Genomic DNA, 102,780 nt, shown 5'->3' with positions numbered 1-102,780 from the left:
AGCATAGACACACCGCGCTTTCCATGGAATACTCACAAGAATATTATACCATATTAACGCGGTGAATTGGTGGATTCATAAGACTTTCTCAACAGCCTGAAAAGTGCAGGTTTTTTCCGTAAAAATGGTTCATTTTGACGGAAAGCCTGCGATTGTGCAGGAATTTTGATTACAGATGGTCTGAGCCCCATGTTCGCGGCGAAAAGCCTGCACAATTGCAGGAATTTTACCGTGGCCCGCGTATCAACTGAGCAAAAACTGTACTTTTGCAGGTTTTTTTGAGTACAACCAGGCAGATGGTGCAATTGGGCTCTGGCGCGGGGGCTTCTGGGCAGGCAGATGGTGCCATCGGCTCTGACGTAGGGGTTCTGGGTAGGCAGATGATGCCATCGGCTCTGACGTGGGGGTTCTGGGCAGGCAGATGGTGCCATCGGCTCTGACGCGGGGGCTTCTGGGCAGGCAGATGATGCCATCGGCTCTGACGTGGGGGTTCTGGGCAGGCAGATGGTGCCATCGGCTATGGCGCGGGGGCTTCTGGGCAGGCAGATGGTGCCATCGGCTATGGCGCGGGGGCTTCTGGGTAGGCAGATGATGCCATCGACTCTGGCATTGGGGGGGGGTACTGGGCAGGGATTTCTCCCGCAGCCGTGCTGATGTACTCTCTCCTAGTGAGTGAGTTTCTCGGCAGTACGACTTTAACAGGTTTTCTCCCCTTAGCCAAGTTGCTGTGCTGCCTCCCAGCGTCCGGGTTATGCTCTTGCAGGTTTTCCTGAGCGCTGCCGGCAGTTTATTTAATTACCGCTAACGTGGTTTACCCGTATTCGGGAGCGCGCTGCACGGATGCCACTTTTTCGCCACTCCTCAAACGAAACAGTGTGCCGCGCAGAACTTGCGGTCGCGGGGTGCCGCCAAATGCTCCCCTGACCCCCGCGTATAAGCGGGATTTTCGCCGGCTCCGCCGGAAATTTATTTCCGCTTTCAACATAGCCTTTAAAGAATGAGCGCACAATAATTTGTGGCCTCATCTATGCAGCTCAGGCTCAAGGAACGGAGGGATGACTGTGGCGAATTCCGCCGATAAGCGAAGCGGAGGCATGGGCGGGTTTGTAGCAAAAGCGGTGCGGCTCCCCAGGCTGCTGCTGCAAATGTTCAAAAACAAAGCATCCACACTGATGTACTCGATGAAAGCCGCGGAAACGGCGGCCGGGCGGATGCCCCTTTCTCCCGAGACGATCCGGCGCCTGGAGCACAGCTTGAAGCTCCGGCTTCGGCTGCAGCAGGACGGCGCCGCTCTCCCTCCTCTTGCTTCGCAAGAAAAGCTTTTGGTCAGCAGCCTGAAAGAGCTTGTTCAGCGAAAAAACCGCAACAATGTAACGCGCACGCAAGCGTACTGGGCGGTTTATCAGGAGCATCCCGAGCTGCATTGGGCGCTGCTCGCCCATATGGTATCGCGCAACGGCGGGTGGTGCATGACGGATTTGCGAGGCGAGCTGCTCCCGCGTTTGCTGTCACAAGCCCACATCGAACACACCTTCGCTTTCCTCGAACGGGCGAACGCGCTTATTTTCCGCGATGCGTACCCACAGCTGCTGCTGTATGCCGAGAGCAAAAAGCGGGGGCACAGCTTGTTTCATTTACTGCCTCATTTCGGCGTATCCGCGTTTATGGAGGCTGTCTGGAACGATTACTGGAGGCACAAGGAGCCCATCCCTCTGACGATCGCCCTGATCATAAACGAGCAAAATTACATCGAACAGCGAATCGTCCGGAATCGTCACTACAAGCAGACTGTGCTGGACACGCCCGCTTTTAAAACGCAAGCCTGGCTGCAGTTGAATCAGGTGTTCTTCCCTTACCTGGCCCCGCTTGGCGCCAAATCGCCTGTGCATCTTCACCCCCGCCTGGCCGGTCTGACTCTGGAAAATTTCGGCAACTTAAACGAACGCATCGAATTCGGAAAAAGCTTGTATGCGATCCTGTACGGCATCCCCGTCGTCCATCAAGGCGTGCTGAAATTTGCCGCGGAGACTCCTCATACCGCCTCCCGGTCGGACTATTGGCCCCAGCTTTTCACAAGCGTCAAAAAAGCCCCTCCTGCCGGAAAATACGAGGAGAGGCTGAGCGGCCTTCATTTGAAAAAGGGGGCCGATCCCTTTTATAGTCCGGCGCTGCCCCGGGCATGGCCCGACCGGCTGCTTGCGCCCGTCGAACCGGGAGACTGGTTCGACGATTACCGCAAGCCGGTCATGCACATGCGGCCGATTCCCGTGCCCTTCGAGTTCGAGATGACAGCCGAAGCCTGCTTCGGCTTGAACAAAATCGAACTCGCCGTCGCAGCGGAGCAAGCGCTGCCGGAGCTGTAAAGCTTAGGCGCGGCCGAGCAGGCGTCCGGCTTTGCCGATGAGCTTTTGCAGCGGCGCGGGAAAGCTTTTGACGTCGTCTTTCGTCACGACGCGGGTCGCCAGCAGCATGAGCGGGTACAGCGCTATCGTTACTGCGCACACAATGACGGAATTGACGGCGGCATTCATGCGGTACCAGGCGAACAACTGGACATAGTGATGGGTCAGCCATTCTATGCCAAGACCGCAGACCGCGATTACGGCGATTGTCAGCGCAAGGCCGGCGGTTCGTCTGCCGAGCACGGTGAAGGCCACTTCCTTGCGGATGGCACGAATGTTGAGCCAGCTCATGGCGATAAAACAAAGCCCGGTGGACGCCGTAATCCCGTATATCCCCCATAAAGGCGACAGCAGCAAGCTTCCCGCCAGCTTCACCGCTACGCCGATTACGACATGAACGATGAGCGGCTTCATCCGGCCCATCCCCATGAGGACGGCTCCCGAGGTCTGCATGATGACCTGAAACATCGCGCTTAACGTCAACAGCGAAATCATATGCGGGCCATGGGCGATCCCGTAGGCCGAATCTTCATAGCCGAACAGCATCAGATCCAGCGGTCTGGCGGCAATGCTGATCATCAGCACGGCAGGCAGCCCTGACAAAATAGCCAACTGAAGCACGCGCGACGTCTGGCTGCTGACCTGCGTCAAGTCTTTTCTGGAGTAAGCCGCCGAAATAATCGGCACAACCGACTGGCTGAGCGCGACGGCCAAAATGATCGGAATACCCGCCAGCGATTGGGCCCGTCCGCCCATAATGCCGACAAGTCCGAGCGCTTCCTGCGCGCCGATCTTGCCTTCCAGCAGCGGAATAATCATCGAGGTATCGATGTTGTATACGAGCGGAACCGTCATCGAGAACAAAACGATCGGAATCGACAGCCGCAGCAGATTCCGGTAAATTTCCCGGTACCGCGGCAGCTCAGGCACAGGCCCCCCAGCCTCTACAGTAGCCGCTGCGGTTTGGCGGGGCGCCGCTTCTGCGGCTGCTGCATCCCGGCGCCTCAGCTTCAGCGCAAAATACAGCATAACCGCAAGCGCTGCGGCACCGCCGACAACGCCGCCGAAGGAGGCTCCGGCTACAGCCCAGCCCAGGCCGGCTTGCAGCAGGAAATAGGCCAGAGCAATCGAGGTCACGAGCCGGAATACCTGCTCGACGACCTGGGAAATGCCGTTCGGCATCATATTTTGCCTGCCCTGAAAATAGCCCCGCATGATGGCGATCAGCGGGAACATGAGCAGCGCGGGCGCGATGGCCCGCGTCGCCAAAGTCGCGTTCTCGCCGCCGCGGGAGATCGTTTCCGCATAAAGCGGCGCGAATGCGTAAAGCAGAGCCGTCATGACAACCCCCGCAACCAGCGCGAACCAGATGGCGGCTTTATAAATGCGCGCGGCCTCGGCCTGCCTGCCGAGCGCGTTTTTTTCCGATATCATTTTGCTTAATGCGCTTGGAATTCCCGCGGTCGCAATGACAAGCAAGGTCGAATACAGGCTGAATGCGATGGAATAGCTTCCATTGCCCGCATCTCCCAGCAAATGCACCAGCGGAATACGCTGAAAAACGCCGAGAAACCGCGCTACAAGCGCGGCCACGGTGAGAATGAGCGTCCCTTTTACGAGCGAGTCTTTTGTTTCCTTCGTCAACGTCCGTTCCTTCTCTCCCAATCGTTTAGTTATGAAAAATCCAGATGAGGAAAACAACGATCATAGCCAACTGCAGCACGATCTTAACTACGCTGCTGGCGAAAAAGCCAACCACCGAGCCGACCCCGGCGCCGAGCGCTTTTTGCCACCCGGTCCCGATGATCATTTCCCCGATAACGGCGCCGATAAACGGGCCGAGGATGATGCCGAATGCCGGAATAACAAAAGGGCCGACAATCAGGCCGACGGTGCTTCCGATTACCGAGGCCCTTGAGCCGCCGAATTTTTTGACGCCCATCGCGCTGACCGCATAATCCGCCACCATGATGACCGCGACGATTAATGTTTGAATGAGCCAGAACGAAACACCGAACGGCTCAAAACCGATCATCAGACCGTAGACGAAAAAAGCGCCATAGATCGCCAGCACGCCGGGCAGCACCGGATAGACCGCACCGGCCATACCCACGGCAAACAGCAGTATAACCAAAATCCAGCCTGTCACAACCATGCTTGACGAACTCCTATTTCAGGATATATTCATAAATTATTTTGGCAACCCCGTGCTCTTCGTTCGTCGCTGTGGTCGTATCGGCAATCCGCTTGACGCCTTCCTGCGCATTGCCCATCGCTACCCCCAAGCCGCTGGCGGTGAGCATGGCAATGTCGTTCTCGCTGTCGCCCATCGCGATCACTTCCGACATCCCAATGCCGAGCAAGCCGCATACCGCTTCAACCCCGCTCGCCTTGTTCACACCAAGCGGATTCAGCTCGATGTTGCACGGATGGGAATTCGTAACCTCAAGCTGCCCCCAGCTCTCCACTATCCGGCGAACCTGCCGCAATGCCGCCTCGTCTTCGGTGTAATAACCGAATTTCAGCCATTGATGGCTTGCAAGGTCTTCCGCCCAGTTGTCACGGTTATAGATACCGTCGACGGCGTACGCCCACCACCAGGTATCGTGCTGTACCGCAATTTCGTGCAGACTGCGCACGAGATCTACGGAGAGCAGCTTCCTGCTGTGCAGTTTGCCCGGCGCTTCCCATACCTCGCTGCCGTTGACCGTAACCATCGGCGTCTTGAGACCGAGTTCCGTCACATAAGGCATCGCGCTCTGCACGCCGCGGCCGGTCGAGAAAATGACCGTCACGCCCGCTTCAAGAGCTGCGGCGATCGCTTTTTTGTTCTCCGCGCTTATCTCTTTGTCTTCCGTAAGCAGCGTTCCGTCCATGTCGAGCGCCAGCAATTTGTAGTTTCCCATATGCGCCTCCCGTTTAATAAGCTGCTGCCGTCTTTTTCGGCAATTCTTCCAAATAGGTCACGTGCCACAAGGCGAAAATATAAATCGTCCATATGCGGCGCGCATAGTCGCCCTGGCCGCTGCGGTGCTTTTGCAGCATGCGCTCTACGGTGTCGATATTGATGTAATCTTCGATGCCGCTGGCTTTGATTTGTTCGAGCAGCATGTCCCCCATCGGGCCGTTCATCCAATCGCGCAGCGGCACAGGGAAGCCCAGCTTCGGACGATTCAGAATGAAATCCGGAATGATGCCTTCCATCGCTTTGCGGAAAATGTATTTGGTCGTTCCGTTTGCGATGCGGTATTTCGCCGGAATGCGGCGCGCCACTTCGAACAGTTCCTTGTCCAAAAACGGAACGCGCAGCTCCAGGGAGTGGGCCATCGTCATTTTGTCGGCTTTCATCAAAATGTCGCCGGGCATCCACAAATTCATATCGATATACTGCATCCGGCTGACCGGATCTAGGTGCTTCGTTTTGCCGTAGTAGTCGGCGGCGATTTGCAGCGGATTTTTGTACGACCGCAGCATCTCGCTATCCAGGCGGAGCACTTCGGCTTTCATGTCCTCGGTAAAAATTTTCGCGTTGCCGATAAAACGCTCTTCCAGCGGCGTCGTGCCGCGCAGCAAGTAGTTGCGGCCGGACATGCCGCTTGGCAGCATGCGGGCGAAGCGGTGCAGCATCCGCTTCACCGACAACGGCAGCCGCTCGATCGGGCTCAGCGACAAAGGCTCGCGGTAGATGCGGTAGCCGCCGAACAATTCGTCCGCGCCTTCGCCGGACAGCACGACCGTCACATGCTCTCTGGCCAGTTGGGCGACGTGATACAGCGCGATGGCCGAAGGGTCCGCGACAGGCTCGTCCTGATGCCAGATCGCCTTCGGCAGCGTGCCGAAGAAATCGTCGCGCGTAATGATTTTATCGTAATGCTCCGTTCCGAGGGCGGCAGCGGTTTGCGCCGCGATCGGCGTTTCGTTGTTCGGCCCTTCGAAGCCTACCGAGAACGTGCGGATCGGCTCGATGTTCCGCATATGGGTAGCGATCGCGGTGGAATCGATGCCGCTGGACAAAAAGCACCCGCGTTCCACATCGCTGACCATATGATGAGCAACCGAGTCCTTGAGCGTCTCGCGAATTTGCTCGACATATTCGTCGAACGGGCGGTCTTCCGGCTCGAACATCGGGTCCCAATATTTATGTATCGACATTTCACCGTCGAAGCCGACCTTGACATAATGCCCCGGAGGCAGCTTCTGAATGCCGTGAAACATCGTGTTAGGCTCAGGAACGTATTGAAAAGTCAAATAATTCAGCAGGCTGTCCGTATGAATCAGCCGGTTCATGCCTTCCGCAGCCAGCAAGCTCTTAATTTCCGAACCGAATAAAAACTGGCGGTCGTTGTAATGATAGTAAAACGGCTTAATGCCGAAATGATCGCGCGCGCCGAACAGCTGCTTCTTCTTTTTGTCCCAGATCGCAAATCCGAACATGCCGCGCATATGCTTGACGCATTCCTCGCCATATTCTTCGTAAAGATGAACGATAACCTCGGTATCGCTGTGCGTGCGGAACTGATGTCCGCGCCCGATCAGCATGCCGCGCAGCTCTTTATAATTGTAAATTTCCCCGTTAAAAATAATCCAGACCGATTCGTCCTCGTTCGTCAGAGGCTGATGCCCCTCCTGGATATCGATAATCGACAGTCTGCGAAAGCCGAGTCCTATCCGATTATCCGTCCAAAATCCGGAGTCATTCGGCCCGCGGTGCACGATGACATCCGTCATTTGCTCCAGCATGGGAACGGACGGTTCTCTATCTTCAAAATAAACTACGCCGGTAATACCGCACATGGTGAAACTCACTCCTCCACACTTGCATTCAAAAATCAGTCGGACTATCGATACATTAGTATACCATAACTGCCGTCCATACTGGAAATGAAGATGGAGGAACCCGGCTCGATCCCGGCAATTCGGATCTTATAAAAATATGAACGTAATGATCAGCCGTTTGAGAGATGAAGACCAGCGGACTTTTTTCACCGCGACTCACCGCCTTTTCCATTGTGCATAAATGTTTGCTCAAGGCAACTTTTTGGTAAAAGCTTCCTCGTGCTTTTATCATATGTCCGGGCAGGCGGAATGTGCCAAGAACTTTGGCGGAAAAGCCGGCCTTGTCGGCAAAATAGCGTAACACCGCGCGTGCAGCTCCCAGCCCGCGCGGTGTTGCGTTGTACGCCGGCGGTCGGGGCGATACTTGCCGATTCTGAAACTCGCAAAAGTCAGGGAGGCGCTGCCGCTTCTCCCCAACGCGCCCCTCCCATACAGGTTGTGGCGCTGCTCGGCGAGGGGGTAAGGAGCGGCTGGACAGGGAGAAAACCTGCAAAAGTGCAGTTTTTTTCCTTGAAATTGCTTCATTTCAATGAAAAGCCTGCAATTGTGCAGGAATTTTCGACCAAAATGAACCCGAGCCCTTTCGTGCGGCAAAAAACCTGCACAATTGCAGGAATTTGTCGCTGCAGGCGAATGAACGAGCAAAAAGATGCACTTTTGCAGGCTTTTTGCGCGGGGCAAGGCAATTTACGCTATCGGCTCAGGCGTGTGGATTTCTTGTCACTTTGACTATTGCAGGCTTTTTGCGCGCGGCGCGGCAATTTACTCTATCGGCTCGGGCGTGTGGATTTCTTGTCACTTTGTCTATTTCAGGCTTTCTGCTCGCGGCGCGGCAATTTAATCTATCGGCTCGGGCGTATGGATTTCTTATCACTTTGACTATTTCAGGCTTTCTGCGCACGGCAAGACAATTTACGCTATCCGCTCAGGCGTATGGATTTCTTGTCACTTTGACTATTTCAGGCTTTCTGCACACGGCATGGCAGTTTACGCTATCGGCTCGGGCGGATGGATTTCTTGATGGCCCCGCGGTCGAATTTTTCGACAGTCTAGAACATGCATCTTCTGCCTTTTGCTGCTCCGGCCAGCCGTCCTCCAACGTGGCCCCCTAAATACAAGAAAAGAAGCGCGCCAAAGCACGCTTCTTGATTCACTGCCATCCTTACCACGGTCTCTTGCCGCCGCCGAGTTTCGTCAAAATCCCGTCATTCGCCGCATCGTATGCGGAGAATATTTTCGCCGCGATCGGAGAGGCGCCGTAGCGTCCGAAACCGCCCTCGGGCACGACGACAGCTACGGCCAGCTTCGGATTCTCGACAGGTGCGAAGGCGATGAACACCGCATTTTCGACAGTGCCTCCGGATACGACTTGAGTGGACGTCCCCGTCTTGCGCGCCACGTTGAAAGGCAGGTCATCGATGCCTTCGGCACCGCTCTTCATACCGTGGACGATTGTATTCCAATCGCTGCTGGAGAACATCGTCGACGAATCGTCCAGCACTTCCGGCTCGATTTTTTTCACCAGCTGCCCTTCATAGCTTCTGATCTCATCCACAAAAAGCGGCTTCATCCGCTTTCCGCGGTTAGCCAGCGTCGCCGCGTATTGCGCAAGCTGCAGCGTAGTCGTCTTCTCGTTCTGTCCCCAGGAAGCATAGACCATGGCCGATTGGTAGCTGTCTTTTTTGGCGTTTTTGGCAAAGTCGTTCGATCCGGCAATTTCTCCGGGAAGTCCGCTTCCCGTTTTAACGCCGATGCCGAATTTCGCCAAATACTCCGCCCATTTATCGGTCACCGCCTGAGTTTCTCCGCCGTATTTTTTGTAGAACGGAATACCGATCATTGCCGACATGTAAGTGTTGGACGAATGTTCAATAGCGGAAGATGCAGTCAGTGGCCCGTATGCCGCCTTATCGGAGTTGGTAATCGTACTTGCGCTGCCTGTTTTGCCGAAACTGAAGGAACCGGTGTCGTAATAAGTGTCGCCTGCATTAAACAGCTTCTCTTTCAAACCGATTAGCACGGATAGAGGCTTGATCGTAGAGCCCATAAACACGATGGACGACGGATGCTTCGCATTTTCCTTTTCGGTCGGATATTTGGTCTTTGCGGTCGTAATCGAGCCGTTGGATATATAGGTGCCGATTTCGTCGTAGTCGTTCTGAGAAATCCCGCCGGTCCACACGTTCGCGTTATAGTCGGGATAGTTGGCCATTGTGACTACGCGTCCCGTATCGACTTCCATCGCTACCGCAAAGCCCGACGCGGCGTTCGTCCCCCACTTCAAATAAGGATTGCCCGCATTGGAGGGACTCTGCAGAGATTTGATATGATCCTCAAGCTCTTTTTCCGTTGTCTTCTGCACATCCTTGTTGATCGTCAAATACAGGTTGTTCCCTTTGACCGGTGCGGTTACCGTCGCTCTTCCGATAATTCGCATGACTGCGTCAACCGGATAAACTTTGCTGCCGTTCGTCCCCCGCAGCTCATCCTGATACATCCGCTCGATCCCGTCAAACCCTACGTTCTCGGCATCCAAGTATTCGGACTTTTCCGGGTTGTCCTTATACATATCTCTCGCCGTCTGCGTGGAGTACGACTTTAAGTACCCGATCAACTGCGTGGCGATCGTCGTTTTCCCGTCGTCATCCATTTCATACGTGCGGATGCTTTCCTCGTTCACTTCCAGCCATTTGTACTCGTCCCGGTGCTCCAGCAAATACGCGATTTCCGCCTGGGACAAGTCGGCTTTGATTCTGCGCGGGACCTGAAAATAACTCGGCGGCTTCGTATCCTTTTTGTTGATGTCGTAGCCCAAATCCATAGAAAGGATGATGTCCGCGGCCGTCAGCTTTTTGGCGTCCGGCTTGCCGTATTTGTCGAAAACGTCCTTCAGCTTGTTAGCGAGCGAAATCAAGTCATCCTTGTTCTGCTGCCCCGGCTCGATGCGGAAAAACAGCGACTGGATCGGAATCGTATAGGCCAGCGGCGATTTGTTGGAATCGTAAATATTGCCGCGGATCGGGGCAATTTTCGTTTTCGTGTTCGTGTTCGTATTTTCGGCCGCTTTCAGCTCCTTGTACTGCACGAACTGCAAAATCGCCAGCCGCACGATCAAGATGGAAAACAGCACAAATGTCAAAAAGAAAAAGATGTTGATGCGTAAGGAAAAGTGCCGCTTCTTGGTGATCTCGCTTTTTTTCGGGTCATCCATCGCTGCCGATGACTTCATTGCTTTTCAATCCTTTCTCACACACTGACATGTTCTTCGAACAGTTGAAGCAAAGAGCGGATGCCTTCTCCCGTGTGGTAGTCGTAGCGAAGTATTTTTACGGCATCGATGCCCGCCTGGCCCGGCGCCCAAATATCGTTGGTCTCATGATCTCCGATATAGAGAACGTCCCGGGGATCGATATTCGCCAGCTTCAGGGCCAAATGAAAAATCGCCGGGTCCGGCTTCTCCAGACCGACCTCCGTGGATACGATCACGGGCTCGAAAAAATGCAAAATGCCCTTGCTTGCCAAAATCGCTTTAAGCGTAGGAGCAAAATTGCTGACGATCCCAAGCCGGAAACCCATATCCCGCAAACGTTCCAGACACGGAATGACGTCGTCGAACAGCTCATAGTACTCCGGCGCCGTATAAATATCGTAGAGTTCGTGGCAGCAAGCATGTATTTCGTCAGCCGTCCAGGTTGCATGCGCGTCCAGCTTGTGAAGCACGTATTTATACAGGTCCACCCAAAATGCGCGGTCGGATTCCGGGGTGCAGGCTTCAAAAGAATCCGTCTTCTTCCCGTAATAAAATAGACGAAAAGCTTCCGCGAATAGTTCACCGATGTGCGCTTCATCCCTGTCCAGAGAACGATCCGCCAAGTACTGCTTCAGGATGGCTTGAGCTGCGGGAATCATCAGCAGGGTGTCGCCTGCATCGAAATATATCATTTTATACTGCCGAATGGGTTGTCGCATTGGATCTCCTTCATGATGCTGCTCATAATCATATTAACAATTCCGCTATTAAGTGTACCACACTTGCCTGGGAGGAAAAAAGAAGCCGCGCCCTTTGACTGGAAAGGCTGGCTTCCGGCGAATCCGCTATGTTTATGCTATGCCTCTTTGATGTGCGTTTGATCGAAATTCGGCGGGTTGAACCAGTTGCCTCCGCTTGCAACCCACGTCGAATCGAGCGGCACCCAGCGCTCCGATTCCTTCAAGTAAACTTCGTTCCAGGCATGAGGCCCATAGCTGCCCTTGCCATCGTAGCCAAGACCGGTCACAACCTTCACATCGAGCCCGACAGACCGCGCCATCAGCGCGTACAATCTGGAATAATCGATGCATACGCCTTTGCGAGTGCTAAACGTATCTTCAGGCGTCTGCTCCTTCCAGATGCGCTGATCCTCATACAGCCTCACCTTGTCCCAATCGTACTGCACCCGAGTTCCGACCCATTTGTACAGGAGCCGCGCCTTCTCCTCGTCCGATTTGCCGGGGGCCGTCACTTCCTTGGCCGCTTCGGCTATGTTGTCCGGTATATTGGCGTCCAGCACCTCGTATCTGCGCTGCAAAATGTTCGAGAACTCATTTTCGACCGCCCTGGTAAATACAGGAACCTTGTCGGCAATAAAGTCGCCCGTGAAAGGTGAGATGACTTCTTGCGCGCCCTTTTGATACATCTGCGACGATTGAATGTACGACGTGAGCGGCGAATGTGGGAACAAGGTTGCAAAAATAAACAGCGCCGCGATCAGCATCAGCGCCCTGGCGAATCCCGCAACGGCGCCTATAGCCCCGCCGGCCAAAGAACTGAGCAGCGATCTCCGACCCGCGCCGTAAGGATGACGTCCGGCCAGCCAATAGCGGGCAACCGGCTCGAACAAAAGATACAAAATGTGCTTCACGATCATATAGCCGAGCAAAAACAGCACGCCGAACCGGAGCAGCGGAAAATCGCGGATGCTCGTTACCGCCGTATAGTAAATCTGCTGCCACATCGTGATCTCCCCGGCGGGCAGCCGCAAATTTTGCGACTTGAGCCAGGTTTGAATAAGCGGGGAAACGAGCTGCACGCTCTTCCACGCCAAAAACATGCTGATGATAACCGTGAGCCCTTCGACGACCATGTAGACGAGATGCTTGGCCGAACCGGAGCCGCCGCGGAAAAAGCCCTGTATGACAGCGGCCGCAAACGTTAAAACAATGGCGATCGATATGAGATTAATTGTTGTCCATTTTGCGAGCATCATATCCGCCATAAGATTTCCCTCCTATTTTAAGCTAAGGCTTGGCATTTTTTTGCGCCTGCTCCACAAATGCGTTGATCGCCGCATTCGCGTTCATCGTAAACGTTGTTCCCATAAAGGTAACTTTCACTTCTTCCGAGCCCGCTTTTCCCTCGACCTTCAAGCTTTTGGTCGTGATCAAAAAGGAGCCGTCCGGATTCGCCTTGAACTGCGCGTCCTTGGCTTCGGAGGCCAATGCGCTTACGGCTTTGTCTTTCACCTCGTCGCCCACCTGGCTGACAACGCTTGCTCCTATGCTTTGCAGCTTATCCTTATAATTGGCTCCATATACGACCAGAGCCCCGACAATGACGATAACAAGTATCCATTTCATGATCGTTTTAACGATTCCAATAACGATAAAAAGAACAATGATCGCCGCAATGAGCAAATACCAGCGGTCCTGCGCGAAAGAAATCCATTGATCCAAGCGAAAATCCCTCCATTATTAAAAAAAGTACCTTCCTAATCATACTACAGCGCATCGTTATTGTTCATCTCTTTTTTTCCTTAATTCCGCTAACTTTTTCTGGATTTCGCCGCTCTTGTCGGCGTAATTTCTTGAGGAGCGGATGGACCGCCTTAACCGAAACAGGAGATACACGGCCGCGGCCGCCAGCAGCAGGATTACCATAGAGTCCATGCGGAAGCTCCTTTCTTTGGAAATGTGTCATTTATGCAGAAAGGTCATATCCTGCGGACAAGTCGCGTACATCTTAGAGACAAGACTCCTGAGTCAACATATTAAAAATGGGCGGTGAGATCTTTGAGAACGGCGATTTGGTTATATTTGTTTATGTTTGTTGCGTTTTTCGATCTGCACGCGCAGTATCCGATCTTGTCCCCTTTCGCTTTGTCCCTGGGCGCGGCGCCTTCTTTTATCGGCTTGATTATGGGCGTATACTCGATCACGCATCTGCCCGGAAATTTAATTGCCGGCTACGGTGTGGACAAATACGGCAGCAAGCTTTTCATCATCTTTAGCCTGATTGTAGCAGGGATCATCCTCTTATTTCAATCTATGGTCACAGACCCGTGGCATTTGCTGTACATTCGCTCCATCAGCGGATTTGTGCTTGCGTTTCTGTCGCCGGCGTGCCTCTCCCTGCTCGCCCGGATTGCCAAAGACCGCATTCACCAGAGCAAGCTGATGACAGGCAACGGCCTCGTCCATACGCTGGCCTCGGTCGTGTCCCCGGCAGCCGGAGCGCTGCTGGTCGCCAAAATCGGGTTTACGACCGCTTTTTCCGTGCTCGGCTGGGTACTGATCGTCACCGGGATTCTCGCTATTTTCGGCGTTAAGGAGCAAAAAGCTTCGGTGACGGCAGAGCTGTCCGATACCGCTCAGCCGCTGCTCGTCGATCACCATGGCCATTCGCTCCCGGAGCGGCCCGGCGACGTGACTCCGCACATGCCGATTCCCTGGCTTTTCTTTTTGATTCCGATGGCGATTTCTTGTTCGCAAGGCATTTTATTTTTCGAGCTGCCGCTTATGCAGGCATCCAGAGGCTCCATTTTAACCTCCGGCGTATTTTTCTCCCTGGTCAGCCTGGGGGCGCTGTGCACGCTGAGCATGTGGTTTTTGAACCAGGTTTCGCCTTCAATCCGTACTGTAGCGGGGAGCTTGTCGCTTGCTATCATATTTTTCGGCTTGGCCGTCAAATGGCCTGTACCGCTTTCAGTGTCGCTGTTTCTCATCGGGATGGCCAAAGGCGTCATCTTCCCGTCGCTCGCGGCGCTGCTCGCCGGCATCACAAGCAGCAGCCGGTACGGGCGCGTCTTCTCGCTGCTGTCGATTTCACACTCCATCGGCGCCTTCTTCGGACCGACGCTGGCCGGACAGCTCCGCGATCAAATTTCATCTTATTTCATCGCCTTTTTCATACTGATGCTGGCCCTTTCGCTGCTGCCCCTCCGCACCTTCAAGCTTCATGTAATACCCCATAATTAATCGGAAAACGGAGCCCGCAAAATCGCGAGGCTCCGTTTTTGTGCTGCGGATGCATGTTTCCTGTCATCTTCTTACTGCAATCGCAAATAATCAAAATCGACAAAACCGCCGGTTGATTTAGTAGCATAATTGAACAAAGCAAAACGGTATCCCATAAAGTGAGGCAGTGTATAAGACATCTGAAGCGTGCTGCCTATAGCCGTCCAATTTGTGCCGTCAAGACTGTAGTAAAAATAGGCTTTATCTGTCTGATTTTTAAAATCACAGAAAAGTTTAAGGTATACTCTGTTCTGGGTGACGGGGACGCTCGCCACTTCAGTCATTGTTCCCGAGCCGGCATTCGCCATCACAATGGATTTGGAAGTCCCGGACATCTTTACGCCGACAAATCCGTATTTAGCCTGAAACGCTGCAAGACCGGCATAATCGCCGTCCTTCATGCCGCTTGTTTCCAATGCAACGGTTCCTGTAGATTGCGGTCCGAATGTCCTTTGGGTAAGCGTGTTTCTGGCATCAAGAATGCTCGTGCTCACTTTTCCGGTCGTAATTCTCATGAATCCGGGACGCTGTGTAAGGGACCACTTCGTATTGTCAGGATTGTGGTTCCACTGCCACACCTTGCCAAGAGTCGTATTTGAAAATTCATCGGACGCATAAACCTTCTTGGCCGGATAACCTTCGACGGGAACATTCATGGTAAGGGGAACTTTACCGTTGACACCGAATACCGGCCAATTATTGGACCATGTAACCGGAACAAGATACGGCATACGTCCGATTGCCCCGCTGTCTTTAAACAGCATACCATACCAGGAGCCGGAAGCCGTATCGACAATGCCTCCCTGTGCAATGCCCGAATCCTTCAATACAACTTGACCTGTATACGGTCCGGTCAAGCTGCTTGCGCGGTAGCATAATTCAGTGCGGCCGCTTCCCGACGGCCAAACGATCAGGAATACATAGTACATTCCGTTGATCTTTTGGATGTGCGCGCCTTCGGCCTTCACTATGAAGCTGGAACCGGCAATATTACTTGAATTGGGGATAATTACTTGATTAAGCCCCCCTGATTTGATCGCTTTGGCGTCTGCCGTAAGCTCGATAATGCTGATGTTATCACTGCCATAAACCAGGAATACGCGTCCGTTATCAAACAGCAGCGATGCGTCATGGTAATAGCTGCCAAGCACTGACGATGTCCATGGGCCGGTTTCTATATTGTTCGTTTGATAAATGTAGGTTTTGCCGGTAGAATTCGAGCCAAAAGAAACATAATAAGTGCCGTTATTATATCTAAGGCTGCTTGCCCACGAGCCTCTTCCGTATTCGTTCTGCCCGTTGTTCAGATTTTGTGCGTCATTGTTGGCATACGTATCGTAAACATAATTTACGATTTCCCAATTTACGAGGTCGTTGGATTTCATGATCGGGACTCCAGGGTTCATATGCATGGTCGTGCTGGTCATATAATACGTATTGCCTACCCTGATCACATCGTTGTCCGGTGCATCGGCATATATAAACGGATTTGTAAAAGTAGTGGCTGCAAATGCGGTATAATTGGGCATCATACTCATGAATAATGTGAAAACCAATAAGAACACGCCTATTCTCTTATACATCATACAATCGCCTCCTTATAGGAAAATTGGACTGTAGACAGGTTTTTTAGCAACTGCTTCAAAAAAGATGAATGACGTTCGGAAAATGAACGTTAATTTCCCGAACGTCAAAAACGTTACTCCCTTATCCGTGCTGTAAATTCACGCTGCTCATGATTAGCGCGCAAACTGCCAGTAATCAAAATTAAACAAATTACCTGTCCCTGCTCCCGTAAACACGAAGAACACTTTGTGGACACCCGTTGCACCGCTGACATTGGTTGTTACTTCCTTCCAATTTTGCCACCCGCCTGTAGAAGGTACGGGAAGTGTTCCAACAAGAGTACCGGTTGGACTGTCAAGACGTATTTCAATATTGCCTCCTGTAGTCGCCGATGCTACATTTGCTTTAAAAGTCTTCGCTCCGCTGCCAAAGTCAGCATTTCCTACAGCTACCCAGTCCCCGTTATTTATATATGCTACATTTTGATTATTTACCGGTCCGCCTGCCGCTTGACTATCCTCAGTTTGGATACCTGCATTCCATCCGATCGTTTCCGCCTCAGTCCTGTTGTACGGATCCAGATTGGCGATCTGGGCTATGCCTGCCATATTTGCCTGAACTTCTTGTATCGTTCCATTCGAATTATACACAAGCTTATTGATATGCGGGGATCGGTATCCTTTTCCGCTTCCCAATTGAGCCGTGGCGACAGTTTGGGTATGGTACACGACATACCACTGGTTATTAAAGTTAAATACGGCATGGTGGTTGTTTCCGCCGCCCCCGAAAAATGCGCCCGGATTTTTCAGGAAATGCCCTGTATACGTAAAGGGCCCCATAGGACTGCTGCTCATCATGTAGCCGATCTCGCCTGCCGGATAAGCGGCCGGGTGCGTACCGGAGAAATTGATACAATAAGAGTAGTAATATTTGCCGTTGTACTTATGAATGCCGGAGTCTTCAAACATGTAAGGAGCATCAATGGTTACTGCGCTTCCAACAATACTCGTCATATCGGCGCCCAATTTCAAAACTCTGGCTGTTTTGGGATTGGCAACCGATGCCGGATCCGAGGTATTGGGTATTCCCCCGCCGACATACAAATATCCTTGACCATCATCATCCACAAATACGGCCGGGTCAAAAAGCCATGTAACTCCGGCGACTCCGGGCGTATTGCCTGTAACAAGAGCTTTTCCGATCGGATCTGTCCATGGTCCTAGCGGAGAATCCGCAGTCAGCACGCCAATACCCGATGCGCCATTTGCAAAATAAAGGAAAAATTTCTCCTTGCCGTTTATCGTTTTGTGTGTGGCAGCCGGAGCCCATGAAAGTGACGCCCATTTGGCAATACCTTTGCCGTTATTGCCGCTATTGGCTCCCGCTACCGGAATGGAACCATGATCTGTCCAGTTCACCATATCAGCGGAAGATATGACATTAACTTTATACAATGCGCTAAAATCATTTTCTTTAACAGTCCCGTTGCTATTATTTACATACGCATCGCTTGACATATAAATGTAAACCCTTCCATTATAGACCATCGCAAAGGGGTCTGCCCCCAATTTATGGTCCATAAGCGGGTTTGAATTCCCCGGAAGTTTTGCAGTCGCACTGTTGGCGGCATATGCGGACGTCAATGGCACAGCACTGAGCGTTAATGAACAAGCCAATACAATCGCACTTAATTTTTTTAACATAATACATTTTCCTCCTTTTAAAATATCGCTTGCCGCTTGCGCGGGGTATACAGCACTGCAGAATTCGGCGCCATAGCAATCGGTTGTCAGACGGTGTCGGCGCAGTTGTTCCCATCGTTCATGCAACGACAGAATGTTTGGAAAGAGCTCGTCGGTTGACTTCGTAAGCGTTTGCATAATACTTTTCGGGTTAACTTCAATATTTCATAACAAGCGAATCTGAAAAGTCCGTTAAAACTTTAGAACGTTCAACAAATTTTATCTCTCCTTTCTAAGTTTTTTAACGGATCGTTCATTGCAAGAACATTGCATGCGCACTCCTTTCACTATATTTGGCAATAATCTGGTGAAGCAACTCCATTATAAAGCGCTTTCTTTTTTGAAAAAATAGAATTTATTTGGAATAAATTGTGTTATTTTATGAATTTTGTGCTAAAGAATCAGAAAGTTGGTGTTGTTCATTGACAAATCAATGATATTGCTTGATTTTATCTTAGAATGTCCGCAAAGAGTCGATTGATAAAGAGACCTTCTATGCGCCTCAAAGAATCCTGCTTTCGAAAAGTTATTTTACGAAAAAAAGTACTGCGACGTCTTTAGCGGATCGGTCTGTCAACGCTTGTCATTTCCCGGGAAATCCGCACATGATTTGCCTGAAAATCGCATAAAGGGCTTGGATCGCTCGCCAAAACTGGTTATAATACAAAAAAAAGCAGCGAGGGGGCCCCTATGTCGATAGCTATAATTGTCGAAGGCAAAAATGACAAAAGCCGATTGAAACGAATCGTCAGCGAGGAAATTGCAATTTTCTGCACATACGGCACACCCAACTCGGCGACGCTGGAAGATTTGAAGAAAAAAGCAGGCGATCGCCAGGTTTACATATTTACCGATAACGATTCTTCCGGAAAGCGGATCCGCGCTCTGCTGTGCGACGCCTTTCCCGACGCCGAGCAAATCTATACACGCAAAGGCTATGCCGGAGTGGAAGGAACGCCCGAAGAATATCTGATCCAGCAACTAGAAAAAGCAGGGCTGGAAGAGTATATTATATACCCTGATCCAAGCCCTGCTTTGGAGTAAAACCGAGGTTAATCGGACGGACTCCCGCTTCCCTCTTGCGTATTATTTGCCTTTGGACAACGTAATGACGTCCTTCACTATGTAATTCGCATCCAGCTTCGGATCGCCCGCATCGTAATAATTGCGGAGCACCCCTTTCGGATCGACCAACAGAATGGCGTTGGAATGCGAGAAATCCCCATTCTTCTCTTTGATCACCATAATGCCGAAATCTTCGGCAAGCTTCTTCGTCTCCGCCTCGTCACCGCGCAAAAACGTCCATCCTCCCGGCACAGGCTTCGATTCGAACCTGCTGCCGAACTCCTTCAACACAGCCGGGGTATCCCTGGTCGGATCAACCGTAATCGAAAGAATTTCCGCCTTGCTGCCGAGAAGCCCTTTTTCCTTTAACGATGCTTGTACGTTGGAAAGGATAAATGAAGTCGGCATGCATACGTCAGGGCAAAAAGAGTAGAAGAAATACACGAGTCTGACTTTCCCGTTCAAATCCTTGGATGAAACCGTCTTACCGTCCAAATCCGTCAATTGAAAATCCGGGGCCGGCTTCATCGCCCTAAGCCGCTCATCGCTTCCGTCCTGCTGAAACCACAGCTTGTATGCAAAAGACGCAATCATTGCCACCAAAATGATGCCGATGGCCATTTTAAACCAGTTTTTCGCTAAAAACACATTCATTCCGCTTCTTTTCCCCCATCCCATGTTCAAAAGCAAAATAAAATCCCATGTCGCCATGGGAAGTCGTAAATCCGCTCTGCCTTACTTCATTGTACTGAACACCATCAAAATGGACAACAGCGTTAAATAGTTAAGCGAGTAAATAAACATGCCTTTTGCCCATTTGATTTCGGATTCGCCGTGCATGCCAAACCCTCTTACCGCCATAAACACCCAAATCAAGCCAAGCGCTGTCGAGACGATCAGGAACGTGTAGCCGAGATAGCCGAAAGCCGTCAGCATAACCGTAACCGGGACTAAAAGAACCACGTAGCGAAGCATGCTGACTTTCGTAACGTAGAAGCCTTTCACTACGGGAAGCAAAGGAAATCCCGCCGCGCGGTATTCTTCCGACCTGCGAATGCCAAGCGCCCAGAAATGAGGCGGTTGCCAGAGGAACAGAAACAAATACAGCAAAATTGCTCCAAGATCGAACTTTCCGGTGACTGCGCAGTAACCGATGATAGGAGGCACCGCGCCGGAAAATGCGCCCACGAACGTGCTCCATACGGAAGTTCTTTTAAACCAGGCCGTATATACCCATACGTACAGGAACAAACCGATCAATCCAAGCAGCGCCGCCAATGGCGAGTTCGCCAGCAAGTACAGTGTGCCCAGTCCGAGAACTCCGAGAATGATCCCGTATGCCAGCACGACGTTCGGCGCCATTCTTCCGCTTGGCAGGGCGCGATTGCGGGTCCGCTCCATCTTGGAGTCCATATCCCGGTCCAAATAGTTGTTCAACACGGTGCCTGAAGCCATGACGAGCGCCGATCCGAGCAGCGTGTAAAGCAGCAGCAGCCAGTTCACATCCCATTTGGATGCGACCCAAAAGCCTGCGAACGCAGTCATTGAATTAGAATAAATCAACCCTGGCTTCGTCAACCGATAAAAATCTTTAATAGAAACAGGCTCTGCCGAGGTTTGAACGGCGCCGGCTTCGTGCGCTTCCGGATGTTCGGCCGTTTTGACCGCCGCGTTCGGAACCGACTCGTAGCTTACTTGCTTTTCCACGTAATTGCCCTCCTGTATATGAACTGCCGAGCAAATCAATAACCCTGATTTTCAACAATCTAATCATACCAACCTGAATCCCGTTTGACAATGAAACGAGCGCAGTTGTCATCATTTTGTCGATTCTCTTTCCCAGTATGCGTGTAAAAAGTCACAGCCATTCTATTTTCGTTAACAATGTCCGATTTCCCGCAAAGAACGCGCTGCAGCACCTATTTCAACCGGTGGAGTGTACCCGTTTCACTGCTTTCCACGCATACCGGGGAATAAATTCCCTCATCCCGCCCGGGAGCTTTTGTACCTGGCCGGTTAAAGGCGACGCTCGGCGCTCCACGTTGGGAAGTGGCTCGGGAGTGGGCAATTCCTGCAAAAAACCCCATGCCGCTGGGCGGTACACATGAAGGCGAATTTAGTGTATAGCTACCGGCATCGAACTGGCCGTCAATGACGGCGCTCCACACTCGGAAGATGGCAATTCCTGCAAAAGTGCAGGCTTTTTCGATGGAAACGGATCGTTTGGAGGAAAAGCCTGCGTTTGTGCAGGAATTTACGCTCATGACGGGCATGAGCCCGCTTTATAGCGTAAAAAACTGCAGTTTTGCAGGAATTGTTCGGGGTGAGAGCTGGTGGAGAGCGAAAAGATGTACTTTTGCAGGCTTTCCCGTTCAAACAGGGGGGGCCGAGGATTCAGCAGTTCCCGGAGAAGCTCCGCGGCATCGAACTGGCCGTCAAAGACGGCGCTCCACGTCGGGAATTGGCTCGGGAGAAGGCGATACCTGCAAAAGTGCAGGCTTATTCGATGGAATCGGCTCGTTTGGAGGAAAAGCCTGCGTTTGTACAGGAATTTACGCTCAAGTCGGGCATGAGCCCGCTTTTGCGTACAGGCTGATTCTATTTATTAATAGTTAACGGCATTAACGATAACAAGCTGGCGCGAATCGCGTTCCATGCCGTACCGAGCGTGTGCTGAAGTTCCCAGGCGCAGGTTCCCAGCGCCGACACGACGATTCCGTGCTTGTAGGCGAGGCTTGCTCCGAACCGGACCGAAGGCGGCGCTGCAAGATTCAGCTGCTCGATCACCGCGTCCAGATGCTTTTGCCCGATCCGGTCGGAGAAGATGAGGAGGCTGCCCAGATGGGTTTCCGCCCCCCAGCATCCGGGCGAGGACAAATCCATCGCGGACGGCACGATCCTTTGGTTTTGGCAGTAAACAAGCTCCCCGCCGTACCGGACTTTCATCCGGCTTTCGCAGTTGGCGTACTGGAACAGTTCGCCCCGCTGAGCGCGTCCCGGACATAGAATGTCCGACATGACGAGAACCGAGCCGGAAGCGGCGTCCACCTCCGTGTCGGCGGTAAACCGCGCGTCCGTGTAAAGCATCACGGGCTCGGGGATATATTCCAGCACTGCGCCCGCTTCCAAACGAATCCTTTGGCGCTGCGTGCTGCCGGCGCCTTCAATTGAAGGATGAACCTTCGTAAACGACTGGTTCGTCAAAAAAACGCGGGCGCCGGGTCCCAGGCGCCACTCCAGCTCATATTGATCCCCGGCCATAAGGCCTGGGGAGCAATCCATTACATAGACGCCGAGCTGATCCTCCGGATCGGCGCCAACGTTGAGCGTTTCGTTCTCGTAACGAAACGTTTTGGCGATTTTGAACGGGGAGGTGTGGTATTTGCCCGCGAGCTGCGTCCTGCCGCCGCGCAGCGCAAATTCCGCACGAATCTCCCCGGTCATGCTAGGCATGGGTATACTCCCGCTCCACCCATGCCACAATATCGTCCAACCCTGTGCCGCCCATCAGGTTGGAAAAAATATAAGGACGCTCGCCGCGCATCTTTTTCGTATCCTCTTCCATCACATCGAGGCTGGCGCCGACGTAGGGGGCCAGATCGATTTTGTTAATGACGAGCATGTCGGAGCGGATGATGCCCGGGCCGCCTTTGCGCGGAATTTTTTCCCCTTGCGCCACGTCGATAATATAGATGAAGCGATCTACCAGCTCCGGGCTGAAAGCCGCGGCCAAATTGTCGCCGCCGCTCTCGATGAAGATGATATCCAGCTTCGCGAAGCGCTTCTCCAGCTCTTCGATCGCTTCGAAATTCATCGAAGCGTCCTCGCGGATCGCCGTATGCGGGCAGCCGCCGGTCTCTACGCCGATGATCCGCTCTTCCGGCAAAGCCTCCGAACGGATCAAAATTTGCGCATCTTCCTTCGTATAAATATCGTTCGTAATGACCGCGATGCTGTAATGGCGATTCAGCTTGCGGGCGAGGCGTTCGACGAGCGCCGTCTTGCCGGAGCCAACCGGGCCCCCGATACCGATCCGCATCGGACGCGAGCGGTCCACCTCGGGTTTTTCCCAATGATGGTGATGATGTCCTTGACCTTGGCACATATGAATTCCTCCCAAAATGAATATTGGCTTTTATTTTCAAGATTTCAAGACATAAACAATCGGGAATACAGCGTTTCATGCTGCATCATGGCGAGATCGGCGGCCGGCGAGGCCGTGTAAGCCTCCGTCGGGTCCAGCCCGGATGCCTGCTCCCATGCACTGCGCGTTAACGGCAGGAGCTTGGCGAGCAGCATTTGCCCCTGCGTCTGGCCTATCGACATGAGCCGCAGCGCGCTGTTGATGCACGTGACGATGCAGCAATAGAGGTACCCTTCCGCCGCTTGCGCCAGCGGAACGTGCAAATGATAGCTCGCCCAGCCGTGCACGAGCGCATGGGTGCCGAAGCAGCGCTCCGCCTTCACGGCTTCGTGAAGCGGCTCCCACGCCAGCTCCGGATACATCGCCTTGGCGAGCTGCAGCAGCCGGCGGCCCATTTTTTGCGCGCCCGCTCTGGCTTCGCTGGAAGCCCGCTGAACGTGCATCATGCGGTCGACTTCCCACAGCCGATCCCATTCCTGCGCCGGAATGTGCATGTAGGCCGCTTTGATCGTCAGCGCATCCGATGTCGACCAATTGCAAGCAAGCATGGAGCGAATGTAGGCTTCCAGCTGCTCCATCGTCGTCAGCCGGCCCTGCTGCACCAGCGTTTCCAGGCCGAAAGAATGGGAGAAGCCGCCGATCGGCAGCGCCGAATCGAGCATCTGCTGGTAGGCCAGCCAGTGAAAAGGGGGAGCGGTAGTCATCGGTGTCACCTGCCTTGCATCCTTTTAGAACAAAAAGTAGCGCTGCGCCATCGGCAGCTCCGTCGCCGGTTCACAGGAGACCGGCTCTCCGTCCACTTTGACTTCATACGTTTCCGGATTTACCTCAATCGACGGCGCCAGATCGTTATGAATCATGTCTTTCTTGGAGATGCTTCGGCAGCCTTTTACGGGCTCGACGCGTTTTTGCAAGCCAAGGGAAGCTGCGATTCCACGGTCATATGCCGCCTTGGACACAAACGTGATGGAGCTTTGGGTCAGCGATTTGCCGAAAGCGGCGAACATCGGTCTGCCGAACACAGGCTGCGGCGTCGGAATCGAAGCGTTCGGGTCCCCCATCTGCGCGTAGGCGATGCTGCCGCCTTTCAGGACAAGATCCGGCTTGACGCCGAAAAACATCGGGCTCCAGACGACAAGGTCCGCGAATTTCCCGGCCTCCACCGAGCCCACAAGATGCGAAATGCCGTGGGTGATCGCCGGATTGATCGTATATTTGGCGATATACCGTTTAATGCGGAAGTTATCGCTGTCTTCCGTATCCTGCGGCAGCGGACCGCGCTGCTTTTTCATCTTGTCGGCGGTTTGCCAGGTGCGGATAATGACTTCCCCGACACGCCCCATCGCCTGCGAATCCGAGCTGATCATGCTGAATACGCCCATATCGTGCAAAATATCTTCCGCGGCTATCGTCTCCGGACGAATCCGCGAATCCGCGAAAGCGACATCCTCGGGAATGCGGCTGTCGAGATGGTGGCATACCATGAGCATATCGAGATGTTCCTCAATCGTATTGATCGTAAAAGGCCGCGTAGGATTGGTCGAAGAGGGCAAAACATTGAGCTCGGCGGCTGCGCGAATAATGTCCGGCGCGTGTCCTCCGCCCGCTCCTTCGGTATGGTACGTATGAATCGTCCGGCCCTTGATCGCGGCCAGCGTATCTTCCAAAAATCCCGCTTCATTTAATGTATCGGTATGAATGGCGACCTGGACGTCGTACCTGTCCGCGGCTTCCAGGCAGGCGTCGATCGCCGCCGGCGTCGTGCCCCAGTCCTCGTGGAGCTTGAGACCGATGGCTCCCGCTTCGATCTGCTCGGTCAGCGGCGCGAGAAACGCCGCATTCCCTTTGCCGGTGAAGCCCAAATTCATCGGAAACGCTTCGGCCGCTTCCAGCATCCGGCGCAGATGCCAAGCCCCCGGCGTACAGGTCGTCGCATTCGTCCCCGTCGCCGGCCCCGTTCCGCCGCCGATCATCGTCGTCACCCCGGAGGAGAGCGCCGTCTCGATCTGCTGCGGGCATATGAAATGAATGTGCGAATCGATGCCGCCGGCCGTTACGATTTTGCCTTCGCCGGCGATCACCTCCGTACTCGCGCCGACGATTAACTGAGGATGAACCCCGTCCATAATGTCCGGGTTGCCGGCTTTTCCGATCGCGACGATATGGCCGTCCTTAATGCCGATATCGCCTTTGACAATTCCCCAATGGTCGATAATGACCGCATTCGTAATCAGCGTATCCAGAACGCCCTGATCGCGGGTCGCGCCGCTCGACTGCCCCATGCCGTCGCGTATCACTTTGCCTCCGCCGAATTTGCATTCGTCTCCATATACCGTGAAATCGCGCTCGATCTCGGCCCATAGCCCCGTATCCGCCAAACGGACGGCGTCGCCCTGCGTAGGCCCGAACATCAGCGCGTAGCTTTTGCGGTCAATTTGACTCACCGGGCTTCCCCTCCCATGCTTTCCATCGTTCCCGAACGTCCTCCGGCATGCTGCCATGCTCGGCGTGTCCGCGGCTCAAGCCGTTGAGCCCGTAAGACATTCTGGCTCCGCCCAGCTCGACAAGCCGGACCGGCTTCCGTTCGCCGGGCTCGAAGCGGACCGCGGTTCCCGCCGGAATATCCAGTCTCATTCCGTATGCCGCTTCGCGGGAAAATTCCAGCGCACGGTTCACTTCAAAAAAATGAAAATGCGAGCCCACCTGCACAGGACGGTCTCCCGCGTTGGCCACGTTCAACTCGACTGTCTTCCTGCCTACGTTCAATGCAATAAAGCCCTTCCCGGTCCGAAATTCTCCTGGAACCATAGTTCTGCTCCTCTCGATACTTTTTGCCCCCGCGTCGGAAAATTTGCGCTTCATTAAAAGTGCCGGGGAGTCCGTCCGACGGAGTCACTTTTGCACATGCCCACAAACTCCCGGGTCTTACTCGGCAATAGGCTGATGCACCGTAACAAGCTTGGTGCCGTCCGGAAAAGTCGCTTCCACCTGCACTTCGTGTATCATTTGCGGAACGCCTTCCATCACTTGGCCTGACATCAAAATTTTCGTTCCGTACTCCATTAATTGAGCCACCGTCATGCCGTCCCTGGCGCCTTCCATAATCTCCGATGTCAAAAGAGCGATGCTCTCGGGATAATTCAGCTTGACGCCTCTGGCCAAGCGGCGGCGGGCCAAATCGGCAGCCACCGTAATCAGCAGCTTTTCTTTCTCTCTCTCCGTCAGATGCACGTCCTCACCTCTTTACGAAAACCGAATAATGGCAACTTGATACCCTCATTATATTCGTCAAAACCGGCAAAGTAAATATTCATACGTCAGATTTATTCACATAAAATAAGGTATATGCTTAGGTCATATTTCGTATTTATAGTAAATTATCCAATAAAAAGAAATTAAATTGTTCATTTTCACAATAATTCACTTTTTATGTTATATATATTGACATATAATTCGATTCCGGCTTATCATTGTCGGTGTAATCCAATTATTACTATAAAGGGAGTGGAAATTGTATGACAGAGAAGCGCAATTTCGGCAAGCTCACAGTCGCTTTAAGCATGGCTTTTATGATGGCCGCCGCAGGCTGTGCGACAACCGAAACCACCACTTCATCGACGACTGCACCCGAAGCCGCCAAAGACGACACAATCCCCGTAGGGATTTTGCATTCTTTGACCGGGACTATGTCCATCAGCGAGGTGTCCGTACGGGACGCGGAACTGATGGCGATCGAAGAAATCAATGCCGCAGGGGGACTTTTGGAAAAAAAAATCAAGCCTGTCATCGAAGACGGCGCGTCGGATTGGCCGACTTTTGCAGAGAAGACAAAGAAATTGCTGCAAAAAGACAGCGTCGTGACGATTTTCGGCTGCTGGACTTCGGCAAGCCGCAAAGCGGTGCTCCCCGTCGTCGAGCAAAACAAAGGCCTGCTCTGGTACCCCGTGCAGTATGAAGGCCTCGAATCGTCGCCGAACATTTTCTACACGGGCGCCACGACGAACCAGCAAATCATTCCCGCAGTCACCTGGCTCTTGCAAAATAAAGGCAAAAAATTTTACCTCCTCGGCTCCGACTACGTATTCCCCAGAACCGCCAACAAAATTATTAAGGAGCAGTTGAAAGCCGAGGGCGGCACGCTTGTCGCCGAAGAATACACGCCTCTCGGACATACGGATTACAACACGATCATCAGCAAAATAAAAAAAGATAAGCCTGACGTCATTTTCAACACCTTGAACGGGGATAGCAACGTCGCGTTCTTCAAGCAATTGAAAGACGCCGGCATTACGTCCAAAGATATAACGACGATGTCCGTAAGCATCGCCGAAGAAGAAGTTCGCGGCATCGGCGCAGCCGTTCTGGAAGGTCATTACACCGCCTGGAACTACTATCAGACTACCGATACGCCGGAAAACAAAAAGTTTGTCGAAGCATACAAAGCCAAATACGGCAAAGACCGGGTAACGGACGATCCGATCGAGGCGGGCTACACCGCCGTGTACCTCTGGGCCGCAGCGGTCAAAAAGGCCGGGTCCTTCGATGTCGAGAAAGTGAAAGCGGCGGCCAAAGGCATTGAATGGAACTCGCCGGAAGGCAAAGTGACCGTCGACGGAGAGAACCAGCACATTTCCAAAACCGCGCGGATCGGTCAAATTCAGGCGGACGGCCTGATTAAAGAAATATGGAATTCAGGCCAGCCGCTCAGGCCAGACCCGTACCTCAAAACGTATCCTTGGGGCGCAGAAGTGACCAAGAAATGAGTCGAAGCCAGGGCTGCCCAACGGCAGTCCTGTATGTCATCAAAAATGAGGTGATGTCATGAGTCTGCTGCTGCTGCAATTGTTTAACGGCCTTAGTCTCAGCTCGATTCTGCTGCTGATCGCGGTCGGTCTTGCGATTACGTTCGGATTGATGAACGTGATGAATATGGCGCACGGCGAATTTATTATGATCGGCGCCTATATGGCGTACCTCGTCCAGCAATGTTTTCAGCGCTGGCTTCCCGCTTCCGCGTTCGGCTGGTACTTCGTCGTATCGCTGGTCGCCGCCTTTATTATCGCCTTCGCCATCGGCTGGCTGCTCGAAGCGCTTCTCATCCGCTTCCTGTACGGAAGGCCGCTGGACAGTCTGCTCGCCACCTGGGGCGTCAGCCTCGTGCTGCAGCAGCTCGCCCGCACGCTGTTCGGAGCGCCGAACGTGGCCGTCAAAGCTCCGGGCTGGCTGGAAGGAGGCCTGCATGTTACGGCCGATCTCATCCTTCCGTACAAAAGGCTGTTTATCATCGCTTTGGTCGCCTTTTGCATTCTTGCCATCTACTTGTATTTGTACCGCTCCGCCGGAGGCAGACGGATGAGAGCCGTCATGCAAAACCGCGAGATGGCGGCCTGCCTGGGCATCTCCACCCGCAGGGTCGACGCCCAATCGTTCGCGTTCGGCTCGGCCATGGCGGGAATCGCCGGGTGCGCCTTGTCGCTGCTCGGACCGATCGGCCCGACGATCGGTACCTACTACATCGTCGACGCCTTCATGGTCGTCGTGCTCGGCGGCATCGGCAAGCTGGTCGGCACCGTCTCCAGCGCTCTGGGCATCGGCGTGCTGGGCACGGCACTGGAGTACACGACCAGCGCGACTTTGGGCAAGGTGCTCGTGTTTACGCTCATCATTGCTTTCCTGCAGTGGAAGCCGATGGGGCTAGTAACGATCCGCTCCAGATCTCTAGATTGAAGAAAGGAAGTGGCAACCGCCCATGACGGCTTCCGGAACCGCCAAAGTGAAATTTATCGCGTATGCCGCGTGTTTGTTTTTGATCGCTCTCGCGCCGCTTTTTCTTTCCGAATTCCGCCTGTCGCTGCTCGGCAAATTTCTCGCCTATGCGATAATCGCGATGGGCATCGATCTCATCTGGGGGTATACGGGCATTCTCAGCCTCGGACACGGCGTATACTTCGGGCTCGGCGCCTACTGCATGGCGATGCACCTCAAGCTGGCGTCGAGCCCCGGGCAGCTGCCTGACTTCATGTCATGGAGCGGCGTCGACGAGCTTCCCTGGTTCTGGGTTCCTTTTCATAACCCCGGCTTCGCTTTCCTGATGGCGCTGCTCGTGCCGATGGCCGTCGCCTTCATTCTCGGCTACTTTACGTTCCGCAACCGGATTAAAGGCGCTTTTTTCTCCATTTTGTCGCAAGCGCTGGTCATTATCGCCGTGACCCTGTTCGTCGGTCAGCAGGGCTATACCGGAGGAACGAACGGACTCACGAATTTCGAATCTTTCCTCGGTCTGAATTTGCGTTCGCCTTCCACCAAGCTGCTGTTGTTTTACATCACCCTGGCCGTACTGCTGCTTGTGCTCGTACTGTGCAGCTTCCTCGTATCCAGCCGCCTCGGCAGCATACTCACCGCCATCCGCGACGGGGAAAACCGGGTCCGCTTCATCGGCTACAATCCGGTCGTGTATAAAGTGTTCATTTACTGCTTGTCCGCGGGTCTTGCCGGTCTTGCCGGCGTGCTCTTCGTTTTGCAGGAGGGCATCATCTCCCCGGCGCAGATGGGCATTGTCCCGTCCATTGAAATGGTGCTGTGGGTCGCCATCGGCGGGCGCTCCACCATCGGCGGAGCCGTGCTCGGCGCGATCGTGACCAACTCGGCGAAAACAACGTTCAGCGAAGCCTACCCGGAATGGTGGCCGATTATGCTGGGCGCCATGTTCATCATCGCCGTCCTGTTCCTGCCGAAAGGAATCGTAGGCACCATCGCCCACTACATGTCGAATTGGAAAAAAAGCTTGCTTCCAAAACCCGTATCTTCGCAAGAAGCCGGCTGAAAATATGCAAATTTGAAAAGGAGGAGTTTCCAATGCCTGGACAGCTAGCCGCGCAATCCCCGATTCCCGACAGGGAAATTTTGCGCGTGGAACAGCTTGAAGTGAGTTTTGACGGATTCAAGGCGCTTCGCAATCTGAATTTCTCCCTGCAGGCCGGAGAGCTGCGCTTTTTGATCGGCCCGAACGGAGCCGGCAAAACAACGCTGCTGGATGTCATCTGCGGGAAAGTAAAGCCATCCCGCGGCCATATCGTATTCAAAGGCGCGACCGATCTTTCCAAATACCAGGAGCATCAGATCGCCCGGCTCGGCATCGGCCGCAAATTTCAGACTCCGTCGGTATTCACGACATTGACCGTTTTCGAAAATCTCGCGCTTTCGATGAAGCAGCAGCGCGGCCTGCTCAGCGCGCTGTGGGCCAAAACGACGAGCGAGCAGCGCGACCGCCTGCTGCACAGGCTGGGCATGATCGGCCTGCAAAACAAGGCCAAGGAAAAAGCCGGCTCGCTGTCGCACGGCGAAAAGCAATGGCTGGAGATCGGCATGCTGCTCATGCAGGAGCCGGACCTGCTGCTGCTCGATGAGCCAGCGGCCGGGATGACGGACAGCGAGACGGAGAAAACAGGCGAGCTGCTGCACGAAATCAGCAGCAGCCAGACGATTATCGTCGTCGAGCACGACATGGAGTTCGTCCGCCGGTTTGCCAAAACCGTCACCGTACTCCATGAAGGAACGCTGCTTCGCGAAGGCACGATGCAGGAAATTCAGGCTGACGACAAGGTGGCGGAAGTGTATCTCGGAAGGAGAGTCGAGCGCGATGCTTAGCCTGGAAAACATCGAAGCCGGATACGGGGACAGCATGGTCATCCGCCGCGTCCATATGGCCGTCCGGCCCGGGCAAATCGTCTGCCTCATGGGACGCAACGGGGTTGGCAAGTCCACGCTGATGAAAAGCATCATGGGGCTCGTCCGTCCCCGTTCAGGCGCGATCCGCTACGGGAATCGGGACATAACGGCCGATCCGCCCGACCGCCGGGCGAAAACCGGGATCGGCTACGTGCCGCAGGGACGGGACATTTTCCCCCAGCTGACGGTCGCGGAAAATTTGCTGCTCGGTCTCGAAGCCGCGGCGGACGGCCGCAAGAAGCTGCCCGAGTCGCTCTTCGAGACGTTTCCCGCGCTGCGCGGCATGCTTAGCCGCAAAGGGGGCGACCTTAGCGGCGGACAGCAGCAGCAGCTCGCTATCGCCAGAGCGCTGGCGTCGTCGCCGAAGCTGCTGCTGCTCGATGAGCCGATGGAGGGCATCCAGCCGTCGATTGTGATGGAGATCGAGGCGATCATCGCGTCCATCAAAAAAAACCGGGAAATCGCCGTGCTGCTCGTTGAGCAAAGCCTTGAATTTGCGACGAGCATCGCCGATCACTATTATGTGCTTGACCGGGGAACGATCGTCGCGGAAGGAAGCGCCGAGGACTTAAGCGAAGACCAGGTAAGGAAACATTTGACCGTATGAACGGCAAATCGCCGATCCGTCCAACAGAAGAAGCCGGATGATCTGACCTCTTACCCAGGTTCAGATGCATACCGGCTTCTTTTTTTTGCGGCAAACTCACCGCCCGTTTGCGGCTGGACGGCATAAAATGGATGCAGTATAGTTAAATGGACAGCTTTTCAGGGTCGAATTTGCGCAGGCATATCGATCACCGAACCTTTTGATCGGAAAGGAGGGATACGTTTATGTCAAAAATTTTAATTGTTGAAGACGATCTGAGTATCGGGGAAATGATCACCATGTATTTGGGGGAAGAGGGCCATGAGGTCCGGCGCGCGGAAAACGGCCGGCAAGCCGAGCAGCTTTTCCGCAGCTTCGCCCCGGATATGATCGTGCTCGATATTATGCTTCCGGATGTCGACGGCATCCAATTATGCGCTTTTTTCCGAAAGTTTTCCACGCTGCCGATTTTGATGCTATCCGCCAAGAGTGAAATCACGGACCGTATCCGCGGCCTGCAAACCGGCGCCGACGATTATTTATGCAAACCGTTCAGCATGCGGGAACTGTCCGCACGAATACTGGCTCTGTTGAGACGGTCGCAGTCGCTCCAGTCCCCCGCTGCGCCTTCCGCCATTGCGACAGGACAAGCTCTTCGCCTGGATTTGGAGAAGCGCTGTCTGTTCGTTAACGATCGCGTTGTCGAGACGACATTCTCGGAATTTGAAATCATGACTTTATTTTGGCAAAATCAGGGCCGGGTATACAGCAGGGAAGAGCTGCTTAACCGCGTGCGCGGATTCGATTCCTACGTTACCGAACGCGCCATCGACGTGCACATCGCCAATCTCCGCAAAAAGATCGAGCCCGACCCGAAAGAACCGAGATACATTAAAACCGTGTGGGGAGTCGGCTACAAATTTTTGTTCGACACCCTGCATTGACCGATACTGACGAAACTTCAGCTCCGCGAGGGGCTTTTTTTATTTTCCGAAACAGTCACCAAATAGGCATTCGCACATATGATAATTATGAAAATTGGCTCAGCGGCTTTTGCCGGGGAAAAGCCAATGCATCCGATGCCAGTGCTTCTGGCGAAAACTAGGAGGAATCACGAACATGTTAAATAACTCTTTCAAGGCAGGAATGCAGGCTCCTTACGGCTACAGCCATCCGGCTTATCCGACGCCCGCAGCCGCTCCGACCGCCGCCTCTATGCCTGGTCCCTCGACGTATGTCGGAGGAGCCGCGCAGCCCGGAGGCAACGTTCCCGGCGCGCTGCCTTTGGAACAATCCTTCATCGAAAATATTCTTCGCCTGAATCTCGGCAAAATGGCGACTCTGTACATGACTTATGAAAACAACTCCGAATGGAACGCCAAAATTTTCAGAGGCCGGCTCGAAGCGGCGGGCCGCGACCACATTATTATCAGCGACCCCTCTACAGGCATGCGGTACTTGCTGCTCATGGTCAATCTGGATTACATCACCTTTGAAGAAGAGCTGCAGTACTACTATCCGTACACCGGCGCCACCAGAGCGATCGGAAGATAAATCCCTCATACATGAAAGCCGTGCGTTCCTCCTGCGACCGCGGCTTTTTTTATTTCTCCGCCGGCGTGAAATGCCACATGTGCAGCTTGCGGAGTCCGCCCTCCAGCCATCGCTCCCAATCCGCTTCCCCCGCTCCCGGCTCCGCCTTATCCGTGCGCTGCCGTTTGAGCTCCCGATACTCCCCGTACTCCACGCCGTTCCAAATTTCCACGAACAGCCCCGGCTGATCCGTGCCCTCCAGAAGCTCCAGCCGCCCTTCCCGTTTGCCCCACTCGCGCATATAGTTAAGGTAAGATTCGCGTTCTTCCGCCTTTATAGCATATTCTACAAAAACTTTGCACATTTTTGGTTCTCCTTCTGATTTATTTTTTGCTCCAAAATGGTAAACTAAAATAGAGCGACGCTTATGAACGAACCAAGCATTCGCTCACGATGACAACTTTCCTATGGAAAGTTCTTAGGAGGTACCTACCTTTGGACACAGGCACACATCTTGTTATCGGCTTAGGGCTTGCCGGTCTGGCTCAAATTGATCCGGCTGTAGCGGCAAGCGATGCGGCGACAACCGCTGTATTCATCGGCACTGTCGTCGGCTCGCAAATCCCGGATGTGGACGGGCTGCTGCGTTTCAGGGGAAACGCTTCATACATCCGCAATCACCGTGGCCGATCTCACTCCCTGCCCGCCTTGCTGCTCTGGACACTGCTCATTACCGGCGTTTTGGCTCTCTGTTTCCCGGCGCTCCCTTTGCTGCACGTCTGTATGTGGGTCGGCATAGCCGTCTGTTTCCATGTGTTTACAGACTTGTTTAATACTTACGGAACGCAAGCGCTGAGGCCTTTTTCGGAAAAATGGGTATCTTGGAATATTATACACATATTTGACCCTATCATCTTCTCCAGCCATTTGGTAGCGATTTTTATGTGGACATTCCACTTGGCCAGCCCGACGCTTATATTTCCGGTTTTGTACGGAGTTATTGCCATCTATTACATCTGGCGGTCTCTGGATCATTACATTTTGGAAAAAGGGCTTTTCCGCAAAGATCCGACATATCAGCCAGGCGAAAAATATACGTTGATCGCAACGTTCAACCTGTACGTATGGAATGTGGTAAAACGGAGAAACGACGGCAGCTACCAGCTCGGCGAGCTGCGCAATTTCAAATTGAAATGGGTCGACGTCGTCAAGCCTGAATCGCATCCCGCCATCGAAGCTTCCAAAAGCCACGAGAACATCAAGGCGCTGCTGTACTTTTCTACCTACGCCTGCGCGGAAATCAAGGAACACCGCTGGGGCTACGAGGTCAGATGGGCCGACGTCAGATACCGTCACCGCAAGCAGTATCCTTTCGTCGCCGTCCTGCTGATGGATCACAACTACCAAACGCTCGACTCCTACGTCGGCTGGGTGAACGACACACGCCTCGAGAAAAAGCTGCGCGTCGATTTGTATTGAAAAAAGGCTGCCTTTGGCAGCTTTTTTGTATACGAAACCTCCTAGTTCGACTGGGGGTTTAGGAAGATTCGAGCCGATCTAGCAACCGCTGCTACTTGTGAAGTGTCGTCGGCAATTGCGCCTCGCTCCCGTTCGCTCCGAGCGCTCAGGCCGCCGAAGCGCGGGGCAGGCAAATTGCCGAGTTGGAAATCTGTTCGAAATTTGCGGTGAAAACGGGCAGGTAAAGGATCCCTTTTCAGGGACCTTTCACCTGCCCGTGTTAACGTGGCAACCACGCGGTTGGCAAGCCTTTAGTGCTCCTTAGAGATGCTTGCTTGTAACAGGCCCTTATAAATGGTCTGATGGGAGCCATCGGCTAAACCGGTAGTTATGACTTGTGCCGCTCCAAACATTCCTTTACAGGAATATTCCTTCCTTGTATGATATACATAAATTGTGAAACCTTACATACGGATCATCATCAACCCGGAAAGGAGAAAGGGAATTTTATGAATCAGGATGTAACCCCCACCGGAGGTCGGACACGGTCAGCTTTATGATTGTTCACGCGGCCGGTCTCGAATTCCATTTCTCTGTTCAAGTTTCGCCGCAACAGCCCGCTGCAGATGACAGATAAATATAAAGCTCATCCTGGTCCCCTTCACAACGTGCATATGAACAACATATTAACTGTTCTTGCCGAACCGAACCGCTTGCATATCGTGGAACTGCTGCGCGACGGCCCCTTAACGGTAGGCGAAATCGCTGAGCGGCTCCAACTTAAACAACCTCAAGTCTCCAAGCATTTGAAAGTGCTCACCGAAGGCGGAATCGTCGAAGTGAATCCGGTTGCCAATCGGCGAATATACAAGCTCCGGCCCCAGCCTCTGCAAGAGATGAACGCCTGGCTGCAAACTTTTCGCGGCATCTGGGAAGAAAGATTTGATCGTTTGGACGATTATTTGCGCGAACTGCAACGAGACGACAAGAAACAAAACCCGTAAGCCGCCCCTGACGAAAAGCCAAGCATAACGAGGCGCTCAATCAAAAACCACCGCGAACTTCGAAATTCGCGATGGTTTTTGTATTGTGGTACCATTTATTCAGCCGATATAAATACAAGCCCAGAGGATTCCCCCTGAGCTAATATCGTTACGATAGCTTCCGATTAACGGAATTGTCCTGCGAGCGATTGCTCGGCGATTTGCACCAAGCGACGAGTGATGTGACCACCGATTGCGCCGGTGTCACGAGTAGCCATATAACCATAGTAACCATCTTGAGGAATTTGGATGCCCAGTTCTTGAGCAACCTCATACTTCAATTGCTCCAAAGCTTGATTGGCTTGCGGAACTACCAGCACATTACTGCTACGAGATTGTCCTGTACCCATTAGGATCAGACTCCTTTCAGTCAGCTATAATCTTTGATGTATTTGCAAGCTTGCAATCATAGTATGCGGAGGAAATTAAATTATATGCACAGCGCCCGAAAAAAGTTTAAAATAAGGGTACGCTATTCGAAGAAAGCAGGTGACATCATGAGCAAACCGCTCGCACTTCTTTTTGCAGTCGTAGGCACGCTGCTGCTGGCCTCCATCAGCCTGTTCATCACACTCAGGCAGCCTTGGCTCGTTCTCCTTTGCACAATCGTCGCACTCGGCTTTATCGGTTACGGATTCGCGGTCAAAGCCAAGCTCCGCAAAAGAGACGATCAGAACCGTTGACACGGACTTGACTTGAACGCTATACTTTTCTCACAAGAGTCTGCAAAACAACCTAAAGAAAGTAGTTGTCCATACTACTTTTTTTCATCACCTTTATTACCAAAATGAAAATATTTTATTATCGAAATAAAATTAACAATTTGTAAAGAAATGTGGTGAATTCATGTTAAAAATCGGCATTTCTTGTTATCCGACGCTGGGCGGCTCCGGAGTCGTCGCTACCGAGCTCGGCAAAATGCTGGCGGAAAAAGGACACGAAGTTCATTTTATTACCGACCGGATGCCGTTCAGGCTCGGCCAGTTTCATACTAATATTTTTTACCACGAAGTCGAGGTCAGCGACTACTACGTATTCCGCTACCCGCCCTACGACCTGGCGCTGGCCAATAAGCTCGCGCAGGTCGCCAAGCAGGAGAAGCTCGACATTTTGCACGTACATTATGCCGTCCCTCACGCCATTTGCGCTTATCTCGCCAAGCAAATGGTCGGCGACCATCTGAAAGTTGTGACTACGCTGCACGGCACGGACATTACGATACTCGGCCACGATCCGTCGCTGCGGGACTTGATCCGTCTGGCCATCCATCAGAGCGATGCCGTCACTGCGGTGTCCCAGGACTTGATCAACGAAACGTACGAAGTGCTTTCCATCGAAAAGCCGATCGAGCTCGTCTACAACTTCGTAGACCCGCAGGACTACATTGCTCCGGCGAATCCGCAGCTTCGCGCCCAATTTGCCAAGCCGCACGAAAAAATATTGCTGCATATGTCCAATTTTCGGCCAGTCAAGCGCATTAGCGACGTCATTGATATTTTCGCCGGCATACATAAAAAGGTGCCGTCCCACCTTGTTTTTGTCGGAGAAGGCCCCGAGCTGGCGAAAGCTGTCAGCCGGGTCAAAGAGCTGAAGCTTACGAGCCGGGTTCACTACCTCGGCAAGCAAAACAATGTCGCCGAAGTGATCGGTTTGGCCGATCTGCTGCTGCTGCCGTCGGAAAAGGAGAGCTTCGGCCTGGTCGCCCTGGAAGCGATGGCCGGCGGCGTGCCTACGATAGGCTCGAATACAGGCGGGATTCCGGAAGTCGTCACGCACGGCGTCAACGGTTATCTCGCCCCAGTCGGACACACGGCTGAAATGTCGGAGCACGCCATCAAATTGCTGACCGACTCCGACTTGTACAGCGATTTTTCTTTGGCAGGCATACAGCGTGCACGCGCTTTCTTTTCCGCCGATGCCATCGTCAAGCAATACGAGCAAATTTATTACAAAGTAACCGCGGCTGGCGATCTCAGCATGTTGGCCTGAGCCGCTGCACACACCGCAGCCTTACGGCGGCATACAAGATACCTCCCGTACATGTCCCGCCGTTTTCCGCCATTGGCCAGGGGCCCGAAAATCCTGCGAATGTGCAGGTTTTTCCTCTTAAATTGGCTTATTTTGACGAAAAGCCTGCAAAAGTGCAGGAATTTTTCGCTGAAAGTGAACCCGAACCCATGTCCCCGCTGAAAAGCCTGCACAATTGCAGGAATTGTTCGTGGCTAGCGGATCGCGGGCAAAAATTCATGTATTTTTGCAGGTTTTCAACAGTCTGAACAATACAGGCATGACCGGTTCAACGGGGTAGACTTTGTTTCCCCCAGACCCATGTTAAAAAAAAGGAGCTCCGACAGCCGATGCGGCGGTCAAAGCTCCTTTTTTCGATTCTTTTACAACACCAGGAAGCCCATTCGTTTCTTCACTTCCGACAAAGTTGCGTCGGCGACTTCCGCTGCGTGCTGCGCGCCTTTTTTCAGCACGTCGTACACTTCGCCCGAACTGCGGATCTCGCGGTAACGCTGTTGAAGCGGCTCCAGGACGGCGACCAGGTGCTCGGCCAAATCCTTTTTGAACGGGCCGTACCCCTGGCCCTCGTATTTCGCTTCGATTTCCGCAACGGTCATGTCGGCAAAATGCGAGTAAATGCCGAGCAGATTGCTGACCTCCGGCTTGTTTTGCGGATCGTACTTCACCTCACGGCCGGAATCCGTTACTGCGCGGCTCAGCTTTTTGCGGATAACGTCCGGCTCATCCAGCAGCGCGATATAGCTGCCTGCGTTCGGATTGCTCTTGCTCATTTTTTTCGACGCATCGTCCAGGGACATGACCCTTGCGCCGATCTCCGGCATATAAGGCTCCGGCATTGTGAAAAAATCGCCGAAACGGTTGTTGAAGCGGTGCGCCAAATCGCGGGTAAGCTCCAAATGCTGCTTCTGGTCGTCGCCTACCGGGATCAGGTCGGCATTGTACAGCAGGATGTCAGCCGCCATCAGCGAAGGATACGTGAACAAGCCGGCGCCGACGGATTCCTTGCCCGCCGATTTGTCTTTGAACTGCGTCATCCGCTCCAGTTCGCCCATGTAAGTCAGCGTCGTCAGCATCCATCCCAGCTCGGCATGTGCGTGAACGTGCGATTGCAGGAAAATCACCGCTTTGGCCGGATCGATCCCCGCCGCCAAATAAAGCGCCGCGACGGATTCCGTCTGCTCCTTCAGCGCCGCCGGCTCCTGGGGAACCGTAATCGCGTGCAAATCGACAATCATAAAAAAGCATTGATGCTGATGCTGTAATTTCGTAAAATTGCGGAGCGCCCCAATGTAATTGCCAATGGTCAGCTGTCCGCTCGGCTGAATGCCGGACAATACTCTTTTCATAAACGTAACGCCTCCTTGTATCGATCAACAACAACAAAAAGGCCTCCCGCCGCAAGGGACGAGGAGACCGTGGTACCACCCTAATTTGCCTTCGTGCGCGCCAGACGTGCGCCAAAAGACCTTCAGGCTCCGTTAACGGGGAGCGGCCGCTCAGCATACTAGCCGGATGCACATTCAGCATTCCGGCCCGGGTTCCGGAAAAGCGCGCATCTGCGTTCAGCGTCAAGCTCAAGGATCCATTCGGCTTGCCGGTTTCACCGGTTCGCACCAACCACCGGCTCTCTGGGAAACTTGAAGTCAAGCTTACTTGTTCCTGTCATCGCATTGATTTTCTATTATTATACACGCTCCCCGGGTAATGTCAACCGCGCATGTTGTCCTATCCGCTTTTCCTCCCACATACAATAGAAGCATATCCAATCGTCTCATAAAGGGGAAATGCGCCTTGTCTACGGCCTTTTACCGGTGGAGCCTTCCGGCTTCCGCCGCGATCTGCATGCTGCTTGCATTTTTAATCGTGACGACCAAAAAACTCCCAGGCATCATCGCTTTTGACGGAAAATTGCAGCTGGTGGCGCACGCGTTCATGGGCATTTTTCTCGATGCGCTCCCGTTTATGCTGCTCGGCATCGTCATGTCAACGATCGTGGAAACTTACGTTCCCGAATCGTTCATCCGCCGCATGACGCCGCGACACCCGCTCGGCGGCATCCTTTTCGCCTGCTTGCTGGGCGTATTGTTTCCGCTGTGCGAATGCGGCATGATTCCGTTCGTCCGCCGCTTAATGAAAAAAGGCATGCCCGTTTACATAGCGGTCGTATTCATTCTCGTCGGCCCTATTCTCAATCCGGTCGCGTTCGCATCCACGTACATCGCTTTTCGCGGCGAACCGGCGATGGCCTACTCCCGCATGGGGCTGACGTTTGTCGTCGCCCTGGCCGTCGGCCTGCTGCTGACCCGCTTCCTCGTTTATAACCCGCTCCGCCATTCCTTACAGGCAAGCGGCGCGAAAGCGGCAGACCACGACGATTGTCCCGGCGGACCGGCTCACAGCCACGACCATCGCGATCACGGCCACTCCCATCAAGGCGGCGGAGCTGCGGTCATGTTCAGCCACGCTTATTCCGAACTGCTCGAAATGAGCAAATACTTGATGCTCGGAGCGCTGATTACCTCGCTCATTCAAGTGTTCGTTCCCAAAGAAAGCTTGGCCGCCCTGGGCCAAGATTCCTTGACCTCGCACATGTTCATGATCGGCTTCGCCTACCTGCTCTCGCTCTGCTCGACGACGGACGCCTTCGTGGCTTCCTCCTTCAGTGATACGTTTTCATCGGGCGCGCTGCTCGGATTTCTCGTCTTCGGCCCCATGATCGATATAAAAAGCACATTCATGCTGCTCTCCGTCTTTAAAGCGCGGTTCGTGCTGCAGCTCGCCCTTATCGTAACAGTGGTCGTATTGGCCGGTTCGCACCTGTTCGAGCAGTTATTTTGGCCATGACTGGGACCCGGACCGGGACGAACATTCAGTTCACCGATTTCTTTTGAAAATGAAGCAGACCCGACGCGAAAAACAAAACAAAGCTACCCGCCACTCCTTCAGATGAAACGGCTTCGTCAAATAATCGTCGCCAAACTGCAGGCCGTCCAGCTTGTCATCGACGGGGGCCCGGGCGGACAGCATCAGATTCGGAGTATCCGGCGATATCTTCTTCAGCCGCTGTCCCACGGTAGACCATCCAACCCCGGCAGCATCATATCCAAAATGACGAGCTCCGCTTCCTTCACCCTGCTGTTTGCGCCATCAGTAGGTTCCGTCAAATACAGCTATGCAAAAAAAGAAAAAGCTCCGCCCGCAAGCAGCGCAAACCGCTGCTCACATGCAAAGCTTTTTATCGGTACATGATTAAATTTTCAGCACGCCGCCTGCGCTTGCGTTAGTGACAAGCTTGGAGTAACGCGCCAAGTAACCGGACTGGATTTTCGGCTCGAAGCCTTTCCAGTTCGCGCGGCGTTTCGCCATTTCCTCGTCGCTGATTTGCAGCTCGATTTTGCGGTTGTTCATGTCCAGCTCGATGATATCGCCGTCTTCTACGAAAGCAAGCGGTCCGCCTTCAGCCGCTTCCGGCGAAATATGGCCGATGCTGATGCCGCGGGAAGCGCCGGAGAAGCGTCCGTCGGTGATCAGACCGACTTTGGCGCCGAGGCCCATGCCCACGATCTGGGAAGTCGGAGCGAGCATTTCCGGCATGCCCGGTCCGCCCTTCGGCCCTTCGTAACGGATTACGACGACATGGCCTTCTTTGACTTTGCCGTTTGCGATGCCGTGCAGCGCCTCCTCCTGGGAATCGAAGCAGATCGCCGGTCCGACGTGGCGGCCGCCTACGGATTTGTCCACTGCGCCGACTTTGATGATACTGCCTTCAGGCGCCAGGTTGCCGAACAGCACGGCCAGGCCGCCTTTTTCGCTGTGAGGATTATCCAAAGGACGAATGACGTCTTTGTTCAAAATCTCGCAGCCCGCTACGTTTTCGCGCAGCGTTTTGGCCGTAACGGTGATGCGTTCGCCGTCCAGAGCGCCCGGCTTTTTGAGCAACTCGTTGATGATCGCGCTCACGCCGCCTGCCAAATGCACGTCCTCGATATGATAATCGGAAGCAGGAGCGATTTTCGCCAAATGCGGAACGCGTTCCGCGATTTCGTTAATGCGGGCGATCGGGTATTCGATACCCGCTTCGTGTGCGATAGCGAGCGTGTGCAGAACCGTATTGGTCGAACCGCCCATCGCCATATCCAGAGCAAAAGCGTTGTCGATCGATTCGATCGTTACGATATCGCGCGGCTTGATGTCTTTCTCGATCAATTCCATCAATTGGCGAGCCGATTGCTTCACGAATTCCTTGCGCTCTTCGGCCACGGCAAGAATCGTGCCGTTGCCCGGCATCGCAAGACCGAGCCCTTCGGCCAGGCAGTTCATCGAGTTTGCGGTGAACATGCCGGAGCAGGAACCGCAAGTCGGACAGCCGTATTGCTCAAGCTCTTCCAAACCTTTTTCGTCGATTTTGCCCGCTTGGTAAGCGCCTACGCCTTCGAATACGGAAGACAGGGAAATCGATTTGCCGTTCTTGTCTTTACCCGCTTTCATCGGTCCGCCGCTGACCATAATCGTCGGAATGTTGACGCGCAGCGCCCCCATGATCATGCCGGGCGTAATTTTGTCGCAGTTCGGGATGCATACCAGACCGTCGAACCAGTGCGCATTGACGACCGTCTCCAGGGAGTCCGCAATAATTTCGCGGCTCGGCAAGGAATAGCGCATGCCGATATGTCCCATCGCGATGCCGTCGTCAACGCCGATCGTGTTGAATTCGAAAGGCACGCCGCCCGCTTCGCGGATCGCTTCCTTGACCAGCTTGCCGAACTCTTGCAAGTGGACGTGGCCCGGAATAATATCTATATAAGAGTTGCACACCGCAATAAACGGTTTGCCGAAATCTTCCTCTTTAACCCCGGCTGCGCGCAGCAAGCTGCGGTGAGGAGCGCGGTCGAATCCTTTTTTAATCATATCGCTTCGCATTTTTTGATTAGCCATCGTTGACCCTCCTGGATTTCATTTCGCAAATCTCGCAAACATTGAATCTATCATATCACACTTTTCTTCTTTTTTCTCGCTTTAGTCATTTCACGCGTCAAAGTCATTTTTTAATCCTTATAAATTTCATCGGATTTATGTGTTTTTAGCCGGATTTATGTTATAATAATCCTAATCAAATTCAACATTAAAGAGGTGATCGCTTTGAAAGAAATTCCTCTTCCATACGTCCGCGCCAATCAAGCCTCCATGGTTCTGCTCATCGTGCTTGCCCTGATTTGGCAGCAGTCTTGGCTCATTGCCGCCCTGCTGATTATCGAAGCCGTCGGCCTGTTCTTCGGGCTGCGCGCCAATTTGTTCGTGCTGCTGACCAAACCCTTGCTTCGAACAGCCGCGGCCAAATCGGAAACCGAAGCCGCCGAGCTGCTCCGGTTCAATAATTCGATCGCCGTCATTTTGCTGACGCTTTCCCTGCTGTTTTTCGCGGCCGACCTGAATGTGTGGGGCAGCATTTTTGCCGGGCTTGTCGCACTAGCGGCTACCGCAGCTTTGCTCGGCTACTGCATCGGATGTACGCTGTACTACCAATTCAAAAAACTGCGCGCCCGTCGTGCGTAAATTAAAAAGCGCTGGATTTTCCGACAAATTAGCCTCCGGGCCACCTCAGGCCCATCATTGGCCGGCACCGCGCGCAGCTCTAGCGCGCGGTGTTGCGCTGCATGGCGGCGGTCAGTCGATCGACCACATGTGAATTCCTGCACAATCGCAACAGGCCAGGCCCGTTGATAAGGAGGCCACATGCCGGGGCTGATTAGCCACGCGTCAAGGTCGATACCTCACGCCAGAGCTGATTACCCTCTTGCCCGGGCCGACACCTCACGCTAGGGCCGATTAGCCACAATCTGCCTGGCCGCACGAAGAATTCCTGCAAAAATACATGAATTTGCTTCCTTGATCGCTGTACACGAACAATTCCTGCAAAAGTGCAGGCTTTTCACCTAACACTTAGACTCATACTCACTTTCAGCGAAAATTCCTGCACTTTTGCAGGTTTTTCGCCAAAACAAGCCAATTCGAGAGGAAAAACCTGCACTTTCGCAGGTTTTCTCCCTAGCAAGCGGCTTCCTGCCCAGTTGTGCAGTTCCACGGCATGCACCGGGAGAGGATCGCGCCCAGAAAAAGCGGCTGAGTCACACTCGTTCCCCTAGCCCTCACAGAGTGTCGCGACTTGCTCGGGCAGCCTGAAAAGTGCAGTTTTTTGCTTGTTAATACCCTGATAACGAAACATTCCTGCAATTGTGCAGGCTTTTCCTTCAAGCCGACCGCTTCCGTCGAAAATGCCTGGCCCCACCCGAGCCCTATCAGCGCTTTTTCCACAGAGGCCAAAATCAAAGTTACCTGCGAGTAGGCAGCAAGCACAAAGAACCCACACCGGTCTGCGAAGATCCGCAAGTGGGTTCTTTTGGGGCGTGTTGCTATGCCTTGCGGCGGTTCAAATGCACATAAGTGATCGCCAGTGCAAACACGAGCACTCCGCCCTTGACGATGTCAAAGCCAAAGTAAGGCACATTCAGCATCGTGAGCCCGTTGAGCAGCACGCCGATCAGGACGGCGCCGAAAAACGTGCCGATAACGTTCGGTTTCCCCGCCCCGAGCACCGAATAGCCGACAAATACCGATGCGACCGCCTCCATCAGCACGGGAACGCCAGCATCGATCTGCCCGGAACCTACCCGCGAAGCGTACAAAAGCCCGCCGCATGCGGCGAAAATGCCGGAGAGCACGTAGGCGAACAGCCTGATTTTGTTCACGGAAATGCCCGACAGCCTGGCCGCTTCGCGGTTGCCTCCCGTAATGTACAACTGTCTGCCCCAACGGGTGTATGTCAAAAATATGTGCACGGCAAACACAGCGATAATCATCAAAATGACGGAAACCGGAATGCCGAGCAGCTTGCCTTGTCCGATCCACAAGAAGTCTGGCAAAAATTTCCCTTTTGCCTGGGTGCCGTCCTGAAATCTCATATTGTTGTAAATTGAGAATCCCGAAGTGAACGTTTTTTGCACGCCGCCGATGATGTACATGACCGCAAGGGTCGCCAGCAAATCCGGGATGCGCACCTTAACGATCAAAAATGCGTTGAGCAGGCCAATGACGGCCCCGATCACGATGGGCACGACGATGACGACGAGGAGCGGCTGCTCGTACCAAACCATCAGTGCGGCCGAGACGACCGTCGCAAGCGAAACCGTAGAGCCTACGGATAAGTCAAAGCCGTCGACGATTTGAGATAAAGTGACTCCGATCGCCACGAACGTAACGATGGAAATCGAGCGCAAAATATCCGCGATATTGTCATAGGTCATAAAGTTTTCATTAATGAACGAAAATACGACAAATACAAGTGCAATGACCAGCAACGCCCCGTATTTAAAAGAAAACTCCAAGCTTTTTTCCTTCATCTTACTTTGCCTCCCCAGCGCTCGCATAAGTTAGTATCAAATCTTGCGAAGCCTCCGCCCGGGAAAGCTCCTTCACCACGGACCCATAGCTCATAACCAGTATGCGATCGGCGATTCCAACTATTTCATTTAACTCGCAGGATAAGTAAATAATGCCTTTCCCCTGTTCAGCCAGCGAACCGATCAGGCGGAAAATGTCGCTTTTCGCTCCGATGTCGACCCCTTTGGTCGGCTCGTCGAACATGTACACATCGGAAGGCGTCGGCAGCCACTTGCCGACTGCCACCTTTTGCTGGTTGCCGCCGCTCAAGTGCTTCACGGTCCGGTTCGGATCGCGGGGGTTCACGCCAAGCTGCTCCACCATCGACTGCGCATGCGCATTCTCCTCGCGGCGCTTGACAAAACCGAGCGCGCTCAGCTTGCGCAGAATCGGAAGCGACAGATTGCGCTTCACCGTCTCCTCCACGAGGACGCCCTGCTTGCGGCGCTCCTCGGGCACGAGCACGATGCCGGCACGCACGGCATCCTCCGGCTGGCGCAGCTTGAGCTTGCGCCCGCCAAGCCAGATCTCGCCGCCGTCCGCAGGATCGGCGCCGAAGAGCAGGCGGCTCAGCTCGGTTTTCCCTGCGCCGACAAGGCCGACGACGCCGAGGATTTCCCCCCGGCGGAGCGTAAAGCTGACGCCGCGCACTTTGGCGCCGCGGCTGAGGTTCTTCACCTCGAGGAGCGTTTCGCCGATGGGCACATCGGCTTTGGGAAACTCCTCGGTGAAGGTTTTGCCCAGCATCGCCTCGATGACTCCGGCGGTGTCCATTTCAGCGGCCGCTTGCGTCAGCACATGGCGGCCGTCGCGCATGACGGTGATCCGGTCGCAGACATGGAACACCTCATTCAAGCGGTGGGAGATAAAAATAAGACCGACTCCCTCCTCTTTCAAGCCGCGCATAATCGCGAACAGGCGCTCCGATTCCTCCAGACTCAGCGGCGCGGTAGGCTCGTCGAAGATGATGATCTTCGCTTTATGGGCGATCGCTCTGGCGATCAGCACAAGCTGCTTCTGCGAAATGCTCAGCTCCTCGATCTTGCGGCGAACCGGGAACGCAGCGCCGATTTTCGCCAAAATCGCCTCCGCCTCCCGGTTCAGCTTTCCCCAGTCGACCCAGGCTCCGCCTGAAACCAATCTGTCCATCATGACGTTCTCCGTCACGCTGAGCTCCGGCACAAGTGCCGTGTCAACCTCCTGGTAGACACAGTAAATCCCTTGCGACATCGCGTCTTTAGGCGTTCGAATCTGAATAGGATTCCCGTCAACGATGACGCTGCCCTCATCGGCGAAATAAGCGCCTGACAAAATTTTCATCAAAGTGCTTTTCCCCGCTCCATTGGCGCCGAGCAAAGCATGAATTTCCCCGCTGTGCAGCTCGAAATGAACGTCCTGTAAAGCCTTTACGCCCGGGAACGTCTTGGAAATTCCCTGCATGCGCAGCAAAGGCGCAGTTACACCACTCTTTGACATGCTCTCCCTCCCCGTAACCAATCTGAAAGTCCCATCGCAAGTAGCCGATGGGACTTAAGCATAACATCGTTATTTATTTTTTCGCCTGCTTTTCGGCTTCTTTCAACCAATCCGTGTAACCTTGTTGACTGCCGCCCCAGCCTTTGACAAACTCGCCAAGCTGTGCAGTGGATACCTGCTTGTCTTTAGGCAGTTGATCTCTGGATACGTACACCGGATCCAGTACGACTTTGTCCGGCGTTTGGTCGCCGTGCAGCTTTTGGTACAGGTAGCGCACTTGAACGCGTCCGATATCTTTCGGATCGACGGCCGCCGATGCGATCCAAGGGCTTTGCGGATCCTGCAGCAACTGCAGGTCTTCGTCGCTCAAGTCGATGCCGTATACTTTAATTTCCGTGCGTCCCGCCTGTTGAATAGCGCGTGCTGCGCCTTTGGCGAACTCGTCCCATGCCGCCCATACGGCCGTAATGTCGCCTTTGTTCGGATACTTTTTCAGGATGGCTTCCATTTGTGCTTGCGTATCCAACGCCGGGTCTTTGGCGGTTCCGAATGAAGCAATTTCTTTAATGTCTTTATACTTGTCCTGGAAAGCTTTGTAAGCAACATCACGGCGCTCCATAGGAGCAAAACCTGCAACCCACACCTTCACGATGTTTCCTTTGCCGCCCGTATCTTTTGCAAGCTGCTCAAGCGTAGCCTCGGCCATTTTTTGGTCGTTTTGCTCCAGCGAAGTCACACCCGGTACGGACAAAATCGCATCGAACGCGATAACAGGAATTTTTTTCTCCAGCGCTTTCCTCACTCCGGCTTCCAGCGCATCGGCGCTGCCGTGGTCGATCAGAATGCCGTCAAACTTTTGGTTAACAGCCGCATCCAGATTCGAAGCCATTTTGGCGAGATCGTTGTCGGAAGCGAATACCGTCACTTTGCCGCCGAGCTTTTCAACCTGCTCTTTAACGCCTTCTACATATTGTGCGGAAAATGTTCCGGTATTGAACTGCATAATAAGCGCCACTTTTTTACCGGACAGATTAACGGCTTGTCCAGCCGCCGCAGTCGCTTGGGCCGTATCCGCAGTGCTTCCTGCTGCCGGCGACGATGCCGTGCCATTGCTTTGCGGTTTTGCGCAAGCGGCAAGCAAACTTCCTATTAATACGATCATAACGATAAAGCTGAAAAGTCTTGTCTTTCTCATGTTTACCCTCCCCAATCAAATACGCACATCGAATTCCCATTTATTCCCTCGGATTAATATACCAAGTTCTCTACTAGGAATTTAATTCGTATAATAGCATCTAAGCGCTTGCCGCGTCAATCCTTTTTTCGATTCGTTTCTCCAATTTTCAGCAAATCTACTTTCTGCCGAAATCCGCTTTAATCTCTCCCCACTTACGCGTGTCCCATTTGACGATTTTGTTCGTGTACGTATTCGTTTTCAGCCACTTCAAAGCCCGGTCCACCAGGCTCCAAATTTCTTCCGTCGAGGCGTCTCTGACCAAATTCGTAGACACTTCCTTCTTGCGTATCCAGCTGAGCGCAGTGACGGAGTCCGTGTAGATCGTCTTGTTGCTCCCCTGCTTTTTCAAATAGGCAAGCCCATGCACGATCGCCAAAAACTCCCCCAGATTGTTCGTCCCTTTGGCAATCGGCCCCTGATAAAAAATGATCTCCCCCGTGCGCGTGTCCACGCCCTTGTACTCCACAACCCCGGGATTGCCGGAGCAGCCGACATCGACGGAAATGCTGTCATACTCCACTTCGGGAGGCGTCCCGCCGGCGGACGATGAGCCCGAGCCGCTCGCAGCGCCCGTTTTCCCCGAAAAATCCAGCGACTTTTGCCAGCCCCGCTCATAAGCCTTTTGTGCTTCCGCTTCCGATTCGTAGGACTTGAATTTCGCCTGAGGGTACCCTTTCGTCTGCGCCTGGCAATCCGCCCATGTTCGGTATATGCCCGGCTTGTGGCCGACCCAGACTACATAAAATTTACTTTGCGCCATCTTCCACACTCCGCACTTTCTCTTGTAATTGGCCGACCAATTCGGACACCACTTTAACCGTATCGGCAAAATAGGGTCTGTAATCCAGCCCTTCGATAAACCGTAGGAACGATTCCCCGATCCGCAGCACTTCTTTCCTGTATGCCGCCGTGTCGAGAACGCAGCTTTCCAGCTCGCGGTACGGGCCGTCCTGCCGTTCTTCCACATATGTAAACTCCATATGCTCATGGTCCCGGTGATGCACCTTGAACGAAAATCCACGGCACTCCGGATCGCCGCAGCCGCATACGAAGAACGGCATCCGCTGCCATTGATCCGCCGGAGCAAACCGGTTCGGCTGTGTGTCGTGCAGCGCGCTATGGAGCATGGCGGGAAGCCCTACATCGACGCACAGAGGCTCTTCGACCAAAATATCATCCTGCACGGTCAGCTTGACGTCGGCATGAATGATTTGCAAATCCTTATCGAACGACCAGCGTTCCGTTACAATTTCAAACATGACTTACCTCCGCACATAAATTAGGAATGCATTGCCTGAACCTCTATTATAGCAAAGTCGGACGCGCGATGCCGGGACGATTCGTTTGGTCGAAATTACCAATTTTCAGTACGAGTATATTTTTCAAAAGCGAATATAATACCTATTACTGGAGGTGATAACAAATGGGTACAGGACAATCTCGCAGCAGCAACCAGCTAGTTGTTCCTCAAGCCAATCAGGCTCTGGAACAATTGAAATTTGAGGTAGCCCAGGAACTGGGCATCCAAATTCCTCAAGACGGCTACTACGGCTACATGGCTTCCCGCGATACAGGAGCAATCGGGGGTAACATCACCCGCCGTCTCGTGCAAATCGCCGAGCAGCAGCTTGCAGGCAAATTCGGCGGCAGATAAAGCAACTCCCTATACTTACGTACAAGGGCTTTCCTTTAAGCAGAATTTGCTTAAGGGGACGCCCTTTTTCGAGTTCGGCGGCGCAAATGCAAAAAAGCCCTCCGTTCACGAATGAACCGAGGGGCTGCCTTGCATGTTCTTACGGCTTCACATCGTAGATCTTATACAGATCGTCAAGCATAATATTCGCAGCCTTGACGCCTCCGGCCGTGTTCCATGTCGCATCGTTGACCTTGATCAGCTTGTTTTCCTTGACAGGCTTCAAATTTTGCCAAAGCGGATCGTTCATCCATTCCTGCTCCTGCTTGGTGCCTTTGCCGTCACCGGTATCATAGGTGAAATAGAACACTTTGTCGGCTGTGTCCAGCTCCGTCAGACGTTCTTTCGTAATGTCCTCGAACGATTTTTCGTCGCTTTTCGGATCGTTGCGCTGAATGCCGATTTGCTTGAAAATGACGCCCGTGAACATGTTGCCGTAATAAAACCTCGTTTTGCCCGCCATGAAGCGGACGACTGCGACTTTCTCTTTCAGCTTGTCGCCGGCTTTGCTTTTGAAATCTTCAATTCGTTTATCGAAATCGGCGATCACCTTGTCGCCTTCCGCCTTTTTGTTCAAAGCATCCGCATAAAGCTGAAAATTATTTTTCCACTCGCCGCGGAGCGTTTCGGAAAAGACCGTTGGGGCGATCAGCTTTAATTGATCGTAAACTTTTTCTTGGCGCATTTTGTTGCCGATAATGAGATCCGGCTTCAGCGAGGCAATGACTTCCAGATTCGGCTGGGATTCTCCGCCGACAGTCGTGACCCCCTGCATATCCGCTTTAATATGATCAAACCACGGATTGCCGTAAAAAGACTCGACGGCTCCTACGGGTTTGACGCCGAGCGCAAGCAGCGCTTCCGTGCCTTCGTTCGTCAAAATGACGACCCGCTGCGGATGCGCGGGCACAGACGACTCGCCCATAGCGTGCTTGATCGTCCGCAAGCCTTCCGCCTTCGCCGATTCCGCCGGCGCCTGTGTCGCCGCCGGCTTCTCGCCGCAAGCCGTCAGCCATACGGAAAGCATCAATATAACAAAAAGAAGGGCGGCCCCTTTTGTACGAATCCGTATTTCTTTCCTTACCATTAAACGTACCTCCGTATTATGTAATTTCCTTGGATGCCAATCAGTGATAACGATTATCATTATCCATCATATATTACTGGAAGAACCCAAGGTTTGTCAACGGCAGGGCCGTATTGGAAGGGATGCAGTTGATTGGGGAATGAGGCACCGCCTGCAAAAATATTTTTACAGACCCGCTTCTTTTTGTTTACAAAAAATGAGAGGCTATCACTCAGTCATTTTCATGACTTATGGGACAGCCTCCCTTGAAAAAACTCCTTTGATGTTTATTGCCAATTAAAGACGTTCATTAACATAACCACAACTTCTGCTCTTGTTGCGCTGGAATCCGGCTTAAAAGTTCCGTCGGGATAGCCATTAATCACTTTATTTGATGCTAAAGCCGCAATACTTTCCGATGCCCATGCCGGGAGCGTATCATCGAAGGATTTAAAGTTTTTACCATCAACTTTAAACTTATACGCATTTTGAATTAAAACTGCTAGCTCAGCCCTTGTTATATCGGAATCAGCATTTACATGATACGCTCCGTTAACTAACGAACCGTCAATCAGCCCATGCACATATGCCGCGGCAAGATAAGGCTTGCTCCATTCCGGTACGCTATCCCAATCCGCAAAATGCGATGAGGCTTTATCCAATGCGGATTTATCGCCGATATCCAGCTTCTTGGCTCGGACTAACATGGCTATAGCTTCATTCCTGCGTGTATGACCGTTTGGTTCAAAAGTAGTAGCTGTTCTTCCGTTTACAATACCCAGCTTATAAGCTTTTTCAATGGCTGCTTCTGCCCAAGGAGTTTCCGTATGTACATCATGAAAGACTACATTCATAGATCCGCTACTTTGCGTCGTGTCATCAGTTGGAGTCGGATTCTGAGATGTACCGGATGCGCCGCCGCCTGAATGTCCAGACATAGAAGAACCGGAACTGTTATTGCTTGCGGTTCTTGATATGACAACATCATCTTGCGTAAAATTCCCCGCGGAATCCAATGCAGTTATCGTACTGTAAGCCTGACTTCCACTGCTTAATGTTCCCTTAATTGTGAAAATGCCGTTCTTGTCGGACGTTACCCGATTTGCGAAATTATCCATAACTGTAATATTCGGCAGGGTACTTCCCTGAATCAGATAATTGCCGGTTTCGTCGGTATATACCGTCCCTTTTGCATCCGTATTAATGAACAGTACAGGCGGCAAATCATTAACATTCACCACAAGTTCGCAGTTCGACTTATCGCCGTTTTGATTTTCGGCAACAATGTGAATGACGCTTGAAGGGTTTGTATCGCTTACCGAGACAGGTACTGAAATATGATTCTCGAAATCGCTGCTGCTGTAAAGGGTCCTAAAGTTTGGCATACCCGTTGCATCATCATAGGTTCCATCGCTTTGAGATACGGTAAACTTGCCGCTCATGCTTTGAGCTGTCCCGTCTGCTTGATTGACATGAGTGGAAGAAATACCGAGCTTAAAGTTCCCGTTGACAACCAATACCTGATTATTTTGAGCATTTGTTGTCATCTTTCCTATATCAGATGAAACATGGATGATCGGATAATCAGGAACAGGCACAAACGTAATGTTTGAAACCGTCGGATTCCCATAAATGACAGGTGAATACGTGCCGGTTTTTTCAACACTTGCATAAGAAGTTACAGCAAGCTTGTAACTGCTGCCGGCTTGCATGCCTCCAAAATCAAGGGTAAACACACCTTTTACCGCTTGATCTGATGTAATATTATATTCGATAGCTTTGCCTGGATGAGAGATTCGATTGCCCGTTAAGTGTCCTTGATCGTCAATCTCATCCGTATAGGTTAGAGGCGACATGACGGCTTTACCTTGATCATCATACAAGCTAACAACATAACCGTCAGCATTCGGAACCGCATTCCATTTCGCTTCAATGGCTCCGCCGCCGCCCGCCTTCACGGATACGGAACTTACCGAACCCGGCGCAAGAGGATTCGTTACCGTTAACGGCTGCTTCGCGTTCATGCTGGAATATGGAATGGCACTCTCCGTACTGCTCTTAGGTATGGCGATCAAAGTCAGCCTTGGATAATACTCGCCGCTCTGCAAATAAGCCAAATCCTCCGGTTTGAATGTATAGCTGCCGCTTGCTCCACCGCTCACAACAGAAGCCGGGTCAATAGGAACCGTGTTGATTAAAACGCCAGGGCTTGCGTTTAATCTGTCTTCGCCGCTATCCTTTGACAAACGTACTTCAACTTGATAGCTTTCTTTGGCTATATCCAAACCTGTAAGGGCAAAGCTTACCGTATTGGAACCCGCGGCATAGGTCGTACTGTCTATTTCAGGAATCGGATTCACTGCAATAACAGCACTTGCAAAAGGCCGGCTGGACGAAATGCTCCAGTTCCCTGGCTCTCGTCCCAAGTTAATCATGAGGGTACCCGGTTTATCAGCAGCTTGATCCGATACAACCTCAGCATTGGCGTTCGGATCATTATAGAACATGGATCCGTCGGCCAAGGTTCTCGGATAAGTTAATCCGTAAGGATTGCCATTCGGGTCTTGCACAGAGATATCATTCGGGTCTGCTTTTACCAGGATCGCATAATCCTGCGATATACCGTCAGGCATGGTTATGGTATGAACCGTACCGGCATCGTTGGCGCTTATCGTTGGTTGAGCAGAAACCGATAAAGCCGCGACTTCATTCGCTATCGTTCCCGAAGCATTCGGCACACTTGTTGCTACAAGCGAGACATTAGATAAAACCTGATACTTCCCTACATTTTTACCATCTTCATCAACTACTTTTATCGTATTGCGAATTTCATTACGCTTTGCGGATAAAATGGAAACCCCTGCATTACCGCTTTGGTAGTTGTAGTGAGCCCCCAAACCGTGACCTAAAATACGAAATGAACCGTAAGCATCCGTTTTGCTCATTCCTACATCTATATTGGCGAGCGTTTTAGGTCCGATCGTAAGGTCGCCTAACGGGGAACTTACAACGTTAATTTCAGGAATCTGAATGGCAGCATCTAAATGACCGTTGACATTGTAGGAAGAATCCGAATTTAACGTAACATTTGCACGCCCACTTCCCTTTATGACTTGAAAGTTTTTAAGAAATGCGGCATCTGCAGCTACGTCAAAGGAAACGGACGACGGTTTCAGATAAATACCCGCTTGAAATTTTTGAAACACATCTACGCCCAGAAGCACAGGGTTGCCTGACAGCTGAATTTGTGAAGGACCAACCGAAAGCTCCATATCTTCAAAGCTCAGCAGTGTCTTTTTTCCGACATTGCCGACAACCATTTCGCCATTCAGTAGAAGCCTAATAGGAGGTATAGCGTCATAATTTCCTGATATCGTGTCCGCCAAGCCTGAAAAACCACCGCCGATTTTTGTAATATGACCAACTGGCGTAGCAGGCGTAACCGGAATCCCGGGTTCTTTCAATCCCATAATAATCTTGACCGTATCCGGAATGAAAGTGCCGCCACTGTTCTGCTTTAAAAGCATACTTGAGGAAAAGGATCCTATTTTTGCATCCAGATCAAATCCCAATCCGTATTCTTTCTCGTAAGTATTCACGGATGCATCAATTTTTGCGTTGACAGCTTCACTTTGTTTAAATCCCGGAATGATATTGGCGAACCCTTCTGGAGGGCTGATAGTGGCCTCGGCCTCTGCGCCTTTAAACACGATATTGCCTTTTAGGTCCTTACCGAATTCAAGCCTTTTGGCTTCCACAAAAAAACCAATTTGGCCTCCGCCCGGCTTCGTCACCCCCATATTCACTTTGCCTTCAAACATGATGGAATCCTTAAGCAAAAATGCGCCGTCTATTCTAGCGCCTAAACCGGAGCCAAGCGCTATCACACCAACGGTATACTTAATTTTCAATTCAATATTTTGTTGACTAGAATCCAACAAATCACCGGTTTCCGGGTCTTTTGCATAGGTGTCGATGTATTCTATGCCGTTCTCAAGGGAGATCGCTACATCCGCATTCGTCACAAAGGTCGTTCCGCCCGCAAGCATCTTGACATTACGAGCATCGACTGTAACATCGCCAACTCTTGAAACCGTGACAGTCATTGAACTGGTGCTGTCAGTCAAATAGCTGGTTACCATCGAGTTGATCATGGACGTCCCGGTAATCGTATACTTGTTGGTATTAGAATCATAGGCAACATGACCTGTAATGGTAAGGATCTTCGTTTTATTGCCCAGCATCTGATTCAACTCTGTATCATTAGCCGCGAGAATAACGGATTTGTTGTTAGATCCATCCGATACAACAACGAGTTCTCCAAAAGTTTTGTGCGATAATGTCTCTTTGGAATAAATGGTTATGGCTCTCTGCGCGCCGTTTATAGATATATAATAGGTCACGTCGTTGTTGCCCCGCGGCAGCATGTTTTGCGGTACACTGACAACCAAAGAGCTTGACGTTGCATTGGATACCGCAGCGCGCTGTGTCGGATTAGGCGCTGTGCCAATGTACACCTCGCCGGTTTGATCTATATTCCTCCCGCTTACGATGATGGAATTGAATAAGCTCGCCAATTGTGAATTTGGACTAATCGAAGTCATGACTTTGCTTTTTGGATCCTTAATCCCATTGACCACTACAGTAATGCTTTTAGGACGTCCTGAAGCATAAATATCCGAATTAACGCTGTATATGCTAATGTCCGAATTCTTTGGGTCTTGACCCTCGAAGGTACAATTAAAAGTAGTTTTTACGTCCGCCTTGTCGGTAACAATCACTTGTGCCGTATAGGAATCAAATACGTCACTCGGTGTGTTAACCGAAAATGTAAATGGTTGACCCATCAATACTACAGACGGAGATGCTGCAAATGTAACACCGGAATTACTGTTCGTATCGACTGGGATTCCAGGATCATACCTAAACTCGGCTACAACGGTTATTTCATCGTCTGCGTTTAAAATCGTTGATGCAGGAATAACTACTTTGCTTAAGTTAATTGTTGAGTTGTAATTATCACTGTCTTTACCAAGCGTTACCGTTTGAGTAAAATGATCCGAGTTTCGAATAAACAGTACGTCCTTCAAAGGGAAGCGAGGATTTCTATTTGTGATTGTAACGCTTAGTGTATCTCCGGGGAAATACTTCTTCACATTACTTACCACTGTGGCTCCGAGGTTAAATTTCGTCTGGGTGCTTATTGCATATCCCGGTATTGCTTCCACATTAATGGTAACGATGACATCGTTATACGGCATGGTAAAGTTGTACATTAAAGCAGCCTCTTTAGTAACTGGCAGGCTTTCATTTGTAAACGCCGACTTTACGCTGATACCTGTAATTTTATAAAATTTGGAACCGTTCTGGTCCGCAAATTTACTTAGATCAACGGTTACCTTATCCCCTACATAATCCGTAGCCGGCAAACCTCCAGCCGAGTTTACGAACCTTGTTCCCCCTGACAGAATCGGAACTACAACATTGTCTATCGTCGTTTTTACATGGATGTTGTGCGCCGAATTTGGATCGGTAGTTGATTTTACAACCAGTTTTACAGGCTCATTAGGCATTGTAAATGTATACTGAAATTTATGAATCGTCGTGTCCATGGATGTCGTCGTCAAATCAACCGCTTTTGATGTTTGGGTCCCGATGAATTGGACGCCGCCAGGAACAATTCCGTTGGAGGAAAGACTCAAGGTTAATTGATCTCCGGCAGCAAAATACTTCGTGCTGTTGTACTGGTTCGGATATCCATTTCTTGAGCTGTCCACATAATCGATTGTGCTTGTGAAATTGCTTGCTGAGCTTGTGTCGATCCCATGAGCGGTGCTGGTTGACACCGTTATCGTTACCGTTCTGTCTGTTTGGCCATGATCCCCTTTGATGTTAAGATTCAAGCCCCAAGCACTGTTGCTGTTATTTGGCGTTACACTTAACAGCACATTGCGTCCCCGATCGTCAACAGCCTGAATACTTGTAACCAATGCAGGATTTAATTGCAAGGAGGGAACCGCAGTATCAGCGGAAGTGTTCGCTAATTCGATGCTGAAATCATTTTTGTCGCTTAAAATGTTTACCCCCTGTGCGGGAATTTCCGAGCCGTTATACTTCGCTTTAATGAAAGATGAGAAATTAGCGTTATCCAACTTTACGGTTACTAAATTTTGATAGGTCACCGACCACGTGACGATAACCGTAAGCGTATCGTTGGAGGAAGCATTCGTTGATACTGTCGCCGTAAACGTGCCCAAGCCTAAATTTGTAATTTGACTTGACAGGTCCTTCGCTCTGCCTTTCTCGTACACGCGCGCTGCCGGGTCAAATGCATAACCTGCATCCGCTGTAAGCACATACTTGGTCATATATACTGTATTAAGCTCAAATGTGCCGCTTGCCGGTGCATAAGACCCTCCACTCTTGGCCCATGTTACACCTGCTGTCGCATGATTGTATGTATTGGCTCCGTCAGCTTGAGCTGCTCCTGTGACAGGGGCAACTGTTCGGATCGATAGATCGGTTGGAGCTATTGTTGCCTGTGGAGTTGCATTCGCTTCGTTGGAGTAATCGCTGTTGCCCCCGGCGTTACTTGCTTGTACGACGAAATAATACCTCGTTCCGTTCGTTAGACCCGCTGCCGTGTAGCTGTTGGTTCCCCCGCTTACGGTCGCAACCGGAGCAGCACCATAGTTGCCCGTTGCCGTTCCCAGGAAAATATTGTATGTGCTTGTCCCCGAAACGCCGCTCCAGCTTAGCGTCACTTGTCCGCTACCAGCTGTCGCTGTCAGTCCCGCCGGTACAGCTGGCATTCTCTCTACTGTCACCGTATACGTTTGGGTCGTACCGTCCTGCGCCGTCACCACGACTGCAATCGGGTTGCTCCCAGCGTTCAAGGTGATGGCTCCCGAGGCCGAGCCGCTCGATACGGTATTGCCGCTCACCTTCACCGTGGAGGTACTGTCACTCACGGTCGGCGTTATCCGAATGCTGCTCACGCTGCTTGCCACACTTGCCGTGTAGCTTGTCGTGTCCGACGCAAATGCCGGACTCAGGCTGCCGACGGACAACGTCAAACCGCTCAAGCTCGCGTTGCTGCTCGATCCTCGCGTTACTGTCACAGTGTACGTTTTTGTCGTGCCATCCTGCGCCGTTACCACGACCGTAATCGGGTTGCTCCCCACGTTCAGGCTGATTGCACCAGATGCCGTGCCGTTCGTCACGGGAGCGCCATTGACCGTCACGACGGCGTTGCTGTCGCTCACTGTCGGTGTGACCGTGATGTTGTACACACTGTTCGCTACGCTTGCCGTGTAGCTTGTCGTGCCCGACGCAAACGCCGGACTCAGGCTGCCGACGGACAACGTCAAGCCGCTCAAGTCCGCATTCGCTTCGCTGACCGACGCTCGCGTCACCGTCACCGTATACGTTCGGGTCGTCGCACCATCCTGCGCCGTTACCACGACCGTAATCGGGTTGCTCCCCACGTTCAGGCTGATTGCACCAGATGCCGAACCGCTCGGCGCAAGCGTGCCGTTGACTGTCACCGTGGCGTTGCCGTCGCTCACTATGGGTGTGACCGTGATACTGTACACACTGTTCGCCACACTTGCCGTGTAGCTTGTCGCGCCCGGCGCAAACGCCGGACTCAAGCTGCCAACGGACAACGTCAAGCTGCTCAAGTTCGCATCCGTACTGCTGCCCGATGCCCGCGTCACCGCCACCGTGTACGTTTGCGTCGTCGTACCGTCCTGCGCCGTCACCGCGATCGTAATCGGGGCGTTGCTCCCTTCGTTCAGGCTGATTGCACCAGATGCAGAGCCGCTCGTCACGGACGTGCCGTTGACTGTCACCGTGGCGTTACCGTCGCTCGCTGTCGGTGTTACCGTAATGCTGCTCGCGCTGTTCGGCACACTTGCCGTATAGCTTGTCACGCCGGGCGCAAACGCCGGACTTAAGCTGCCGACGGACAACGCCAAGCTGCTCAAGCTCGCGTTGCTGCTCGATGCACGTGTCACCGTCACCGTATATGTACGCATCGCCGTACCATCCTGCGACATCACCGCAACCGTAATCGGGTTGCTCCCCACGCTCAGGCTAATCGCTCCCGATGCCGAACCGCTCGGCACGGACGTGCCGTCGACCGTCACCGTCGCAGTGCTGTCGCCTACGGTCGGCGTTACCGCGATACTGCTTGCGTTGTTCGCCACGCTGGCTGTATAGCTTGTCGTATCCGGCGCAAAGGCCGGACTTAAGCTGCCGACGGACAACGCCAAGCTGCTCAAGCTCACTGCCCGCGTCACCGTCACCGTATATGTACGCGTCGCCGTCCCATCCTGCGACGTTACCACGACAGCAATCGTGCTGCTCCCCGCGCCCAGGCTGATCGCTCCCGATGCCGAGCCGCTCGGCACGGCCGTACCATTGACCGTCACTGCGGCGGTGCTGTCGCTCACTGTCGGTGTTACCGTGATGCTGCCGGCACTGCTCGCCACGCTGGCCGTGTAGCTTGTCGTGCCCGGCGCAAAGGCCGGACTCAGGCTGCCGCTCGACACCGTCAAGCCGCTCAGGTTCACATCGTTGGATAGGCCGACTTTCCGAATTCTGCCGTAATTCGATATATACAGATTACCGATGCTGTCTATAGCTACTCCATAAGGGCTGGACAATTGGGCAGATGTCGCAGGTCCCCCGTCTCCCGAATAGCCAACAGTCCCATTGCCCGCAACCGTGGTGATTTTGCCCGACGTATCCACTTTCCGGATCACGTTGTTCCACATGTCTGCTATATACAGATTACCGATGCTGTCAAAAACTATATCCTGTGGGTCGGACAATGCGGCTGATGTTGCAGGCCCCCCGTCTCCCGTATAGTCATATGCCCCCGAACCCGCCACTGTGGTGATGATGCCGGACGTATCTACTTTCCGAATCACTTCGTTACCATAATCCGTTATATACAAATTACCGCCGTTGTCAAACGTGAGTCCCATCGGGGAGTACAATTTGGCCGACGTCGCAGGTCCCGTGTCTCCCGAATAGCCAGTACTCCCCGTGCCCGCCACCGTGGTGATGATGCCTGACGTATCTACTTTTCGAATCCTATTGTTTTGAGAATCCGCTATACATAGATTCCCGCTGCTGTCAATCGCTAATCCGGTTGGACCGTACAATTGGGCAGACGTCGCAGATCCTCCGTCTCCCGAATAGCCGGCACTCCCCGTTCCCGCCACCGTGGTGATAATGCCTGACGTATTCACTTTCCGTATCCTGTTATTCTTCGAATCCGCAATGTACAGATTCCCGCTGCTGTCAATAGCTACTCCCCACGGACCAGACAATTGCGCCGACGTCGCAGGTCCTCCGTCTCCCGAATAGCCGGCGCTCCCTGTGCCTGCCACCGTGGTGATGATGCCAGACGTATCCACTTTCCGTATCCTATTGTTGTCCTGAGCCGCTATGTATAGATTCCCACTATTGTCAAAAGCTATTTTTCTCAGATTGCCGCCCAATCCGGCTGACAACGCAGGTCCTCCATCTCCCGAATAGGCGCTCCCATTGCCCGCCACCGTGCTTATGATGGGGGCGGCGGCGGCATAGGCTGTTTCTCCCGACAGCGCAGGGAACTGTATAGCTATCAACAGAATAACCAGCACACTGGCTATCGTCTGTTTTACCTTTTTACGCATTCTTTTTCCTCCTATGAAACTATGCTGGAATCAGGTCTCTAGTTCAAGCCTTGCAGATGAAGGTTGAGGCATACGTTTAACATGCGAACAATCATCGCGACGGCCTGCTCGCGAGTAGCATTGGAATTCGGATAAAACTTGCCGTCATCCGCGCCTGTAACGATCTCTGCGCCAGTCAATTGTTCGATATACGGACGAGCCCAACTGCTTGATATATCTGAGAAATGAATGTTTCCGACTGCCTGACCGAAAATGATCGTACGCGCCATGACGGCCGAAATCTCAGCGCGGGAAATCGGCCTGTCCGGCTTGAATAATCCGCCACCCACACCGTCGATCACGCCGGCTGCCTTCAGCACGGCAATGGCCGGTTCGGCCCAATGCCCTTTCGTATCGGCGAATGTCGCATCGGAACCGCTCGTCGTGTCCAGAAGCAGAGCTTTCACCATCATCGTAACGAACTCGGCGCGAGTAACCAGATCACTTCCGTGGAAGTTTCCGTCAGGCCTTCCTTCAACAATGCCCAACTGCTGAGCAAGTTGAATCGCCCCGGAACTCCAGCTATTAGCGAGGACGTCCGAGAATGGCTTTGGTGCGGTCAAATGTAAAGCAGCTTGATCCGTTTCTCTCACCTTCTGAGTATCCGTGATTTTACCGTTAAGAACGGGTCCATTCGATCCAGGCGGTACTCCATGATCGCTTCCATTGCTGTTGTCGCTTGGCAACGGCAAGCTACCCTGGTCCGCATTGCCACTACCGCTGTCGCTAACGTCTCCAGCACTTGGCGCTGCCCGAGTTACCGTCACCGTGTACGTTTGGCTCGTCGTGCCGTCCTGCGCCGTCACCCCGACCGCAATCGGGTTGCTCCCCACGTTCAGGCTGATCGCTCCCGAGGCCGTGCCGCTCGGCACGGTCACGCCGCCCACCTTCACCGTCGCGGTGCTGTCACTCACGGTCGGCGTTACCGTGATGCTGTACACGCTGTTCGCCACGCTGGCCGTGTAGCTCGTCGTGCCGGGCGCAAACGCCGGACTCAAGCTGCCGTTCGATAGCGACAAGCCACTCAGACCTGCGTCGCTGCTCAACGCTCGCGTCACCGTCACCGTATACGCCCGTGTCGTCGTGCCATCCTGCGCCGTCACCTCGACCGCAATCGGGTTGCTCCCCACGTTCAGGCTGATCGCTCCCGAGGCCGTGCCGCTCGGCACGGTCACGCCGCCCACCTTCACCGTCGCGGTGCTGTCACTCACGGTCGGCGTTACCGTGATGCTGTACACACTGTTCGCCACGCTGGCCGTGTAGCTCGTCGTGCCGGGCGCAAATGCCGGGCTTAAGCTGCCGACGGACAGCGTCAAGCCGCTCAGACCTGCGTCGCCGCTTAACGCCCGCGTCACCGTCACCGTATACGCCCGTGTCGTCGTGCCGTCCTGCGCCGTCACCACGATCGTAATCGGGTTGCTCCCCACGTTCAGGTTAATCGCTCCCGAGGCCGATCCACTCGGCACGGGCGCGCCGTTGACCTTCACCGTCGCAGTGCTGTCGCTCACTGTCGGCGTGACAGTGATGCTGTACACACTGTTCGCCACGCTCGCCGTGTAGCTCTTCGTGCCCGACGCAAACGTCGGACTTAAGCTGCCGTTCGACAACGTCAAGCTGCTCAAGTTCGCATCGTTGGAAGGGCCAACTCTCCGAATCCTGTAGTTATTCGTATCCGCTATATACAGATACCCGTTGCTGTCAACAGCTACTCTCCATGGCTGAGTCAATTTAGCCCCCGTCGCAGCAAATCCGTCTCCCGAATAGCCATTACCCCCATTGCCTGCCACCGTGGTGATGATGCCCGACGTATCTACTTTCCGTATCGTGTTGTTCCCCGCATCCGCTATATACAGATTCCCGCTGCTGTCAATAGTTACTCCAAAAGGGCTATTCAATTGGGCCGACGTAGCCAATCCTCCGTCTCCCGAATAGCCAGCGCTCCCCGTGCCCGCCACCGTGGTGATGATGCCCGACGTATCTACTTTCCGTATCGTGTTTTGACCACCCGTGGCTATATACAGATTCCCGCTGCTGTCAATGGCTATTCCATATGCGCCCCCCGTGCCTGCTACCGTGGTAATGGTGCCCGATGTATCTACTTTCCGAATTCTGTTGTTACCCAAGTCTGCTATATACAGATTCCCGTCGCTATCAACGGCTGCTTCAGAAGGGGTATTCAATTGGGCCGACGTCGCCGATCCTCCGTCTCCCGAATAGCCAGTAGTCCCATTACCTGCCACCGTGCTGATGATGCCCGACGTATCTACTTTCCGTATCGTGTTGTTGTTCGCATCCGCTATATACAGATTCCCGCTGCTGTCAATAGTTACTCCAAAAGGGACACCCAATTGGGCCGACGTAGCCAATCCTCCGTCTCCCGAATAGCCACCAGACCCATTACCCGCTACCGTGCTGATGATGCCCGTCGATTTATCCACTTTCCGAATCCTGCAGTTAAACGTGTCCGCTATATACAGATTCCCGCTGCTGTCAATAGCTACTCCTCTCGGGTTAGTTATTTTGGCCGACGTCGCCGCGCCCCCGTCTCCCGAATAGCCAGCAGACCCCGTGCCCGCCACTGTGGTAATGATCCCCCTACTAGTAGCAGCATACGCTTTTCCCCCGGACAGTTCAGGCAGTTGTATCGCCATCAACAGAAAAACCAGTACACAGGCCATAATCTGTTTTACCTTGTTACGCATTCTTGTTCCTCCTTTTGAAACTTTGGCAAGAACAAGATTATACGAAAAGCGACAAAAGCACATCTATAGAAAGTTATAGACTCGACAAATAACGCTCATTTTGTCAAAAAAAGTCGATATCTTCCCTGATCAAAATAAAGATAGGCTGTCACCGATTTCCTAATGAAATCAGCAACAGCCCACCGTTTGTGAAATCGATTGAACCTAGTTCAATAGTTGAAGTTCCCTCGCCTTTTTGATTGCCTGCACTCTTTTATTGACTTTCAGCTTTCCATAGATGTTATTTGCGTGGCTTTTTACGGTTCCTTCCGTAATGTCCAAATGCAACGCAATTTGTTTGTTGGACAATCCTTCAGCCATGAGACGAACAATCTCCAGTTCGCGACTCGTTAGCAATTCGACCAGAGTCTCGTCTGCTTGATCTGCGTTCATAATGGAATTCCCATGGTGCTTTAATTGCCATAGCCTTAGATACACCATTCGCGAAAATATCATTTCCAGCACAACTAATCGATCTGCCGTAAAAGCATCGGAAATTAAATTATTTTCCAAATACAAGACCCCGTCCCGGTGGTCCAAGTATCGAACAGGCAAACACAGAATCGATCTGGGCCGCTTCTCTTGGATATGAGGATCCGTTGCAAACAAACTATCACTTGCTTCACCAAGAATAACAAACTCCCTCGTTTTCATGACGAATTGAACGACCGAAGCCGCATAATCGCTCCTGCTATCCATAAAGGCCTTCCGCTCGCGGTTGATCTCTTGCTGAGCCTCTATGACCAATTTCCCCTGATTGCTGAGTAGGACCAGTCCTCTCTCGGCACCGGCATTACGGATAGCCAACTGCAGGAAGGTCTCCAGCAACTCCGTTTCTGCCAGATCCCCAGATTGGATTTTACTGGCTTGCCGAAGTATCTCCATATCCAGTTCTCTTCCCAGTTCAGCATGGAAATTGCCGTTCCCCTGCTGCATCTCCATCGCTGTACTTCTATCGGAAACTTCAGTCTCGTCCCACTCATGGAATGAAAGTGCTGCAAGTGCCGGAAAGCGCTTCTGTAAGCTATTCAACTTCCCGGTTGCCCCCCACTTGAAGTAAGCCTTGCAGGCATTCCGCAGATACGCTTCCGCCAATGGATGATTGTTCAATGCCAGGTGAAAGTTAGCTGCCAGTTCCGCGGCAATCGCTTCATCTCGTGGATAGCCGCTTTCATGAGCCCATTGAATGGCTTGATCATACAGCTTCGCTGCCTTCGCATGATCGCGATTGAGACGTGCCCATTCCGCCAGCATCAGCTTATATTTGGACAAGGTGCTTTCCGGAACGACCTTTGTCCATACCTTCATCCGAGCCAGCAATTTATTTAAAACTTTACGATAGCTGCTTTTCACAGGATCCGAAGCGTCGGGATATTCAGCCATGATTGCCAATGCATGATAGAAACAGTGTCTCTGATTGAAAGACAGCACGCTTTGCGTCTCGAATTTTACGGATGCTTCAGCAAGAGCCACAGCTTCTGAATAATTGGCATATAAATAATTAACCTCAAGCTTGCAAGTGTAATACAAATAGAGATTTGATTTGTACGTTTCGTTAACGATTTCTTCACGCAGCAGCTCGTCCTCATCAAAATGCTCACTGTTGAAAGTCATTTTCGAATCGGTGGCGCTTTGTAACATGTATACGTATTGCTTGGTTAGGTAAAGCACCCTTTGGGTCATTACGTCTAGCGATCGAATCGCTTTTTCCTCGTATACATGACATAGATGATTCAAGTGCCGCAGATCTTCGCTGCCCGTAATCAATTGTGAAGATATCGCGTAACCTGCATAAACCATATCTCCGCCTTCCAAGCTTAACTGTCCCGCTTGCTCAAAATAGCTGTCCGACTGTTGAGGCCGTAAAAATTGCAACATCAGTCCCATGATACAATGCATTTTTCCTTTTAATAACACACTATCTATTTTCTCCGCATGATGAAAAGCAACCTCGGCTAAACGCAATGCCGGTTTGTAGAGTTTTAATCCGAAGCACAAAGCGATCGCATAAGAACCGAGCGCAATGGAAAAAGCCTCCGAATTGCCATGCTTTAAAGACATTCGTACATATTTGGCAAACACAATGAAAGACAATTCCTTATTGACAATATACAGAATGGGCGATGAGGCCATGACAATATCCGCAAGTGCTTGCTGCCTGGGATTGCGGCTCATCGGCAAGTCCTTTAAAAGCCCCCGTTTTATCGAAAGCCGTAATTGCGTCTTCGTAATCTCAGCCAGGATGGAGAGACTCGTAGATTTCGAAGGGATATGCAAACCAAATTCCGCCATCGCTTTTAGGGCAATTTGACAGGCTTCACCCTCTCTTTTGCGAAAAGCATACATCGCAATCTGGATGACATAGATTTTGGCCCGATCCGCCGGATTTCTCGCATGCAGCAGCAATTGATCCAGAACAGCCTCCGCTTGCTCAAAATAACCGCAATAATATTGGCATTCCGAGCTTTCAAGCAAGAGATTAAAATACAGTGCATCCTGCCGGGACCCCCCCTCGCCCTCAACCAATCGTGCCCCCTTGTTCAATAGTTCCAATGCTTGGCTATATGCGGCGGAAGCTTTCGCCCTCTTTCCCGCTTGCAGGTTAAGATGAGCCAATTGGTTCACTTCCGCTGGCTCCGTCATGTACTCGCTGCCCGCATTCAAATGATGGACGAGCTCGAACAAACGGTCGCCGGCGTTGTCCGGATGAAGAGACTGCAGCATAGAACGACCGATTTTTAAGTGAACCCGCTTTTTTTCGCCATCCGACAGCAGATCGCAAGCAGCTTCCTGTACTTGATCATGCAGGAACCTATATCCGTGTTCTTCGGCCACTATCAATCCTTCGCTTACCGCCGGCAGTAAGTCTTGTTCCGTGCGCAGGTTGGATTCCCCATACAGAGCTGAAAGCATCCTAAGATCAAAAGAGCTGCCCAAACAGCCCGCCAACCCCAGAATTTGACGAGTTTCCTCCGGAAGCGTTTCAAATCTTTTCATAATCAGATCAGTGACATCATGAAATCCTTCCAGTTGCCTGATCCCCTCAAGATTCCAATCCCAACAAAGCTCATCGGAGTTAAAAAAGAGGAGCCTTTGATTATAGTACGTTTGCAGCATTTGTGTGAAATAAAAGGGATTCCCCGCTGTTTGCCGATAAAGGACCTCCGCCAGCCGTTTTACTTCGCTTGCATCGTTATGCAGCATATCCGCGACATATCGGACAACGTCCGAATGCCCAAGTGCACGGATATTCATAAAATGATCACCGGTATTCAAGGAATCGGAAGATTCGAGAAATAACGTTCTGAAAACGTGACTCTCGTCAAGTTCGTCATCCCGATACGTCCCGATAATCAACACATGCTTCAGCGAGCCATGGTTCCATAAATCCCGAATCAGCTGAAGCGAGGCCGAATCCGCCCACTGCAAATCCTCTAGCCCGATCACGAGTGGATGCAGCTCGTCTGCAAAGGCCTTGATCAGATTGCCAAAAAGCACCCGGAACCGGTTCGTCGCTTCCAATGGAGACAAATTCTCGACCGGCCGCTGCTCTCCGATCATCCAGGTTAACTCGGGAATCACCTGAGTAAGCACGCTCCCGCTTTGCCCAAAAGCTTTTAACAACTTCGTTTTCCAGCGCGCTTGCTGTTCCTCCCCGCCCGCCAAAATCTGCCGAATCAGACCTGATAAAGCCGTAATGAGCGCGGCGTAAGGTTTGGATTCCTGATGCCATTCATATTTGCCGAGGGCCACATAGCCCTTATTTTGCATCACGTGCGTTTGAAGGGCTTTGACGAGCTTGGATTTTCCGCTCCCAGCATGACCGCCTATAAACAATAGCTCTTTGGAGCCTGAGCAGGCGCGTTCATACGCACCTATGAGCTGCTGCAACTCCAAGTCCCGGCAATAAAGCCGATCAGGCAACCGAAATCGGCCGCGTTCATCCACTTCTCCCAATAGAAAGGGATCGATTGTTCCTTTCTCTATCCATTGATCCGCGCATTTGTTCAGATCGTCAAGAAGACCGTTCACGCTTTGATAACGATCTTCGACTGATTTGGAAAGCAGCTTCATGACAAGGTCATTCAACACTTGCGGAATATCAGGGTTAACCGTCCGCGGAGGAACTGGCAGCATGGCCATGTGGGCATGTATCCAATCGCTGGCCGAATTTGCCTTCAGCGGAAGCTCTCCCGTTAGCAGTTCATAAAAAATAATGCCTGCTACATACAAATTACTGCGTAGATCAACTTTCCTCTTTATACGGCCTGTACGCTCCGGAGAAATGTAGGCAAGCTCTTCATTAGAAGCGCTTTGCCGGAGCGACCGCCTAAGCGTCAATTGCCCGTCTTCGAAGCGTACAAATAAATCTTCCGTGGTAATTGGGAGAAAGCCAACGTCGTTTTGATGCCACTCTCGAAGCATCTCCACGACTTGCAACGCTATGGAAAAAAATTGTTCGACAGTAATCGTATTGGTCTTTATAAACGATCTTAGCGTCAGTTCATATGCCGCATTCAAACCTTTAAATCCCCCATGTCCATAGTGCCAAGTGCGTTTTGCTAATAACTCTATTCTATCTCTTTTGGTCATAAAGCGCATCTTTCATCTTTTTGCAAGAACAGAAGAAGAGGCTATCCCATAAGTCACGGAAATGACTGAGGGATAGCCTCTCATTTTTTGTTGGCGTGATTGTCACAAAAATTAAATCGATTTGTAAACGTTTGCCATATTATAATTGCTTTCGAACTGGATACTGGCTGCCAGCAAATTGTTTCGAATCGTAAAATCGAAAAATATTTCTCCGTGTGTCCAGTTTTTCTTGTACTTCAGCGACTCGATCGCCATTTGGCGAAACGCTTGATACTGCGAATCGCTTAACCCCTTGTTGCTTACGATAAGTTCACCACCCTTGCCTTCAAGCGGCAAGTGCTTGATGCCAAACTTTCCGATCACGTTATTCCGAATTTGAATAAACACGGTACCGGAAGAAAGATAGATTAATTCTTCTCTGATTTCCCTAAAAACCAAATCAACCTGTCTGGCTAAGGGCAGTTGTTCTAGGTTCATCATTCCCCTCCTTCACTTTATCATATTTTCAAATATATGTAATTTCTGAGGCTGTAGACCTATTATACCTATTGCTTTCACAAATTTCAACACATTTTTACAATGTTTTAACAATCATTTAACATACCCATGAAAAAAGACCCATTCACTTGCGTATGAAGATGCCGTCGAGCAGTGTGCTTTTCGGTTTTTTTCATACACATTCGCGAGCTTTCCGGTGCAGCTTCGCCTGCTCTGCAGGCGCGTATCGCAACAAGAATTCCGGTCATATAGGCACAATTTCCCCCATGATTACAGTTATTTAGTACTATAAATATCCTCTGTAATTAAGACTTATCTGCTCTGATTTATAGTATATTTATCCTTAACGAGCCAATCGTTTTCTGTAAAATTTTGATTTTATTTGTCGTAATGTTATAGAATCTTTCCTGAGACAGTGCTATAATTTCAAACATACATCCTGAAATTCATACATACTTTTTACTCATTTCGCAGAGGAGTCGGTAAAATGAACCAATTATCTTCACTGTCCTTCAGGAAAAAGCTGCAGATCGGCTGTTACTCGCTAATCGGTTTGAATGTGATTTTCGTCCTGGCTCTTTTGCTTTTCCCGGATTGGAATCGCTTACTTGGCACCATTTTCCTAGTCCTCTTGGTCGTAGGCAGTTACCCTTTCATCTCTGTTTTCGAAAAGCAGCTTACCGAGCCTGTCGCCGAGCTGTCACGCATCGCGCTTCAAATCTCGAAAGGCGATTTCTCGCAAAAAGTAACCGTCTCCTCCGACGACACGCTAGGCCAGCTCGGGCAATCTTTTAATAAAATGATTGACAAGCTGAGGGATATTTTGCAAGAAACCGGAACCATCACCAAGCAGGTGTTCAACACGAGCAGAGACATTTACGTAAAAAACGAAAACTTCCGCCTGGTGCTCGAACAAGTCAGCGTATCCGCCCACGAGCTCGCCTCGGGAGCGGGACAAATATCGGAGGAAGTATCCGGCGCCTCCATTACATCCAAAGAAATCGAAACGAAGATCGAAGTCTACGCCGCTTCGGCCGATGAGATGAAACAGCGTTCGGATCAGATGATGAGCCTTGTGGAAAAAGGCCGCACTTCCGTCGAGAGCCAGGGCATAGGCATGAAACGGAACGTGGAAGTTACGCAACAAGTTTCCGAAACGATCGACTTGCTGGCAAAGCAGGCCGCCGGGATCGGCAATGTCACCCGGTCGATATCCGATATCGCCGAGCAGACGAACCTGCTCTCCCTCAACGCTTCCATTGAAGCGGCGCGGGCGGGTGAGCACGGAAAAGGCTTCGCGGTAGTCGCCCAGCAGGTGCGGAAGCTGGCTGAAGAGTCCACCTCGCTGACCCGCGAAGTGTTCGGTTTTGTCAAAAGCATCGAGCAGGGCATCCAGGAAGCGATCCGCAGCATCCAGATCAATGAGGATGTCGTCAACAAGCAAACCGTCTTGATCGATCAGACGGAAAAAGTTTTTGCCGAGATTGTGGACAGCGTCGGATTTATTTCCGAAGGAATTACCCGCTTCGCGAATGAAACCGCAATCATGCTCTCCAATTCGGAGCAAATTGCCGCTTCCATGGAGAACATATCGGCGATTACCGAACAATCCGCCGCCGGCACGCAAGAGGTGTCCGCATCGATGAACGAGCAGATCGGCACTGTGCAGGATATCGTCAAGCAAACGGAAGAGATGACGCGCATCGTCACCCAACTCCAGCAAACGATCCAGATTTTTAAGCTGTAGCCGTTGATACTCGCTTTGCGCGGCTACGCCCCGGACGATGCGGCTGCCTTTTTCTCGGGCAGCATGCCCTTTTACCCGATCCATGGGGCTTTTGAGAAATTTGCCTTCTAGAGCCGGCGATTCACTGGCTTCACGTGCAAAAACCTGCGAAAGTGCAGGCTTTTTCCTTAGAAATGGTTCGTTTTGGCGAAAAGCCTGCGATTGTGCAGGAATTTTCGATAAAAACGAGTCTGAGCCCATGTTCACGGCGAAAAGCCTGCACATTTGCAGGAATTTGTCGTAGCCGGCGTATCCATCGAGCAAAAACTGTATTTTTGCAGGTTTTCTTCGCGCGACCCGGCAGATGGTGCGACCGGCTCTAGCGCGTGGGTTTCTCCACCGCCTGACTTTCGCAGGTTTTACCGCGCTCCGGCCGCCGGGCGATCGTTCACAGGTTTTGCCGCGCTCCGGCCGCCCGCGGCGAGCATTCGCAGGCTTTGCCGCGCTCCGGTCGCCCGACGAGCGTTCGCAGGTTGTGCCGTCGTCGTTGGCGGCCAAGCGAAGCCCGTTGCTTTCGTCCGGCTCCCCCAAAACTTAAAACGAACCCGACTCCACCTCTCCGGGTGTGCCAGGTTCGTACGGTCATACTTATACTTTGTCCGCCGTCAGCTCCATAAACTGCCGAACGTCGGCAATCGCCATGTCCACTGCGCTTTGCCAGAAGTCGGGTTCCGTCAGGTCGAGGCCCAGATGCTTTTGCGCCAGCTCTTCGACATTCATGCTGCCCGTATCCCTGAGCAGGGCCACGTATTTGTCTTCAAAAGCAGGCCCCTCTTCCGCGGCTCTTGCATAAATGCCTGCACTGAACAAGTACCCGAACGTGTACGGAAAGTTGTAGAACGGAACGTCAGTCGCATAAAAATGCAGCTTCGCCGCCCAAAAATGCGGATGGTAGCTGCTCAGCGCATCTTTGTAAGCCGCTTTTTGCGCGCTGACCATCAGTTCGTTCAAGCGGTCGGCGCTGACCAGCCCCTGGCGGCGCTCTTCGTAGAAATTCGTTTCGAAGATGAAGCGCGCATGGATGTTCATGAAAAATGCGATCGAACGCTGAATTTTATCTTCCAGCAGGATGATTCGCTCTTCGTCGGAAGCGGCTCCCTTCACTGCGGCATCCGCGACGATCATCTCGGCGAATGTAGAAGCGGTCTCCGCAACGTTCATCGCATACTGCTGGGCCAGAACCGGCATGTCTTTCATCACATGCTGGTGGTAGCCGTGGCCGAGCTCGTGAGCCAGCGTCGAGACGTTGTTGGCCGTGCCGCCGTAAGTCATGAAAATGCGCGTCTCTCCGGCCACCGGAAAGGATGTGCAGAAGCCTCCGGGGCGCTTGCCCGGGCGGTCCTCCGCCTCAATCCAGCGGTTGTTAAACGCTTGCGCGGAGAAAGCCGCCATCTTCGGGCTGAACCGCTCGAACTGGTCGATGATCAGCCGGGCGCCTTCGTCGTAGCTGATTTTTTTGGCCGCGTCGCCGAGCGGTGCATCGACATCGACCCAGGCGAGCTTGTCGACACCGAGCAAGCGGGCCTTGCGGTGCAAGTAGTCTACAAACACCTGCTTGTTGCGGTCGATAACGTCCCACATGACTTGGAGTGTTTTATCCTGCATGCGGTTAATATCCAGCGGTTCCTTATGTACGTCTTTCCAGCCTCTGTATTTGTAAACTTGCAGGCGGAATCCGGCCAGATGGTTCAGCGCTTCGGCGCAGTAATCCGCTTTGTCGGCCCACGCGTTCTCCCACTGCTCGAACAACTTCAGCCGCTCTTCGCGGTTTTCCGTGTGCAGCTTGTTAAAAGCTTGCCCCGCCGAAAGTTCGGTCGTCTTGCCGTTTTCATCCACGGTCATGCGGAATTGGCTTACCGTCGTGTTGTACAGGTCGCCCCAGCCGTGATAGCCGTCCACCGCCAGATCGTTGATGAGTGCCTCCTGCTCCGGCGGCAGCTTCTCCTTGGCGAGCGTGCGGCGCTCGTCCAGCGGGAAAGCGATAGCCTTGAACGGCTCTTTGGCCAGCAGCGCCTGCCAAACGGACTCCGGAATGCCGGTTAGAACTTGGTCGAACAGCGTCAGCGAAGACAAATATTCGGCATAAAGACTTTTGACCTGTCCGCCAAGAATGGCCGCTTTTTTATCTGCCTGGTTGTCGGCGAGCAAGCATCCTACGAATGAATCCGCTTCGCTGAGATTGCCAAGCATTTGCTGCAATAGCTGCACAAGCCCTGTCAGCCATGCGGTGTCATCCGCGCTTTGCGGAGCGGCGGCTGCGCGCACAAGATTTTGAAATTCCGATATGGAAGCCTGCAGCTCCTTTAAAAAAGCCGAGAATTCGGCAGACTCGCTGCCTCCGGGAAAAAAGGAATCCAGATCCCAGGTTTGACTTAAAGGCGTATGAAGCAAAATAATCACCTATCCTTTCATTTCCTATTAAAACATACTCCGGGTGGAACTCCAAGTCGCCAAACTGATCATTGCTTCCGGGTACAAAGTATGATATCAATTAAAGTAATGGTTGCAGCATTTTTGAAAACGGAAGGTGGACCAATGATATGAAACCGTTGCAAATATCACCCGAAACAGCACAAAAGCTGGCCGAACAGCTGAAAGTGCCGTTAGAGCATCTCATGCACATGCCTCAGCATATTTTGCTTCAAAAACTTGCCGAGCTGGCCAAAGATCTTCCGTCTCCGAACAGCGGCGACAAGAAACCGGAGTAGTTCTTTGATACCATTCGCTAATACATGGCCGTATGAAATTATTATGAAAGATGTGTATGTGACGGAATGCCCGTTCTGCCATAGCCCCAATGTGCTGCTGCCGCTCAAAATCCATGAACTGGAATCCATTCGCGAAGGAAAGAAAAAGCTGCTTGTGTTCCCCTGCTGTCATAACAAGCTGACGGTCATCGATACGGACCGCGATTATTTATTGGCCGACCGCCGTCTGCGTTAGGCCTTAATCGCAGTTTCCGGGCTTAAGGAGTAAATTGGCCCTTATGAATGAATACCTCGCCCCGCTTACTAACGCTTGCCTACTAGTCACTCTCAACTATATCGCCCTGAAAATACGCGGCAAAATGATTATCGAACCTTACGAAGGGCTGCTCGCTCCCCTGCTGACAGGAATCGCCAGTATGCTTATGATGCTGGAGCCGCTGCCTGAGGCACTCGGGCTGATCGATTTGCGGTCGCTGCCCATTTTTATGGCCGGCCTGCAGTACGGACTTCCCGGAGCTCTGCTCTCCACCCTTGTGCCTGCCGGTTTCGGTCTATTCCGGCAAGATGACAACGGGATTTCGGTTATCGTACAGGAACTCGTCATTCCCGCTTTGTTAAGCGCTTTTTTTCATAATAAAGAATACCGCCGCGGTTTTCTGGACATCCCGGTGCGTCATGGCGTGCAAATCAGCCTCCTCGTCTTTGTCGCGAGGCTGCTGATACATGTTTTCAGCGAACCTGTCTTATCCTGGGATTATGCGGCGAATCAGATTTTTATGCTCCTTATCGCATCGGCGGCTTTCATTGTGCTGATTGTGATGTTCAATGACGAGAACACAAGCTGGCGGCTCCAGCGGCAGCTTGAAATACAGGCGAACCAGGACGGCTTGACCCGGCTTCCGAATTTGCGCAGCTTCACCGCCATAGCCGAAAACGTAATGAAAAAGCGCAAAATATCAATTTTCATGATCGACATCGATAATTTCAAACATTTTAACGACCAGTTCGGCCATCTGGAAGGCGATCAGCTGCTGCGCGATATCGGCGCTTTGCTCAGAAATTCCATCCAGGAGCAGGATTATGCGGCACGCTACGGCGGGGAAGAATTTATATTGCTGAGCACGGAGACCGATCCCGACCGGGTTGTCCGGTACGCTGACCGGCTTTGCCGGACGGTAGCGCACCATTTTCGCGAGAGCCGCCCGGATTCAACCATGCCGATAACGGTATCGATCGGAATCTCGACGGCGCGGTCGGTCCAGGATGAGCTGCAGCGCATCGTTTCCGAGGCGGATCAAGCCTTGTATGCGTCCAAGCATTCCGGCAAAAACCGCGTCACCCTGTTTGACGGCCCGACAGACCTGACAAGCCAGACTGGCCATGAAGCAAAAATGAACGCTTACTGATTCCGGGAGCTTCCAGTCCCTTCAGAATCGATAAGCGTTCATTTTGTTATTGCAGGCAGATCCGCCTCAAGCATGCTTCATTTCTTCCGGCAGTTCCAATCTGGAGGCGAGCATGTCCTCACGGGTGGCGACCCACTGCTCGCGGCTGGCGCGAATCATCGCGGCATCCATAATTTTGCGGTCGTTGATAACCCGTGAAAACCATTTGACCGCTTCATTATAGCTGCTCAACCGCCGGTTCAGTTCGCCCAGCAAAAACATCAATCTGGCGTTGTTCAGATCCATTCCTTCGCTTTCGAACACGTTTACGTAGGCGTCCAGCGCATAGGCCAGGAAGCGTTTCTCCTGCTCTTTATCTTCCTTGGAACGATAAAGCCAGGCGATATGATGCAGAAGTCCTGCCACCACCCGCGGCTTCTCCTCCTTGATCTGCGCGCAGAGCAGCGCCAGCTTGTAGCTTCGCAGCGCCTCTTCCCAAGTGCGCTCCCCGCCGAAATCGCGCATCGACCAATTTTTCACCACTCTGTCATGGAATTGTTCTTTATGCACGGGCTTCCAACTGCCGGAGAAGTTCTCGGTATGCGCGTATCCGCAAAAAGGACAGATCCGGACTACATAATAATCGGGATTCGTACCGTTATAATGCACGCAGAAATCCGTATCGGTTTGCTTCGCTTTTTTGAAGCTGGGACGCACTTTGGAAGTTTTGAACGTATTGTCGCAGTATGTGCATCGCACATTGATTTCGTAAAGTGGTTCGACCATGGGGGCCACGCCTTTCTATTCCGATTCGGGCGTATTGACAAAGTGATAAGCAGATCCTTTCAAACGTTCCAGCAAGAAGCTTCTAAGGTCCTGCGGCAAACCGATTTCCTCCATAGCCTCGGACATGCAGCCCAGCCACGCATCCGCCCGCTCGACCGTAATCGGGAACGGCATGTGCCTGCCCCTCATCATCGGGTGCCCGTATTGATCGGAGTACAAGGAAGGCCCTCCGAAAAACTGGGTGAGGAACAAATACTGCTTCTCCATCACAGGTATAATATCTGCGGGGAACAGAGGCGCAAGCAGCGGGTGCTGCTGTACTTTCGGATAAAAGGCCTCCACGAGCTTGCGGATCGTCTCCGCTCCCCCCATCGCTTCATAAATCGTATCGCGTTCCTTATCTGTCATTTGTTTCAAACCTCTCTAACCGGTAGCAGTCTAGTAATTCTCCCAATCTTCATCCGCTGCGTTCATTAACATTTCTCTGATGACGAACACAAAAGCACATACGAGAAGTCCGGCGATGACACTTGTCATATGAATCACTCCCGCGGCCCAAGATATAAGACTTTATTCAATACGCTACTTAGTTCTATTTTACCATAAAAACCGATAGAAAACAGTCCAAAGTCCAATTTTTCAGAGCGGAATGTATGTCCACCCCCACTCATATATTTGATGTGTAAGCTTATGTTCAGCTTTTAGGAGGCGCTGTCCCATGCAAAATCGGAATGTTACCTCGGCTTTTCTTACCGCCTTTGTCGTCATGGCGATCGGCACATGCCTGTTTTTTTTCCCGAAGGAAGGGCTGGAAGCCGCTTTGCGCGGGGTATCCATTTGGTGGGACGTGCTCTTCCCGGCGCTGTTCCCGTTCTTTGTCATATCGGAGATTATGCTCGGCTTCGGCATCGTCCATTTTTTCGGGGCGCTGCTTGATCCGATGATGCGGCCGGTCTTTCGCATTCCCGGCATCGGCGGCTTCGTCATGGCGATGGGCTTTGCCGCCGGCTACCCGGTCGGCGCCCGCTTGACTTCCCAGCTTTGGGAACAAAAGCTGGTGAACCGCGAGGAAGGCGAACGGCTGGTCGCCTTCACCACGAGCTCGGACCCGATCTTCCTGATCGGAGCCGTGTCCGTCGGTTTTTTCCATGATGCCGGCCTCGCCGTCATTTTGGCCGCCGCGCATTACGGCGGCTCCGTGCTCATCGGCATCATGATGCGGTTCCACGGCCGGAAGAGCGAGCCGTCGCCGCAAGCCCCCAGAACCGCAGGAAACATCTGGGGCCGGGCGTTCCGGGCGATGCACCGGGCCAGGCTCGCTGACGGACGGCCGATCGGCGCATTGATGAGCCAGGCTATTTTGCAATCGCTCAACCTGATTTTCGTTGTCGGCGGTCTCGTCGTCTTTTTTTCCGTCGTGCTGGAAGTGCTGACAACCGCTCATGTCATGAACGCCATGTACGTGCTGATTCGGACTCTGCTTACGGCTTTCGGCCTGCCGAGCGAGCTTTCGCAAGCGGTGATGAACGGCTTGTTCGAAGTTACCCTCGGAGCCAAAGCCGCCGGTGCCGCTGCAACCAGCCTCGCACTCTCGAGCAAGGTCGCGATCGCCGCTTTTATTTTGTCCTGGGCCGGGCTGTCCGTTCATGCCCAAATCGTCAGTCTGCTGAGCCATACGAATATGCGGTATTTGCCCTTTTTCACCGCCAGGCTGGCGCACGGCTTGCTGTCCGCCGCTCTTGTACTCGTCATTTGGGAGCCTATGCAGCAATTTCGCGCGCAGACATCCGTATTTTTACCCGATTTCGATACGGCATCCCCCCTTTCCAGTTTTGCCAAACAAGTGCTGCCCGCCAGCGGAACGGTATTCATTGCCGCTCTTGCAGTCATCGTGCTGCTGTTTGCCGCATACTCCTTTCTTAGACTGATGTATGAAAAGGTTGGTGGAACAAGATAATATGGGTATTCATGAAAATTCAAACAAAGGAAGAGGACAGCAAAATATGCAAGCTGCGTTTACTTCAGGTGCAAGAACACTTCCGCCGGCCATCCAGCGCCTTTCGGACATTGCATATAATCTTTGGTTCAGTTGGAACCATGAGGCGCTGCAGCTCTTTGAACGGATAGACGTCGCCAAATGGGAGCAATCCGGGCACAATCCGGTCCGCCTGCTGGAGGAGCTGGACGGTTCGCAGTTGGAAAGCCTCGGCCGGGATGCCGATTTCCTGGAAGCCTACGGCCGCGTAACCGCACAGTTGGATGCATACTTGAATGGCAGCACCTGGTTTCAGGAGAGCTACGGGGATAAAGGCTTCGTGCAAATCGCCTACTTTTCCGCGGAGTTCGGCTTTCACGAGTCGCTGCCGATTTATTCCGGCGGGCTCGGCATTTTGGCCGGGGATCATTGCAAGTCGGCCAGCGATCTCGGCCTTCCTTTGACCGGCGTCGGGCTGTTGTACAAAAAAGGCTATTTTACGCAAAGGCTCGATGCTTCCGGCGGCCAGCAAGCGGAATTATTTTATTATGATTTTGCCAAGCTCCCCGTTCGCCCTGCGCTTATAGACGGGCAGGAGCTGATCGTGTACGTGGATATGCCCGGTCGCTCGGTCGCCTTGAAGGTATGGAACGTGCAGGTCGGAAGAAACCCGGTATATTTGCTGGATGCCGATCACGGCGCCAATAGCGCTGCCGATAAGGAGCTGACCTCCCAGCTGTACGGAGGCAATCAGGACACGCGTATTTCCCAAGAAATATTGCTCGGAATCGGCGGAGTCAAAGCGCTTCGCGCGCTCGGCATCTATCCGAACGTCTATCACATCAACGAAGGCCACGCGGCTTTCCTGGCCCTTGAACGGCTGAGAGAGCTGCTGAAACAGGGCCTGGCTTTTCATGTCGCCGTGGAAACGGTTCGCGCTGCAACCGTCTTTACGACGCACACGCCGGTTCCCGCCGGGCATGACGCTTTTCCTGTCGGGATGGTGGAGCATCATCTGGGGCCACTTTTCACCGAGCTCGCCGTTAACAAGAGAGAGATCGTCGAGCTTGGGCTCGATAAGCGCACAGGGCTGTTCAACATGACCCATCTCGCCTTGAATACGTCCGCGCTGCGCAACGGCGTCAGCAAGCTGCACGGGCAAGTTTCCCGCGAAATGTTCCGCGAATTTCACGGCAACATCGAGCCGGGCGAAGTGCCGATCGATGCGATTACGAACGGCGTTCACCTCGATACGTGGATGGCTCCCGAATGGAAGGAGCTGCTGGACCGTTTTCTTCCCGGCTCGTGGAAAATCCGCCAATCGAGCCCGCAGCAGTGGGAAGGGATCGCCATCATTCCGGACGAATCCATCTGGAAGGTGCACCAGCAACTCAAAATGAATATGATCCGGTTCGCGCGCCGCAATTTGATGGAACAGCGGAAGCGCAACGGCGAATCGGCCGAGCGGATCGACGAGGTGCGGCAGTACTTGAATCCGAAAGCGCTGACGATCGGCTTCGCCAGACGGTTTGCCACCTACAAGCGGGCGAATCTTGTTTTTAACGATTTGTACCGGCTGAAAAAGCTGCTGAACGACCCCGACCGGCCGGTTCAGTTCATCTTTGCCGGCAAAGCGCATCCGGCCGACCATCCCGGCCAGGAGCTCATCCGCGAAATTTATCGCGTGTCGCAAATGAAAGAGTTTGCCGGAAAAATCGTCATGCTCGAAAATTACGACATCAACATGGCCCGCTACCTCGTCCAAGGAGTCGACGTATGGCTGAACAATCCGCGGCGCCCGCTTGAAGCGAGCGGAACTAGCGGCCAAAAAGCGGCGATGAACGGAGCGATCAATTTCAGCGTCCTCGACGGCTGGTGGGAGGAAGGCTACAACGGTTCGAACGGGTGGGCGATCGGTTCGGCGGGCGAAGCGGATTGGGCCGCTCAGGAAAGAGAAAACACGGCCGCTATTTATCGCATCCTGGAGCAGGAGATCGTCCCGCTTTATTACAATCAGGGGGATGTGCCCCACCAGTGGATCAGCCGCATGAAGCGTTCGATGGAAACGCTCAGCCCGGCCTACAACACGCATCGGATGGTACAGAACTACGCGGAGCTTACTTACCTGCCGACATCCGACCGCGCCAAACGCTTCGCCCGGGACGGATACGACCTTGCGGTCAAAGTCGCCGATTACAAGCGTTTTATCAAAAACAACTGGCATCACGTAAAAATACTCGCGGTTGACGACCGCTCCGCCAAAAGATCGACAGAGCTGCCTCTTGGGCAAGAGGGCCAGCCGGCCATGAAAGAGATCTCCGCGGACGTTTTTTACGGTCCCGTATGGCCGCCGGACACGGTCGTGGAAATTGTTTACTACGAAGAAAAAGGCGGCGTGTGGGAGCAGGTCATCGTCGCTATGGAGCCTTCGGAGCCCCTCCTGCAGGAGACGCAGCGGTATAAAGCGGTGATACCCGAGCATCTTTTGCACGGGCCCCATTTTTCGGTCCGCGTCCGGCCCATCAGCCCGAATTTTGCCCACTCCTACGAGCTTCCTCTGGTGACGAGCACCTTGCACAGATGATGCCTGTTCTGTACGCTTAGCGAGCGGGAACGGCGGCGTGGAAGGGCTGCTTCGCCACGGGCTTGCTCTCGCTGATGCATGCCTGTTATGCGCACCTGACGAGCGGGAACCGGCGGCGCGGCAAGGCTCCTTCGCCACGGGTTCAATCCTGCTGATGATGCACATTCTAAGCACTTGGCAAGCGTGACCGGCGGGCTGAAGTGCTTCTTCGCCACGAGCTCACTTTCGCTGATGAATGCCTAGGGAGTGTAGCCGGCCGAGGTAGCTACCAGCGATGCGTATCTTCTGCGAGAGTTCCAATCTTCGTAATTTCTTCGCTCGAGCGAGGCCATTCGGATACGTTCCGGATGGCCTCGTTTGCTTGGAACGTGCATCCGCAATCGTTTTTTTCGCGGCACCTCATCATTTATTTGCGGACTGGCGCTCAAACGGTTCTGACAAGCAAAGTTTGTCTTCTTAAGCCATGGTTATTCGATGCCGGTTTTATTTGCTGTTTGCTCGCAGGAATGCCTCGTTCCTGTGCCGTCAAAGATGGCCCTGACAATTGCGAAGTTTTTGGCTCGGCCTACAAATACAGTAGCTTGGCTCAACTTGCGATACAGCTGCTTGCCCCGGACCAAAAACCTGCAAAAGTGCAGGCTTTTTTGGCGGCGGATGCTCGTTTGGCAGAAATACCTGCAATTGTCAGGCTGTTGAGAAACCCCCTTTTTTCCTGGATGCTCAAAAAAAGCACCAAAAGCATGAGCCAAATACCCCTCTCAGATCGTTTTAAATCAATTTTTTCTCTTCAAGATGAGTGCCCCCACATAAAAATTGATCTGAGAGGAAACCCGTTAGACTTTCTCAACAGCCTGAATTGTGCAGGAATTTTCGCTCAAAGTGGCTTTGGGCCTGAATTTCGGCGAAAAAAACTGCATTTTTGCAGGAATTATTCCGAGCCACAGACATCTGGGAGCAAAAAGATGTACTTTTGCAGGTTTTCTGCGCATGGCCTGCACGCTCGCACGGCCTACTGCAACGATGCAAAACAGCTTTGCAAGCGGGGGCGCGGCCCTCACACTCTGCTGCACGGACGGTTTTCATCGTTCCATGCAGAGATGGGTGCTTTGCGGGCACGCGCGCCGCGCCCTCACACCGTGCCGCACGGATGATTTTCATCATTCCGTGCCAATCCCCGGCCCGCCGCAGAGCCCTTCTCTGCAGCCGCCGGCGGCTTTCGTATTCAGCCCCTTTCCTTATTTCATTTAATTGATTATTATGAAAGTAGTTGTCACGTTATGTTCGTGCCGATGATGTATGTAAATCTGCCTGCTTGGTGATGCTATGGACTGGAATAAGCTGCTAGAATTGGGGCTCTTGAAACCGAACGCCGAATGCCGGCTCATCATCGTCGGCGAAGCGAAGGATGGACAGCCCTTTTGCTATGAGGAGAGCTTTACCGTAGAGAAAATCAGCGAATCTTCTTTTACCGTTTTATTGGAACTGCCCGGACTTTATCCATTCGAAAAGCTTGAACACGTCACATTCATCGAGTTTTCCCTCCGGGACCGGAGCCTCCTGTATGCGGGTTCTGTCGATCTGGTCCAACTGGACAACAAAAAAACGTGCTGCATTCTGACGCTCTCGATACCTGATGACATTCATATTCATCAGAGCCGCCGGTACAGCCGCATCAAGTTGTCCGTCAGGACGCCGATTACGCTTCAGGTCGTCGGCATACGCGGAATATCCGCCCGCAAAGGGGTCGCCTTTACCGGCCAATTGCTTGATATCAGCGCAGGCGGCCTGTCGTTCATTACGACGAACCGGCTGTTTTATCCGTTGTTTTTGGAGGTAAGCTTCTTTTTGCCCCAGCATCCGCAGCCGATCTCGGCATTTTGCGAAATTGTCCGCGTAACGAGTTTTAGCCATGATTCTTACCGGGTCGCGGCCGAATTTAGAAATACATCCGAATCCATACTTGGGCAAATCGAAAGCTACTGTTTGGAATGTTAAGGAGGAAAAATTTTGAAATACAATGTGATTGACCGGGGCGATGAAATTTCTCAGGAGTTGGCGGAACGTTTTCATTTTATTGCATCTCACCATGGAATGCCAAGAGATGAGGAAAATCCCGACATCGTCCTTTCGATCGGCGGAGACGGCACGATGCTTCAGGCGTTCCATCAATATGTCGGGAAGCTGGACAGCATCGCTTTCGTCGGCATCCATACGGGGCACCTGGGCTTTTTTGCCGATTGGAAGCCGTATGAGATGGATCATTTGGCGGCGCTTATGCTCAACACTGCAGGCCCCGACGGGCTGAGCATCGTTCAATATCCGGTGGTCGAAATCGAAATTACGACAGCGGCAGGCGTCGAAACTCACCTGGCGCTGAACGAGTTTACGCTGAGAGGCATCGAAGTTTCCCTGGTGGCCCGGCTGGACATTAACGACGAGATGTTCGAAATGTTCCGCGGGGACGGCATTTGCATCTCTTCGCCGGCCGGCAGCACGGCCTATAACAAAAGCTTGGGCGGCGCGATGGTTCACCCTTCGCTCGAAGCGATGCAAATCGCGGAGATCGCCTCCATCAACAACCGCGTGTACCGCACGCTCGGATCGCCGATTATTTTGCCCAAGCATCACCACTGCGACATTTATCCGAAGGCGAACCAGAACATGCTCTTATCCCTCGATCATCTCTATATGCAGCGCAACGACGTCATATCGATCCGCTGCCGCGTAGCCGCCGACGTCAAGGTCAAGTTCGCCCGCTTCCGCCCGTTTCCTTTTTGGAACAGGGTCCGCGAGGCGTTTATCGGCTTCGATGTCAAATAGCCGCGCTCAAAGCCCGGCAGTGCGCAAGCTGCGCCTGCCGGGCACACGGCTCAGGCGGTTCAGACGTCTCAGGCATACACCGGAAGGCTGATCCGAAATGACGTCCCTTCCTCCTGCTTGCTCTGAATCTGAATCGAGCCTCCATGCTGTTCGATGATTTTGAAGCTGACCATTAAACCGAGACCGTTGCCTTTTTCCTTCGTCGTATAAAAAGGTTCCCCCAAACGGCGGATGCTCGCCTCCGCCATGCCGCTGCCCTGATCTGTAATCTGCACGACAACGGAGCGTTCGCTCTGCAGCAGCTCAACCCGGATTTCCCCTCCGTTCGGCATCGCTTCAATCGCATTTTTGATCATATTGATGAATACTTGTTTCAACTGGTTTTCATCGCCCCTGATCCCCGAAGCCGGCAGCGGGCAAAAGTACGCAAGCTGCACCCCGTTCAAAATCGCCTGCGCCTCCAGCAGCGTTATGACCTGCTTTAGCATCGGGCCCAGATCGATCTCCCGCACGTTCATCTTTTGATCCGGCTTGGCCAGCACAAGCAGCTCGCTGACGATCAGCTCAATTCGGTTGATTTCGTCGAGCATAATGTCGAAATGTTCTTTTTTGCCCCCGGCGCCGGACTGGATAAACTGCAAAAATCCTTTCAGCGACGTAAGCGGATTGCGAATCTCATGGGCGATTCCGGCTGCCAGTTGGCCGGCGATATTCAGTTTCTCGGAAGCTTTCAACAGCTCCTGCGTATGATTCCGTTCAGTAATATCCCGCAAAATCGTATGTACAGCCGGTTCGTTCCGGTAAGTCGTCGGCAGCGATTTCACTTCCGCATGGATAACGGACCCGTCAAAACGAATGAACTTATGTTCCAACAGTTCCGGGACTCCGCCCTGCTCGACCTGCCGCAGCCTCTCAGCGATAACGTCCAGATCGTCGGGATGAATGCAGCCGGACGCCCGCTCCAGCACCTCTTCCTTGGACTTCGCCCCGAGCAGCTTGACGGTCGTAGTGTTCACATACAGCCACTTTCCCCCCGAGCTGATAATTACCGCGTCGGGCGAATGTTCAACCAGTTCCCGGTAGCGCTGCTCCTGCTCTCTCAGCTCGTCCTCCGCCAGCCTGCGGTTCGTAATATCGCGGGAAATGCCGAATACTTTTTCGATCCCGCCCTGCTCATTCCGTATCCCCTTGATCAGAGACTCGAGCCAGACGTAGCTGCCGTTCTTGTGGCGCATTCTGAACGTATACAGCATTGTATCGGAAAAACGGAAAAACTCCATTTCCTTAATACGGCGCAGGTCGTCGTCATGAACGAAATCCAGCACCGGCAGTCCGATAATCTCATCAGGCTCGTAGCCCAGCAGCGCAGGCAAAGCGGGACTTGCATAGCGGAAAGTGCCGTCAGCCGATACGTAGGCAATCAAATCCTGCGCATGCCCGGTAATGATGTCGAACAGCTCCTGGGAAAGCTTCAGCTGCTCTTCCTGGCGCTTTTGCTCCGTGATATCGCGGAATACGCAAATCGTCTCTATGGGCTCGCCATATTCGTTTTTGACGACGTTGCAGGTCACTTCGATCCAAATGAAGCTGCCGTTTTTGCGGATTAACCGAAACCGCTCCTGTGTCTGTTCGGGAAATTCCCGCATGTTCTGAAAAAATGAAACAATCTCTCCCGCATCGTCGCGGTGAATGATCGACCACGCCTCTTTGCCTTCCAGCTCTTCCGGTTCGTAGCCCAGCATCGGCTTCAGAACCGGGGATGCATACAGGAGCCGGCCATCCACGGAAATGCGGCAAATCAGATCCAGCGAGTGCTTGATTAAAAGCTCGTAAGTATCGTGGAGCCGCCCGCTTTGCTGCAAATAGACGAAAAACACAGGCCGGTCGTCTCCGGTTTGCAGAGACAAGTCGATCGTCGTACCGATCGAATGCCCTTTTTTATGTATGAACCGTTTGTGAAACCGGCAGGAGCTGCGGGCGCCCGTTTGCAGGGCATCCATGCAGGCGGTTTCAAAATCATGGTCCTCTGTCGGCGAAATGCTTTGAAACGTTAAAGCGAGCAGTTCATTTTCCGTATATCCGGTAAAGCGGCAAAACGCTTCATTGACATATATCCAGCGGCCGTCAAGATCGGCGATGCCAATCCCGTCAGGGGCCTTTTGAATCACGCTTTCGATAGGCAATTGCTGCGGCATCCTCATGACTCGTACTCCTCATCATTGTGCACGATTAGGCTTCCTAATATTAACCAAAGCATAAGACGAAAGCCGCCAATAATCAATAACAAGTTAAAAAAAAGTAAACCTTGGAAGAGGTTGCCTTCACAAGGTTTACTTGAATTCGGAGCACAGCGCTCAAACTGTCGTTGCCGCCGTTCCCTGAGCCGCCTGATTTTTGACGTTGACTTTCTCGATAATAAAATAAGCGCAGCCGAAATTGCAATATTCGTTTAAATAATCCTGCAAAGAAGCGATCGAGCTTTCCTTGGTCGCTTTCGGGTGATTTTCCTTAAAAAAGCCCCGCAGCCGCAATTGATTGTAGCCCCAATCGCCGACAATATAGTCGTAGCGCTCCAGCACTTCGCTGAACCGGTCCCGGAATACCTCGAAGTTCCAGCCGTTTTTGTGGTCGGTAACAAGCTCGTATGTTTTATTCGCTATGTGGATCATGCCAGGAACGTATTCCCCTTTCTAAGATCCGGAAGCAGATTGAACCTGCTCATGGGCATGGTAGGAGCTTCTCACCAGCGGGCCTGACTCTACATGTTTGAAGCCTCGTTGCATGCCTTCTTCCTTCAGCGTGGCAAACTGCTCCGGCGTATAATATAGCTTGACTTCCAAATGCGTCGGCGAAGGCTGCAAATACTGCCCGATCGTCATAATGTCGCAACCGACGGCGCGCAGATCGTCCATCGTCTGCAGCACTTCCGCCCATTCTTCCCCGACGCCGAGCATAATGCTCGATTTGGTGGGAATGCCCGGAGCGATGCGTTTGGAGCGTTCGAGAAGCTCCAGAGAACGGCGGTATTTCGCCTTGGAACGGACCCGGTCGGACATGCGCTCTACGGTTTCAATGTTATGGTTCAAAATGTCCGGCTTCGCTTCCAGCACGGCAGCCAGCGAAGCTTCCCGGCCCAGAAAATCGGGAATGAGCACTTCGACGGAGCACAGCGGCATTTTGCGGCGTACCGCCTTGATCGTCTCGGCGAAAATCATCGCCCCGCCGTCTTCCAAATCGTCGCGGGCGACCGAGGTGACGACGCAGTGCCTTAGCCCCATTTGCAGCGCGGCATCGGCCACGCGTTCCGGTTCCTGCAGATCCAGTTCCGTCGGCAGCCCCGTCTTCACGGCGCAAAAGCGGCAAGCCCTCGTGCAAATATCCCCGAGGATCATGAACGTAGCCGTCCGGTTCGCCCAGCACTCGTGAATATTCGGGCATTTCGCCTCCTCGCAAACCGTATGCAGCGTCTTGGAACGCATCATCGATTTGATTTCCTTGAAGTTGTCTCCGGTTGTAAGTTTGATTTTGAGCCAGTCTGGTTTTCTCTCTAAAAGTTTTGTAGGCATCCGTATCCCGCCTTTGTTATATGGTTTCTCATCCTGTCCGGACGTCTGCTTGGCATACTCCCGCGTTCAGGCGCGGCTTGATCTCATTATAGCATGAAAGCTTGACAAAACAATCCACTTTGACTTCCAGTTATGATACACTGTTATGGATGACCAAAACAGCCGGCTGAGCAATTTGAAACAGAGCTGTGTGGGAGGGAAGAAAGATGAGCATAACAGAAGCAACGCGCGCGAAGGACCGTCGCCTGGGGGAAATTTTGCAAGGCATGGGCCGCGTGCTGGTCGCTTTTTCGGGCGGCGTGGACAGCACGTTCGTGCTGCAGCGCGCCAAACAGGAGCTGGGCGATCAGGTACTCGCCGTCACCGCAGCGTCCGAGACGTTCCCGACACGGGAATTTGACGCAGCCGTTGAGCTTGCGGAGCAATTAGGCGTCCCACTGTACAAAACAGAGGTCAAGGAGCTGGAAAATGCGAATTTCGTCGCCAACAATCCGGACCGCTGCTACCATTGCAAGACGGGACTGTATTCACATTTGCAGCAATTAGCCAAACAATTAGGCTATCCTTATATTTTGGACGGCTCGAACGTAGACGATCTCGGCGACTATCGTCCCGGACTTCAGGCCAAGAATGAGCAAGGAGTAAGAAGCACGCTCCAGGAAGCCGGGCTGACCAAAGATGAAATCAGGCAGCTTTCCAAAGAGCTTGGGCTTCCGACCTGGAACAAGCCTTCGTTCGCCTGCCTCTCCTCGCGGATTCCTTACGGAACGCGCATCGAGAAGTGGAAGATCGATCAGCTCGACGAAGGCGAGCATTTCCTGATACAGCTTGGCCTTTATCAGGTGCGCGTCAGACACCATGACAAGATCGCCCGCATCGAAGTCATGCCCGACGAAATTCATAAAGTGCTCGAGCACCGCGACGCCATTTACGAGAAATTCAGCAAGCTGGGCTTCGCCTATGTGACGCTGGATCTCCAGGGCTACCGCACGGGAAGCATGAACGAAGTGCTTTCCAAGGAAACGAAAGAAAAGGTGAAAGAAGCGTCCCTATGATGGATTTGGAAAAAATATTAAAGCTGGTCCAGACGGGCGATCTGGACGTAGAAGAAGCCAAGCGGCAAATCATCAAGGACGGGACCGGTTCCGCAGGCGGAACCGGCACCCTGGACCTTGGATTTGCCCAGCTTGACATCGAGCGCGAGAAGCGGACAGGCTTCCCCGAAGTGATCTTCGGGGAAGGCAAGACCGCCGAGCAGCTCGAGGCGATTTTCCGGCGGCTCACGGAGCACACCGACCGCGTGCTTGCCACGCGGGTCGACGCAGCCAAAGCCGCCCATGTCGTCGCTGCCGTGGAAGGCGTCAGCTACCACGAAACCGCACGGGCGCTGACCTGGTTCAAGCGCCCGATGCTCAAGGTCCACGACGGCTACATCGCCGTCGTGTGCGCAGGCACCTCCGACCTCCCCGTAGCGGAGGAGGCCGCTCTTACGGCGGAATGCCTGGGCAGCCACGTCGAACGGGTGTTCGACGTCGGCGTCGCCGGCATTCACCGGCTGTTCCGCCGGCTGGATCTCATTCGCGGTGCCAACGCGATTGTCGTCGTCGCCGGCATGGAGGGCGCGCTCGCCAGCGTCGTCGGCGGGCTCGTCGCGAAGCCGATCGTCGCGGTGCCGACGAGCATCGGCTACGGCGCGCATCTCGGCGGCGTCGCGCCGCTGTTGTCGATGCTGAACGCCTGCTCGCCGGGCATCTCCGTCGTCAACATCGACAACGGCTTCGGAGCCGGGTACTACGCCGGCCTCATCAACAAAAACATGTCAAAAAAATCATAAGGCAGGAGAGCCTATTATGCGAATATTGTATTTGGACTGCTTCTCCGGCATCAGCGGCGATATGACGCTGGGCGCTTTGGTCGATGCGGGAGCGGATCGCGCTTACATCGAGGAAGAGCTGACCAAGATCAAGCTCGAGCCTTACACGCTGGAATGGAAGCGCGTCGTCAAGCGCGGCATTTCGGCGATGAAGCTCGACGTCATCCTCGACCCGCAGCATCCGCCGAAGCATCACCGCCATTATTCGGAAATCGCGCACGTCATTCGGCATGCCGGCTTCAATGAGCGGGTGACCGCTCTCGCCTTGGCGATCTTCGAAAAAATCGGCATTGCCGAAGCGAAAATACACGGAATTCCGGTCGAAAAAGTACATTTTCACGAAGTCGGAGCCATTGACTCCATCGTCGACATCGTCGGCGTCGCGCTGGCCATCGACTCGCTGCAGATCGAGCGCATTTATGCGTCCCCGGTGCCGCTCGGCTCAGGCACGATTCATATCGACCACGGCATCTACCCCGTGCCGGCCCCGGCTACGCTGGAGATGATGCGCGGCTTGCCCATCGCCTCGACGACGTACAGCCTGGAGCTGACGACGCCTACAGGCGCGGGCATCATTTCGGGCATCGTGGACGAGTTCTCCAAGAGCTTCCCGCCGATGATCGTAGATTCCATCGGGTACGGGGCGGGCACCCGCGATTTGCCGAAACAGCCGAACGTGCTGCGGGTCGTCGTCGGCAAAGCCGATCCTTTTATCGGCAAGTGGCAGATCACGCACGAGCATCTCGCTCATGAGCACGGCCATGCGCATACGCATGAGGATCATCATCACCATCATCATGAGCATGGACATTCTCACCATGAGCACCATGAGCACGGTCACAGTCACGATCACGGACATGGGCATCATGAGCACGATCATGGGCATGACCATCATGACCACCATGACCATCATACTCACGGGCATGACCACAGCCATCCGCACGTTCCGGCTCCCGGTGAGCTGGACAAGCACAGGCATACCGGAACTTGCAGCGAAAGACATTAACGATGGGCCGCCTGCTCCGCTGCGCGTGACCCTAATAGCAAACGCCTCTTCCCGCACGTCAGGAGGAGGCGTTTATATGTTCGGCCATAAACTGTTTTCTCGCTTCGTCGTACACGCGTTTCAAGGGCACGTTATGCCGCTTGGCGATCTGCTCGCATTCCTTGAACTCCGGCGCATACTGCACCAGCTTGCCTTGATGGTAGCCGACCTTGATGGTCAACGGCCCCCATGCGGTCTGTACATGTCGGAATTCTCTGGCCAGACGATGGCAGGAAGCGTGCATGTAGCGAATGCCCAGCGTCGTCGTTTCACTGAAAATAACCTCCTCGACAGCCTCCAGCACGCCCGCATCGACAAGCACGTTCAGCATGACGCCGGGCCTGCCTTTTTTCATAATAATCGGAATGACATACACGTCATTGGCCCCGGTATCGAACAGCTTGTCCATAATATAAGAAACCCACTCGGGATTCATATCGTCCAGATTGGCTTGAATCAGCAGCATGCCGTCGTCCACATGCTCTTCCCTGTGATTGAACATACCCTCTCTCACCTCTTACCCGCATCATAGCAAAAAACGGCACCTTTGGAAACTCGGTACGAAACTGTTCACCGTTCGTGATAAAAATTCCATGATTGGCGCATGCTAGGAACTGACATTCCAGGAAGGATGGTAGAGATGAAAAGCAGACATGTTTGGCCGCGGGCTCTCGTTCTCAGCTGCCTCCTCATCGTAACCGAACCGGGCATGCAGGCGGATAAATTGCAGGCGCAAAGCGTTCAAACCGCACAGTCGGCGGCCCCCGTTTCTTCAAAAGACATGAAAAAAATCGCGGCGGACCGCAAAGAATTATTCGAAAAAACAAGTCTTGTCACGGGCATCCCATGGACTTACTTGGCCGCCGTCGACCAATATGAGCGGAGTTTGAATATCGCCCGCAAAAGGCCTGCGCGCCAAGGGCTGTTAAACATTTATTTTGCCGAAGCCGAATGGAGCGGTTTGCTGAACCCCGATCAGCAGGATACGAATCCGCATTCGATCGCTCTGTTTCACGGCTATGGCCGGGACGGCTCCGGCGACGGCGCGGCCGACCGCAATAACGATATGGATGTGCTCGCTTCGATGACGGCCATCATCAGCAAGGACGGGACCCGCGAAGACGATATGCAGATCAATTTGTGGAATTATTATCAAAATACTTTGAGCGTGCAGCGAATCAAGCAGTTTGCCCGGATTTACAGCACTTTTGGCACGCTTGATTTGAACGAGCACGCGTTCCCGCTTCCTTTGCAGGCCGATTATTCGTATCGCAGCACTTGGGGAGCAAGCCGGGGCTGGGGCGGCGACCGGATTCATGAAGGCACCGACCTGTTTGCCAGACACGGCGTCCAGGTACGCAGCACATGCTATGGCATTATCGAGGAAAAAGGCTGGAATCCTTACGGCGGCTGGCGGATCGGAATCCGCGATGTGGATAACATTTACCATTATTACGCGCATCTGTCCGCTTTCCAAAAAGGGCTCAAAGAGGGCGATATCGTCAAGCCCGGGCAGCCGATCGGATGGGTGGGCAGCTCCGGCTACGGCAAACCCGGCACATCGGGCAAGTTTCCGCCTCACCTGCATTTCGGCCTTTACCGCGATAACGGCTTGAACGAGTGGAGCTTCGATCCGTATCCGTACTTGCGCAAATGGGAGCGGGAAGAGAGCGCCCGCTTGCAAAGCAAGTAAAACGGCAGTCCGGGCTGATCGTCCTTAGTGGGACGAGGGCTCGGACTGCTCCTCTTTTTTGTCGGCGGACGCCGGTACATCGGCCTTCGGGACGGCTGCGCCCGACTGCGGCTGGACGGGGAGCGACAAATTCGGAGGAACGGCATCTTTGCTGCTGCCAACCGGGTTGCCTTTGTTGTCAAAATAGTAGGTCGGCACATCGCCGACGACCAGCGAGTAGGAAATCGGAATTTCCGTTTCGACGATTTCCGAATCCGAGTCGAACGGAATAATGACGGACACCTCGGCAATGATCCGCACATACACCTCGAACAGCACCATGTTGATGCCTGCGTTTTGCGAGCGCGTGTTCAAATCCACCTTCACGCTGCCGACAGGCAGCAGGCGGATCGGAACGTCCGGACCGAAAGACGCCAGGACGGCGCTGTTCATCGCCATCCCGAGCGGGATGTGCTCCGAAACGGAGCGAAGATTTTTCAGCTCGCTCTGCACGGTGTTGACCGTCTCTGAAGTAATCCGCATATGTTCGGCGTAATTCAGCATAAACCCGGTAATTTTCCCGTTTTTATCCGTTTTCCAATCCATCAGTTGCTCAGCGTTCACCTTCCTTGCAACGTTTTCCGCGATTGCGCTGTTGATCGATTCCGTCGCGATTTGCTTGATGCGCACCTTGGCCAAATTCATCAGTGGAGGACGCAAATTGCGCTCCACGAACGCGAACGATTGAACGGCAAACAAGACAAAGATGAGAAGCCCGATGAGCAGCACCTTTTTGCGGCTTACTTTGCCCGTCGGCCTGCTTCTCCACCGCCGTCTTCGCAGCATCCGATTCCCCCCTTAGCCTGCTTGTCATTACTACCACTTTATGCGGCGGCAGGCCAAAAAAGAAGGAAATCGCCGCTGCCGGGCAGCGCCTACAGCCGGAAGGCTTCCTCGATCTCCCTGATTTTTCCGGAATCGATCGGGATGATAGATCCCAGACATTCGGTGGCGATGACGGCTTTGGCGCTGTACTCCGCCACTTCGAGCCGGTCGAAGGCGTGCAGCAGGCTGTGCCCGGTGGCGATGACGCAATCGTTCTCCGCTATGACGACCGGAACCTCCTTCGTGAACATTGCGGCAGTCTCCCGGGGAGATAGGAACGTCGCGCCGAACGGCAGTTTGGGCAGCCCCCTGAGCAAAATATAGCTCTCGGGAATCGTTCTCGAATCCAATTCCGCATCCGTGACGGCAAACGCCATAATATGGGGCGGATGGGCCATAATGATCGATTCGATATGCGGCTGCATTTCATATATATACTGGTGCAGCAGCACGGAACGGCTCGGGACTTTGCCGGCCTCCTTGCGCCCGTCTTCGATTTTGACGAGGTCTTCGGCTTCCAGGTATTTGCGGTCCCGGTTGTACGGCGTAATGACGAACGAACGCTCGTCGATCCGCTGGGAGAATGTTCCCTGGGTGCTGGTGAACAGTTTCTGATCGTAGGCGCGCTGGATGAACTTGCACATGTCGCGGCGGATTTCTTTTTCTTTTGTCGTGCAGCGGCCGGGAACGAAGTCCGGGATGGACGCGGCAGGTTTCGTCCCGAGCTGCTCCGGAGCCAAAGTTTGCAGCGTTCCGATCCGCCGCGCGTTAATTTCCAGTCTGGCGCAGTAATCAAGCGTCTCAAAAGCCATGAACGCCTCGAACAGCGTCCGTCCGCCGACGACAACGCCGTGATTTTCAAGCATTACGGTGTTTATCCCCTGCTCGAAAACAGCCGCAATGTTTTCCCCCAGCCGTTCGCTGCCGGGCAGGCCGTAGGCCGCCATCCCTACTTTGCCGCAAATCAGGTGATCGCTCGGCAGCACGTAAAGATTCGGAATTTTTCGCACGATGCTGAATGCGACGAGTGCAGGCGGGTGAGCGTGAACGACCGCCCTGAGATCGTTTCTTTTGCGGTAAATAAGCTTGTGGAACGGGTACTCGCTCGAAGGCTTATGGTGTCCGACTACGGTTCCGTCGGGCTTTACGCACACAATGTCGCGGCGGCTCAGCTCACCCTTGTCAATGCCGGCAGGCGTAATCCACATATCGCCGTTATCGTCGAGAATGGAAATGTTTCCTCCCGATGTCGTCGTCATCCCGTACCCGTAAATTCGTTCCATCATCATCAAAATTTGATCGGCCGGATGCAGCAGTTCGTCCTTCATGCTTCCTTCCTCCCCGGTTCACTAATTTTTGTAAAATCGGCGGCGGCGCTGCCGCCTGTTGTTTCCTTTCGGTAAGCCAGTCCGTATATTCCCGCTACAAACAAAGCTCCGCCGATCAGGTTGCCCAAAAAAACGGGCGCAAAATTGCTCGCATAAGCGCTCCAGTTCGACTGCCCGGCGAAGATCGCGGCGGGGATCACAAACATGTTCGCCACCACATGCTGAAACCCGATCGCCACAAACGCCATCGTCGGAAACCAGATGCCGCCTATTTTACCCGCGCCGTCCTCGGCGCCGTAGGACAGCCAAACCGCAAGGGCGACGAGCCAATTGCAGCCGATCCCCGACAGCAGTGCGGCCACAAACGGCTCTTCCGTTTTGACATGCGCCAATTGGGCCAGCTTTTGGACAAAAACCCCCTGTTCGGTCAATCCCGCCAAATGCCCGAACGCGTAGGCGACGAACAGCGCTCCGGCAAAGTTCGCCACCGTAATGACGGCCACATTCCAGGCCGCGCTCCTCAAGCTTATCCGCTTGGCCAGGTAAGCGGCGGGTACCGCCATCATATTGCCCGTCAGCAGCTCGCCGCCGCCAAGCAAGGTAAGAATCAGCCCGAGAGGAAACAGCGCGGCCCCCATTAATCCGCCGACCCCGCTCCACAAAGGCGGAAACGCGGCACTTACCCTGATGTAAAGCAAAAAGCCGAGCGAAATGTAGGCTCCTCCCAAAAAACCGAGCGAGAGCTGGCGTCCCAGGCTCATATGCGCCTTCTTTTCGCCGGCGGCTGCAGCATATTCCCAAATGGTCTCAGGCTTCGCAAACCCCATACCGCACGCACCTCCAACGAAGCTTTCTCGACCTCAGTATAGAAAAAAAGCGCGCCAGAGTATGTGAAAATTATCACAATATTATGCGAAAAAAAGATACGGGCTCCCGCAGCTGTCGCGGAAATCCCGTACTTGACGATCAGGTCACATTAATTTCATATTTTTTACAAATTCCACAAATGCCTTAACAAGTGAAATTTCTAGGGATGTTTTGCGATAAATCATCCAGGATTCACGCAGAATAGGTTCGCCGTGTTTTGTTCTTAACTGGATCCGGTTTATAGTTTCATTATCTTTAAGTACGATTGCGGGTATGATTGCATAGCCGAAACCGCTTAATACCATCTCTTTGCAAGTTTCCATATTATCAACTTCCATCGTGATTGTCGGTGGTTTTGAAAAAGTTTCCTTCCACCAATTATCAATTAAATTCTCTAAGGACCAGTCCGTTTTATAAATGATTCTTGGCAGGTCAGGTAGTTCGCTTAATGAAATTTCTCTCTTCGATACAATCCAAATATTTTCAGTCATGATCAAATGTTTTTCTTCCGCCCAGTGATAATCTCCCCGGATAAAGCCTATATGAACATCTTGCTTATAGACCGAATTTGTTAGTTCTGAGCTTCGGTTAGACGTAACTTTAAACTCGACATCCGGGTATTCCGAATGAAATTTATTTAAAATAAAAGGAAGCCGGTACCGCGCTAGGCTGCTGGCGGTTCCAATTTTTAACGTGCCCGATATCTTATTATCCATACTTTGGACAAATTCTTTTACTTGTTGTAATTGCAGCAGCATGCTTTCCGCATATTTGGCCAAGTATTCGCCTTCCGGTGTGAATTCAATGCCGCGTCGTCCTCTGTGCATAATTTTCACACCAAACTCTTTTTCTAATTGCTGAATGCGGTAACTTAACGACGGCTGAGAAACATATAAAATTTCGGCTGTCTTTGTAATATTTTGCTGTTCGTATAACGTTAGCAGCATGGTCCAATCTTTATCTTCCATTGAATGCCGCACCTCTTTCGTTTTCACTGAATTATTCATTTTGAAATATAAAATTATTTTATTAAAAACAATAAAAAATTAATATTTGTTCTATTGTGAAGGTTCTGTGAATCAACTATGAACTTGTCAATGTTATAATTATTTAATAGCTTATTGATTGGATGATGGATAAATCATGAAATTTTCGACATAAAAATTAGTTATCATTTTTAATAAAATATAAGTATTTAATTTTATTTATATATGTATGGTACCTTAAAGGTAAGGAGGAGCGCAATGAATAATTTTAGGTCAATCGGATCGCATAGTATTCATTTGTTTGAAAACGTTTCCCCAACGAGAGCACGTTTCGCGGACGATACGGTCATTACGCTCTTTGGTGAATAAAGAGCTAATCGAGAAGATAGGAATCGCAAGTAGGGCACAATAAACGATAGGTGGGGAGGAGAAACATGAACAAAACGTTTGATCGCTATGCCGGCTTGGAGGGTTATCGTGAATGAAGAAGGTTAAAATGCTTTAGAAATCCAAAAAATTTATTACAATCGATAAAAAAAATATATTTTTTTTATGTCAATTCAGATGTTGAAGTTAAGTTGTACAACCGGGTGAATACTGAATGCTTATTAAGCAAATGATATGATTTGGAGGAATCAAATTGAATATCACACGAAATGAAAGCGGAACCAATATTTCAAGCCGATTAGATCGTCTCCCGATAACAAGTATTCATAGAAAAGTTATTGCAGCGCTAGCTATTGTTTATTTCTTTGAGTTTGCCGACTTGAATACGTTTTCGTATGTTGCGCCTGCATTAAAAAAACATTGGGGAATGTCCGTTAGCACGATTGGTCTTATTACATCTTGTTCTTTTTTGGGAATGTTTCTCGGTTCTGCATTCGGCGGATGGGTAGCCGATAAATTCGGGAGAAGAAATGCCATTATTGCAAACACTGTCTTTTTCTCAGTTCTTTCTTTGCTAACAGCTTTTGCTTGGGATCCGGTTTCACTAGGCGTCTTGCGGTTTTTAACAGGTATGGGGGCATCGGCTGCGCTAGTAAACGCGAATACTTACGTCAGTGAATTCTTCCCTTCTGCTTCCCGCGGCAAATACCAAGGTATGACTATTGCGGTGGGATTGCTCGGAATTCCTTTAACCGCTTGGGTTTCAAGTTATTTGGTTACACTAGGCCCGGATGGATGGCGATACGTATTCGCGTGGGGGGCGTTAGGACTTTTCTCGATATACTTTCTTCGTAAATTGGTGGAAATACCCAGATGGCACTTTGCGCGCGGCGATTTTCAAAAAGCAGAAGCCATCATGCAAAAAATTGAGGAAACTGTTCTCCAGGAAAAAGGCCAACTGCCTCCTATAACTGATGTTGTCCTTAGACCGAAGACACAATTAAAAACAGGATCTCTTATCGAGATATTTAAGGGGAAATACCTGGGCAGAACGACGATTCTGACGCTGGCTTGGATTTTCCAAACCATCGGGTTTTACGGATTTTCCTCTTGGGTCCCAACTTTACTGGTACAACAGGGCATCGAATTAAATAAATCATTAATTTACAGTTCATTAATCACGGTTGGTGCGCCATTAGGAGCATTAGTAGGCGCTTTTATTTCGGATCGTTTCGAACGGAAATGGAATTTGGCTGTATCATCTGTAATTATCGCAATTTGCGTCCTTTTATACGGAATGACTTTTAACCCTCTATTTCTAATATCCTTTGGTTTTTTAGTAAATTTGATGGAGAGAGTGTACTCTTCGAATCTATATGCTTATACCTCAGAATTGTATCCTACTGAGATAAGAGCAACGGGTTATGGTTTCACTTATGGTATCGGTCGAGCTTCAAATGTATTGGGGCCAATCGTAATCAGTTATTTTATTATTCACTTTGGAAATATGAGTGTCTTTTCTCTAATTGCCGCAACATGGATCGGATCAGCCATGGCCCTTAGTTTTGGTCCAAAGACGAATAAGCGCAATCTGGATGAGATCAATAGTGATAAGCCGAAAGTCGTTGGGCAAGAGTCAATATCAGTGAAGTAATGAAAAGACGATGTAAGACGCTGATTCAAGGCAGTGTTCTTATATCGTCTTTTATTACCAACAAATTAGAAATCAAAATATTTAATTGAAATAAATAAAAAATAAATATTTTATTTATTCCTTATACTCTAATACATTTATTATATGAGTCATTTGGACCTCAAGAAGAGAGAACGATTAGAGGAGTGGTATGAGATGTACGATTTCGGACAAATGATAAAAATTCCGACAACCATCATGAGGGGAGGCACTAGCAAAGGTTTGATCTTACGAAAATACGATCTGCCTTCCAATCCGGAAACTAGGGATAAATTGATTTTGAGAATGTTCGGCAGTCCGGATAGCAGCCAAATCGACGGCCTAGGAGGAGGTACAAGTTTGACGAGCAAGCTGGCAATCGTAGGTCCTCCTTCACGACCCGGTGCACATATCGATTATACCTTCGGTCAAGTGAGTGTCGAGAATCATGTCATTGATTATAAGGTGACCTGTGGAAATTTAATAACTGCAGTAGGCCTCTACGCCGCTGAAGAAGGGTATGTCCCCTTAACGGAACCCGTTACAGCCGTTCATATCTATAATACCAATATTGACAAAATCATCGTCGCCGAAATACCGGTAGCTAATGGACAAATCATATATGAAGGAGATTTCTCCATTGACGGCGTTCCTGGCGTGTCCTCGAAGATCATGTTGAATTTTTTGAATTCGGGCGGGACCTTTACAGGAAAAACCTTACCTACAGGAAATGCTAAGGATACAGTTCAAATCGAAGATGGCAGGAGCTTTGAGGTAAGTATCGTGGATTGCGCCAATACCATTGTAATTGTAAGAGCTGAGGATGTAGGAGCCAAGGGGACGGAACTACAGCAGGAGGTCAATCAAAACAAGACTCTGATGGATACGTTAGAGCAAATAAGAGTGCAGGGAGGCATCCTCGCCGGTCTCATTAAGCCAGGAGAGGATGTTAAACCTACTACACATGCCTTGCCGAAGATCGTCATGGTGACATCTCCAACAGATTATGTAACCCTGACAAATAGACGAATTGAGCAAGGGGAAGTCGATATTATTTCTCGCTATATCACAATGGGATCCTTGCATAAAGCATTTGCGGTGAGCGGAGCTATAGCTTTAGCTGCAGCGTGTAAAATTCCGGGAACTCTTGCTTACGAGAAAGTGTCCCAGACAATCTCTGGTTTACGTATAGGACATCCGTCAGGTTCCATGTACGTCGAGACCGTCGTAGAGAACAAGGGTCTAGATTGGAATATTGATCGCGCGGCTTGCGGCAGGACCGCAAGAAGACTGATGGACGGATACTCATACGTACCGGCTTCTGTACTGGGAGCTTAGATTGAAGGTGGAGGATTATGGTATTAAGAATTGTCATCATGATCACAATCGGATTTCAAGTCATGCTGAATATCACCAGACCTGTCGTCACATTATTTGCTTCCCAACTCGGTGCAAATACATTTGAAATAGGAATGGTCACTGCTTTCTACGCTTTCTTTCCATTGTTTTTCGCTATTTACGCAGGTAGAATCGCGGATTATGTGGGCGATAGGCTTCCCATTTTTTTGGGAGCAGCAGGAATGACAGTAGGGATGGTCTTCCCCTATTGTTTTCCGTCCATGTGGTCCCTATACGTATCTCAAGCTATCGTAGGTGTTTCACAGCTTTTTATCAATATATCACTTCAAAATGTCCTAGGGAATTCTGCAAATTCTACGAACCGGGATCAATATTTCAGTATGTTTAGTATGGCGATGTCATTGGGCAGCGTAATGGGGCCGATCGCTGGAGGATATCTGGTTCAACATTTTTCTTATAGGTATGCTTTTCTCATTTCAACTTTCGTTGGTGTGATACCGATTGCTCTGTCTTATTTTTTGCCTGTCATTCTTAAAAAGAACGAGTCGGCTGGTCTATCCTTAGCAGGTTCCTTGAGTCTATTGAAAATGCCGGTTTTAAGGAAAGCGTTGGTTTCTAGTGCGCTTGTTCTGTATTCACGAGATATATTTGTGGCATATTTCCCTCTATTTGCCAAACAACTGAATATTTTACCGAGTGTCATTGGATGGATAATTGCCGTTCAAGGAATAAGTATGGTCGCTATCCGATTTTTCTTGCCTAAATTCATTATCCGCTTTGGTCGGAATCAAATTCTAATAGCTTCCATCCTTACAGCAGGGATCTCGTTTCTCCTAGTCCCATTTACAAATCAGTTGTATATTTTCTTTTTGCTAAGCGCATTAATGGGAGCAGGTTTGGGTTGTGGACAACCCTTGTCGATGACCACGACTTACAATGCTTCCCCCAAAATGAGAACAGGTGAAGTCCTTGGACTTCGGTTGGCGTCCAACAGGCTATCTCAATTAATCGCACCGCTCTTTTTTGGCTTAGTAGGTTCAACTGTCGGACTTGTCTCTGTGTTTTATGTCAGCAGTATATTGTTGATCGGGGGAGCGTATCTGACCAGATCCGACGCTGATGAAACGTGAGAGATTAATAAAGGATGTGAATGAATATGAATTCAAAAGTATTTTGTCCGGTATGTAATACTGAGGAAACGCGAATCACCGAAAAAATTTGTGATCAATGCGCAGATTTATTGGAATTTGGATATCCTTCATTTCCGGCTTATGCACTACTGGAGAGCGGTAAATCGCAACCGAAACTATGAGCTGAAGTAAAAAATCAGCTCCCGAACTATTCCTATTTCTCAAGCTGCCCCAAAAATCCCCGCGTCAGAAGCAAAAACCACAATCTGCCTGGCTGCGCGAAGAAAACCTGCAAAAATACATGAATTTACGTCCTTGATCGCTGGCTACGAACAATTCCTGCAAAAATGCAGGCTTTGAAGCAGGGACAGTGGCTCCGGTTCATTTTCAGCGAAAATTCCAGCACTTTCGCAGGTTTTTCGCCAAAATAGACCAATTTAACAGAAAAAACCTGCGCTTTCGCAGGTTTTCTCCCTACCAAGCTGCTTCCCGACCATTTGCGAAGTTCCGCAAGCTAAGCCGGTACTGGCTTGCGCCCAGAATAAGCGGCTGTACCCTTGGAGTCTTTCCGACGGTTACTTTTGTGCATATCTGATGAATCATGACTGCATACCTTGCCTATTTTTTAGGCACTATCAGCGTAATCGCCGTCCCGTTCCCTGCGGCCGAGCTGATCGTCAGCTGTCCGCCGATGCTTTTGGCCCTCTCCTCCATGCTGAACAGGCCGACTCCTTTGGAGCCGCGGTTGCGGATAAAGCCTTTGCCCTCGTCCACAATGCGCGCTTCCACATAAGCGTCGTGGTCGCGGACCTCGACCTGCGCTTCGGACACGTCCGCATATTTGGCGATATTCGTGAGCGCTTCCTGGATCACGCGGTAAATCGCGGTTTCCTCCAGCGCGCCCAGCCGCTTGCGCAAGTTGCTCGTTAATTGGACGCGGATGCCGTAATGCTCCGTGTAATTGTCAATGTAGGTTCTGAGCGCGGGAAGCACGCCAAGATCGTCCAAAACGGACGGACGCAGCTCCCAGGCCAAATCGCGGACCTCTTCAATAATATTGGAGACGGTTTGGCGGATTTTGCCCAGCTCGGGGTTCGCGTCTTCACCGATCAGCCGGTCCATTTGGATCAGCAGAGAGAAGAGGCTTTGACCCACACCGTCGTGCAGTTCGCGGGAAAATCTCCGTCGCTCCTCCTCCTGAATCTGCATCACCTGCGTCATCATCAGCTGGAGCTCTTCCTCCGCTTTCTTTTGCCGGGTCATTTCGCTGCGAATCGCCAAATACCGGTAGGGCTTGCCCTCCCGATCGAGAAACGGCACAATCGTCGTATTCACCCAATAATACGATCCATCCTTGGCCTTGTTTTTTATGTCTCCGCGCCATATTTGGCCCGAGGAAATCGTTTTCCACAGATCGGCCATAAATTCCTTGCCGTGATACCCGGAATTGATGATCCGGTGATCCCGCCCCAGCAGCTCGGAACGCGAAAATTTGGAAATCTCGCAAAACTTCTCGTTCACATACTGAATGCTTCCTTTATGGTCGGTTATGGCAACGATGGAGGACTCGTCAAGGGCGAATTTCACATCGGCCAACTGCTTTAGCGACTGTCTGACCTCCTCCTGAAAAGAAGGATCGGCGATTTGTTCGTCCAACCGGGCCAAAATATCCGGCACATTTTCCCCTATAGCCGTCTGCCGCTGCTCATTTCGCTCGTTATTCAAAGTTCAACAGCCCTTTCTTCAAAGCGAATTTCACCAGCTCCGGCCTCGTTTTCAGGCCCAGCTTTTCCATGACATTGCTCTTGTGGGTTTCCACCGTCTTCACGCTGATGATAAGCTGCTCGGCAATTTCCTTGTTGGAATAGCCTTTGGCAATCAAAGCCAGCACCTCTCTCTCGCGTTCCGAAAGGGACTCGTACGTGCCGCCGTTCTCGCCGTGCTTGAGTTTGTCGATATACTCGCTCATCAGCCTTTTCGTAGCGGTCGGGTACAAATAAGCGTTGCCTTCCGAAACCGAACGTATCGCGTTCAGCAGCTCTTCGTGCGGAGCGCTTTTGAGAATATAGCCCGATGCGCCGGCATGAATGGCCCGGAATAAATATTCGTCATCGTCATGCATGGTCAAAATCAGCACGGCGACTTGCGGCATCAATTTTTTCAGCTCGGCTGTCGCGCTCAGCCCGTCTTTGCCGTGCGGCATGTTCAAATCCATCAGGATAACGTCCGGCTGCAGGCGCTGCGCGGCCCGGATGCCTTCATCCCCGTCCGCCGCTTCGCCGATCACTTCCATTTGATGCTTGCCGTCCAGCAGCATCATAAGACCCGATCTCACAACAGCGTGATCGTCAACGACCAAAATTTTCGGCATGTCCGTCCTCCTCCCGAGTCTTCTCTACTATTGTAGCAGAAAATGGAGCTCCCATCAGGGAATTCACTGATCCGTTTCGCCCATCATGCTGTGCAGCATGCTGCTGACCTCATTCAGTTCTTCCTCCCGGTACCCTGGCGGCGTGCGCTTCCCGATATAGAGCAAGCCCGTCAGCACAGCGCTGTGCTTGACCGGAATCGCCGCAGCGGTATGCAAATGCTCGGCCAACATGACCGGGCAATGCTGCCTTAACCGGTCCGCATCCGAATGCGTATCGTCAAGGCTGATCATTCTTTCCAGCTTGACGGCCGTTCCGGCCAGGCCGTACCCTTTTTTGATCCGCATATGCTGTATGCGGTCGTTCCGGCTGCCCAGTGCATATTTCCAACGGATGGACTTCAGCTGTCCCGTTACGGGAGCCCACGCGATAAAATCGCTTGAAGTCAGGCTGCGCAAGCGCTCTAACACATGCAGGATGCTTGCCTCTGCTGTCATGACGACCACCTCCCATTTTTTCATGCTCAACCGGGCACAATGTTTTACTCTTAATTGTAGCCGTTTGCAGAGAACTTGTATGTCAGGGAAAACCCCGAAATCGTTCTCAGGGATTTTCCCGGCGATGGCGGCCGTTCCCTGGTCTCATAGCAGTTCCAAAGCGTGATGCTGTGATGTTTCTCACAAACTTTTAGGGGGATTTTCCCGAAAAGATCAGCGTAACCCCCGATAATCAAAAACGGTCTGCTGCGCTATGATAAATGTAAGCGAAACATAATCGAGGAGGCGGCGGAAAGATGACGAATTGCATAGAAAAACAAACGGTGGGCGGATGTAAAAAAGCGGGAGCGGCAACTTGCGGGGGAACGGGAGCAGGGATCGGAACCGAAAGCCGGGCCGGTAAAGGGATAGCGCAATTTTTTTCGGAGGAAAATTTCGAGAGGCTGCAAAGCATCATGTATACGAGACACGCCAATAAAGGGGACTATTTGTTCTGGGAGGGTGAAACCGCGGATAAGCTTTATTTTGTGAAAAAAGGCGGCGTACGCATTACGAAGCTGTCGGATACGGGCAAAAGCTTCATTCTGTATTTGCATCAAGCCGGCGATCTGTTCGGCCAGATGGACCCGTTCCGCGATTCGATGCACAGCTTCAGCGCAGAGGTTACGGAAAACAGCGAGATCGGCATGATCCAGCGCAAAGATCTGGAAGTTGTGCTGTGGCAGCACGGGGATTTGGCCGTCGAGTTCATGAAATGGATGGGGCTCATGCACCGGATGACCGAAACGAAGTTTCGCGATTTGCTGATGTACGGCAAGCCCGGCGCCCTTTGCTCGCTGCTCATCCGGCTCAGCAATTCCTACGGCGTGCCGCAAGGGGAACATACGCGGATCGACTACAGAATCAACAATACGGAGCTGGCCGATATGATCGGAGCGACCCGGGAAAGCGTTAACCGGATGCTCAGCGATATGCGAAAAGAAGAAGCCGTCGAGTTTCAGAACGGCCTCATCGTCATCAAAGATTTGGCCTACCTGCAGGATATATGCCACTGCGAGAACTGCCCGGCGGAAATTTGCCGGATGTAGCGCAGCCGCTCTCGCCGGCTTGCCCGGCGTAGGGGCGTCTTCCGGCGCGGTCGACCGGCCGCCGTCATGCAGCGCAACACCGCGCGCGGGGTGCTGCGTGCAGTGTGAAAAGATATGGGCGAAGCCATATCTGGCGTGCC

Annotated in this window: 86 protein-coding genes and 1 other annotated feature; of the genes, 37 read left to right on the top strand and 49 right to left on the bottom strand. The window is 52.2% G+C overall.

All coding sequences use genetic code 11. The features are described 5' to 3' along the window. The first annotated feature begins 1,061 nt into the window (after positions 1 to 1,061). Positions 1,062 to 2,363, top strand: coding sequence for a DUF2515 family protein (locus AC6RNO_RS25270; RefSeq protein WP_474680088.1), 1,302 nt, complete (start codon positions 1,062 to 1,064; stop codon positions 2,361 to 2,363). 3 nt (positions 2,364 to 2,366) lie between these two features. Here AC6RNO_RS25270 and AC6RNO_RS25265 read toward each other — a convergent pair whose 3' ends face one another. From AC6RNO_RS25265 to AC6RNO_RS25245, 5 genes are read right to left on the bottom strand one after another with little or no spacing between them, the layout of a single operon-like run. Beyond that, the gene (locus AC6RNO_RS25265) at positions 2,367 to 4,046 is read right to left on the bottom strand and encodes a putative polysaccharide biosynthesis protein (RefSeq protein ID WP_488435215.1); all 1,680 of its coding nucleotides are present in this window, start codon (positions 4,044 to 4,046) and stop codon (positions 2,367 to 2,369) included. A gap of 25 nt (positions 4,047 to 4,071) precedes the next feature. Then, positions 4,072 to 4,557 carry a DUF456 domain-containing protein gene (locus tag AC6RNO_RS25260; RefSeq protein ID WP_488435216.1) on the bottom strand — a complete coding sequence of 162 codons (486 nt, stop codon included), beginning with the start codon at positions 4,555 to 4,557 and terminating at the stop codon, positions 4,072 to 4,074. A gap of 13 nt (positions 4,558 to 4,570) precedes the next feature. Beyond that, positions 4,571 to 5,308, bottom strand: a complete 738-nt coding sequence (locus AC6RNO_RS25255; RefSeq protein ID WP_488435217.1) for a Cof-type HAD-IIB family hydrolase — start codon at positions 5,306 to 5,308, stop codon at positions 4,571 to 4,573. A gap of 13 nt (positions 5,309 to 5,321) precedes the next feature. Next, positions 5,322 to 7,196 (bottom strand): asparagine synthase (glutamine-hydrolyzing), encoded by a 1,875-nt coding sequence (gene asnB / locus AC6RNO_RS25250; RefSeq protein WP_497107154.1) that lies wholly within the window; start codon positions 7,194 to 7,196, stop codon positions 5,322 to 5,324. Positions 7,197 to 7,251: 55 nt separating this feature from the next. After that, positions 7,252 to 7,542, bottom strand: coding sequence for a hypothetical protein (locus tag AC6RNO_RS25245; protein WP_474680083.1), 291 nt, complete (start codon positions 7,540 to 7,542; stop codon positions 7,252 to 7,254). 313 nt (positions 7,543 to 7,855) lie between these two features. On the opposite strand from AC6RNO_RS25245, the gene AC6RNO_RS25240 reads away from it, so the two are divergent. Continuing rightward, a complete protein-coding gene (locus AC6RNO_RS25240; protein ID WP_497107153.1) occupies positions 7,856 to 8,350 on the top strand; it encodes a hypothetical protein in 495 nt (164 codons plus the stop codon). Between the two features lie 50 nt (positions 8,351 to 8,400). Here the strand turns inward: AC6RNO_RS25240 and AC6RNO_RS25235 are convergent, their stop codons facing one another. From AC6RNO_RS25235 to AC6RNO_RS25215, 5 genes are all read right to left on the bottom strand, one after another. After that, positions 8,401 to 10,467: a penicillin-binding transpeptidase domain-containing protein gene (locus AC6RNO_RS25235; RefSeq protein WP_497107152.1), complete on the bottom strand. Its 2,067-nt coding sequence runs from the start codon at positions 10,465 to 10,467 to the stop codon at positions 8,401 to 8,403. Positions 10,468 to 10,484: 17 nt separating this feature from the next. Then, complete coding sequence (locus AC6RNO_RS25230; protein ID WP_474680080.1) at positions 10,485 to 11,207, bottom strand: HAD-IA family hydrolase; 723 nt, start codon at positions 11,205 to 11,207, stop codon at positions 10,485 to 10,487. Between the two features lie 137 nt (positions 11,208 to 11,344). Then, a complete protein-coding gene (locus tag AC6RNO_RS25225) occupies positions 11,345 to 12,493 on the bottom strand; it encodes a transglutaminase domain-containing protein (RefSeq protein ID WP_497107151.1) in 1,149 nt (382 codons plus the stop codon). A 22-nt stretch (positions 12,494 to 12,515) separates the two neighbouring features. Then, entirely contained in the window at positions 12,516 to 12,950 is a 435-nt protein-coding gene (locus AC6RNO_RS25220; RefSeq protein WP_474680078.1) for a hypothetical protein, read from the bottom strand. A gap of 57 nt (positions 12,951 to 13,007) precedes the next feature. Then, on the bottom strand, positions 13,008 to 13,163 hold the full coding sequence (locus AC6RNO_RS25215; RefSeq protein WP_488435222.1) for a hypothetical protein: 156 nt from the start codon (positions 13,161 to 13,163) through the stop codon (positions 13,008 to 13,010). Between the two features lie 123 nt (positions 13,164 to 13,286). On the opposite strand from AC6RNO_RS25215, the gene AC6RNO_RS25210 reads away from it, so the two are divergent. Continuing rightward, positions 13,287 to 14,471 carry an MFS transporter gene (locus AC6RNO_RS25210; RefSeq protein ID WP_474680076.1) on the top strand — a complete coding sequence of 395 codons (1,185 nt, stop codon included), beginning with the start codon at positions 13,287 to 13,289 and terminating at the stop codon, positions 14,469 to 14,471. A 71-nt stretch (positions 14,472 to 14,542) separates the two neighbouring features. On the opposite strand, the gene AC6RNO_RS25205 is transcribed toward AC6RNO_RS25210, so the two are convergent. Together AC6RNO_RS25205 and AC6RNO_RS25200 are read right to left on the bottom strand one after the other, a co-directional pair. Then, complete coding sequence (locus AC6RNO_RS25205) at positions 14,543 to 16,093, bottom strand: glycoside hydrolase family 43 protein (RefSeq protein WP_474680260.1); 1,551 nt, start codon at positions 16,091 to 16,093, stop codon at positions 14,543 to 14,545. 156 nt (positions 16,094 to 16,249) lie between these two features. Continuing rightward, positions 16,250 to 17,779, bottom strand: a complete 1,530-nt coding sequence (locus AC6RNO_RS25200; protein WP_497107150.1) for a carbohydrate-binding protein — start codon at positions 17,777 to 17,779, stop codon at positions 16,250 to 16,252. 729 nt (positions 17,780 to 18,508) lie between these two features. Between AC6RNO_RS25200 and AC6RNO_RS25195 the strand changes: the two genes are divergently transcribed. Continuing rightward, entirely contained in the window at positions 18,509 to 18,862 is a 354-nt protein-coding gene (locus AC6RNO_RS25195; RefSeq protein ID WP_474680074.1) for a ribonuclease M5, read from the top strand. A 42-nt stretch (positions 18,863 to 18,904) separates the two neighbouring features. Here AC6RNO_RS25195 and AC6RNO_RS25190 read toward each other — a convergent pair whose 3' ends face one another. Both AC6RNO_RS25190 and cyoE read right to left on the bottom strand, forming a co-directional pair. After that, positions 18,905 to 19,537: an SCO family protein gene (locus AC6RNO_RS25190; protein WP_488435224.1), complete on the bottom strand. Its 633-nt coding sequence runs from the start codon at positions 19,535 to 19,537 to the stop codon at positions 18,905 to 18,907. An 81-nt stretch (positions 19,538 to 19,618) separates the two neighbouring features. Further along, positions 19,619 to 20,590: a heme o synthase gene (cyoE, locus tag AC6RNO_RS25185; RefSeq protein WP_474680072.1), complete on the bottom strand. Its 972-nt coding sequence runs from the start codon at positions 20,588 to 20,590 to the stop codon at positions 19,619 to 19,621. 616 nt (positions 20,591 to 21,206) lie between these two features. Here cyoE and AC6RNO_RS25180 point away from each other — a divergent pair. After that, a complete protein-coding gene (locus AC6RNO_RS25180) occupies positions 21,207 to 21,479 on the top strand; it encodes a hypothetical protein (protein ID WP_488435225.1) in 273 nt (90 codons plus the stop codon). A 2-nt stretch (positions 21,480 to 21,481) separates the two neighbouring features. Here the strand turns inward: AC6RNO_RS25180 and AC6RNO_RS25175 are convergent, their stop codons facing one another. The 6 genes from AC6RNO_RS25175 to AC6RNO_RS25150 all read right to left on the bottom strand — a co-directional run bounded on the left by AC6RNO_RS25175 (position 21,482) and on the right by AC6RNO_RS25150 (position 26,258). Next, positions 21,482 to 22,336: an urease accessory protein UreD gene (locus tag AC6RNO_RS25175; protein WP_488435226.1), complete on the bottom strand. Its 855-nt coding sequence runs from the start codon at positions 22,334 to 22,336 to the stop codon at positions 21,482 to 21,484. Further along, positions 22,329 to 22,988: an urease accessory protein UreG gene (gene ureG, locus AC6RNO_RS25170; protein ID WP_474680069.1), complete on the bottom strand. Its 660-nt coding sequence runs from the start codon at positions 22,986 to 22,988 to the stop codon at positions 22,329 to 22,331. The genes AC6RNO_RS25175 and ureG overlap by 8 nt, the downstream gene beginning before the upstream one ends. Positions 22,989 to 23,032: 44 nt before the next feature. Beyond that, positions 23,033 to 23,731, bottom strand: a complete 699-nt coding sequence (locus AC6RNO_RS25165; RefSeq protein WP_488435358.1) for an urease accessory protein UreF — start codon at positions 23,729 to 23,731, stop codon at positions 23,033 to 23,035. Between the two features lie 24 nt (positions 23,732 to 23,755). Further along, positions 23,756 to 25,471, bottom strand: a complete 1,716-nt coding sequence (gene ureC, locus AC6RNO_RS25160; protein WP_488435227.1) for an urease subunit alpha — start codon at positions 25,469 to 25,471, stop codon at positions 23,756 to 23,758. Then, on the bottom strand, positions 25,458 to 25,835 hold the full coding sequence (gene ureB, locus AC6RNO_RS25155) for an urease subunit beta (protein WP_488435228.1): 378 nt from the start codon (positions 25,833 to 25,835) through the stop codon (positions 25,458 to 25,460). Before ureB ends, ureC begins: the two co-directional genes overlap by 14 nt. A 117-nt stretch (positions 25,836 to 25,952) precedes the next feature. Next, positions 25,953 to 26,258: an urease subunit gamma gene (locus AC6RNO_RS25150; RefSeq protein WP_474680066.1), complete on the bottom strand. Its 306-nt coding sequence runs from the start codon at positions 26,256 to 26,258 to the stop codon at positions 25,953 to 25,955. Between the two features lie 284 nt (positions 26,259 to 26,542). On the opposite strand from AC6RNO_RS25150, the gene urtA reads away from it, so the two are divergent. The 7 genes from urtA to gerQ all read left to right on the top strand — a co-directional run bounded on the left by urtA (position 26,543) and on the right by gerQ (position 32,895). Then, positions 26,543 to 27,790, top strand: a complete 1,248-nt coding sequence (gene urtA / locus AC6RNO_RS25145; protein ID WP_497107149.1) for an urea ABC transporter substrate-binding protein — start codon at positions 26,543 to 26,545, stop codon at positions 27,788 to 27,790. A gap of 58 nt (positions 27,791 to 27,848) precedes the next feature. Then, a complete protein-coding gene (urtB, locus tag AC6RNO_RS25140; RefSeq protein ID WP_474680064.1) occupies positions 27,849 to 28,754 on the top strand; it encodes an urea ABC transporter permease subunit UrtB in 906 nt (301 codons plus the stop codon). A 22-nt stretch (positions 28,755 to 28,776) separates the two neighbouring features. Then, the gene (gene urtC / locus AC6RNO_RS25135) at positions 28,777 to 29,850 is read left to right on the top strand and encodes an urea ABC transporter permease subunit UrtC (protein WP_474680063.1); all 1,074 of its coding nucleotides are present in this window, start codon (positions 28,777 to 28,779) and stop codon (positions 29,848 to 29,850) included. Positions 29,851 to 29,882: 32 nt separating this feature from the next. Beyond that, positions 29,883 to 30,674 carry an urea ABC transporter ATP-binding protein UrtD gene (gene urtD / locus AC6RNO_RS25130; protein ID WP_497107148.1) on the top strand — a complete coding sequence of 264 codons (792 nt, stop codon included), beginning with the start codon at positions 29,883 to 29,885 and terminating at the stop codon, positions 30,672 to 30,674. Continuing rightward, entirely contained in the window at positions 30,667 to 31,362 is a 696-nt protein-coding gene (urtE, locus tag AC6RNO_RS25125) for an urea ABC transporter ATP-binding subunit UrtE (protein WP_497107147.1), read from the top strand. The genes urtD and urtE overlap by 8 nt, the downstream gene beginning before the upstream one ends. 224 nt (positions 31,363 to 31,586) lie before the next feature. Then, on the top strand, positions 31,587 to 32,285 hold the full coding sequence (locus tag AC6RNO_RS25120; protein WP_474680060.1) for a response regulator transcription factor: 699 nt from the start codon (positions 31,587 to 31,589) through the stop codon (positions 32,283 to 32,285). Between the two features lie 175 nt (positions 32,286 to 32,460). Further along, a complete protein-coding gene (gerQ, locus tag AC6RNO_RS25115) occupies positions 32,461 to 32,895 on the top strand; it encodes a spore coat protein GerQ (protein ID WP_474680059.1) in 435 nt (144 codons plus the stop codon). A 49-nt stretch (positions 32,896 to 32,944) separates the two neighbouring features. On the opposite strand, the gene AC6RNO_RS25110 is transcribed toward gerQ, so the two are convergent. Further along, the gene (locus AC6RNO_RS25110) at positions 32,945 to 33,238 is read right to left on the bottom strand and encodes a hypothetical protein (RefSeq protein WP_474680058.1); all 294 of its coding nucleotides are present in this window, start codon (positions 33,236 to 33,238) and stop codon (positions 32,945 to 32,947) included. A gap of 131 nt (positions 33,239 to 33,369) precedes the next feature. Here AC6RNO_RS25110 and AC6RNO_RS25105 point away from each other — a divergent pair, with 131 nt between their 5' ends. Together AC6RNO_RS25105 and AC6RNO_RS25100 are read left to right on the top strand one after the other, a co-directional pair. Continuing rightward, positions 33,370 to 34,353, top strand: a complete 984-nt coding sequence (locus tag AC6RNO_RS25105) for a metal-dependent hydrolase (RefSeq protein WP_497107146.1) — start codon at positions 33,370 to 33,372, stop codon at positions 34,351 to 34,353. 605 nt (positions 34,354 to 34,958) lie between these two features. Beyond that, on the top strand, positions 34,959 to 35,336 hold the full coding sequence (locus AC6RNO_RS25100; RefSeq protein WP_488435235.1) for an ArsR/SmtB family transcription factor: 378 nt from the start codon (positions 34,959 to 34,961) through the stop codon (positions 35,334 to 35,336). 164 nt (positions 35,337 to 35,500) lie between these two features. On the opposite strand, the gene AC6RNO_RS25095 is transcribed toward AC6RNO_RS25100, so the two are convergent. Further along, positions 35,501 to 35,725: an alpha/beta-type small acid-soluble spore protein gene (locus tag AC6RNO_RS25095; protein WP_474680055.1), complete on the bottom strand. Its 225-nt coding sequence runs from the start codon at positions 35,723 to 35,725 to the stop codon at positions 35,501 to 35,503. A gap of 147 nt (positions 35,726 to 35,872) precedes the next feature. Between AC6RNO_RS25095 and AC6RNO_RS25090 the strand changes: the two genes are divergently transcribed. Continuing rightward, a complete protein-coding gene (locus tag AC6RNO_RS25090) occupies positions 35,873 to 36,058 on the top strand; it encodes a DUF5325 family protein (protein ID WP_497107145.1) in 186 nt (61 codons plus the stop codon). A 163-nt stretch (positions 36,059 to 36,221) separates the two neighbouring features. After that, positions 36,222 to 37,364, top strand: coding sequence for an N-acetyl-alpha-D-glucosaminyl L-malate synthase BshA (gene bshA / locus AC6RNO_RS25085; protein WP_497107144.1), 1,143 nt, complete (start codon positions 36,222 to 36,224; stop codon positions 37,362 to 37,364). Positions 37,365 to 37,765: 401 nt separating this feature from the next. Here bshA and trpS read toward each other — a convergent pair whose 3' ends face one another. Then, a complete protein-coding gene (trpS, locus tag AC6RNO_RS25080) occupies positions 37,766 to 38,749 on the bottom strand; it encodes a tryptophan--tRNA ligase (protein WP_474680052.1) in 984 nt (327 codons plus the stop codon). 51 nt (positions 38,750 to 38,800) lie between these two features. Continuing rightward, positions 38,801 to 39,078 (bottom strand) — a binding site (T-box leader). 116 nt (positions 39,079 to 39,194) lie between these two features. Here trpS and AC6RNO_RS25075 point away from each other — a divergent pair. Beyond that, positions 39,195 to 40,247: a permease gene (locus AC6RNO_RS25075; RefSeq protein ID WP_497107143.1), complete on the top strand. Its 1,053-nt coding sequence runs from the start codon at positions 39,195 to 39,197 to the stop codon at positions 40,245 to 40,247. 30 nt (positions 40,248 to 40,277) lie between these two features. On the opposite strand, the gene AC6RNO_RS25070 is transcribed toward AC6RNO_RS25075, so the two are convergent. Both AC6RNO_RS25070 and ilvD read right to left on the bottom strand, forming a co-directional pair. Further along, on the bottom strand, positions 40,278 to 40,475 hold the full coding sequence (locus tag AC6RNO_RS25070; protein ID WP_474680050.1) for a response regulator: 198 nt from the start codon (positions 40,473 to 40,475) through the stop codon (positions 40,278 to 40,280). A 177-nt stretch (positions 40,476 to 40,652) separates the two neighbouring features. Next, positions 40,653 to 42,338: a dihydroxy-acid dehydratase gene (gene ilvD, locus AC6RNO_RS25065; protein WP_474680049.1), complete on the bottom strand. Its 1,686-nt coding sequence runs from the start codon at positions 42,336 to 42,338 to the stop codon at positions 40,653 to 40,655. Positions 42,339 to 42,533: 195 nt separating this feature from the next. On the opposite strand from ilvD, the gene AC6RNO_RS25060 reads away from it, so the two are divergent. Then, on the top strand, positions 42,534 to 42,956 hold the full coding sequence (locus tag AC6RNO_RS25060; RefSeq protein ID WP_497107142.1) for a DUF4395 family protein: 423 nt from the start codon (positions 42,534 to 42,536) through the stop codon (positions 42,954 to 42,956). Between the two features lie 857 nt (positions 42,957 to 43,813). Here the strand turns inward: AC6RNO_RS25060 and AC6RNO_RS25055 are convergent. The 5 genes from AC6RNO_RS25055 to AC6RNO_RS25035 all read right to left on the bottom strand — a co-directional run bounded on the left by AC6RNO_RS25055 (position 43,814) and on the right by AC6RNO_RS25035 (position 48,812). After that, positions 43,814 to 44,800, bottom strand: coding sequence for an ABC transporter permease (locus AC6RNO_RS25055; protein ID WP_488435241.1), 987 nt, complete (start codon positions 44,798 to 44,800; stop codon positions 43,814 to 43,816). Between the two features lies 1 nt (position 44,801). After that, positions 44,802 to 46,316: an ATP-binding cassette domain-containing protein gene (locus AC6RNO_RS25050; protein WP_497107141.1), complete on the bottom strand. Its 1,515-nt coding sequence runs from the start codon at positions 46,314 to 46,316 to the stop codon at positions 44,802 to 44,804. Positions 46,317 to 46,389: 73 nt separating this feature from the next. Further along, positions 46,390 to 47,511 (bottom strand): substrate-binding domain-containing protein, encoded by a 1,122-nt coding sequence (locus tag AC6RNO_RS25045; protein ID WP_497107140.1) that lies wholly within the window; start codon positions 47,509 to 47,511, stop codon positions 46,390 to 46,392. Positions 47,512 to 47,668: 157 nt separating this feature from the next. After that, complete coding sequence (gene rnhA / locus AC6RNO_RS25040) at positions 47,669 to 48,313, bottom strand: ribonuclease H (protein ID WP_474680044.1); 645 nt, start codon at positions 48,311 to 48,313, stop codon at positions 47,669 to 47,671. After that, positions 48,300 to 48,812 carry a hypothetical protein gene (locus AC6RNO_RS25035; protein ID WP_497107139.1) on the bottom strand — a complete coding sequence of 171 codons (513 nt, stop codon included), beginning with the start codon at positions 48,810 to 48,812 and terminating at the stop codon, positions 48,300 to 48,302. Before AC6RNO_RS25035 ends, rnhA begins: the two co-directional genes overlap by 14 nt. A gap of 164 nt (positions 48,813 to 48,976) precedes the next feature. Between AC6RNO_RS25035 and AC6RNO_RS25030 the strand changes: the two genes are divergently transcribed. Beyond that, a complete protein-coding gene (locus AC6RNO_RS25030) occupies positions 48,977 to 49,207 on the top strand; it encodes an alpha/beta-type small acid-soluble spore protein (protein ID WP_474680042.1) in 231 nt (76 codons plus the stop codon). A 139-nt stretch (positions 49,208 to 49,346) separates the two neighbouring features. Here AC6RNO_RS25030 and AC6RNO_RS25025 read toward each other — a convergent pair whose 3' ends face one another. Continuing rightward, positions 49,347 to 50,333: an ABC transporter substrate-binding protein gene (locus AC6RNO_RS25025; RefSeq protein ID WP_497107138.1), complete on the bottom strand. Its 987-nt coding sequence runs from the start codon at positions 50,331 to 50,333 to the stop codon at positions 49,347 to 49,349. 43 nt (positions 50,334 to 50,376) lie between these two features. Between AC6RNO_RS25025 and AC6RNO_RS25020 the strand changes: the two genes are divergently transcribed. After that, on the top strand, positions 50,377 to 50,613 hold the full coding sequence (locus AC6RNO_RS25020) for a hypothetical protein (RefSeq protein WP_474680040.1): 237 nt from the start codon (positions 50,377 to 50,379) through the stop codon (positions 50,611 to 50,613). Here the strand turns inward: AC6RNO_RS25020 and AC6RNO_RS25015 are convergent. The 4 genes from AC6RNO_RS25015 to AC6RNO_RS25000 all read right to left on the bottom strand — a co-directional run bounded on the left by AC6RNO_RS25015 (position 50,600) and on the right by AC6RNO_RS25000 (position 67,851). Further along, entirely contained in the window at positions 50,600 to 60,001 is a 9,402-nt protein-coding gene (locus AC6RNO_RS25015) for a cadherin-like beta sandwich domain-containing protein (protein WP_497107137.1), read from the bottom strand. The genes AC6RNO_RS25020 and AC6RNO_RS25015 overlap by 14 nt on opposite strands. A 38-nt stretch (positions 60,002 to 60,039) precedes the next feature. Further along, complete coding sequence (locus AC6RNO_RS25010) at positions 60,040 to 62,742, bottom strand: cadherin-like beta sandwich domain-containing protein (RefSeq protein WP_497107136.1); 2,703 nt, start codon at positions 62,740 to 62,742, stop codon at positions 60,040 to 60,042. 204 nt (positions 62,743 to 62,946) lie between these two features. Next, positions 62,947 to 66,855, bottom strand: coding sequence for an AAA family ATPase (locus tag AC6RNO_RS25005; RefSeq protein ID WP_497107156.1), 3,909 nt, complete (start codon positions 66,853 to 66,855; stop codon positions 62,947 to 62,949). A gap of 630 nt (positions 66,856 to 67,485) precedes the next feature. Beyond that, positions 67,486 to 67,851, bottom strand: a complete 366-nt coding sequence (locus AC6RNO_RS25000) for an O-methyltransferase (protein WP_474680257.1) — start codon at positions 67,849 to 67,851, stop codon at positions 67,486 to 67,488. Positions 67,852 to 68,359: 508 nt separating this feature from the next. Here AC6RNO_RS25000 and AC6RNO_RS24995 point away from each other — a divergent pair. Further along, the gene (locus AC6RNO_RS24995) at positions 68,360 to 69,619 is read left to right on the top strand and encodes a methyl-accepting chemotaxis protein (protein ID WP_497107135.1); all 1,260 of its coding nucleotides are present in this window, start codon (positions 68,360 to 68,362) and stop codon (positions 69,617 to 69,619) included. Positions 69,620 to 70,246: 627 nt separating this feature from the next. Here the strand turns inward: AC6RNO_RS24995 and AC6RNO_RS24990 are convergent. Further along, on the bottom strand, positions 70,247 to 72,058 hold the full coding sequence (locus tag AC6RNO_RS24990; RefSeq protein ID WP_497107134.1) for a M3 family oligoendopeptidase: 1,812 nt from the start codon (positions 72,056 to 72,058) through the stop codon (positions 70,247 to 70,249). Between the two features lie 140 nt (positions 72,059 to 72,198). On the opposite strand from AC6RNO_RS24990, the gene AC6RNO_RS24985 reads away from it, so the two are divergent. From AC6RNO_RS24985 to AC6RNO_RS24975, 3 genes are read left to right on the top strand one after another with little or no spacing between them, the layout of a single operon-like run. After that, on the top strand, positions 72,199 to 72,366 hold the full coding sequence (locus AC6RNO_RS24985) for a YycC family protein (RefSeq protein WP_474680034.1): 168 nt from the start codon (positions 72,199 to 72,201) through the stop codon (positions 72,364 to 72,366). A 4-nt stretch (positions 72,367 to 72,370) separates the two neighbouring features. Then, positions 72,371 to 72,601, top strand: a complete 231-nt coding sequence (locus AC6RNO_RS24980) for a hypothetical protein (RefSeq protein WP_474680033.1) — start codon at positions 72,371 to 72,373, stop codon at positions 72,599 to 72,601. Positions 72,602 to 72,644: 43 nt separating this feature from the next. After that, positions 72,645 to 73,772, top strand: a complete 1,128-nt coding sequence (locus AC6RNO_RS24975) for a diguanylate cyclase (protein WP_497107133.1) — start codon at positions 72,645 to 72,647, stop codon at positions 73,770 to 73,772. Positions 73,773 to 73,838: 66 nt separating this feature from the next. Here the strand turns inward: AC6RNO_RS24975 and AC6RNO_RS24970 are convergent, their stop codons facing one another. Beyond that, positions 73,839 to 74,537 (bottom strand): DUF2225 domain-containing protein, encoded by a 699-nt coding sequence (locus AC6RNO_RS24970; protein WP_474680031.1) that lies wholly within the window; start codon positions 74,535 to 74,537, stop codon positions 73,839 to 73,841. Between the two features lie 15 nt (positions 74,538 to 74,552). Next, positions 74,553 to 74,945, bottom strand: coding sequence for a globin domain-containing protein (locus AC6RNO_RS24965; protein WP_488435249.1), 393 nt, complete (start codon positions 74,943 to 74,945; stop codon positions 74,553 to 74,555). Between the two features lie 310 nt (positions 74,946 to 75,255). Here AC6RNO_RS24965 and spoVV point away from each other — a divergent pair, with 310 nt between their 5' ends. From spoVV to AC6RNO_RS24940, 5 genes are all read left to right on the top strand, one after another. Beyond that, a complete protein-coding gene (gene spoVV / locus AC6RNO_RS24960) occupies positions 75,256 to 76,494 on the top strand; it encodes a dipicolinic acid transporter SpoVV (RefSeq protein WP_497107132.1) in 1,239 nt (412 codons plus the stop codon). A 46-nt stretch (positions 76,495 to 76,540) separates the two neighbouring features. Then, the gene (glgP, locus tag AC6RNO_RS24955; protein WP_497107131.1) at positions 76,541 to 79,096 is read left to right on the top strand and encodes an alpha-glucan family phosphorylase; all 2,556 of its coding nucleotides are present in this window, start codon (positions 76,541 to 76,543) and stop codon (positions 79,094 to 79,096) included. 347 nt (positions 79,097 to 79,443) lie between these two features. Next, positions 79,444 to 80,247, top strand: coding sequence for a hypothetical protein (locus AC6RNO_RS24950; protein ID WP_497107130.1), 804 nt, complete (start codon positions 79,444 to 79,446; stop codon positions 80,245 to 80,247). A 172-nt stretch (positions 80,248 to 80,419) separates the two neighbouring features. Then, entirely contained in the window at positions 80,420 to 81,091 is a 672-nt protein-coding gene (locus AC6RNO_RS24945) for a PilZ domain-containing protein (RefSeq protein WP_497107129.1), read from the top strand. Between the two features lie 12 nt (positions 81,092 to 81,103). Further along, positions 81,104 to 81,916 (top strand): NAD kinase, encoded by an 813-nt coding sequence (locus tag AC6RNO_RS24940; protein ID WP_474680025.1) that lies wholly within the window; start codon positions 81,104 to 81,106, stop codon positions 81,914 to 81,916. Between the two features lie 68 nt (positions 81,917 to 81,984). Here the strand turns inward: AC6RNO_RS24940 and AC6RNO_RS24935 are convergent, their stop codons facing one another. The 3 genes from AC6RNO_RS24935 to lipA form a co-directional block, all read right to left on the bottom strand. Next, positions 81,985 to 84,117, bottom strand: coding sequence for a PAS domain S-box protein (locus tag AC6RNO_RS24935; protein ID WP_497107128.1), 2,133 nt, complete (start codon positions 84,115 to 84,117; stop codon positions 81,985 to 81,987). A gap of 153 nt (positions 84,118 to 84,270) precedes the next feature. Continuing rightward, positions 84,271 to 84,585 carry a YutD family protein gene (locus AC6RNO_RS24930; protein ID WP_474680023.1) on the bottom strand — a complete coding sequence of 105 codons (315 nt, stop codon included), beginning with the start codon at positions 84,583 to 84,585 and terminating at the stop codon, positions 84,271 to 84,273. A 21-nt stretch (positions 84,586 to 84,606) separates the two neighbouring features. Further along, complete coding sequence (lipA, locus tag AC6RNO_RS24925) at positions 84,607 to 85,488, bottom strand: lipoyl synthase (RefSeq protein WP_497107155.1); 882 nt, start codon at positions 85,486 to 85,488, stop codon at positions 84,607 to 84,609. A 200-nt stretch (positions 85,489 to 85,688) separates the two neighbouring features. Here lipA and larE point away from each other — a divergent pair, with 200 nt between their 5' ends. The 3 genes from larE to larC are packed head-to-tail and all read left to right on the top strand — an operon-like array spanning position 85,689 to position 88,361. Next, positions 85,689 to 86,537: an ATP-dependent sacrificial sulfur transferase LarE gene (gene larE, locus AC6RNO_RS24920; RefSeq protein WP_497107127.1), complete on the top strand. Its 849-nt coding sequence runs from the start codon at positions 85,689 to 85,691 to the stop codon at positions 86,535 to 86,537. After that, positions 86,534 to 87,316 (top strand): nickel pincer cofactor biosynthesis protein LarB, encoded by a 783-nt coding sequence (larB, locus tag AC6RNO_RS24915; protein WP_474680021.1) that lies wholly within the window; start codon positions 86,534 to 86,536, stop codon positions 87,314 to 87,316. The genes larE and larB overlap by 4 nt, the downstream gene beginning before the upstream one ends. 16 nt (positions 87,317 to 87,332) lie before the next feature. Further along, complete coding sequence (gene larC / locus AC6RNO_RS24910; RefSeq protein ID WP_497107126.1) at positions 87,333 to 88,361, top strand: nickel pincer cofactor biosynthesis protein LarC; 1,029 nt, start codon at positions 87,333 to 87,335, stop codon at positions 88,359 to 88,361. A gap of 58 nt (positions 88,362 to 88,419) precedes the next feature. Here larC and larC2 read toward each other — a convergent pair whose 3' ends face one another. Next, a complete protein-coding gene (gene larC2 / locus AC6RNO_RS24905; RefSeq protein WP_497107125.1) occupies positions 88,420 to 88,902 on the bottom strand; it encodes a nickel pincer cofactor biosynthesis protein LarC2 in 483 nt (160 codons plus the stop codon). A gap of 138 nt (positions 88,903 to 89,040) precedes the next feature. On the opposite strand from larC2, the gene AC6RNO_RS24900 reads away from it, so the two are divergent. Further along, the gene (locus tag AC6RNO_RS24900) at positions 89,041 to 90,093 is read left to right on the top strand and encodes a M23 family metallopeptidase (protein ID WP_474680018.1); all 1,053 of its coding nucleotides are present in this window, start codon (positions 89,041 to 89,043) and stop codon (positions 90,091 to 90,093) included. Between the two features lie 24 nt (positions 90,094 to 90,117). Here AC6RNO_RS24900 and yunB read toward each other — a convergent pair whose 3' ends face one another. From yunB to AC6RNO_RS24880, 4 genes are all read right to left on the bottom strand, one after another. Then, positions 90,118 to 90,918 (bottom strand): sporulation protein YunB, encoded by an 801-nt coding sequence (yunB, locus tag AC6RNO_RS24895; protein ID WP_474680017.1) that lies wholly within the window; start codon positions 90,916 to 90,918, stop codon positions 90,118 to 90,120. A gap of 89 nt (positions 90,919 to 91,007) precedes the next feature. Continuing rightward, complete coding sequence (locus tag AC6RNO_RS24890) at positions 91,008 to 92,285, bottom strand: class II aldolase/adducin family protein (RefSeq protein WP_497107124.1); 1,278 nt, start codon at positions 92,283 to 92,285, stop codon at positions 91,008 to 91,010. Next, positions 92,282 to 93,112 carry a formate/nitrite transporter family protein gene (locus AC6RNO_RS24885; protein WP_488435259.1) on the bottom strand — a complete coding sequence of 277 codons (831 nt, stop codon included), beginning with the start codon at positions 93,110 to 93,112 and terminating at the stop codon, positions 92,282 to 92,284. The genes AC6RNO_RS24890 and AC6RNO_RS24885 overlap by 4 nt, the downstream gene beginning before the upstream one ends. 144 nt (positions 93,113 to 93,256) lie before the next feature. Then, positions 93,257 to 94,120 (bottom strand): LysR substrate-binding domain-containing protein, encoded by an 864-nt coding sequence (locus tag AC6RNO_RS24880; protein WP_497107123.1) that lies wholly within the window; start codon positions 94,118 to 94,120, stop codon positions 93,257 to 93,259. A 658-nt stretch (positions 94,121 to 94,778) separates the two neighbouring features. Here AC6RNO_RS24880 and AC6RNO_RS24875 point away from each other — a divergent pair. The 3 genes from AC6RNO_RS24875 to AC6RNO_RS24865 all read left to right on the top strand — a co-directional run bounded on the left by AC6RNO_RS24875 (position 94,779) and on the right by AC6RNO_RS24865 (position 98,686). Then, entirely contained in the window at positions 94,779 to 96,179 is a 1,401-nt protein-coding gene (locus tag AC6RNO_RS24875) for an MFS transporter (RefSeq protein ID WP_497107122.1), read from the top strand. A gap of 195 nt (positions 96,180 to 96,374) precedes the next feature. Then, entirely contained in the window at positions 96,375 to 97,535 is a 1,161-nt protein-coding gene (locus AC6RNO_RS24870) for a PrpF domain-containing protein (protein ID WP_497107121.1), read from the top strand. A 17-nt stretch (positions 97,536 to 97,552) separates the two neighbouring features. Beyond that, positions 97,553 to 98,686: an MFS transporter gene (locus tag AC6RNO_RS24865; protein ID WP_497107120.1), complete on the top strand. Its 1,134-nt coding sequence runs from the start codon at positions 97,553 to 97,555 to the stop codon at positions 98,684 to 98,686. 618 nt (positions 98,687 to 99,304) lie between these two features. Here the strand turns inward: AC6RNO_RS24865 and AC6RNO_RS24860 are convergent. The 3 genes from AC6RNO_RS24860 to AC6RNO_RS24850 all read right to left on the bottom strand — a co-directional run bounded on the left by AC6RNO_RS24860 (position 99,305) and on the right by AC6RNO_RS24850 (position 101,552). After that, the gene (locus AC6RNO_RS24860) at positions 99,305 to 100,411 is read right to left on the bottom strand and encodes a histidine kinase (RefSeq protein WP_497107119.1); all 1,107 of its coding nucleotides are present in this window, start codon (positions 100,409 to 100,411) and stop codon (positions 99,305 to 99,307) included. After that, the gene (locus tag AC6RNO_RS24855; RefSeq protein WP_497107118.1) at positions 100,404 to 101,057 is read right to left on the bottom strand and encodes a response regulator; all 654 of its coding nucleotides are present in this window, start codon (positions 101,055 to 101,057) and stop codon (positions 100,404 to 100,406) included. Before AC6RNO_RS24855 ends, AC6RNO_RS24860 begins: the two co-directional genes overlap by 8 nt. Positions 101,058 to 101,120: 63 nt before the next feature. After that, positions 101,121 to 101,552 (bottom strand): GAF domain-containing protein, encoded by a 432-nt coding sequence (locus tag AC6RNO_RS24850; RefSeq protein WP_488435261.1) that lies wholly within the window; start codon positions 101,550 to 101,552, stop codon positions 101,121 to 101,123. A gap of 296 nt (positions 101,553 to 101,848) precedes the next feature. On the opposite strand from AC6RNO_RS24850, the gene AC6RNO_RS24845 reads away from it, so the two are divergent. After that, a complete protein-coding gene (locus AC6RNO_RS24845; protein ID WP_488435262.1) occupies positions 101,849 to 102,640 on the top strand; it encodes a Crp/Fnr family transcriptional regulator in 792 nt (263 codons plus the stop codon). The last annotated feature ends 140 nt before the right edge of the window (positions 102,641 to 102,780 follow it).

This window comes from Paenibacillus sp. sgz302190 (assembly GCF_059820445.1).
The sequence above is the reverse complement of the archived record's forward strand: the minus strand, read 5'-3'. Positions and strand labels throughout refer to the sequence as shown.

What these genes read in the sequence shown, in the direction of transcription:
- AC6RNO_RS25260 (WP_488435216.1), bottom strand. Translation starts at nt 4,557, where the DNA reads ATGGTTGTGACAGGCTGGATTTTGGTTATACTGCTGTTTGCCGTGGGT.
- AC6RNO_RS25255 (WP_488435217.1), bottom strand. Translation starts at nt 5,308, where the DNA reads ATGGGAAACTACAAATTGCTGGCGCTCGACATGGACGGAACGCTGCTT.
- asnB (WP_497107154.1), bottom strand. Translation starts at nt 7,196, where the DNA reads ATGTGCGGTATTACCGGCGTAGTTTATTTTGAAGATAGAGAACCGTCC.
- AC6RNO_RS25235 (WP_497107152.1), bottom strand. Translation starts at nt 10,467, where the DNA reads ATGAAGTCATCGGCAGCGATGGATGACCCGAAAAAAAGCGAGATCACC.
- AC6RNO_RS25230 (WP_474680080.1), bottom strand. Translation starts at nt 11,207, where the DNA reads ATGCGACAACCCATTCGGCAGTATAAAATGATATATTTCGATGCAGGC.
- AC6RNO_RS25225 (WP_497107151.1), bottom strand. Translation starts at nt 12,493, where the DNA reads ATGGCGGATATGATGCTCGCAAAATGGACAACAATTAATCTCATATCG.
- AC6RNO_RS25215 (WP_488435222.1), bottom strand. Translation starts at nt 13,163, where the DNA reads ATGGACTCTATGGTAATCCTGCTGCTGGCGGCCGCGGCCGTGTATCTC.
- AC6RNO_RS25205 (WP_474680260.1), bottom strand. Translation starts at nt 16,093, where the DNA reads ATGTATAAGAGAATAGGCGTGTTCTTATTGGTTTTCACATTATTCATG.
- AC6RNO_RS25200 (WP_497107150.1), bottom strand. Translation starts at nt 17,779, where the DNA reads ATGTTAAAAAAATTAAGTGCGATTGTATTGGCTTGTTCATTAACGCTC.
- AC6RNO_RS25195 (WP_474680074.1), top strand. Translation starts at nt 18,509, where the DNA reads ATGTCGATAGCTATAATTGTCGAAGGCAAAAATGACAAAAGCCGATTG.
- AC6RNO_RS25190 (WP_488435224.1), bottom strand. Translation starts at nt 19,537, where the DNA reads ATGAATGTGTTTTTAGCGAAAAACTGGTTTAAAATGGCCATCGGCATC.
- AC6RNO_RS25175 (WP_488435226.1), bottom strand. Translation starts at nt 22,336, where the DNA reads ATGCCTAGCATGACCGGGGAGATTCGTGCGGAATTTGCGCTGCGCGGC.
- ureG (WP_474680069.1), bottom strand. Translation starts at nt 22,988, where the DNA reads ATGTGCCAAGGTCAAGGACATCATCACCATCATTGGGAAAAACCCGAG.
- AC6RNO_RS25165 (WP_488435358.1), bottom strand. Translation starts at nt 23,731, where the DNA reads ATGACTACCGCTCCCCCTTTTCACTGGCTGGCCTACCAGCAGATGCTC.
- ureB (WP_488435228.1), bottom strand. Translation starts at nt 25,835, where the DNA reads ATGGTTCCAGGAGAATTTCGGACCGGGAAGGGCTTTATTGCATTGAAC.
- urtA (WP_497107149.1), top strand. Translation starts at nt 26,543, where the DNA reads ATGACAGAGAAGCGCAATTTCGGCAAGCTCACAGTCGCTTTAAGCATG.
- urtB (WP_474680064.1), top strand. Translation starts at nt 27,849, where the DNA reads ATGAGTCTGCTGCTGCTGCAATTGTTTAACGGCCTTAGTCTCAGCTCG.
- urtC (WP_474680063.1), top strand. Translation starts at nt 28,777, where the DNA reads ATGACGGCTTCCGGAACCGCCAAAGTGAAATTTATCGCGTATGCCGCG.
- urtD (WP_497107148.1), top strand. Translation starts at nt 29,883, where the DNA reads ATGCCTGGACAGCTAGCCGCGCAATCCCCGATTCCCGACAGGGAAATT.
- urtE (WP_497107147.1), top strand. Translation starts at nt 30,667, where the DNA reads ATGCTTAGCCTGGAAAACATCGAAGCCGGATACGGGGACAGCATGGTC.
- AC6RNO_RS25120 (WP_474680060.1), top strand. Translation starts at nt 31,587, where the DNA reads ATGTCAAAAATTTTAATTGTTGAAGACGATCTGAGTATCGGGGAAATG.
- gerQ (WP_474680059.1), top strand. Translation starts at nt 32,461, where the DNA reads ATGTTAAATAACTCTTTCAAGGCAGGAATGCAGGCTCCTTACGGCTAC.
- AC6RNO_RS25110 (WP_474680058.1), bottom strand. Translation starts at nt 33,238, where the DNA reads ATGTGCAAAGTTTTTGTAGAATATGCTATAAAGGCGGAAGAACGCGAA.
- AC6RNO_RS25100 (WP_488435235.1), top strand. Translation starts at nt 34,959, where the DNA reads ATGACAGATAAATATAAAGCTCATCCTGGTCCCCTTCACAACGTGCAT.
- AC6RNO_RS25095 (WP_474680055.1), bottom strand. Translation starts at nt 35,725, where the DNA reads ATGGGTACAGGACAATCTCGTAGCAGTAATGTGCTGGTAGTTCCGCAA.
- AC6RNO_RS25090 (WP_497107145.1), top strand. Translation starts at nt 35,873, where the DNA reads ATGAGCAAACCGCTCGCACTTCTTTTTGCAGTCGTAGGCACGCTGCTG.
- bshA (WP_497107144.1), top strand. Translation starts at nt 36,222, where the DNA reads ATGTTAAAAATCGGCATTTCTTGTTATCCGACGCTGGGCGGCTCCGGA.
- trpS (WP_474680052.1), bottom strand. Translation starts at nt 38,749, where the DNA reads ATGAAAAGAGTATTGTCCGGCATTCAGCCGAGCGGACAGCTGACCATT.
- ilvD (WP_474680049.1), bottom strand. Translation starts at nt 42,338, where the DNA reads ATGGCTAATCAAAAAATGCGAAGCGATATGATTAAAAAAGGATTCGAC.
- AC6RNO_RS25055 (WP_488435241.1), bottom strand. Translation starts at nt 44,800, where the DNA reads ATGAAGGAAAAAAGCTTGGAGTTTTCTTTTAAATACGGGGCGTTGCTG.
- AC6RNO_RS25050 (WP_497107141.1), bottom strand. Translation starts at nt 46,316, where the DNA reads ATGTCAAAGAGTGGTGTAACTGCGCCTTTGCTGCGCATGCAGGGAATT.
- AC6RNO_RS25045 (WP_497107140.1), bottom strand. Translation starts at nt 47,511, where the DNA reads ATGAGAAAGACAAGACTTTTCAGCTTTATCGTTATGATCGTATTAATA.
- rnhA (WP_474680044.1), bottom strand. Translation starts at nt 48,313, where the DNA reads ATGGCGCAAAGTAAATTTTATGTAGTCTGGGTCGGCCACAAGCCGGGC.
- AC6RNO_RS25035 (WP_497107139.1), bottom strand. Translation starts at nt 48,812, where the DNA reads ATGTTTGAAATTGTAACGGAACGCTGGTCGTTCGATAAGGATTTGCAA.
- AC6RNO_RS25030 (WP_474680042.1), top strand. Translation starts at nt 48,977, where the DNA reads ATGGGTACAGGACAATCTCGCAGCAGCAACCAGCTAGTTGTTCCTCAA.
- AC6RNO_RS25025 (WP_497107138.1), bottom strand. Translation starts at nt 50,333, where the DNA reads ATGGTAAGGAAAGAAATACGGATTCGTACAAAAGGGGCCGCCCTTCTT.
- AC6RNO_RS25015 (WP_497107137.1), bottom strand. Translation starts at nt 60,001, where the DNA reads ATGCGTAAAAAGGTAAAACAGACGATAGCCAGTGTGCTGGTTATTCTG.
- AC6RNO_RS25010 (WP_497107136.1), bottom strand. Translation starts at nt 62,742, where the DNA reads ATGCGTAACAAGGTAAAACAGATTATGGCCTGTGTACTGGTTTTTCTG.
- AC6RNO_RS25005 (WP_497107156.1), bottom strand. Translation starts at nt 66,855, where the DNA reads ATGAAGCTGCTTTCCAAATCAGTCGAAGATCGTTATCAAAGCGTGAAC.
- AC6RNO_RS25000 (WP_474680257.1), bottom strand. Translation starts at nt 67,851, where the DNA reads ATGAACCTAGAACAACTGCCCTTAGCCAGACAGGTTGATTTGGTTTTT.
- AC6RNO_RS24995 (WP_497107135.1), top strand. Translation starts at nt 68,360, where the DNA reads ATGAACCAATTATCTTCACTGTCCTTCAGGAAAAAGCTGCAGATCGGC.
- AC6RNO_RS24985 (WP_474680034.1), top strand. Translation starts at nt 72,199, where the DNA reads ATGAAACCGTTGCAAATATCACCCGAAACAGCACAAAAGCTGGCCGAA.
- AC6RNO_RS24975 (WP_497107133.1), top strand. Translation starts at nt 72,645, where the DNA reads ATGAATGAATACCTCGCCCCGCTTACTAACGCTTGCCTACTAGTCACT.
- AC6RNO_RS24970 (WP_474680031.1), bottom strand. Translation starts at nt 74,537, where the DNA reads ATGGTCGAACCACTTTACGAAATCAATGTGCGATGCACATACTGCGAC.
- AC6RNO_RS24965 (WP_488435249.1), bottom strand. Translation starts at nt 74,945, where the DNA reads ATGACAGATAAGGAACGCGATACGATTTATGAAGCGATGGGGGGAGCG.
- spoVV (WP_497107132.1), top strand. Translation starts at nt 75,256, where the DNA reads ATGCAAAATCGGAATGTTACCTCGGCTTTTCTTACCGCCTTTGTCGTC.
- glgP (WP_497107131.1), top strand. Translation starts at nt 76,541, where the DNA reads ATGCAAGCTGCGTTTACTTCAGGTGCAAGAACACTTCCGCCGGCCATC.
- AC6RNO_RS24950 (WP_497107130.1), top strand. Translation starts at nt 79,444, where the DNA reads ATGGCCTCGTTTGCTTGGAACGTGCATCCGCAATCGTTTTTTTCGCGG.
- AC6RNO_RS24945 (WP_497107129.1), top strand. Translation starts at nt 80,420, where the DNA reads ATGGACTGGAATAAGCTGCTAGAATTGGGGCTCTTGAAACCGAACGCC.
- AC6RNO_RS24935 (WP_497107128.1), bottom strand. Translation starts at nt 84,117, where the DNA reads ATGAGGATGCCGCAGCAATTGCCTATCGAAAGCGTGATTCAAAAGGCC.
- AC6RNO_RS24930 (WP_474680023.1), bottom strand. Translation starts at nt 84,585, where the DNA reads ATGATCCACATAGCGAATAAAACATACGAGCTTGTTACCGACCACAAA.
- larE (WP_497107127.1), top strand. Translation starts at nt 85,689, where the DNA reads ATGAGCATAACAGAAGCAACGCGCGCGAAGGACCGTCGCCTGGGGGAA.
- larB (WP_474680021.1), top strand. Translation starts at nt 86,534, where the DNA reads ATGATGGATTTGGAAAAAATATTAAAGCTGGTCCAGACGGGCGATCTG.
- larC (WP_497107126.1), top strand. Translation starts at nt 87,333, where the DNA reads ATGCGAATATTGTATTTGGACTGCTTCTCCGGCATCAGCGGCGATATG.
- larC2 (WP_497107125.1), bottom strand. Translation starts at nt 88,902, where the DNA reads ATGTTCAATCACAGGGAAGAGCATGTGGACGACGGCATGCTGCTGATT.
- AC6RNO_RS24900 (WP_474680018.1), top strand. Translation starts at nt 89,041, where the DNA reads ATGAAAAGCAGACATGTTTGGCCGCGGGCTCTCGTTCTCAGCTGCCTC.
- yunB (WP_474680017.1), bottom strand. Translation starts at nt 90,918, where the DNA reads ATGCTGCGAAGACGGCGGTGGAGAAGCAGGCCGACGGGCAAAGTAAGC.
- AC6RNO_RS24890 (WP_497107124.1), bottom strand. Translation starts at nt 92,285, where the DNA reads ATGAAGGACGAACTGCTGCATCCGGCCGATCAAATTTTGATGATGATG.
- AC6RNO_RS24885 (WP_488435259.1), bottom strand. Translation starts at nt 93,112, where the DNA reads ATGGGGTTTGCGAAGCCTGAGACCATTTGGGAATATGCTGCAGCCGCC.
- AC6RNO_RS24880 (WP_497107123.1), bottom strand. Translation starts at nt 94,120, where the DNA reads ATGGAAGATAAAGATTGGACCATGCTGCTAACGTTATACGAACAGCAA.
- AC6RNO_RS24870 (WP_497107121.1), top strand. Translation starts at nt 96,375, where the DNA reads ATGTACGATTTCGGACAAATGATAAAAATTCCGACAACCATCATGAGG.
- AC6RNO_RS24865 (WP_497107120.1), top strand. Translation starts at nt 97,553, where the DNA reads ATGGTATTAAGAATTGTCATCATGATCACAATCGGATTTCAAGTCATG.
- AC6RNO_RS24855 (WP_497107118.1), bottom strand. Translation starts at nt 101,057, where the DNA reads ATGCCGAAAATTTTGGTCGTTGACGATCACGCTGTTGTGAGATCGGGT.
- AC6RNO_RS24850 (WP_488435261.1), bottom strand. Translation starts at nt 101,552, where the DNA reads ATGACAGCAGAGGCAAGCATCCTGCATGTGTTAGAGCGCTTGCGCAGC.
- AC6RNO_RS24845 (WP_488435262.1), top strand. Translation starts at nt 101,849, where the DNA reads ATGACGAATTGCATAGAAAAACAAACGGTGGGCGGATGTAAAAAAGCG.